Below are 107,016 nucleotides of genomic sequence, written 5' to 3'. Positions count from 1 at the left end.
TGAGTCGTAATAACTAGCAAGAGCAATCCAGAATATAAGTATTTCTTTAACATATGTCCACCTCTTTTATAATCTCTAAAGAAATTGTAGCACATTTTGGAAGCCGTTTCAATGCATATATTGTTAATTTGCTACAAAAATTACTACTATTTACTCAAAGAAACCTTCTAAAATGAAGTTAGCTACTTAAGGGTATTAAAGAGTCTTATACACCTTTTTACTAAAGAACAATACATGTTCATTCCAAGCTTAAATACACAATAGAAAGCATTTCCTAAATGCTCTTAATTCTATATTCAATTTTGGTCAAAGAAATATTCTTGGTCAAAATTTGGTCTAATTTTGTTCTTATAAAATTTAAATAATATAAAATACACAGAAAATAATAATTGATAAACTCCTTGATTTCATCGTATTTTATAAAAATATAACTTTTGTTTAACTACCCTTAAAAGTCTACAGGGAGGATTGTTGAACATGAGTAAAAGCCTGAACAATCAGGCTTTTTCGTTTGTTTGGATTTGTTCTCAGATACAAAAACTGAAGCTAGTTTCCTCTGCTTCAGTTTTGTCTATATAATACCTATTTTCCCAAATAGGCCAAAATTGCGACGAGAGCTGCTTCCGTTCCTGTTTTCAAGGTTGGTTGAATGGCGGGAGCAAATTTTGGATTATGGTTGGCATAAATTTCTTGATTTTCTAAAAATCCGCCAAATCCCCAATAAAGATACGGAATCCCCCAGGCCTGTGGTAGATAGGCAAAGTCCTCTGAAGCAGTCATTGGATGGTACTGACTTGCTAGCCTCTCTTCTCCCAAGTATTCCTTAAACACCTTGACCACGCGCTCTGTCACTTGACCATCATTGTCCGTCAAAGGATAACAGTCGTACACTTGAATATCTGGTTCTTTAATGCAACCTGCCGCTAGACACTCAGCTTGACAGATACGAATAGTGGCCGCAATCATCTGGTCTTGAACCAACTCATCATAGGAGCGAATATTCAGCAACAGAGTCGCAGTATCTGGGATGATATTTGCCTTCGTTCCTGACTGAAAAGCTCCAACTGTCACCACCGCAAATTGAAACGGATCTACTTCACAGGAAACAATACTCTGCAATTTTATGACAATGGCCGAGCCAATTAAAATTGGGTCAATACTCAAATGCGGCATGGAACCGTGAGCCCCCTTCCCGTAAATTGTCACCTTTAGGGAAGCTGCGCTTGACAAAAATGGGCCACTAACCGCTCCAAGCCTCCCTGCTGAGAGTTCTGTCAATACATGCTGGGCGAAAGCCACATCTGGTCTTGGGATCTTATCCAATAAGCCATCTTCCAACATGGCTTTTGCTCCTGACGCTGTCTCTTCTCCTGGTTGAAAGAGAGCAATATAGGTTCCTTGCCAATCAGATACATTTTGAGCGAGAGCCCAAGATGCTCCCAAACCTGCCACCATATGTATATCATGTCCACAAGCAGGCATGACAGGTACTTGATGCCCCTCCAGATCTGTCATGATGACGGTTGACGCATAGTCCAGTCCAGTCTCTTCTTTGACAGGTAGCGCATCCATATCTGCCCGAAATAGCACCGTTGGCCCCTCTCCATTCCGCAGGATTCCTACAACACCGCCGCCAATCTTTTATGTGTTATAACCATAGCCTTGCAGGGTTTCAAAGATAAACTGGCTAGTCTGCTTTTCCTGCATGGACAATTCAGGATGACTGTGTAAATACTTATATGTTTTTTCTTGCCAATCTTGAATGGCTGTGCTAGATGATGAAACTGTTTGAATAGACATCGTTTTTCTCCTTTATAGTATTATAACACTTACTGCAAAAGGCTTCCGCTTATAGACAAATAGATTCAGTTTACTATCCACCTCCTGTGCTACCCTAGTAAAATTGAAAAGACCGGAAATATTTTTCCAGCCTTTTTTCTTATTCTCCAAATTCTTCTGCCACCACATTAAGAGCCCGTTCGATGACCACATGCATGTCGTAGTATTTATAATCTGCCAAGCGGCCACAGAAGATGACCTTATCCTTGACAGCCTCGGCTTTTTCATGGTATTGATCGTAGACTGCGTTATTAGTCGCGTCATTGATTGGGTAATAAGGCTCGTCGCCTCGCTTCCAGTCAGCTGGGTATTCGCGAGTAATGACCGTCTTTGCTTGATTGCCAAATTCAAAGTGTTTATGCTCAACAATCCGAGTATAGGGCACTTCGCGCTCGGTATAGTTAACCACAGCATTTCCTTGGAAATTCTCCATGTCCAAAACTTCATGTTCAAAGTGCAAACCGCGGTACTCCAACTGACCAAATTCATAGTCAAAATACTGGTCAATCATCCCCGTAAAAACAACCTTTTTTGCGCTGGCTTCAAGCTCCGCCCGATTTTCAAAAAAGTCTACTTCCAACTCTAGGTCAATACCTTCCAACATCTTCTCAATGATGACATTGTAGCCTCCGATTGGGATACCTTGGTAGCGGTCATTGAAATAATTATTGTCAAAGGTAAATCGAATCGGCAAACGCTTGATGATAAAAGGTGGCAAGTCAGTCGCTGAACGCCCCCACTGCTTTTCGGTGTAGCCCTTAATCAAGGTCTGGTAAACATCTTGACCAATGAGCTTGATAGCCTGTTCTTCCAGATTTTTAGGCTCCGTATCTTGCAAATGTGCGGTCTGCTCTGCAATCTTATCCTTGACTTCCTGAGGCGTTTTCGTTCCCCACATGGCATAAAAGGTGTTCATGTTGAAGGGAAGATTGTAGAGTTTTCCTTGATAATTGGCCACAGGAGAGTTGATATAGTGGTTGAACTCCGCAAATTGATTGACATAGTCCCAGATTGCCTTGTTGGATGTGTGGAAAATGTGGGCACCATACTTGTGAACATTGATCCCTTCTACATTTTCACAGTAAATATTTCCACCAATATGATTGCGTTTGTCAATAACCTTAACCTTCTGGCCACGCTTGGTCGCTTCATGAGCAAAAATAGCCCCAGATAAACCAGCCCCAACAATCAAATAATCGTACATAGTTTTCTCACTTTCTTTTCTTGCCTTGCCATTATATCATATTTTATGAATAAAAAAAGCTAAGGCTTCTAGCCCTAACTCTCTTCTCGTTTCACCTGTTCAAAATTTGCGGTACCATCATTTAGTTTTTGCCAGATGATGACCTCTCCCGCTGCCAGAGACTTTTGAACATCAATAATCCGCTGATTGGACGACCCACGAAATTGTAACATGAGATTTTTCTTAGTCCGATCAAATCGGCCGTCCACCAAGATGTCAATCATTCCCAGCAACTCCAGCTTATCTGGGGTTTCCAATATCATTTCCTCCCACGTATACCCCGTCCAAGACCAGATATCCTTTTCAGGCAATTCCTTGCGAATCCGTCTCACCAAGGGCAAGAGAATCCCCGTATTGAGAAAAGGCTCTCCACCAAGCAAGGTCAAGCCCTGCACATAGGGCTGTGCCAAGTCCGCCATAATCTGTTCTTCCAACTCCTGGGTATAGGGAATTCCTGCCTTAAAAGACCAAGTCGCCACATTGTAACATCCCTCGCAGTGGAACATGCAGCCTGCTACATAGAGCGAATTGCGCACCCCCTCACCGTCCACAAAGTTAAAAGCCTTGTAGTCAATGATCCGCCCCTGACTGAGTTCCTCTGACTTCCACTCCTGAGGTTGTGGATTATTCATATTTTCCCTCCACTTCTATCCAATAACGCTCCACTCCGTCCACGACATTCTCCAGTTTTCCACCGTTTGCCAGAATAACCGCCCGACTAGCTGGATTATCCACATGGCAGGTCAAGAGGGCACACTTGATATTTTTACTTTTGGCAATGGCCAGGGCTGCTTGCAGCATAGCCTTGGCTAGACCTTTTCCTCGTTGGCTTGGTCGCACCGAGTACCCAATATGACCACCGACTGCTAGCAGATTGTCATTTAATCGCAAGCGTAGACTAAGAAATCCAAGTGGCAGACTGTCCTCATCAAAGGCTACAAACTGAATAGCTGGTACTCCCTGTAAGCCCATTTCCTGAAGCTGATTAGCCTCCAACCAATCCTCGTAGACGGTCTCTCCTGTCGCAAAATTCCAGAGACCGTCCGTCCGACTATCCTGAGCTAAAAATTCCTCTACCATATCTAAAATAGCTTCTTTATCTGCCAAACTTGGTCGTCTTAACTCCATAACACTCCCTTTTCTAAACTGGCAATTCTACTTGTAATTCATCCGTTGAGCTAGCGGATTGATTGATTTGATGACAAATATAACGACTGAGAAGACTCGTTTCAGGTGATACTGGATTTTCCCCTATCTCAATGGTCTCTAAAAACTCATCCACAATAGATTCAAAACCTCGTTTATAAAGCGTTGTATCCCATGAACCAAAGGATTCTTTCTTTGCTGTATTTCCAGTAAAACGTGTCAAATCATCCAAGTTTTCCAGATGTACGGTCTCATGCGGAGTCTGTACTTCCATCACTTCCCGGCGACTTCCCGACTGCAAATTCATACTGACAAGGATACTTTCTTTCTCTGTTTGCAGCTGTACTGAAACCTGACTCAACAGTCCATCTTCTATCAAATGATACTGGAAATGCCCAGCTGTTAACTGACCAGCTGCCAAATAAAGTGCAGTATCTAGGGGATGAATGAACAGATCAAAAAGCTTGAATTGTAGATCTGCTGGCTGATTGACCTCATTTTTTTCAACTAAAATCCGCCGTTTGTCAACCAGCTCTGCCATTTCTTTGACCTTAGGAGCAAAACGACGATTAAAACCAGCCATCAAGAAAGCCCCTCCTCCTTACGCGTAAAGAGATGCCAGCGTATTCCTGGTAACTGGCGCATATAGGGCAGATAGGCTTTCTGCGAGATACCAGACAAACCAATAATTCCTATTTCTTTCATGTTATTATACTTCCTATTCCGTGGAAATGAGGCCCTGCAATGCTCTAAAAAAGAGCTCCACTTGGAAAAGTAAGGACCGAACAACACTTTTTGCCCAGTCCCACTTCCTTATTTTTTCTTATTCGCTTTCTTCAGCAATTCTTGCACGCGCGATTTCTTATCCGACTTGACTGTCGAATGTTTCTCGTGAAACTTTTCCACACGCTGCATACCCTTATAATCTAATTGAAATTTTCCCATGATTCCTCTTTCTAATTTCCTGGTGTCTTAATCGTCGAACCATTCATGTGTTTGACACGCGCTGAAATTTCCTTGTGGCGGCCATTGACCATTGGACGAGCCTGTGGATTTCCTAGATAGCCACAAGTCCGTTTGACCACATCTACTGTTTTAGGGTCTGTATTGCTACAGTTTGGACACATGAAGCCACGTTCGGTTGGTGTAAAATCTCCCTCGAAACCACATTTGTAGCAGCGATCAATTGGTGTATTGGTTCCCAAATAGCCCACACGATCATAAGCATAGTCCCAAACAGCTTCTAAGGCCTTTGGATTTTGTTGGAGAACAGGGTACTCACAGTAGTGAATAAAGCCACCTGAGGCACCGGCCTCTGGATAAACCTTTTCAAAGTCTAATTTTTCAAATGGGGTTGGATTTTTACGGACATCATAGTGGAAAGAATTAGTATAGTATTCCTTGTCTGTAATATCTGTCACTTGACCAAATTTCTCCGCATCCAAACGACAGAAGCGGTCTGTCAAACTCTCAGAGGGGGTAGAATAAACTGAGAAATGATAGTCATATTCATCCGACCATGCTGCACAGCGTTCTTTCATCTGACGCACAATGTCAATGGTGAAATCCTTGGCAACTTCATTTTTCTCCCAGTCACCACCATAGAAGACAGTCGCCACCTCATACAAGCCAATATAGCCCAGAGAAACCGTCGCACGACGGTTCTTGAAGAGCTCATCTACGTTATCATATTTACCAAGACGGTTGCCGAAGGCCCCGTACTGATAGAGAATTGGAGCATTGGCTGGTGTAGCTTCCTTAACTCGCTCCACACGGTAGACAAGGGCATCTTTGGCGATGGCCATGCGTTCATTGAAAATATCCCAGAACTTGTCCATGTCGCCTTTTGATTCTAAGGCAATACGAGGAAGATTGACAGTCACCACACCCAAGTTCATCCGTCCAGAATTGACTTCCACACCATTTTCATCCTTCCAACCTTGTAAGAAGGAACGGCAACCCATGGGAGCCTTAAATGAACCTGTCAAGTCAATAATCTTATCATAGGACAACATATCTGGGTACATACGTTTGGTCGCACACTCTAGCGCTAACTGCTTGATGTCATAGTTTGGTGAGTCTGGCTCTAAGTTGAGGCCACGTTTGACAGTGAAAATCAATTTAGGGAAGATGGCCGTACGGTGTTCACTACCTAAGCCCTTGATACGGATTTCCAAAATGGCTTTTTGAATTTCACGTTCAAACCACGATGTTCCCAAACCAAAACCAAGCGAGGTAAAAGGCGTTTGTCCATTTGAAGTAAAGAGCGTGTTAATCTCATACTCCAGAGACTGCATGGCATCATAAATATCCTTGCGTGTCTTAGCACGCGCATATTCCTCCTGACGACCCTCTGTTACCCACTCTTCTGCATCCTTGAGGTGCTTTTGATAATTCAATTCGGCATAAGGGGCTAGAAATTCATCAATGCGGTCAGCTGTACAACCACCGTACTGACTGGAAGCCACATTTGCGATAATTTGTGAAATCTGCGCTGTTGCCGTCTGAATAGACTTAGGACTCTCGACCTCGGCATTCCCAATCTTGAAACCATTTCCCAACATACCCTTGAAGTCGATCAAGCAACAGTTGGTCATAGGTGTATAAGGACTGTAGTCCAAGTCGTGATAGTGAATATCCCCTTTTTGGTGGGCATTGGCAACGTGAGCTGGCAGCATTTTCAAACCAATTGACTTGCCAACAATCCCTGCCGTCAAATCACGCTGGGTATTGAAAACATCGGAATCCTTGTTGGCATTCTCATTGACCACTGTTTGGTCCTTGTTGAGGAGCTTATCAATAGTAAAGTTGATGTCCGTCGCCTTCGCACGCTCAAAATCACGCTGCGTACGGTAGTTGATGTACTCTTTAGCAATCGCATACTCATTGGCCTGCAGGAGTTCATGTTCCACAATATTTTGGATTTCATAAATCTTGATATTTTTAGGGAAACGCTCCGCAATTTCAGCAATAACGCGTTCACAAATCCCTTTTAATTTCGCCTCCATGAGTGGCGACATAGGTACAACCTTGGCAGTCGCCTTCAAAAGAGCTTCATAAATCTTATCTTCGTCAAAGGCCACATGCCGGCCATCCCGCTTGATAACAATCGAAGGCAAATCTTTTACAGCAACTACTACATTTTCCATGTCACTCACTCCTTTTTCTAACTCTATTTAGTCTACCACTTTTTCAAAAAAAATCAATATCTTGTATGAGAATTTTATTTTTTTATTTATAAACACAATATGTAGTGATAAGATTTGTAAAAGAAAAGACTGTTTTCACAGTCTTTTTCACTTATTTCTTTTTATATAAAACCAGCTTAGATGTGCCAACATCCTCTTCTGCATAGTTATTTTTCAAGCTAGATTTCAATTTTGCTGGCAAGGTTAACTCTTTATTGACCACAATATATTGTGCTTTACTATTGTTCAAATCATAGACAAGAGCACTCTTATTTTCTTCCGTTGTCAAGTAGGGTTGTGCTGCAATGAAACGAGTCGCTGAAAGGTATCCTGAATGAACATAAATCTCTGCACTATTGTCCCAAGTGTAGATCAGAGCTTCCTTATCCGCATGAGATTTGATATAGCTAGCAACCTCTGTCCGCTCTTTGGCCACCTGTCCATCCAACACAAAGGTAAAAATGGGTTGCATAGGAATAAAGAGACAGACCAGTAGTGGAAGGAAAAATTGTGAACGAAGATAGCTGTAAAAAACAGGTTCTTCCTCTTCTTCTGTCAATAATTCTTCCAAATCAAGACTGTCTTGCTTGTCTTCCTTAGCCACTAAAGCCATGATAAACCCGTATGGCAACAAGAGAACCAGTTGACTCAGGTCCACATTTGGATTTCCTAAGATGAAAACCAATTGAGCCAAGAACGTCAAGATAAGAATACTGTTCAGCGCCAAATGTTTACCAGAGGCCATTGAAGCCAAAGCCAAGACAAAATTCTTCAAGAAACCGGTACACAACAGTACGAGCAGAAGACTCCCTGCAACCCACAAGAGATTTTCAGACATAAAGTCCAACTGCAAGTTATAGAAGAAGGTTTGCGAAACAGCACTTCCTAAAATCTGCTTGATAAAAGTGTAATATCCCACAGAATAAATAATGAGTAAAAATCCAAAAAGGCTAGCTAAAAACTGGTACAAACCACGTGCCTTACGGTGCTGACGAATATTATAGAACAGCAAGACCAGCCCCGCCACCAACCAAAGAATAACACTCTTTGGATAAATCATAAAAACAAGCGCTGCATCAATTCCATAAAAAATGAAAAACTCATCCCTTACAGCATTTTCAAAGTAGCGAACCAAGAACCAAAGACTAGTCAATACAAAAGGTAGGGCAAAAATGCTAGCATAAAGACCGCCAAATCCTAAAGCAAGGATAAATAGATAGAACCAAAGACTTAACTGGTCTGCCGTTTCCCGACTATGGCTAAAATAAGCCACTAATTTATAGAAATACATCCCCGCAAGCAATAAGGCAACAAACTGAAGCCCAACTAATACCAACGGATTACCTAAAAATGTACCTAGCCAGCTCAAGAGATGATAGAGGACACCATTACTGCTAAAAAAGTCGGCATAAGGACTCTGCCCAGCTTTCATAGCCATGCCTGCATACAAGGTCTGCGTCTGTAAATTAGTCGCTAACCCCGTAAACAAAGGATTACCTACGCTTAAAAAACTAATGAGGAGGCTCCAGATAAAGGCTGGTAAGATCCTACTTGGAAGAAGATTTTCCTTAAATGTATGGTTAAATGAATCAGCTTCTGCCTTTTCACGACGGCGTCTGCCTCTTTTTTGCGAACGACGAGACAGGTTTTCTGCCCCTACTGTATCGATTTCTGTCATCTTACTCTCCTTGGCATAATCATCTTATTATACCAAAAAGTCAACTGTCTGTCATTTTCTCTTTAAGGTCTCTTGAAACCGTGCATAACGTTCCAATTCCCGAAAAGTATGCCATTTCTTTTTACTAAATTCTTCTTGAATTTGCTTTTCTTTATCCGTCATACTTATTTATTCGAAAAAGAGAGACAAAAAAGAGCGCTGGGCGCCCTTTAGAAATTATTCTTCTTCGTCCAAGAAGCTGTTGAAAACTTCTTCAATCATATCCCACTCAGCTGTCGCATCTTCTGGGATTGGTTGCAAGTCGCCTTCTGTACCATTTTCATTTTCAATAAATGAGTAGGCTTGGATTTCAACTTCACCATTTTCATCTTCTTCTGCACTTGCAGGAATCAAGAGAACGTAATTTTTACCGAATTCTTCTTGACCGTCAATTGTCAAAAGAATTTCAAACAAGGTTTCATTACCTTGATCATCTACCAAGGTAATCAACTCACGTTCGTCGTGATTGTGGTCATGTTCATGATTGTGTGCCATTGTGGCCTCCTTAAAATGTTCTATCTAAATAATTTTGCAAAATCAGCTGGGCAGCTAATTTATCAATAACTTTTTTACGTTTTCCGCGACTGATGTCCGCCTGTTCAATCAACATCCGCTCTGCAGCAACTGTTGTCAAGCGCTCATCTTGATAGTCAACTGGTAGACCAAAGAGCTCCACCAACTTATCACCATAAGCCTGACTTGCTTCAACCCGCGGACCACTGGTGTTGTTCATATTCTTAGGCAATCCTACTACAAACTTATCCACCTTATAGTCTTTGACAAGCTCTATCAAGCGATCAAATCCAAACTCTCCTTGGTCTTCGTTGATAGGGATGATTTCCAAACCTTGTGCTGTAAAACCAAGTGGGTCTGAAATGGCTACCCCAACCGTCTTAGAACCAACGTCTAATCCCATGATTCTCATTATAGATCAATCCCGTTTTCTTTAAGATAAAAACGAACTAACTCCTCTACAATCTCATCACGTTCATACTTGCGAATTTGGTTGCGGGCATCGTTGTAACGAGGGATATAAGCTGGATCTCCACTCAATACATAACCAACAATTTGATTTATAGGGTTATAGCCTTTTTCATCTAAAGACCGGTAAACATTGGTCAATGTTTGGCTAATCTCTTGCTTGTTACCGTCATCTAAACGGAAGCGAACTGTTTCTTCAGTGAATCCCATACTTACACCTTCCTTCAATCTATTTTACAGTCTATTATAGCATATTTTATCAGCGCTTTCAATGAAAGGGCATGATTTCTAAAGGAAAACAGCCTGATTTTCTCAGACTGCTCACTTCCTTACAAAGCTGCTCGCATACGTGCCTGAGCATTTTCAACATTGCGCACAGAACGTGGCAAAAATGCTCGAATATCATCTTCTTTATAACCAACTTGCAGACGTTTTTCGTCAATCAAGATCGGACTTTTCAAAATACGTGGATTTTCAGTGATGAGGTCAATCACTTCATTAACACTCAATTCCTCGATATCACAGTTAAGGCTTTTTGCATAGCGGTTTTTTGAAGAAACGATGCTGGCAATTCCGTTTTCTGTTTTGGCTAAGATTCGTAAAATTTCTTCTTTTGTAATCGATTCTTTACCAAGATTATGCTCATTATAAGACAATTGGTGAGCATTCAACCAATTTTTAGCTTTTTTACAACTCGTGCAACTAGATACAGTATAAATTTTAATCAATGTAGTATCTCCTTTGCTACATATACTAAACACATTATAAACCATTATATCACAAATGAACTCGGTCTGGAGACCTATTTATAACTTTTTTAGTATTTTGTCAAGCAAAAACCAGAGATTGGATAAAAATCTCTGGTTAACTGATTAATCTTCTAATTCAATGCCACCATCAAGGTCTAGTACCAAATCTTGTTCCGCAACAACTTCTTCTGCTACTTCAACACTAGGCGATGCATCTTCTTCAATCAAACCATAGTGAATACGGATTTTACGATCAATTTCATCAAAGATAGCTGGATTATCTGCCAAGAATTTCTTAGCATTTTCAGAACCTTGACCAATCTTCTCACCATTGTAAGAATACCAGGCACCAGCCTTATTGATAATACCAAGATTACTTCCGATCTCAATCAATTCACCCGTACGTGAGATTCCTTCACCATACATGATTTCCACAACGGCTTCCTTAAATGGAGGCGCCACCTTGTTCTTCACGATTTTGACTTTGGTTTCCTTACCAACATTGGTATCCCTTTGATCACCAGTACCCTTGATTTGCGTATTTCCACGAACATCAATACGAACAGAGGCGTAGAATTTCAAAGCACGTCCACCAGGCGTTGTTTCTGGGTTACCAAACATCACCCCAACTTTTTCACGCAACTGGTTGATGAAGATGGCGATGGTTTTTGTTTTATTGATAGAAGCACCAAGTTTACGCATGGCTTGACTCATCATACGCGCTTGCAAACCAACATGGCTGTCACCAATATCACCATCAATTTCTGCGCGCGGTACAAGGGCAGCAACCGAGTCAATAACGACCAAGTCTACGGCACCTGAGTCAATCAATTTTCCAGCGATTTCAAGACCTTGTTCACCTGAGTCTGGTTGAGACAAGAGCAATTCATCAATGTTGACACCGAGAGCAGCAGCGTAAGCAGGATCAAGAGCATGTTCCGCATCAATGAAGGCAGCAATTCCACCTTCTTTTTGACATTGCGCCACAGCATGGAGAGCAACCGTCGTCTTACCTGAACTTTCTGGTCCATAAATCTCAACGATCCGTCCTTTAGGATAACCACCAGCACCAAGGGCAATATCGATAGACAAGCTACCTGAACTCATGACTTGTACTTTTTGCTCAGCACGTTCGCCAAGACGCATGATAGACCCTTTACCGAAATCCTTTTCGATTGATTTTAAGGCGTCATCCAAAGCCTTCTTACGCTCATCGCCAAATTTTTTTGTAATATCTTCTAATTTTTTGCCAGGTTTTTTAGCCAAAATTTTTGTCTCCTATTTCTATTCAATTTAATTATTATAGCATTTTTTTACACTTTTAGAAACTCTTACGTACATAGTCCAAAGCATGGAGACAAGCTACCTGTCTCAGATGATTAAGCGAGTAACCACCTATGTCTACCGTCTCAACCTTACTAGCTTTTTCACTAGAGATAGCCATGTACAGACGAACTCGTTGTAGATTTTCTTGGGCCGAGGGCAGTACTTCTCCCAAAAGCGCTAACCCAATACTAGCTCCTGTTTGCTGTCGAATCAAATCCGCATGAGACTGAGCTGCATCTGAACCCCTAAACTCTTCAGAAAGTACGCGCCCACCTTCCAGACTCCCTGCAGTTGCAAGTTGATACTGGAGTAAACCTGCTGTCAAGTTTTCTGCAACTGCGATGGTCTGATTTTTCACCTGTAAAAAGTCTGAAACTACTTGTGCTAAGCTATTTTCCTCACCATATCCGTAAAGAAACTCTGTCAACTTACCATAACTGAGAATTTCTACTTCGTAAATATCCAATTTACTATCTGCCTCTGCTTGACTGGCTGCCTTTGTAGAAATACGTAGAGTCACTTCCCCTATTTTGGCATAGGGTGCAAGCGTTGGATCCGTCTGATTCTTAATCATTTCCGCCAAAACCGTTACCAGCTGACTTTCTCCAATCCCAAAGAAACGAAGGACCCGTGAATAAAGTTGATGTCCATTTTTTACTAAGAGAGGCTGTAAACTTTGTGTAAACATGGGTTTCAGTTCACTCGGAGGGCCTGGTAAAACTACATAACGCACACCATTCTGCTCAATCAAACCACCAACCGCAAGACCGATCGGATTTTGCAAAGGAATACTCCCCTCCACCAGCTGAGCCTGTCTGTCATTATTAGAGGTACGAACGCGACCAAGATGACTGACAAAAAACTGATTAAGCTTTTCCATAGCTTGGTCGTCGAAAACCAAATCCTTTTTCAAATACTTAGCCAAGGTCTGCTTGGTCAAATCGTCATCTGTTGGCCCCAAACCACCGCAAAGTACGACTAACTCACTCCGCTTACTAGCAATATCAATCACCGATAACAGTCGCTCTTCATTGTCCCCGACAGCCGTTTGGAAGTAGACATCAATACCCAATTCTGCAAATTTTTCGGACAAAAATTGGGCGTTTGTATTGACAATCTGACCTGTCAGAATCTCCGTCCCAACCGCAATAATCTCTGCTTTCATCTCAACCTCCTCAAATAAACTATTCGTAATCGTGACTACATTTTAACAAAAAAAATAGCAAAAATGCTATTTTTGATCATCAAAATTTATTTCCAATCACATCCATCTTCATGATCATTAATCAACCCAGCTGCCTGCATAAAGGAATAGATACAGACGGGGCCGACAAATTTGAAGCCTCGTTTTTTCAGGTCTTTTGAGATTTGTTGGGAGAGGGCTGTTTGTGCTGGTACATGGTGGTAGTCAGCTACCGCATTCATCTGCGGTTTGCCATTGACATAGGACCAGATAAAATGGTCAAAGGTGCCAAACTCTGCCTCTACTTTCAAAAATGCCTGCGCATTGGCTCGAGTAGCATAGAGTTTAGCTCGGTGGCGGATAATTGCTGGATTGTCTAACAAAGCATCCAACTTCTGGTCCGTCATCTGAGCGATTTTTTTAATATCATAATGGTGGAATGCTTGACGAAAAGCGGCACGTTTATTGAGTACCGTTTCCCAAGATAAGCCCGCTTGATAGGTTTCCAGACAAAGAAGTTCGAACAAGGCTTGCTCATCGTGAAGGGGTTGTCCCCACTCTTCATCATGATAGGAAACATAGAGAGGATTTTCAGCTTTTACCCAAGAACATCTCGTCATATCTACCCCTTCATCAGCATCTTCAAGCTTGAACTAATGTATTTATCAGCTGTCTCATTGGTTCCCTCAAAGAAGGTACGGATTTTCTTGAGTTCCGCTGCTTTGTAGCCAAGGGCTAGAAGGGCTTCCATAGCGTCGTCCAATTCTTGATTGCCAACTGCAGTCGCCTTCGTCGCTTTGCCATTTTCCACAGACGCTTCGACAAACTTGCCTGCTAAATCTAGAATCATCTGCTGGGCTGTCTTCTTCCCAATTTTCGGGAATTTCGTGAGATATTTGATATCACTGTTGTCAATGGCAGCCACCAGCCCCGCATTGTCATCCACTGCTACAATCGCCAAAGCCGTTGTCGGACCAATCCCCGAAACAGAAATGAGCTTGAGAAAGATATCTTTTTCCTCTTCTGTGTGAAAACCAAAAAGCAGGTGAGCATCCTCGCGAATAACCTGATGCAAGTAAATCTGAACCTCTTGCTGAACTTGGTCTGAAAATGAATAAGGATTGGCTACATTGATAATATAACCTAGTCCCCCCGCCTCCACAACAATATGCTTGGCTGTAATCTTGCTAAGAATCCCCTTGATATAATCGTACATAAACTCTCCTTAATCTTGAATATGGCGCAGATGTGCCGCCTTGAGAATGAGCCACAGTCCCAGACTAGATAGTAGGACTAGGGTAATTTGCACACCGATTTTTCCGGTAAAATGGCTGAGCGAAACCATACTTCCTGCTATAATGCTGGCAATAGGCTGAGTAATAGATAAAAATCCAGAATAGGACCCAATCTTGTCTTGGTTCATCATGTCTGCCCGAAGCACTTGACTGGCTGGGACGTTAATCATTTCCCCAAGAGTAAAGCCAACCATAGCAAAGAGCAGGGGCCAGAAACTATTGAGGGAAATATTGAGAAACATGCCAGCTGCACACATAATCGTTCCAATGGTCAACTGACGAAGCAAGGGCCATTTTTTTGTCCAACGATTGACGGTCGTCATGAAAAATACAATCAGAAAGGTATTTGTAAAGACGGCCACACTGAGCATTTTCGCTCCTGTGATAATTTGACCAAAGAGAATGATTTCTTGGAAATGTAACTTAAGGTTCACCGAGAAAAAGTTATCCACTTGAAGCCAGACAACGCTGGTCCCAATACTTCCCAAAGTATAGATGACGAAAGGCTTGTCTACCAGCACCTGGCGGTAATTTTTGAAAGTAGACAAAATACCATGTCCGTGCTCAAACTCCATATCCGCTGGCCGAGTCTCATCAAAGTAAAAATGAGCCACCAAAAGACAAGCAACTGAAATCGTCAAGAGTACCAGCAATAGTTGGAAGAAATAGCGGTCATAAAAGAGACCTGCTATCCCTGCTCCCAGCATAACCGCAATGTTGATAAGCCAGTAACCAATCGTATAGACGAAGCGCCGATTGTGCTCGTCGGTCAGATCAATGGTCATAGCCTCATAAGCGGGAGAATAAAATTGGTGGGCAATCTCAATCAAAAGAATACCAGCAAAGGTCAACTGCGGAATGACATGGTGAGGGAGGTTGGCAAAAACGGTCACCGCCCATCCCACTACAGCTAAGAGCGAACCAAGGTCAACGACCTTTTTGCGTCCCCATGCATCTGATAAGTGTCCTCCGTAAAGAGTGGCAAAGAAACCTGATAGCTGTGTGACAACAATGAGAGCGCCCGTTATCAAATTCCCAAAATAGCTGACATAATACATAGCCATAAAAGGGAAAATTGCTGAACTAACTGTAATGGAAATAAATCGCAGCAACTCCCGCATTTGTAACTGCTTTGGCAGGGCAAAAAACTCTTTCATAGGACTCCTTCTATCTACTTAGTACTTACCTAACTCTCGCAAACTGGTGTGATTTTCTTGGATACGACGGAACATTTTCTCCATATCTCCTGTTGTAAAATGTACCAAAACAGGGCGTCCATGTGGGCAATTATATGGATTTTTACACTGGGACAATTGAACCAGCAAATCACGCGCAGAGTAATCATCCAAGGTATGATTGGCCTTGATAGATCGCTTACAAGACATCATAATTGCCAGCTCAGCACGGTATTTCTTGACCGACACCTCATTGGTCAAGAGCAACATATCACACATCTCATAAACACCAGACTCAATCTCTTCTTCCTTCATCCAAATTGGGTGTTCACGAAGGATAAAGGTATTATTTCCATAGGCTTGTAGGTGAATGCCAACTTCCTCGAGCATGGACATTTTTTCCTGAAGCGAAATAGCATCTGACGGTGAAAATTCAAACAAATAGGGCACTAATAACTGCTGTAAAGAGCTGTCAACTTCACCGATTTTTTCACGGTAATATTCATACTTAACCCGTTCTTGGGCAGCATGTTGGTCGATGATATAGAGTCCACCCTTTCCTTGGGCAAACAGATAGGTCCCGTGCATTTGACCAAAGTAATCCAACTCTGGGAAGGTCGAGTTTTCCTCATTTTCTAAGCTATCCAGCATTTTTTGCAACTTGGATTTGTTTTTGAAATCCAAGCCTTCATGGTCGCTGTCATCCATAACTTCCGAACGTTGGGCCTGTTTGACAGAGCTTGGCTTATCAACCTTTGTGTCCATTGAGTTGACAGGGTTGTAAACTGTATCAGCAACCGCAAAATCTGCACGACTATCCTCTACAATAGGCGTTTTGACAAAGAAATCCTGCTTTTGAGAATCATAGTAAAGATTGGTTTGCTGTAAAGGGAGACTGGTTTGGATAGGTTTTTCTGCACGACGTGTGCTAGCCTTGGCTAAATTTTCCAAAGCATCTGGTATCAACTCCTGCTCCTTCAAAGCCGTAGCAATGGCTTCATGAATAACCTGCATGAGTTCTTTTTCTTTTGAAATCCGTACTTCCTGTTTAGTCGGATGCACATTGACGTCGGCAAGATAGGGGTCTATCTGGATATCAATAATCGCTAGTGGAAAACGCCCCACCATGAGCTTGGAACCATAGCCATCCAAAATGGCACGATTGAGCAAAAAATTCTTAATATAGCGACCATTGATAAAAATGCTGATATAGTTGCGGTTGGCGCGAGTCAGTTCTGGCAGCGATACATAGCCCGATACCTGAAAGTCTAAGTCTTCTCCACTGATTTCTACCATCTTCTTGGCAGAAGCAATCCCATAGACACCTGCAATAGCTTGTCGCAAATCACCTGTTCCCGCCGTCTTCAAGAGTTCCCGACCATCATTGATGAGGGTAAAGGAAATCTCTGGGTGAGCCAAACCAAGACGATTGACCACATCCACAATATGCGCCAACTCAGCCTGCTGACTCTTGATATACTTCAGTCGGGCTGGGGTATTATAAAACAAATCCTCCACCCGAATCTGGGTTCCTACTGCACGACTAATGGGCGCCTGATGATCAATCGTTCCGCCTGACGACTCCAACTTCATACCATGGGTATGCTGGGCTGTTGCTGTCTCAATGCTCAAGCGGCTAACAGAGGCAATCGACGGCAAGGCCTCACCACGGAAACCCAAGGTCCGAATACGGAACAGATCTGCCTGACTTTTAATCTTACTAGTAGCATGACGGCGTAAGGCTACGGCTACTTCATCTGGGGCAATCCCTTCGCCATTGTCGGTGATTTCAACCAGCTTCAAACCAGCTTCTTCGATGGTCACTGTAATCTGACTGGAACCCGCATCAATGGCATTTTCCATTAACTCCTTAACAACGCTGGCTGGTCGTTCAATGACCTCACCGGCTGCAATCTGGTTGGCTAAAATTTCTGGTAATTCAATAATTTTTGACATCATTTTTCTCGTTTCTAATTAGGACTATTATATCAAAAAGAAGGAAGTCTGGGCAAAAGTGAAGTGCCCTCCAAAAAAAGTTAGACATTATATTTTAAACGAGGGATTGAGTTCTGTATTGCACAGGACTCAGTCCTTTTAATGTTCGTTTGATGCGTTTGTTATTGTAGTAATCAATATACTCTGAAATAGCAGATTTTAGATCTTCTAGGGAGTAAAATCCTTCTCAAATCCATAAAACATTTCTGTCTTCAGTGTACCAAAGAATGATTCCATCATCCCGTTATCTAAACTATTTCCCTTGCGAGACATGGATGGTTTCATGCCGCGGTCCTCAAGAAAACGATGATAATAAGTGTGCTAATACTGCCAGCCTTGATCACTGTGCAAAATAGTATCTTGATAAGTTTCTTCAGGAAAGGCTGCGTTAAGCATGGCCTGTAATTGTTGTAAGTTTGGTGATGTTGATAGGTTGTAAGCAATGATTTCACTGTTATAGCCATCAAGAACTGGTGACAAATAGAGCTTCTAGTCACTAGTAGGAATTGAAAATTCTGTTACGTCTGTATAACACTTTTCAAGTGGTTTTGATGCCTTAAAGTCACGATTAATTAGATTATCAGCTTTCTTACCAACTTCTCCCTTGTAGGAGTTGTATTGACGATTGGCACGGATTCTAGCTTTCAAACCCAGCTCTGACATCAGCCGTTGAACCTTTTTATGGTTGATATGATAACCACGATTTCTGAGCTCAAGATAAATTCTACGGTAACCATATCTTCCTTTGTGCTCAGTATAGATGTTTTGAATTGTTTCTTTCAACTCGCTGCCCTTATCCTTTTTAGCAGATCGGTTAAGGTGGTAATAGTAAGTTGAACGAGATAATTTCAAAATATTAAGTAGTATCGTTAGGCTAAATTCTTTGATTAATCCTTGGATGATTTTAGTTGCTCTTTGAGCTTTTCTTCGTCCTTCAAGCGGTATTCTCTCAACTTTTTTAGCACAGCGTTCTCCGCTCTAAGGTATTCATTTTCATATCGAAGACGCTCCAATTCCGTCAGCTCGTCTAAAGTTTTCTTCCGTTTACGTCCCATTTTAGCAGGTCTCCCTCGTTGTTTCTCAACAATAGTATACCCGTTTTTCCTGTATTGTGCTATCCAATTGGCAAGTATCCCCCAATGCGGCAAGGAATAATCAAGTGAAACCGCTAATTGAGACCGACCTTTAATGAGCACTTCATCAATCATTTGCTTCTTTAGTTCGGGAGAATAGTAGCTATTTTTCCCCTTGCGAACAATTTCTAGTCCGTACCGGTCAATCAGACGTATCATGTATTTAAGAAGGGACTCATGAACGCCAAACTTTTGAGTGAGCTGCGACCAAGTCCAGCCTAATTTTCTGAGTTGATAGATTTCAATTTTATCATTATAACTTAATTTCATATAAAAACACCCCTAAAGTTAGATTTAGTGTCTAACTTTAGGGGTGCAGTTCAAAGGTCCAGACTCTTTGATATTAATCGATTTAAAAATTTAGCGCAGTAAGTATCTGCAAAATGAATTTCTATGAAATCACGATTTTGGTCACACTCTCCACTTTTTCCAGAGAAAATAGAGATTAACACTACAAGCAACGACAATGAGGAAAGGAATGAGGGCGCTTGACCAATCAAATCCTTGGCTGATATTGTAGGCGAGATAGAGGAGGTTAAATAGCAGAAAAAAGCCATAAAAAACTGCTCTGAGAACTTTCACTCTTGACCTCCGTCACGCTTTTCTAACTCGACTTCCAAACTATCCAGCGCAGCTTTTTGCCCTAAAGCTTCGTAAACTTTCGGAAAACGCTTGAAGCAAATCCAGGCAACAAAGACACCAATGCCGGGTGTAATAAAGTGTGGCCAGCTGGCTTTCTGCCAAAGGAACCACATCACTGCAAGAGTAGACACTCCCAACAAGACCCAAATAACAGTGTATAAAACTCGAAATACTTGATCAATTTTTTCCATAAAATCCTCCATTTGCCTCATTATAGCAAATTTCCCCTACTTTTCCAAGGATTGATTGATACGGGAAATGCTGCGCTTCATTTGGAAATAATTGACTGCATAGATGATAGCGTAAACCAGACTAAATTCCATAAAAAACCATAAAATATTGAGCCAATAAATTGGGAACCAACCACCGAAAACAGCGCAAACCAGCATACCCAAGGAAGTCACTAAAAAATGCACTACATTCATCTTGAGCAAGCTCCAATCCTGGTCAAAAATGATAGAGGATAGCTGAAACAGGAGCCCAATCGCCGCCCAGAGACAGACCGCAATCAACATGGTCATAGCTGGACTGAAATGTGCTACATAATAAGCTCCAAGTGTAGAATAAGGATTGACTGGTATATAGTCACCACCTGCGTAGGCGAAAGAGTTAATCAGTGAAAAGATTGTACCAATGCTAGCACCAGCCGAAGCGGCTAAAATGTATTTTTTCATAGTCCAAGTGTCTCCTTTATTTGTTTGAGGTAACGCCGTGATGAGTAGGTCACAGCACCATTCTTCAGAACGATTTTAACCAAGCCATTACCTGTTAGACTGAGGTGGTCCAGATAGGCTAGGTGGATGATTTCTGACTGGGATATTTGCAGAAAGTCCCGTGGTAGAATCTCCATAGTCTGATAAAGTCTAAGATGAGAAGTGAACTCCTCGCTTTCTGTTCTAACGTAAAGAACCTTATCTGCAATGTAGAGTTGATAAATATCTGCAATTGCCAATAAGTGAATCTCCTCTCCGCGGCGAACGGTTAACTGGCTACTAACTCCTAGTTGCTTAATGTAATCAACTAGTTTGCTAACATCCTCATCCAACTTTCTCGCCTCTATCTTTACTCGGTCTTCCGTAAAATTCTCATCAATCTGTAAGTCAACTTTCATCTTCTCATCTCCTTTCTGACACTATTAAACACTTTTCACAAAACGATTGCAAGAGATTTTCGCTATGTGGTTTATTTGGCTCTCTAAATGGCAAAAACCCCGCCTAAGCGGGGTTGGTTTACACTTCTTTCTTCAATTCTGCCAAGGCATTCATGGCTTCCAGCGGGGTCATGTTAAAGACATCTAGCTGGCGTAGTTTGTCCAAAATAGGGTGGTCTGGACTAGCAAATAAATCCAGTTGTTGAGCTGAGATCGGCTCTTTCTGAGCGGGTACATGCTCAGCTTGATTTTCCAAGGTTGCAAGAATAGTATCTGCACGACGCAAGAGGTCTTCTGGCATACCGGCAATCTTGGCAACATGAATCCCATAAGATTTATCAGCCGGACCAGGAGCAATCTTATGAAGGAAGGTCACCTGCCCGTCCTGCTCCAAGGTTGAGACGTGAACATTTTCTAGTTGAGACAGACTATCACTCAGCGCTGTCAGCTCATGGTAGTGAGTCGCAAAAAGGGTCTTGGCACCAATCTTATCATGAATATACTCAATAATAGACTGGGCAAGCGCCATCCCATCATAGGTAGCCGTTCCGCGACCGAGTTCATCAAAGAGGATGAGTGAGTGCTCTGTCGCTAGACGAATAGCCTTATTGGCTTCCATCATTTCCACCATGAAGGTTGACTGACCACTGACCAAATCATCCGCCGCCCCGATACGGGTAAAAATAGCATCAAAGATTGGCAGGATCACTTCCTGAGCAGGCGCATAGGCACCAATCTGCGCCAACACCACAATGACTGCTAACTGGCGCATGTAGGTAGACTTACCAGACATATTTGGACCCGTGATTAGCTGTATGTGGGTATTCTGGTCCAGTATAATGGAGTTTGGAATATAGGATTGAGCTCCCATAACCTTTTCCACCACCGCATGCCTTCCCTCACGAATAAGGATTTCTCGCTCCGCTGTAAAAATCGGGCGAATCAAGTGCTGACGCTCTGCTACAACGGCAAAGGCTTGCAGTACGTCAACTGTCGCAATGGTTTGTGCCAAGGCTTGCAAGCGACCGATATACTTCTCGACTTCTTGACGAATCCGCATGAAAATATCGTACTCTAGGCTGGCTGATTTCTCACGCGCCTCCAACATTTGCCCTTCGACCTTTGCCAATTCTTCCGTCCCATAGCGCTCTGAATTTTTCAAAGTCGCTTTACGGAAGAAATGCTCGGGCACACTAGACAGATTTGAATTTGTCACGTGGAAATAATAACCATCTTTTTTATTGTAGTCAATTTTCAGATTATGAATACCTGAAGCTGCTCGCTCCTTAGCTTCAATCTCGGCAATCCAGCCCGTCCCCTCACGCAGCACCAGACGATACTGGTCCAAGGTCTCGTCAAAACCAGTGCGAATGATGTTCCCTTCTGTGATAACCATAGGAGCTTCTGGGTCAATGGCAGAGCTGATCAGGGCATGCAGCTCAGGAATGTGATCCAAACCTGCTACCAAACCTGTCAAAGCCTCATCATCAATCTGCTCTAAAATTCCACGGATAGCAGGGACATTTCCCAGAGTTTGAGCCAACTGCAAGAGGTCTTTGGGTGTCGTCTTACCAAAAGAAACTCGACTAGCCAAGCGCTCAATATCGTAAACTCCCTTGAGACTGTCCGTCAAATCACTCCGCTCAAAGAAGTGATCCAAAAAAACTTGAACCACAGCTTGACGCGCTAAAATTTTCTCCTGATCAATCAAAGGTCTGTCAATCCAAGCCCGTAAAAGGCGCAAGCCCATGGCGGTTTTTGTTTCGTCCAAGAACCAATAGAGACTGCCGTGTTTTTTCCCTGTACGGGCATTCTCCAATAGGTCTAAGCTGGATTTGGTAGCATAGTCCATTTGCAGGAAATCTTTGATTTCATAGCGGGCTACCTTCTGTAAGTGTACCAAGTCCCGCAACTGTGTCCGATGTACATAGCTAAGCAGCTTTCCAGCGACAGCTTTTTCCAAGGCAATCAAGGATTTATCCAAGAGTTGAACATCGTCTAAAGCTTCCAACTCTAGGGATAAAAGGAGGTTCATCTGGCGAGAAAGCACAGCTTCTTCACTTTCTGAAAGTGCATAGCCCACTACCACTTCACGGGCACGAAGATTGCGAATTTCACTACAAACACTAGCAAAATCCGTCAGGCTAGTCACATAAAACTGCCCTGTCGCCACATCCATGTAAGATAAGGCATAGTTAGCTCCCTGCTTGTCAATGGCCACCAAGAAATTACTTTCGGCATCTGGCTTCAGTGAGTCCACCACAGTCCCTGGTGTAACAATCTGCACCACTTCACGCTTAACAACACCAACCGCTGTCTTCGGATCCTCCATTTGTTCAGCAATAGCCACCTTATGTCCAAGTTCGACTAAGGTATCAATATACTGCTGGGCAGCATGGTAGGGCACACCTGCCATAGGAATTGGATTTTCTGCATTTTTATTACGACTTGTTAGGGTTAGTTCGAGAATCTGGGCTGCTTCCACTGCATCATCATAAAACAACTCGTAAAAGTCACCCATTCGGAAAAGCAAAAAAGCATCTGGATGATTAGCTTTAATATCCAGATACTGCTGCATTCCTGGGGAAATTTTTTCTGCTGCCATGTGCCTACTCCGCTAGAAATTGGTTAATCTCATCTTCAACCTGCTTGGCTGCTTCTTCGTCACGACAGATGACCAAAAGCGTATCCGCACCTGCAATGGTGCCTAAAATACTTGACGGTTTTTCCGCATCAATAATGTTAGCCATGAGTGCAGCTTCTCCGAGGTCTGAATGAAGCACCAAAACAAAGCTGGCACGCTCTACCTTATAGGCATATTGGGCCAAGAGCTTACTGAATTTTTCCTGTTCTTCCTTGACCGCAAGAGAATAGTAAGAGCGACCATTTTCATAAATCTTGACCAAGCCAATTTCACGCAAATCGCGGGATAAGGTCGTCTGCGTCACAGACACTCCAGCCTTCTCTAAATTTTCTTGAATATCCACCTGACGGCTAATTTTTTCTTCACGAATCATCTGTTTGATGAGCTCATGACGTTCTGATTTATTCATCATTTACCTCTAAAATGTATAATTATATGCATATTATAACAAATTTACCGTTTTTTACCTAATACCAACTGAAAATTATGTTAAAATAGAATCAAGAATATTGGAGGAATCATTATGAACCACAAACAATTAGTGGCAGAGCGTTTGGCTGCAGTCATCCCTAGCTTGGATGTTGAACAAATCTTTGCCTTACTCGAAAAACCAAAATCATCTGACATGGGCGACATCGCCTTCCCAGCATTTTCTCTTGCCAAAGTTGAGCGCAAGGCACCCCAAGCTATTGCAGCTGAAATTGCTGAAAAAGTTGACACTGAAGGCTTCGAAAAAGTGCTTGCTATGGGCCCATACCTCAACTTCTTCTTGGACAAAGCCGCTATCTCAACTGAAGTCTTGCAGGCTGTCATTTCAGAAAAAGCAGACTATGGTCAGCAAACTGTAGGAACTGGCAAAAATGTTACTTTCGACATGTCTAGTCCAAACATTGCCAAACCATTTTCAGTTGGTCACTTGCGTTCAACCGTTATCGCAGACGCCCTTGCTAACCTCTATACAAAACTTGGCTACCACAGCTACCGTATCAACCACCTCGGAGACTGGGGTAAACAGTTTGGTATGTTGATTGTTGCCTACAAACTTTGGGGAGACAAGGCTGCCGTTGAAGCAAACCCAATTGACGAACTCTTGAAACTCTACGTTCGTATCAATGCAGAAGCGGATGAGAAGCCTGATCTTGACGAACAAGCTCGCCAATGGTTCAAGAAATTGGAAGATGGTGACCAAGAGGCTTGGGATCTTTGGAAATGGTTCCGTGATGAAAGTTTGGTTGAATTCGACCGTATCTATGATAAATTAGGCGTATTCTTCGACCACTACCACGGAGAAGCCTTCTACAACGATAAAATGGATGAAGGTATCCAGATTATGGAAGAAAAAGGACTCCTTAAAGAGTCTAAAGGTGCCATGATCGTTGACCTTGAAAAATACGACTTGCCACCTGCCCTCATCAAAAAATCGGATGGCGCTACGCTCTACATCACACGTGACATCGCAACAGCCATGTACCGTAAGAAAACTTTTGACTTTGTGAAAAATATCTACGTGGTTGGTCAAGAACAATCTCACCACTTCAAACAACTGAAAGCTGTTTTGAAAGAAATGGGATTTGACTGGTCTGACGACATGGTTCACGTTTCATTTGGCTTGGTTACTAAGAACAAGAAAAAATTGTCTACACGTAAAGGCAATATCATTCGTTTGGAACCAACCCTTGACGAAGCTGTTTCACGTGCTTTGACTCAAATTGAAGCCAAAAATCCTGACCTTGAAAACAAGGCAGAAGTAGCTCACCAAGTAGGTGTTGGTGCCGTGAAATTCTACGACTTGAAGACTGACCGCGACAATGGATATGACTTTGACCTTGAAGCAATGGTTTCCTTTGAAGGCGAAACAGGACCTTACGTCCAATACGCATATGCACGTATCCAATCTATCCTTCGCAAGGCAAACTTCTCTGCTGACGAAAAAGCTACCTACTCACTCAACGATGCAGAAAGCTGGGAAATCATCAAACTCTTGCAAAACTTCTCTGCTAGCATTGAACGTGCTGCTGACAAGTACGACCCATCCATCATCGCTAAATTCGCAATCAATTTGGCTCAAGCCTTCAATAAATACTATGCCCACACACGTATCTTGGACGAAAATCCAGAACGCGATAGCCGTCTAGCACTTGCTTACGCAACTGGTATCGTCCTCAAAGAAGCACTTCGCCTCCTCGGTGTTGCTGCTCCTGAAAAAATGTAATATTTTTGAGAGGATATTCATGAGCCTGGGACAAAAGTCTCAGGTTCTCTAATTTTTATAGCTTTAACAGTTTGACGCAGTGGTTGACTGAATATTCTCACCCCTTGCTACACAAGTAATTTCGACCAATCTAGTCAACTGTGCGGAGGTGGGACGACAAAATCGATTTCTACGAAATCACGATTTTTGTCCCACTCTCTTTTCATACAAAAAGCACTGCCTGTCGGCAGAGCGAAAAATATGTATTAAATATCTGTAGCATTTTGTCCCATATCAGGAAGCACTTTTGGTTTACGCAGATGGAAGAAAATCGTCAAACCAAAATAAACTGCGAAGAGAACAACCTGCACGGCAAACGTCCCCATGAGAGTTGCTTGGCTGATTTGACGGATAGATTCTTCAGAAATTTGTTGAAGAACACCACGACCAGCTACAAAACTATAAGTCGCTAGTACCAAGGTCCCAAAAAGGTAACCAATATAAGTATAGGAAGCCAATTCTCCTTTCTTTTGCACCAAAAATACGACAACTGCTACCATGGCTAGCAAAAGAAGTACAACAAATACCTTCATGACCAAACTAGTTTGAAGCTCAACTGACGAACGAGCCATGTTAATCATATCATCTGCATTGGGAATTCCTGCCTGTTCGTACACCTTGCGAACGGCTGCTTCATCAAAATGTGCCGTAAAGGTCGACCAAAGTCGATATACACTTGAAATCCCTGATAAAACTGCAAAAACAATCAAATGTGTCCATTTCTTTTCCATAAAAGACACCTCCTTTTTACAAAATATTGTAAGCATTTCTCTAAAAATTGTCAATACTAAAAAAGCTGGTTTCCCAGCTTTTTAATTTTGTTATGAAAGTTTCCAGATGTCTTCGTTGTACTGAGCAATTGTACGGTCAGATGAGAAGAATCCTGCTTTGGCAATGTTGACGATTACTTTTTCCATCCAGCTATCGCGGTCTTCATAGTCTGCAAGCATTTGCTCTTTGACAGCGATGTAATCTTCTAAGTCAAGCAAGGTCATGAACCAGTCTTTGACAATCAACTCATTATGAAGGCGTTCCAAACGCTCTGCATTTCCAAGGGCTAAGACTTCCTGGCTCACGATAAAATCTACTAATGGCTTAATGGCTTCTTTTTCGTAGAAGTCACGTGAAACATAGCCTTGCTTGTCATACAAGTCGATAACCGTTTGGCTATCTTGGCCGAAGACGTAGATGTTTTCATCTCCAACCAATTCATGGATTTCCACGTTGGCTCCGTCCTCAGTTCCCAATGTCAAAGCACCGTTGAGCATAAATTTCATGTTACCAGTACCTGAAGCTTCTTTTGAAGCAAGAGAAATTTGTTCTGAAATATCTGCTGCTGGAATCAAGAAGCTTGCTGCAGTAACGTTGTAGTTTTCAACCATAACGACTTGTAAGTGTGGCGCTACTTGTGGATCGTTGGCAATCAATTCTGACAAGCAAAGAATCAAGTGGATGATATCTTGTGCAATGGTGTAGGCAGGTGCTGCTTTACCGCCGAAGAAGACTGTCAATGGACGAGCAGGGATGTTGCCAGCCTTGATATCCAAATACTTGTGAATCACGTAGAGGGCATTCATTTGTTGACGTTTGTACTCATGGAGACGCTTGATTTGGATGTCAAAGATTGAATTTGGATTGATGTCCACACCTTGATGTTGTTTCAAGAAACGTTGCAATTTACGTTTGTTGTGGGTTTTGATGAATTCTAATTTTTCTTTAACTGCTTCATCTTCTTTGTAGTTCAAGAAGTTTTCCAATTCTGCTGCGTCATGGTGATAGCCTGTACCAAGCAAGCTGTCCAAGTAGTGAGACAAGCTTGGGTTACAGTGCATGAGCCAACGGCGGAAGGTGATACCGTTTGTTTTGTTGTTGAATTTTTCTGGGTAAAGGTCGTAGAATGGTTTCAATTCTGAAGACTTGAGGATGTCTGTGTGAAGAGCAGCCACACCGTTTACAGAGTAGCCATAGTGGATATCCATGTGCGCCATATGGACACGACCTGACTCATCGATGATATAAGTAGAAGCATCTGATACTTGAGCTTTCACACGACGGTCTAATTCTTCAATGATTGGTACCAAGTGTGGCACAACTTCTTGCAAGAAGTCCAAAGGCCATTTTTCCAAAGCTTCTGCCAAGATTGTGTGGTTTGTATAAGCCGTCATTGATTTCACAATGTTTACCGCTTCGTCAAATTCAATACCACGTTCTGTCAAAAGACGGATGAGTTCTGGAATGACCATTGATGGGTGAGTGTCGTTGATTTGGACAACGGCATAGTCAGCCAAGTCATGAAGGTTGCTGCCTTTTTCGATAGCCTCATCAATCAACAGCTGAGCGGCATTAGATACCATGAAGTATTGTTGGAAAATACGGAGCAATTCCCCTTGACGATCTGAATCGTCTGGATAGAGGAAGAGGGTCAAGTTTTTAAGGATATCTGTCTTATCAAAGTCAATTCCTTGACCAATAATGCTGCTATCTACTGAATCCAAGTCGAAGAGACGAAGACGGTTTTTTGTTGCTGTTTTGTAACCTGGTACATCAATATCATAGAGAGTTGATGTCAAGTTAAAGTGTGCAAATGGCACTTGGTAAGAAACTGCTGACTTCGTCAACCAACTTTGCTCTGTAATCCACTCATTTGGCTCTGTAAACTGTTGGTTATCTTGGAAAACTTGCTTGAAGAGGCCGAAGTGATAATTGAGACCAACGCCATCACCATTCAAACCAAGAGTTGCAATAGAGTCAAGGAAGCAGGCTGCCAAGCGGCCCAAACCACCATTACCAAGTGAGGGCTCCAATTCCATGCTTTCGATTTCAATCAAATCCTTACCAGCTTCTGTCAACTGAGCCTTGATTTCATCGTAGAGACCAAGGTTAATCAAGTTATTTGACAACAGTTTACCAATCAAAAATTCTGCTGAAATGTAATAAACTTTTTTCTTTCCATCATTTGTCGGTTTTGCTGCACTAGCAGTCTTACTCAATTCCAAGAGGGCATAATAGAGCTCTTGGTTATCACATTCTTGAATCGTTTTGTTGTATTTTTCCGAAATAAATCCTTGTAAATTAAGTGTCATTGTTTTCTCCATTTTTTATTTCCCTTAGTGGAAGCCTGTCTTTTTGTTTACACGACGATAAGTTTCCGTGTAGTCTAATAATTCTGCTTCAATTTCTGGTGTCAACTGTTCAGCAGTCATGCGCCATACCCAGTTTCCTCCAAGTGTATTTGGAAGATTCATACGAGTGGAAGCATCCAAATCCAACAAGTCCTGCATGGTCACTACTGCCATAAAGGCAACAGATGAGAAGAGCATGCGGAACATGGCTTGACGAACAGTTTCATTTGGACGACGATTACTGTATTTGTCAAGGAAATCACGTCCTTCTTGCCCCATTTCAGCCTCATACCAGCCTTTTAAGGTATGGTTATCATGAGTTCCTGTATAAGCAACTACATTATTGCGGTGATTATGCGGCAATTCAATACTGTCACCGTAAGGATCAAAGGCAAATTGAAGTACCTTCATCCCTGGGAAACCAGTTGTTTCACGCAATTCGATGACCTTATCTGTCACAGACCCCAAATCTTCTGCGATAATATTGAGATCGCCGAGTTCAGCCTTAATGGTTTCAAAAAGTTCAAAACCTGGTGCTTCTACACGGTAACCATTGACAGCTGTTTCTTCTCCAGCAGGAATTTCCCAGAAAGAAGCAAAGCCGATAAAGTGGTCAATCCGCACCATATCATAAATCTTGAAGCTTTCACGCAAGCGAGCAATCCACCACGTGAAACCATCTGCTTTCATAGCGTCCCAATCATAGATTGGATTGCCCCAAAGCTGACCAATTGCTGAAAATCCATCTGGTGGACAACCAGCTACTACGCTCGGACGACCTTCCTCATCTGTCTTGAAGAATTGTGGATTTGCCCACATATCAGATGAATCCGCCGCGATGTAGATTGGCATATCTCCAACAAACTCAATCCCGTGCTCATTTGCATAGGTCTTAAGAGCGCGCCATTGGCTGAAGAAGAAGTATTGGGTAATCCGGTGGAAATCAATCTTGTCCGCCAAACGAACTCGGTACTCTGCCAAAGCTTCTGGCTGACGCAAGCGAATAGTATCATCTTCCCATTCAGTCCAGGCTTTCAAGTCGAAGTACTCTTTGATCGCCATATACTCAGCAAATGTATCCAACCATTCTTTTTGTTCTTCTAAGAAGGCAACATACTCTGCTGAAGCACCCTTTTCTTTGAAACGAGCTACTGCTGCTTCTAAAATTGGGCGACGAACTTGGAAAAGTTGTGCATAATCCACTTGAGTCGGATTATCTCCCCAAAATTTTCCTTCCAAATCTTCTCTTGTCAGAAGACCTTGTTCTACTAAAAAGTCTAAATCAATAAAGTTGGTATTTCCAGCAAAAGCTGAAAATGATTGATAAGGAGAGTCTCCATAACTAGTTGGACCTAGTGGCAGTATTTGCCAGTAACGTTGTTTGGTTCTGACTAGGAAATCCACAAAGTCATAGGCAGCTTTCCCCATAGAGCCAATGCCATACCGACCTGGTAGAGATGAAATGTGCATGAGCACACCACTTTGACGTTCTTTCATATTCTATTACCTCGTAAAGAGTTATGTTTCTTGAAACGCGCAAACGTTTGCTTTGATTTGATTATACAGTGTTAGCGCTAACAAATCAAGAGAAAAATGTTTTTTTCTTAATTTTTGACTATAACGACTCTTTTTCTACTACTAAATACACCTCAACAAAAAAATTTTTTTGCAACTTTTTCGACAAAAACACTTGCAAGCGTTTTCTGAATATGATATACTAAAACCAAGTTAAGAAAACGTTTGCGTAAAAGCAAACTATTCAACAATATTTTTAGGAGGTCCAATCATGAATTGGAAAAAATTAGCTGTAGGTACTTTGTCCCTTGCTTCTGTTGCTACACTTGCTGCGTGCGGTAACTCTTCTTCATCATCTAAAGAGAGTGGTTCAGACTCAAAAACGTTGACGATCTCTGTTGATACTGGCTACACAAAATACATTGACAGTATCAAAGAAAAATTTGAAAAAGAAAACGGCGTAAAAATCAAAGTAAAAGAAGAAGCAATGACAGATACTTTGGATAAATTGCCAACAGATGGCCCAACAGGTGCTGCCGCTGATGTCATGCTCGCTCCATACGACCGTGTAGGTGGACTTGGTTCAGAAGGTCAAATTGCTGAAGTAAAACTTGGCAATAAAGATCAATATGATGATACAGCTACAAGTTTGGTAACTCTAAAAGGTAAAGTTTACGGTGCTCCAGCCGTAATTGAAACACTTGTTCTTTACTATAACAAAGACTTGATCAAAGAAGCTCCGAAAACATTTGCTGAATTGGAAGCTCTTCAAAAAGACGGTAAATACGCTTTTGCTGGTGAAGAAGGTAAATCAGTTGCCTTCCTTGCAAACTGGACTGACTTCTACTTTGCTTACGGTTTATTAGCTGGTAACGGTGGTTATGTATTTGGTGAAAACGGTACTGATGCAAAAGACCTCGGTCTTGGTAATGAAGGTGCTATCAAAGGTCTTGACTACGCTAAAACTTGGTACGGTATGTGGCCACAAGGTATGCAAGACACAACTAAAGCTGGTGACTTCATTACTGAACAATTTACAACTGGTAAAACTGCTGCTATCATCGACGGTCCTTGGTCAGCTGCATCTCTTAAAGAAGCTGGTGTAAACTACGGCGTTGCTACTATTCCAACACTTCCAAATAATGGTAAATACGAAGCTTTTGGTGGTGGTAAAGCTTGGGTTGTTTCTAACTACAGCAAAAACATGGAAGTTGCACAAAAATTCCTTGACTACGTAACAAACGAAGAAAACCAAAAATCATTCTACGACGCAACTCAAGAAATTCCTGCAAACACATCTGCTCGTACTTACGCTTCAGAACAAGGTAACGAATTGACTACAGCCGTTATCTCACAATTTGCTGACGCACAACCAATGCCAAACATTCCAGAAATGGCTGAAGTTTGGGGACCTGCTGGAACTATGTTCTTCGACGTAGCATCTGGTAAAAAATCAGCTGCCGCAGCAAGCAAAGAAGCAAGCAAATTGATTAAAGACGCTATTGAACAAAAATATTCTGAATAATAGAATGTCAAAAAGCTGATTCAGAAAATTTCTGTTCAGCTTTTTATCTCCTTATCAGGCCTGGTAGGGAGGTAAAAGATTGAACAGGAAAACCTGACACCAAAAAAACAATCTATAGAAAGGATGTCCCCATGACACAAGAGCACTCAAAAAAACAAAATCCACATCTCGCTATGTGGCTCTCACTAGTTCTCGGACTGGGTCAACTCTACAACAAGCAACGCGCCAAAGGTTTCATCCTCTTGGCTGTCTTCCTATTGGAGGTTCTTGAAATTGTAACCTTCGGTATTCCAGCTATTTCTGGCTTGATTTCTCTTGGTAATACACCTGTAGTAGACCACTCACTCTTCCTCTTGATTAAAGGTTCTATGCAGTTAATCATCTTTGTTGTGATGTTTATTATCCACGCAGTCTGCATGAAGGACGCAAAAGAGACAGCTAATCTCATTAACCAAGGTTTCCCAGTTCCAATGACTGCTAAAGAAACCTTCCAAGGTATCTACGAAAATGGATTCCCTTACCTCTTGACGATTCCAGCTTACTTGGCTATGGCTTTTGCGATTGTCTTCCCCGTATTGGTAACTCTCTTCATTGCCTTTACAAACTATGACTTCCGCCATGTGCCACCACAAAAACTCTTGGACTGGGTTGGATTTAAGAACTTCTTGAATATCGTTCAGTTGAGTACCTTCCGTACTGCATTTGGTTCTGTTCTTTCATGGACCTTCATCTGGACACTATGCGCATCAACATTGCAAATCATTATCGGTGTGGCAACAGCAATCATTGCTAACCAACCGTTTATCAAATTCAAACGTGTATTTGGTGTTATCTTCTTGCTTCCTTGGGCCGTACCTGCCTTTATTTCTATCATGAGCTTCGGTAACTTCTTCAACGACTCTATCGGTGCTATGAACGTACAAGTTCTTCCGTTTATCGAGAAAATCTTGCCATTCCTTGATTTTGGTATCGTTCCTTGGAAAACTGACCCTACTTTTACAAAAATCGCTCTTGTCATGGTCCAAGGTTGGCTTGGTTTCCCATACATCTACATCTTGGTGTCTAGTATCCTCCAATCTATCCCATCTGATCTCTATGAAGCAGCCGTTATTGACGGAGCAACTGCTTGGCAAAAATTCTGGAAAATCACTCTGCCAATGATCTTGGCTGTGGCTGCGCCAACCTTTATTTCACAATATACTTTCAACTTTAACAACTTCTCTATCATCTACCTTTTCAATAACGGTGGACCTGGTAGTGTCGGTGGAGGTGCTGGTTCAACGGATATCTTGATTTCTTGGATTTATAAATTGACCACACAAACATCACCACAATACTCAATGGCTTCTGCGGTAACCTTGATTATCTCCTTGATTGTTATCTCAGTATCCTTGGTAACCTTTAAGAAATTCAACGCATTCAACATGGAGGACAGATAAATGGCAAATAAAAAAATCAATAGTTCTCTAAAAAGAAAACGCTTCTTGGCACAATTCTTCACCTATGCCTATCTGCTCATCCTAGCAGTAGTCATTCTCTTCCCTATTTTGGTAACCATTAGTTCTGCCTTCCGTCCTGGCAATGTAACTGCCTTTACCTTCACGTTAGATGGTGAATGGACACTGGCTAACTTCCAACGACTCTTTACAGAAACTCTCTATGGTCGCTGGTATTGGAATACCATTATCGTTGCCGTCTTCACCATGTTGATCCAAGTAACGGTTATTACCATGATTGGTTATGCTTACAGCCGCTACAACTTTGTCGGAAAGAAAAAGAGCTTGCTCTTCTTCCTCATCATTCAAATGGTGCCTACAATGGCTGCCCTTACAGCCTACTTCGTTATGGCTTGGCTCTTTAACGCTCTCAACCAATACTGGTTCCTCATCCTCATCTATGTCGGTGGTGGTATTCCGATGAATGCTTGGCTCATGAAAGGCTACTTCGATACGGTTCCTTACGACTTGGATGAATCTGCTAAATTGGACGGTGCAGGTCACTTGCGTATCCTCTGGCAAATCGTCTTGCCACTTGTAAAACCAATGATTGCTGTACAAGCACTCTGGGCTTTCATGGGACCATTTGGTGACTACATGCTATCTAAATTCTTGCTTCGTTCACAAGAATACTATACAGTTGCAGTTGGTCTTCAAACCTTCATCTCTGATGTGAAAAACCAAAAAGTAACCCTCTTTGCGGCAGGTGCTATCCTCATCGCAGTCCCAATCTCTATCCTCTTCTTCTTCCTACAAAAGAACTTCGTATCTGGCTTAACAGACGGTGGTACAAAAGGATAGTTGACAAGCTTTACAGTAACCTTTATAGTAATGTAGAAAGCTTATTACACAAGAAAAAGAGTGGTGGCAAGAGCTTCTTGTCCCACTCTTACTTTTTCATTAGAAAGGTATATCCATGCTTCCCTATCCATTTTCTTACTTTGCCAATAGCGTCTCTGCTCAGCGAATTTTTGCTGGGAGAAAAGGACTGAATTTCTGGCAAGGTTTGCTGACAAGTCTCTTTTTGATGGCTCTATTAATCTTTCCAAATACCTTGCAAATTGCGCAATTAAAGACTTATCCTCTCGATACGATGGTATCTGGGATTTACAGTCCCTTGACAAGGGAAGTTATGGAAGATTTGAAAACAGTGACGATTTCTGATGGCACATTCAGCTATACTGGTGGAGACCATGAGCAGGTTTATTTTAACGAAGAGGCTCAACGTCACTCTGGATTTTCTTATCAATTTGCTTCTACAGGACTCACCATTCGTAATGAAGACAAGGTTTTAGCTGAAATTTCCTACAAGGATTTACAGACAGAAGATTTTCAGTCTCGTAAACAGCTCACACAAGCGCTGTCAACAGCCTGGTTCAAAGCCAATCGCCCAAGTATTAGTTTCCTACTCATCGGCTTATCTAGCTTACTCTTAGGGATGAATTTCCTCTTCCTCCTCTTTGGGGCTAGCGGTATTTTATATTTGACCAAGCGCTCTCGCTTATTCGACTTCACTAGCTTTGGTCAATGTCTGACCTTTACCCTAAATTGTTTGGGACTGCCTACGCTAATCGCTAGTATCACAGGACTATTTGGCATGCAAATCGCCAACCTTATCACGATACAAAATGTTCTTTTTGTGCTACTCTTAATCTGGGTATTTTTCAAAACAAAATTTAAAGACCAAGCCTAGGGAGGCATTTATGCGTACTACTATTAAAGATGTGGCGAAATTAGCTGGAGTTTCTCCATCTACTGTCACACGTGTTATTCAAAATAGTTCATCTATCAGCCAACAAACCAAGGACATCGTCCGCAAGGCCATGCAGGACCTAAACTATCATCCCAACCTCAACGCTAGAAGTCTGGTCAGCAGCTATAGTCAGGTCATTGGCCTTATTCTACCTGTCGAATCAGACTCCTTCTACCAAAACCCATTCTTTCCCCAAGCTCTACGCGGTATCTCACAAGTCGCAGCAGATAATGGCTACGCTATCCAAATCAGCACAGGTAAAGACGACAGCCAACGCCTAGAAGCCGTTTCTCAGATGGTCTACGGTCGTCGAGTGGATGGGCTGATTTTCCTTTATTCACAGCCGGATGACCCACTTGTCAAATTGGCTCTCCAACACAACTTCCCTTTCCTCATCTTAGGTAAAGCTATCTCTCCATTTGTTTCATTGGTGGATAATGACAACATCCAAGCTTGCTACGAGGCTACAGAATACTTTATCAATAAAGGCTTCAAGAACATCGGCTTTGTCGGGGGAAATAAGGAGCTAGTTGTATCACAAGACCGCTATGAAGGCTACAAAAAAGCTCTCAAAGACCACAATATTCCACTAGAAGAAGCCAAGGTTAAGTTTTCTGCTGGTTTCCTCTTGGAAGACAATTCCTATAAGATTATCCAAAAATTAGTTAAGCAACCGCTGGATGCTATCGTGACGACTGATACGATCGTAGCTGAAGGGGTTATGGCTTATCTGGATGAAATCGGTCTAAAATTGCCTGTCATCTCTTTTGATTCAGTCCGACCAAAAATCAAAGTAGATGCCTATGTTGATATTAATGCTGTCCGCTTGGGACAAGAAGCTCTCAAAACGCTACTGCAAATCATTAGCAATAGCAAAGACAACCGTCAAGTCTGCTATCGTCAATTGATTCCACACACTATTATTGAACTTTAGAAAGGAGCCTTTCGGCTCATGGCCCTACGTCAATTCACTGCTTTTTTAGATACTGAAACCACTATTCGCCTTCAGATGGATGCTACACTTCCTCATAAGGATATGACCTTCTGCTTAGAAAATGAAACAAGCAATATCCAACTGGACTTGCTTGCTACTCTTGAAGAAGCAGATACCATCATCTTCCAACTTGAAAGTCCTGAAAAACTGGATATCACTCAGTTTTATACTATTTTTGACCAAGACCGCAATCGTGTAGAACTTAGCTTTGGCGATATTGTTCGTAGCCAAGTTTTTGATGACACATTTGCCTACGATGGAAAAGATTTGGGAGCAACTTACAGCTCTCAACAAACAACTTTCCGCTTCTGGGCACCAATCTCCAAACAAGCCTTTGTCGTTATTGAGGGAACTCCTCATCTGATGACAAAGGTAAATCAGAGTACTTGGATGGCTGAAGTGACAGGTGATTTAGAAGGTCAGACCTACTATTACCTCCACCGAGTCAATGGAGAATGGCTGGAAGTCCACGACCCCTACGCCCTTTCTTCCCAAGCAAATTCTAGGCACAGTTACATTATCAACCCAGAGAAATTCCTAAAACCAAGTCCACTTACACAACAACTCCCTATCTCTCAAGCCATTATTTACGAAATGAGCGTCCGTGACTTCTCTCAACAAGCAGAAGCAGGATTTAAGCATGCTGGGCAATTTCTAGGATTGACAGAGTCCCCAACTTTGAACGGTCACGCCCTCGGCTTCGACTATATTCAACAGCTTGGTGTCACCCATATCCAACTCATGCCTCTCTATGACTTTGGCAGTGTGGACGAGACACAGCCGCAAACTGTTTACAACTGGGGCTATGACCCTGTTCAATACAATGTCCCTGAAGGTTCTTTCTCTACTAATCCAAACGATCCTTACGCCCGTATCCTTGAACTTCAAACGGCTATCCAGCATTACCACCAAGCAGGTATTGGTGTGACCATGGATGTGGTTTACAATCACGTTTACAATGCTGACACCTATGCATTTGAACGTATCGTTCCTGGCTATTTCTTCCGCTTTGATGAAAAGCGCCAACGTGTTTCAGGGACCTTCTGCGGAAATGATGTGGCCAGTGAACGTGCTATGGTGAGCCGCTACATTCGCCAATCTCTCCAACAATGGGTGACTCTCTATGGATTTGACGGCTTCCGTTTTGATCTCATGGGAATCATTGATATGGATACTATCAACCAAGCTGCTCAAGAGCTCCGCCAAATCAACCCTAACCTCTACCTCTATGGTGAAGGGTGGAAAATGGCAACTGGCCTTGATTTTGACCAACTTGCTCATCAGTACAACGCTGCCCATCTTCCTGGTATCGCCTTTTTCAACGATGATTACCGAGACAGCTTCAAAAAAGTCATCCTCAATCCACAACGTCTAATTGAAAAGCAAGAACACGAAAAAATTCAAAATCTACTGGCTGGTAGCCGAAATGGGCATTATATCAGTCCGCAGCAATCACTTAACTATATCGAGTGTCATGACAATGCGACTGCCTTTGACTACTTCCACATCGAAAATCCTAGCTGGGAAACTCATCAACAAAAACGGGCTGCTAGTTTCGGACTGCAATTAACCTTGATTGCTCAGGGAACAGCCTTCCTTCATAGTGGTCAAGAATTTTTCCGAACAAAAAATGAAATTGACAATTCTTACAATATTCCAGATAGTATCAACCGTTTGGATTGGACGCGTGCTGAAAAATATCGGGAACATGTTGATTTTATCAGCCAGCTCATCCACTTCCGCAAAGAACATCTTTTGATGACGCAAGCAGATTATGAGGCTATTCACCAAGTCAGCGATTTCTACTGGTTGACCGAATTTGTCCTTCGTTACACTCTTCGTCAAGGTGAGCAAAAATTGCAATTTATCATCAACTTTGCGACAAGTGACTTTGAATTCCAAAAAGAAAGTGACCAAACAGTCCTCTTTAACTACCCAGCTTTAGAAGAACAACCTGAACAAGCTTTCACGATTGCAGGACAAAGTATCTGTATTTTAAGCAAGTAAAAAACACCGTACGTAGATGATTTTCAGATTGAAGAAAAGTCCATTGAGGACACGTTTTCTTCAATCTTTTTTGTTCTTCTAGAAAAGAAAAACTCCTGAAACGCGATAAAACAAGCGTTTCAAGAGTTAGTTGAAATCATGAACATTCAATCATTTTAATTGACACCTTCTAAAAATAGAGTTTATCTACCTTCTGAAACCACCGCAAGTGGTCTTTACTTTAATCAACCAAATCTATAATTTTTCTTCCAATCCGCTCAATATCATTTTGCAAACCGCGGAGCTCAAAATTATCTATAACAGGAAAACCAAAGCGTTCTGCATATTGCTTGGCTGTCAGACAATACTGGTTGTTAAAATTTCGATTGCCAGAACCGACGATACCTAGACAATATGTGACATTATTTCCATAGGCAATAAAATCTCCTAACGGATTGGTGAGGATTTCTGTATCACCGTTGTCTACACCATTCCCACCTTCCAGATAAGTCGGTAAAAACGCTACAAATGGCGCATCTAGCTCATAGAAATCAATCTCTTCTTTAACCAAGTCCTTAACATGTACGGACTCAATTTCCCAGTCTGTTTGAAACTGGAAAAAGCCTGTTAGTCGCTTGACGAAGCTCTGCGTATTTCCACTGAGACTAATATAAACAAGGTAGATCTTCTTTTTCATGCTACTCCTTTCTCATTTTTTTGCTTTTCGGTATTTACTACGACCTGAGATAAATTCTGGGCTCATAACCTCATCCACCTCCGATACCGCTACAAAAGCACGTGGATCCAGTTGAGCAATCACTTTTTTAAGATCACGAGCATCATTGGGACTAAGAGTTACATAAATAACTTGCTTTTCTTTCTGAGAATAGGCACCCTGAGCATCAAAATAGGTTACTACACGTCCTAATTGTTCCATGATAAAGTGAGCAATTTCTTGATGACAATCACTAATAATGAACATCCCACGTAATCTATAACCACCCGTTTCGACCAGCTTAACCACTTGACTATACATAAAACTGGCAATAAGGGCATACATCATCTGGGGCATGTTAATATAAGTTAGAGACAAAATCATGACAATAATATCAATCCCCAACAGAGCCTGATTCAAGGGAAGACCAAACTTGTCCTCAATCACACGAGCAATAATATCTGACCCGCCAATGGTCCCGCCACTGCGGAAAACCAAACCTCCACCAAGACCTGCAATAATCCCTGCAAAAAGGGAAACAACCAAGTAATCCTGCTGCAAATCAATAGTCAACGGAAGCTGTTGAAAAAGCCAAATAAAGGCATACATGGAAAAAATCCCATGTACCGTATAAACCATGGCTCGCTTCCCAAACAGATAAGCACCCAATAAAATCAAGGGCAGATTGATGAGGTAACCCGTATAGGTTGGGTTGATTCCAAAAAGAGCATGAAATACCAGGGTCAAACCTGCTAGTCCATTGGCCGCCACCTTGTTAGGCATATTAAAATAGACAAATCCAAAGGCATAAACAGCTGCCCCCAGAGCAATCAAGACAAAATTTTTCCACTCTAGTCCTTGCTTGGTTTCCATATAACCTACCTTATTCCAAATCCACAAAACGCCCGATTATTTGTACATTTTCCGAAACAGATACAAAAGCTGCTGGGTCGGTTTTCTTCATATAAAACTTAAAATCATTGAATTCAGCACGCGTAATGACCGCCAGTAAAACCGCTTTTTTCTCATGTTTATAGGTTCCTTCAGCTTCATTGATACAGGTAACCCCACGATGAAGTTTCTTATGTACCATTTTAATGACCGCTTCCGGGTTGCTAGTAATAATCATTGCCTGCATTTTCTTTTGCTTGGTGTAAATCGCATCTGTCATTTGCGTCATAACAAAGAGGGCAACAAGCGAATACAAGGCTGATTGCCAACCAAAGAGAATCCCGGCACCAGCGATGATAAAGGCGTTGACGAAAAGAGAAATGCGTCCCACTGTTCGCCCTGTTCTACGACGAATGGCCAAGCTGATAATATCTGTCCCGCCACTTGAAATGTTGTTTTTTAAGGCAAAACCAATCCCTGTCCCTAGGAAGAGACCACCAAAAATCGCATTAATCAGCGGGTCATCCGTCAGAGTCACCACCGGCATGAACTGAATAAAGAGTGAGCTCATAGTAACCGTAATAAAGGTAAAAATGGTGAATTTGTGACCAATTGTATACCAAGCCATAATCATCAAGGGCAGATTGATAGCATAAAATGACATGGAAATCGGTACACCAGCTCCAAACGTACGCTCTGTCACCGTATGGATAATCTGTGCCAGACCTGTCACACCAGTTGAGTAGACTTGCCCAGATTGGTAGAAAAAGTTAACCGCTATACTGGACAAAAGACCGTACACAATAGAGGCAGAGATCTTTTCTGCATATTTTTCGCGAGAAATTCCCCGTAAGGTCTTCAGTAATCCCGCCTTACGAGCGCCTCTTCGTAAAAAATAGCGTATCTTTTTCATAAATTTGGTTTTTCTAACCATGTTTTACTCCATGCAAAACGAGCCTTAGGCTCGTTTCTTCTTATTCTGGCAAGTTAATCTGCAAAGCCAACTCATCCAATTGAGCAGCCGCAACTGTACTTGGAGCCTGCGTCATTGGGTCACTTGCTTTATTGTTTTTAGGGAAGGCAATCACTTCACGGATATTATCTTTGCCTGCCAACAGCATAACGAAGCGGTCAAGACCGATAGCCAAACCACCGTGTGGTGGGAATCCATAATCCATAGCTTCAAGCAAGAAACCAAATTGTTCATGAGCTGATCCTGCTGTGAAACCAAGGGCTTTGAACATACGCTCTTGCATCTCTTTTTGGTTGATACGAAGGCTACCACCACCAAGCTCATAACCGTTCAAGACGATATCGTAAGCAACAGCTTTAACCTTAGCCAAATCACCCTCTAATTCATGAGCTGATTCTGTTGTTGGCAAAGTGAATGGGTGGTGAGCAGACATGTAACGGCCTTCTTCTTCAGACCATTCAAACATCGGCCAATCAACAACCCAAAGGAAGTTGAATTTCGACTGGTCAATCATGTCCAACTCTTTAGCAATACGGCTACGAAGGGCACCCAAGGTATTGTTAGCAACTTCCAAAGTATCTGCCACAAAGAGAACTAAGTCATTATTTTCAAGTTGTAAAGCGTCTGTCAACTTGCTTTCCATACTTGTCAAGAACTTAGCAACTGGTCCTGAGATAGCATCGTCAGCATATTTGACCCAAGCCAAACCTTTAGCGCCAAATTGTTTAGCCACTTCTGTCAGCTTATCGATGTCTTTACGAGAATATTTATCTGCATTATTTTTAACCACAATGGCTTTAACCACAGGTGCTTCTGAGAAGACTTTGAAGTCAACGTCTTTGACAAGATCTGTCAAGTCTTGGAGCAACATGTCAAAACGTGTATCCGGTTTATCTGAACCGTAGTTATTCATGGCATCATCATAAGCCATACGTGGGAATGGCAAAGAAACCTCGATACCTTTGGTTTCTTTCATCACACGAGCAATCATGCCTTCAACAATATCTTGAATTTCTTGGTCTGACAAGAATGATGTTTCTAAGTCAACTTGTGTAAACTCAGGTTGACGGTCTCCACGAAGGTCCTCATCACGGAAACATTTAACGATTTGATAGTAGCGGTCAAAGCCAGCATTCATCAACAATTGCTTGGTAATTTGTGGACTTTGTGGCAAAGCATAGAAATGACCTTGGCTAACACGGCTTGGAACCAAATAGTCACGTGCACCTTCAGGTGTTGATTTAGTCAACATTGGTGTTTCCACATCGATAAACTCAAGCTCATCAAGGTAGTTACGGATTGAGTGTGTTACTTTAGCACGCAATTTGAAGTTTTCAAGCATTTCTGGACGACGAAGGTCGAGGTAGCGGTAACGCATGCGAGTATCATCGTTGGCTTCAATACCGTCTTTGATTTCAAATGGTGTTGTTTTAGCACTGTTCAAAACTGTAAGTGCTTCAACCTTCAATTCAACGGCACCTGTTGGCAAGTTATCGTTAGCTTGTTCACGGGCAGCAACTGCACCAGTAACTTCGATAACAAACTCGCTACGAAGACTTTCAGCCGTTGCCATAACTTCAGCTGAAACTTCTTCAGGATTGATGACCAACTGCATAATCCCTTCACGGTCACGAAGGTCAATAAAGATAAGACCTCCAAGGTCACGACGGCGACCAACCCAGCCTTTCAGAGTAATTTTATTTCCGATGTGCTCACTACGAACACGTCCAGCATACATAGAACGTTCCATATTTATCCTCTTTTTTGCATTATTCATTCCCTACTATTCTAACATAAAACAGGCTTCATTTGGATTATTTGGGTAGATTTTCCTAGAAGAAATAAAACGAAGTTTCCACTCCGTTTTACTTTTCATAAACCATATCCATATGTGGGATTCCGTCTTCCAGATACATATCTGAAACAGCCACAAAGCCCTGAGATTGGTAAAATTTTTCTAGATAAGTCTGGGCTGAAATCTTAATCGTTTCTTGTCCCATATCTTCAATCACATACTGCATCGCAGCTTCCAACATAGGACCGGCTAATTTTTGCCCACGGTGACTAAGCTTAATGACGACACGACCAATAGAGGCTTCTGAAAACGCCAACCCTGGGGAGAGGATACGCAGATAAGCTACAATTTTCCCGTCGGATTTTCCAAACAAATGATAACATTGAGGGTCCACTCCATCCACATCTTGGTAGGCACACTCTTGCTCCAAGACAAAGACCTCTGAGCGTAATTCTAAAACTTGATACAGTTCATCTACGGATAAATCTGAAAATGCTTTTACTGTCCAATCCATCTGCGTCCTCCTTTAAGGCAAGATATTTCCTGCACTCTTGTAAATGTCATACCACTCAGCTCGCGTCAGAGAGACTTTCTCAGCTTGAGCAATTTTAGCAAGACGACCCGGATTCATAGACCCCACAATAGTCTGAATCTTAGCTGGGTGGCGCATGATCCAAGCAACCACAATCGCCTCATCAGATACTCCATATTGGCTTGCATACTTGGCAATCGTCGCATTGAGTTTGGCATAGGCTGGATGAGTCGCAAAAATGCCTTCTGACAAGCTAACCAAAAATGGAGACCACGCCTGAATGGTAATTTTCTTCAGTTGACAATAGTCTATCAAGCCACCATCTCGCATGGTTGCTGCATCATCCTTCATATTGACATGAAAACCTGCATCAATCATAGGCGTATGAGCTGGTGACAACTGGAGCTGATTGACTGCCAGAGGCATATCCATATAGGACTGAAGCAATTCCATTTGATAAATGTTCTGATTGCTGACACCAAAATGACGAACTTTCCCAGCCTTTTTCAAACGATAAAAAGCCGCCGCAACCTCTTCTGCCTCCATGAGGGCATCTGGTCTGTGCAAAGCCAAAACATCCAGATAATCTGTCTCCAAACGGGATAAAATTCCATCAACAGACTTCAAGATATGTTCTTTTGAAAAATCAAAATAACCGTCGTGGATACCACATTTTGACTGAAGAATCATGTCGTCTCGCTTGAGACCAAGCTCCTTAGCTGCCGCCGCAAAACGCAACTCCGACTGTCCTCCACCATAAATATCCGCATGGTCAAAAAAGTTTATCCCATTTTCCAAGGCCGTTTGCAGTACTTGACTAGCTTCTGCAACCGTCAGTGCATCCATGCGCATACAACCAAGAGCAATTCTTGACACTTCTAAGCCTGTTTTTCCCAATTCTTGCATGTGTAACCCCTTTCTTTTCTCTCCCTATTATAGCATAAAGAAAAAGAAAAACAGCCTTTTGCCGTTCTTCCGAAGATATATGAAAAGAATAAACTAAGTATAATCGCTCTAGCTTAAGCCTTCCTTAATCTTAATTGAATCCATAGATTTTCTTGGCAACCTTGTACAAGGCATTTGATAACTTTCGACCTGGATAGCCATAAAGATTGGTTAATTGTCCCAAAAGACCATTACGAATTACTTTGAACAGTTCAGGGTTGTTGTTTTCGATGTATTCCCAGAGTTCTTGTTTCTTCGTCATATGCTCAGCAGTCCCTGCTCGATTGAGAAGGGCACATGATACTGTCGTCACGATTTCTACATGATTGAGCAAATAGCTGCGCTGGTCGCTGGATGAAATCTCATCCAACTTGAGTTCATCCACTAAGATTTTGTTGACCTTTAATTGCTGGTCAATCCGTTTAATCATCACTGCTTCATTAACTGACTGATCGTCACGACCGATGAAGTAACGATAGAAATCAACCGGCAAATAGTACATTGTCTTGATATATTTTGAAGGCGTGAAGACAAAGATATTATCCACATAAAAAGTGTGTTCTGGTAATTGGAGGTTAATCTGACGCAAGAGCTCTGTCCGATAGATGAGCGAGTGCATCATCATATATTGCCCTTTTGAAAAAGCGCCCATTTCATCCCAGGTAAAGACCTTTTCTGCCGGCATAACATCCTTGTAGCTCATGGATTTCTTACGGCTTTGCCCCTCTTTTTCATACACAAAATTCGAAATAAAGGCATCTACCAGATTTCCCTCTGCTTCCAGCTTAGACAAGGTTTCTAAAATCTTGATATAGGCACGCGCATCCACCCAGTCATCACTGTCTACGACCTTGTAGTAGAGGCCACGCGCTTCACGAAGGCCCGTATTAACAGCTCCGCCATGTCCCTTATTTTCCTGATAAACCGCACGAACATTTGGATACTTAGCCTCTAGTTCCTCAGCAATTTCTTGAGTACGGTCACTGGAACCATCATTGATAATCAAAATTTCTACCTGATCCCCGCCCACAACTAGCGACGAAACACAATAGTGCAAGTAATCTTGAGCATTGTAACTAGGGATGGCAATGGTTAATAATGTCATCTTTCTCTCCACTTTACAAGGTTTCTGCCAACTAAAACTAGCTGGCAGACGTTTTTTCTATTATATCATAAATTAGGAAAGTTGTTTTTGGTAAGCGTTTTTAGCACGAAAGGCCTTCCACAATTGACCCACCCCTTTAAAGAAATGTCCGTTGACCATCATGAGAATCGCAGCCACCATATTTTGGTCAATCATATCACCTGTCATCTTGGCAATAGCACGGAAAGGCATATTGTACATGAAAAGGAGATTAAGATCTGGAGTTCCTTTTTCTTCTGCCTTTTTGAGCAAATGGCGCAGGAGTTTATACACCAAGCGAGCAAGGCCGCTCTTAGCATACTGCATTTTCAAAATAGGGTCGTTGAGGCGGAGCTCTTGTCCTACTTTCCAAGACTCAACTGGTACCGGACGTCCCAGTAATTTAGCAAATTCTTCATCAGAAACTGCTGCCACTTGTCCACTGAAATAGCTTGGAAGAACGCTTTGGTCTGGCATCAGGTCAGTTGTTGCTGTTTTTGCCAATTGTGCTGTTAAACGAATATCCGCCGAGCTTGCTCCTACATAGATCTGATAGTCTCCACCTTCCACCTCGAATTGATTGGTTTCCACATTGAAATAACGGAAACTATAGGCATCAAATGGAATAAAGACTTCCTGAGACTTACCTGCTTCGATATAAACTTTAGCAAATCCTTTCAACTCCTTAAATGGACGATAAAGGGCACTGGCTTCTTTCCCAATGTAGAGTTGAACAACTTCGCTACCGGCTACAGAGCCTGTGTTGGTAATAGTCAAACGAATACCATTTTCCTCCACAGCAAGGTCAGAATAAGTAAAGTCTGTATAAGAAAGCCCGTAACCAAACGGATATTGAACAGCAAGTCCAGCCTTATCTGTATAACGATAACCAACATACAATCCCTCACGGTAGAGTGAGTAATCACCCGTCGCTGGAAATTCGCGTGACGAAGGCAGGTCTGACAAGGAAACAGGATAGGTTTCGCTCAATTTTCCACTTGGGTTGATCTTACCTGTCAATGCATCCAGCATAGCTGGCGCGCCAGCTTGACCGGAAAGATAACCATGAATGACTGCCTTGACACCGCTAATCCATGATAAATCCACCACCGAACCTGCTGACAAGACTACCACAATATTCTGGGTAACAGTCTGCAACTTTTTCAAGAGAGAGAGTTGATTTTGTGGCAAGGAAAGATGGCTACGATCCAAGCCTTCACTCTCACTAATCTCATCTAAGCCCATGTAGAAAAGCACTGTATCAGCTTTTTTTGCCAAGGAAAGAGCTTCATGGGCCAAACCTTCATCCGCCTTATCTACACGTTGATACCCTTGGGCGTAGCCCACAACTGTCACATCATAATCTTTAAGACTATCAACCGTATTGTCCAGTTTTTTAGCATTGATCAGAGAAGACCCCGCCCCTTGATAACGCGGATTTTTGGCAAATTCACCAATGACAGCAAGTGTTTTTTGAGAATCAAGCGGTAAAATCTGGTCTTCATTTTTTAAAAGAACGATACTATCAGCAGCAGCCTTACGAGCAATCGCATGTTGGTAATCGTAGTCCACACTGCGTTTTTCCTGTGTAGCCAAGTCCAAAACGACCATTAACAACTCATCTACGCGCTCATCCAAGACTGTTTCAGATAGACGACCGTTCTTGACGGCATCGATGATTTCCTTCTGACCAACTGTTGTTGTACCAGGCATTTCAAGATGACTACCATTTTCCACACCGAGAACGTGATCATTTGAACCACCCCAGTCAGACACGACAAATCCTGTAAAGCCCCACTCATCTCGCAAAATATCACGAAGCAAGCGCTTGTCTTCGTTGGCATAATTACCATTGATTTTATTATAAGCACTCATGATGGCCTTTGGATTGCCTTCCTTGACCGCAATTTCAAAACCAGTCAGGTAAATTTCGCGGAGAGTCCGCTCGTCAACGATGGAATCTGAGGCCATGCGGCGCAATTCTTGGCTATTCACCGCAAAATGTTTTGGTGTCGCGGCCACTCCTTGAGATTGCAAACCACGAATCATAGCTGCAGCCTTTTTCCCAGCTTGATAAGGGTCTTCTGAATAATACTCAAAATTCCGTCCACAAAGAGGACTGCGTTTGATATTGAGACCAGGACCCAAGACCATGTTCACATCTAAACTACTAGCTTCTGCCCCTAGAGCACTACCAACTTCTTCGACAAGGTCTGGATTCCAGCTATTAGCAAGGGTGGCAGCTGTAGGAAAACAGGTCGTTGGCACAGAGGCGTTGAGTCCCAAGTGATCTCCCTCACCCTCTTGCTTACGGATACCGTGCGGTCCGTCTGATATGAAAATAGATGGGACACCTTTTTCAGTATAATCCTTGGTTTCCCAGACGGATTTTCCAGCCATCAGAGCAGCCTTTTCTTCCAAGGTTAATTGTTGAATAATCACTTGATGTTTCATAAAATTCTCCATTTATCCGATTCTGATAAACTTATGATAACAAATCAACTTGGCGAATAAAACGCTTTCTTCATAACCTGCTCTATTCTTGACATAATTTGTAGAAAAAGAGTAGAAAAAGGACTGGAACTCGTCCAGCCTCCCTTATTCATGAGATTTTTTCAAGGATTTTCTTTTAACAAGTTTGGGTAAATGTGGGCGAAATTCCATCCCAAATAGTATTCGCACCAGCCAGAAGAAAAAGACAAAAACTAAAATTGGAATGACACAGGTCGTTACGATCAAGACTGCTACCGCATCCAGAAGATTGCTCATGGTGGTCTGGACCTTTTCCATAGTCTCCTCATAGGCATTGGTCACAAAATTCGTCGCCTTTGACCACCAATCCTCATTTTTCTCAGCTTCTTTTTGAATACTCTTGTTTCCCTTAGTTGCCTTCTTAATCGTCTGCTCTACGGATAATTCATGAGTCTTTTCAATGTGGTTAGAAATACCAACACTAGCTGGAATCAAGGAAAAGGTTACTGCACCGAGCAAGGCCAATTTTATAGCAAATTGTTTGATCTTTTCATGGGAAAATAAACATTTCCTGCGAAAATGAAGGCTGAAATTGGTAGATAGATTTTGAAAAAAATTGCGCAGTGATTCCCACTAAATATTTTTGTACCCAAATAGCGCCAAAAACTACCACAATATAGTTGGTTAAATCAGCAATGTTTTCCGCTACCGGTGAGCCAATATCGTTCGGCAAAAGAGTGATGGATGTAGAGGTGCCCACTGAAGTTGCTGCTAGGGCTGCTACCGTATTTTTCTTAACATCTAGCGAGGTGATGATATCAGTATTTCTTTTACTAGTGTCAAATCTGAAAGCAAGAAAAAGGAAACGAGAGCAAGTAAAACGAGGCTTACGGCACTGAGCTCTTTTTTATAGGTCTTCAAAAACTGTTTCACGTGAAACCCTCTTCCTAAAAATTATATAGACATTTTCAGTCAACGTCAACAAAAAACAGCCTCAAACGAGGCTGCAACTATTTCATAATCACAAATTTCATCATTGGATAGTTAACCGCTACTTGAACGATGATATTAACCCAGTTTGCACAAGTCTGTGCCCAACCAAGACTCATACCCCAAGATTGGAAAATTGCAGTCGTATAGGGTGGCAAAACAATAGATAAAATTCCAGCCACCACAACTGTCAAAATATACCAGTGCAAGGTTTTAGAAATGTCATTTTCTGCACCAAAAACCAGCTTACGTTGCACGATATAATTGACAACCTGCGCAGCTACATAGGCTAACAGGAAGGACAAGAAGCCGTTCAAACCACCATTTTTCACCGGATAATGAAAAATGAACCAGTCAAAGGGCTGTTTGGAAAAAGCTGTAAATAAAACGGTGCTACCCAGCCATAGTACACAAAAATTAGTAATGGTCGCGATATTTGATAGGACATTAAACTTGATAAACTCCCACAAATCTGGGTGATTTTTAATCCATTCTTTCATGATTTCCTCCATAAAATCTCTTTGATTTACCTCTATTTTATCAGGGATTGCGCTATAAGAAAGCGTTTTTACACAATTTGTCTCTTTCCTTGCATAATTTGACAAGAGCTATCTTTTCTCTAAAAAAGCTACCCCAAAGGGTAGCTCTATATCTAGGAGACTAATATAAATTGATAATATTAAGCTACTTCAGCTTCCTCTTTCTTTTTACCTGTCAACTTAGCAAGTCCCAATCCAGCAAGGGCAATGAGTACGGCATTAGAAGCAAGGTAAACGACAATCCACCATTTTTTCTTAGGTTTGTAGATATCAAACGCTGCTGAATGTGCTACTGTATAAAGAATGTTTTTGCTTGCACGACGAAGTGATGCAACACCTTCTTCAGTACCTGTTGACAAAGCAGTTGGAGCATCTCCACTAGGTGTCAACATAAGGTCACCACCATTGCGAATAGCCTGGTCTGGACTCATGTAATCTTGACCGTCAAAGTCAGTAATAACCATACCTTTGAAGCCCCATTCATCACGAAGAACACCATTTAACAGGTCTGTATTACCACCAGCCCAAAGAGTACCAATACGGTTGAAGGAGCTCATGATAGCTGTAGCACCACCCTCTTTTACAGGAATTTCAAAGGCTTTCAAATATACTTCACGCATTGCTTGTTCATTAGACCATGTTGCAACACTTTCACGGTTGTCTTCTTGGTCGTTGAGAGCAAAGTGTTTTGTAAATGTATAAACGCCATTTTCAAGTGCTTGGGCAACAAGCGCACTAGCCATTTTACCTGAGAGTGTAGGGTCTTCTGAGTAGTACTCAAAGTTACGTCCAGAGAATGGTGAACGGTGAATATTCACTGCTGGAGCATAGAGACCTACAACACCGTGTGACAAGGCTTCTTTAGCAAAAGCATCACCCATTTCTTTAGCAAGATCTGTATTCCAAGTTGACGCAACAACTGTTTCTGAATTGTACTGGATGCCTTTAATACCTTGGAAAATACCATTGATACCAGCAGGTCCATCCAAATCAACAACAGCAGGTTTATCGATAGATTTCACTGCACCTGTTGCGTATCCACCAAAACCAATCAATTGAACCATTTCAGCGACAGACATTTGAGCGACTAATTTATCCCAACGCTCATCGTCGTAGTCCGCTCCAACAAGATCAACTAAGCGAAGACCATTATTCTCTGTTTTCACTTCTGTGGCTGGAGTTTCTTTATCTGCATCAATGCGGAAGTTTGCACGGTCAGTTTCTTTTCCAACTTGCTCACTAGCTTCCTTATCTGCTGTACGTTCTTTTGGAAGAGTGCCTTCCCAATCCACACGGCTAACATAAGCAAGATCACCCACTGCATAATCAAAACGATTTCTTACTTCTGCTTTATCAGAAGAACGTTGATGAAGAACTTCTTTTTTAGCAACTGTGTAGTCTTTTGAATCAAGCACATCATGTGCATTGTTCATCAATTTAACTTCATATTTGCCTGCATCAAGAACATAGGCCTTTTCTGTCTTATAATCATAGGAAGCCATGTCATCACGGTCGTATGAAATTGTCAATTCTTGACTTGCACCTGGTTCTAATACATCTGTTTTATCGAATCCTGCAAGTACAATGTGAGATTTTTCAACACCACCAACAGTGTATGGCGCTGTGAAGTAAACTTGAGCAACATCTTTACCAGCTACATCACCAGTATTGGTTACTTCTACTGTTACATCAATCTTATCGCCATTTTCTTTAACAGACACAATCTTTTGGTCAAAGTTTGTATAGCTAAGACCGTAGCCAAATGGATATTGAACTGTCTTATCGTAAGCAGCTTCATCCATGACACCAGTGGCATTGTTTACAAAACGAGTTTCATAGTAACGGTAACCAACGTAGATACCTTCATTGTAGTTAACGAACTTGTAGTTCATTGTGATTGGCTCTTTAGCGCCCCATGGTGTATTCTCATAAGTCAAATTAGTGTATGAGAAATCCCCTGTGCTAAACCAAGTAGGGTTAGACTCCATAGCATAGGCGTAGGTGTCAACCAAGCGACCTGATGGATTCACTTCACCGGAAAGAATACGGGCCACACCATCTAAACCTGTTGAACCAGGTCCACCAATCCAAAGAGCTGCATCCACACCTTGGTCTTCAAGGAAACCAAGTTCCATCGCATTTGAAGAGTTAACCAAAACAACAACTTTGTCGAAGTTTTTCTCAACCATGGCAAGCATATCTTTTTCGACATTTTGCAATTCAAGATAATGTTTGTCTTTATCACCTTGTTTGTAATCAGCCATATTTTGTGGTAGGTCAGCACCCTCACCACCATTACGAGAAATAACTACTACAGCTGTATCTGAGAAGTCTTTAGCTTCTTGAATCAACTCATCAGAATATTTATCTTGAGTTAGTTCATAAATATTATAATCACCACCATTGAGTGAGAAGATATTTGTTCCCTCTTTTTTAGGAAGATTCTTGGTATAGAAATCAGTCAATTTTGAGTTCAACTCAAAACCAGCATTTTCAAGACCTTTTTGAAGGTTGATATTCTTAGACTCGTCAGCAGCACCTGAACCAGAACCACCGTATGTCACTGATACAGATGAAATACCGAAGACATTCAATTTTTTAGTATCTTTCAAAGGAAGTGTTTTTTCTTTATTCTCAAGCAAAACAGTTCCTTCTTCTTGAATTTTGGTTACCAATGCTTTTGAATCTTTTTCAGCATCAGCCATTTTCGCCGCATCAGCATAACTTGGTGCAAAATAAGTATCAATCACATTGACAAACATATTCACAGCATAGTTTGCACCGATGATAATCACACCTAGCAAGGCGAGCAAACCTGTCAAAATTTTACTTTTCTTGCCTGAAAAAGCTTTATTTTTTACACCGCGGTAAATAAAATAAGCAAACAAGGCTACGACGAGTACACTTGCGATGATGAGCGTATTTTTGACAATACCTGCAGCATCCCAAGATTGATAGGAACTAGCATAATCATCTGCAAAAACAGTTGCTCCTGATGAAGTCACCATTGCAGAAGCCAAAGCTAGACCAGATTGTTTCCAAGTCTTCATAAGACCCCTCCTAAATTTTTTGAATCGGCTTTGTAAGCCTTTTCTTAATCATGCTCTTACTTTACCCAAAGACCGTTTTCATGAAAACACTTTCTTCATAATTTGTCATTTTGGACACATAATCTGCAATTTTTTCAATCTACAAATTTCGTCCTATTTTTGCTATACTATCTATATGAAAATTGCAATCGTAGAAAACCAAAAGGTCGAACAAGAACGTCTCACTTCCTATATCCAACATTACTGTCAATCCAAGGGGCTTACTGTTGAAATCACCTGCTTCAATGACGGAATCGATATCACAAGTGATTACCAAAAGGTTTTTGATGTTATTTATCTGGATGTGGAAATGGAAATTATGGATGGTATGACGACCGCTAAAAAGATTCGTCAGTTAGATCATGATGTTCATCATGATGTTCTTATCGTCTTTGTCACCAACCATTCTCAAGTAGCTATCCAAGGCTATTCAGTCGAAGCTATTGATTTCCTTTTGAAACCACTGAGCAAGTTTGTCTTCGAGGAACATTTCAAAAAAATTCTTCACAAACTGCCTAGTCCTGAGGAAGAAGAATCCTACCTTTACATCAAAAATAAAGCCTCTACCTTCAAAATCGCCCAAAAAGATATTTTTTTCATTGAAAGCGAAGGTCACCACCTCCATATTCATACCAAGGACGAAACGATTACAACCAGTAACACCTTGAAAAACATGGAAAATTTACTGGACAAGAAGAATTTCTTCCGCTCCAATTCTGGCTACATCGTTAATCTCGCCTACATAGAACGCATAGAAGGAAATATTTCTTATGTTAATGGCACTCCCTTGCAGATCAGTCGTCCGCGTAAGAAGGAATTCATGACTGCCTTGACCAATTATGTAGGAGATACTCTCTTATGATTGTAACGCATTTTCCTGATATTCCGCGTCTCTACACTGCTCTAGCAGAATCCCTTGCCTGTCTTCTTGTTTGCCTGCCTCTCATTCATCAAATGACCTGGGGACAACGACTGAAGAAAATCCCTCTCGTTCTTGTTGGCCAAATTTCCCTACAGTTTTTTGCAGGGCAGCTACCTCTATTTTTCTGGACAGTTGGCATGGCATTGAACGTAACTTGGATGTTTGCCTCCATTCATATTTTAGGGGTGACTCACAGAAAGATGACACCTTATCTCACTGCAAAAGCCTTTATTTCTGCTGAGTTAGCGGCCTCTATTTCATGGCATATCTACTGTCTGTTCATTCTAGGAAGGCCATTTGATTCTTTATTCAGTCAAATAATGGCTATGTTGTGGATGGCAGGATTTGTTTTCGTCATCCTCTACTATCAAGAAAGCAAGTTGGACTTAACTGACTTAGAAAAAAGTATTGAAAATCGAGATGTCTGGGTGGCTGCCTTTACTTCTCTAGCAATCTTTGTCCTAAGTAATATTGGTTTTATCTTTACAGGAACCCAGCCCTTCCAAGACTCAACTAGTATTTTTATCTTAAGAACAACGGTTAATCTGTCAGGTATTTTTCTTCTCTATACCCAAGAATCCCAGCAATATGATCGTTATCTCCGCGAAGAATTATCCTCTATCAACAGCATTTTCCAACTCCAATACAAGCAGTACCAAGCCTACCGTGAAAATAGCGAATTGATTAGCCGTAAAGTACATGATCTCAAACACCAACTTTACATCATCCGTCAGGAAGCTGACAAAGACAAGCAAAAGCTGTACTTAGATGAAATGACCTTGGCTATTCATAACTTTGAAGCCAAAATTGAGACCGGAAATCCTATCCTTGACACTATTTTAACGCAAAAAAATCATTACTGCCTGCAAAACGGTATCAATCTGACCTGTATTGTTCAAGGAGAGCTCCTGCATTTCATGGATGCCATGGATATCTCTGCTCTCTTTGGAAATGCTATTGACAACGCTATCGAAGCTGTAGAAAAAATCACGGAAGCTGAAAAGCGCCTCATTACCCTCAAGGTTTCCCAACATAGCCAGTTTATCATGATCCGGCTGGATAACTACGACATGTCTAACCTTGATTTGCCCAATTCAGGTTTTCCGACAACTTCCAAAACGAACAAAGACTACCATGGATTTGGACTCAAAAGCATGGAATTTGTCGTAAAGAAATACAATGGAAATCTCACTCTCACCAAAGAAGACAATTGGGTACAGCTAAAAATTCTCCTGCCACAAGTACACTAAAAGAGCCCTTCGGCTCTTTTTTAGTTTTTATGACAAAAAAGCCTGCAGAAGCAGACTTTCCAAATGTTAATCTTAAAATTAAAGCATTTTGTTGTAGAATTCAACGACAAGTGCTTCGTTGATTTCTGGGTTGATTTCATCACGTTCTGGCAAACGAGTCAATGAACCTTCCAATTTTTCAGCATCGAATGATACAAAAGCTGGACGTCCAACGATTGCTTCAACAGCTTCAAGGATAGCTGGAACTTTCAATGATTTTTCACGAACTGAGATCACTTGACCTGGAGTTACGCGGTATGAAGGGATATCAACGCGTTTTCCGTCAACAAGGATGTGACCGTGGTTAACGAATTGACGAGCTTGACGACGAGTAGTAGCCAAACCAAGACGGTAAACAACGTTATCCAAACGACGTTCCAACAAAAGCATGAAGTTGAAACCGATAGTTCCTTCTTTTACTTTAGTAGCTTGTACGAACAAGTTACGGAATTGTTTTTCACCCAAACCGTAAGAGAAACGCAATTTTTGTTTCTCAGCCAATTGCAAACCGTATTCTGAAAGTTTGCTACGGTTGTTTGGACCGTGTTGACCTGGTACGTAGTTACGACGTGCCAATTCTTTACCTGAGCCTGTAAGTGACAAGCCAAGACGACGTGATTGTTTCCATGATGGACCTGTATAACGTGACATTTTCATGTCCTCCTATAAATAAAATATATTTGTAGGAAATAACGAATTAGAAAACCCTGATTCGTGCAGAAACCCTTCGCCTAAACAGCCAAGGTTACTTGTTTTTCAAGGCCTCTGTTGACGAGTTTCATGTTTTCATGCTGTTATTTCGCACAAAGTTTAGTATAACAAAAGAAAAAGGCTTTGTAAAGCCTTTTAGTCTAAATAATGAATTAAAATCTTCTCCGTCAAAATATCGGAATAGGTGTACGATTCTACAAAGGTATTATTTGGATCTTCATACTCAACGATAAAGAGAGATTGATAAACCTCAATAATACGTCCTTGCTTATTTTTTTCACGTTTCCGACCATTTTCAAGGGTCAATTCAACCACTTGACCTTCATGGTCTTTGATTTCTTGCTTGATTTGTTTCATTTTGGCAACATCTGTAAATGCGTCACTCATTGTTTATCCTTCCTCCATTTTGGAAATACTTGCAAATTTATTATATTCTTTTTGGAACATGAGTTCCACGGTACCACGCGCACCAGAACGGTTCTTCTCGATAATCACTTCTACCGTATTGTTGGGAATACCGCCCTCTTCCTGCTCACCGCGTTCATAGTAGTCATCACGATAAAGGAAAGCTACGATATCAGCATCCTGCTCAATAGAACCCGACTCACGAATATCAGACAAAACAGGGCGCTTGTCTTGGCGTTGTTCCACTCCACGAGAAAGCTGACTGAGGGCAATAACTGGAACTTTCAATTCCTTAGCCAAAATTTTCAACTGACGCGAAATCTCAGAAACCTCTTGTTGACGATTTTCACGACCAGTTCCCGTAATCAACTGCAAATAGTCGATGAGAATCAAGCCCAAATTACCTGTTTCTTGAGCCAATTTCCGTGAACGTGAACGAATTTCGGTAATCTTGATACCTGGCGTATCATCAATGTAAATGCTGGCACGCGCCAGATTGGCTTGCGCAATCATAAGTTTCTGCCACTCTTCATCCGTCAACTGACCTGTACGAATGGAGCGCGAGTTAATAACTCCCTCAGAGGCCAACATACGGTCAACCAAGCTCTCCGCACCCATTTCCAAAGAAAAGATAGCTACCGTCTTCCCTAACTTGGTTCCAATATTTTGAGCGATATTTAAAGCAAAGGCCGTCTTACCGACCGCAGGACGAGCTGCCAGAATAATCAATTCTTCTTCATGTAAACCAGTCGTCATCGCATCCAGAGCCGGATATCCCGTCGCAATCCCTGTAATGGACGAAGTCTGTTGGGAACGAATTTCCAAATTCTCAAAGTTAAGATTGAGGACATCATCAATCCGCTTGAAACCACTACGACTAGAACCTTCACTAACATCAATCAGTGCCTTTTCAGCCTGAGCAATAATGTCATCTGAACCATCTGCCCCGTCATAAGCCGCATTGACAGACTCTGTCAAACGCTCAATCAACTTCCGCAGATTAGCCTTTTCAGCAACAATTTTTGCATAATATTCCGCATTAGCAGACGTTGGAACGGAGTTGATGATTTCAGCGAGATAACCCAGACCACCTACATTTTCTAAATCTCCGTGACTGGCTAGATAATTTCGCATGGTCGTTGCATCGATTGCTTCATTTCGATCAGCTAATGCAATCATGGAACGGAAAATAATCTTATGGGCATACTTGAAAAAGTCGTCTGCCTCAATATACTCCCGCACAAAAACCAGCTTGCCCTCATCAATAAAAATTGCTCCAAGAACGGACTGCTCCGCTAGAATATCCTGTGGTTGCACACGCAATTCATCTATTTCTGCCAAAATCTCACCTCCATTCCTTTTAAAATTCTAAATTAAGCTTCTTGTACGCTCAGTTGGATTTCTCCTACCACATCTTGGTACAATTTTACGGACACTTCCATCAAACCAATAGCACGCAATGGGTGGTCCATTTGGATATGGCGTTTGTCAACTTTAATCCCAAATTGTTTTTCCAACTCTTCAGCAATCTTTTTGCTAGTAATAGAACCAAAGGTACGGCCATCTGGACCAACTTTTTCAACAAACTTGACAACTGTTGACTCTTCTGCCAACTTCGCCTTGATAGCTTCTGCTTCTGCAATCATTTCTGCGTGAGCTTTTTCCTTAGATTTTTCTTGACCACGAAGAGCGCTAACAGCTTGTTTTGTCGCCTCTTTTGCCAAATTTTTCTTAATCAAAAAGTTTTGCGCATAGCCTGTTGGCACTTCCTTGATTTCGCCTTTTTTCCCTTGTCCTTTGACATCTGCTAAAAAGATAACTTTCATTACTATTCTCCTTCTATTTCTGCTAGTATTTTTTCACATAATTGCAACTGAACTTGTTCAACAGTCTTACCAGCAATCTGAGCTGCAGCAAGGTTAAAGTGACCGCCACCGCCCATTTCTTCCATAATCCGCTGAACATTGACCTTGCTCCGACTACGAGCTGAAATCGCCACATAGTCACTCGTTCTGCGAGTCACGACAAAGGTCGCCTCAATTCCAGCCATTTCCAGAATGGTATCTGCCGCCTTACTTGGCACAATATTATCGTAAAATTGATTTTCCTCGCCACAGACAATGACGATTTCCTCTGTCATCTTCTGCCCTTTGAGGATTAACTCATTGACTTGACGGTATTCTGCAAAATCTGTGGCCGCAATGTGCTGGATTTCCAAGCTATCACTACCTCGTGTCCGCAAGTAGCTAGCCACATCAAATGTCCGACTGGTAACACGTGCTGTAAAGTTTTTAGTATCCAACATAATCCCAGCCATCAAGAGGCTAGACTGAAGACGATTGAGTTTGTGGTGCTTATCGTTTTGGAACTGAATCAACTCTGTTACCAATTCACTAGCCGAACTAGCCCCACTCTCGATATAAGTCAGAATGGAATTATTAGGAAAATCTGCATCCCGACGATGGTGGTCTATGATAACAACCTGTGTAAACTTCTCGTAAAGCTCTTTTGACAGAGTCAAACCAATCTTAGAGTGGTCAACCATGATGAGTAAAGACTCTTCACTAACCTCTTTCAAGGCTGCTTCAACAGTCATCAAGTTAGAACAATTGTCTTCAGTCAACTTCTTGATAGCACGCTCAATGTCTGGCCCCATCTCATCCGGATTGTAGACTGTAAAGGCGTTGTTCATAATATTCTGAGCAAAATATTGCATCCCAACAGCGGAGCCCAAGGCATCCATGTCCATATTACGATGTCCAACCACAAAAACCTTGTCAACTGTTTTCAATTTATCAGAAACAGCCGTCATCATCGCACGAGTGCGGGTACGAGTACGTTTCACAGCAGAAGCTGATCCGCCACCGAAGAAAAGTGGTTGCTGGCTCTCATTATTTTCCTTGACAACAGCTTGATCGCCACCACGTACTTCAGCCATATTCAAATTTTGAAGAGCCACTTGACCAATCTGATGATGGTTATCATTTCCGTAGGCAATTCCCATACTAAGTGTCAATGGCAATTCTAAATTCTTGGCTTCTTCTCTGAACTTATCAATAATCGCAAACTTACTGTCTATCAACCGCTCCAAGATTGTATAATCCGTGAAAAAATAGAAACGATCCATGGTTCCACGACGGTAATAAATCCCATTATCATGAGCAAATTCCGAAACAAATTGTGCTAAAAAGCTGTTAACCTGACTAATCTGCGAGTCCGTCAGACTATCTTCTAATTCATCATAATTATCTACCGAAATAATCCCAATGACCGGACGGCTTCCTATCAAGTTAGCTGTCGCATTGTACTCACTCGAGGCATCAAAAAAGTAAAATAACCCTTGGTTATAGTCCACATGAACTGCATAGCGTTGACCACCAAAAACAGCATAGGAGCGATCTGTATCCAGTCCCACATCAACAATTTCACGGAGTTTCTTCTGGTCAAAATCTCCATTTTCCTTAGCAAAAATCAGCTCGGCATAAGGATTAAACCACTCTACTTGATTATCTTCTTGACGAATTTTAATAACCCCTACAGGCATCTGGTTCAGCAACTGCATCAAACCTGAATTAGCCTCTTCATTAAGCCGTTCAATCTGCTCCAACTCACTGATTTCATAGGATTTTTTTTGGAATAGAAACAGAGCAACAAGCAATGTCAGTACTAAAAAAAGTGAAATATGAATGATTGTTGAACCTTGAAACACGGTCGTAATAGCCGCCAAGCTACCAAATAAGATAAGCCCAATCATTACAAAATGAAGGGTTGAAAATCGAAATTTTTTCATTATAAACCTCTGGAGGTCATTCTACCATAAAAAGGCTGAAAAATCCATTCTTTTTGGACTTTCAACCCCAATTAAAAGAGAGGCAATGCCTACTCTTTTTCCTTGTTTTTAGCAATGGAGCGGCTACGCCCTTCCAGATAGACCATTAAGATGGAGATATCCGCTGGATTGACACCAGAGATACGACTTGCTTGCCCAATGGTTTCCGGATTGATTTTCTTGAATTTTTGACGAGCCTCAGTCGCAATAGAATCAATATCATCCCAATCAATATCCGCTGGAATTCGTTTTTCTTCCATGCGTTTCATTTTAGCCACCTGATCAAGCGCTTTTTCAATGTAACCTTCGTACTTGACCTCTGTTTCAAGTAATTCTACAACTTTACTATCTAGGTCCTCTGCAGCTGGACCGATAAATTGTGTAACAACTGCATGTGTAATATCTGGACGGCGCATGAATTCTTTTGCCGTTAGAGCATCTGTCAAGGGCTTGAAACCAAGCGACATGACCTTATCATTGACTTCCTTTACAGGTTTTAATTTTGTAGTTGACAACCTTGTCAACTCATTGTCAAATTGATTTTTCTTGATTTGGAATGCTCGGTAACGCTCGTCATCTACCAAACCGACTTGACGACCAATTTCTGTCAAGCGCATATCAGCATTGTCATGACGGAGAATTAAACGATATTCTGCACGAGAAGTCAAGAGACGATAAGGTTCCAAAGTACCCTTGGTCACCAAATCATCAATCATGACACCGATATAGGCATCACTCCGTTTTAAAATCAATTCTGGCTTACCTTGTACCTTAAGTGCTGCATTAATCCCCGCAACAATTCCTTGTCCTGCTGCTTCTTCATAACCAGATGTTCCATTGGTTTGTCCTGCTGTAAAGAGACCTGAAATTTTCTTAGTTTCAAGCGTTGCACGAAGTTGATGTGGTAAGACAATATCGTACTCAATAGCATATCCTGTTCGCATCATTTCAGCATTCTCAAGCCCTTTGATTGAATGAATCAAGTCAATCTGAACATCCTCTGGCAAGCTAGTAGACAGACCTTGAATATACACTTCACTAGTATTTCGACCTTCTGGTTCCAAGAAAAGCTGGTGTCGTTCCTTATCTGCAAATCGAACAATTTTATCCTCGATTGACGGGCAATAACGTGGACCAACCCCCTTAACAATACCTGAGAACATGGGTGCTCGATGGAGGTTTTGATTAATAATATCATGGCTTGATTGGTTGGTATAAGTAAGCCAGCAAGGAATCTGGTCTGTCAGATAATCCTCATCCTTGGACATGAATGAAAAATGATTTGGTTTCTCATCGCCAGGCTGAATCTCAGTCTCATCATAGTTAATAGACGAAGCCTTAACACGTGGGGGAGTTCCTGTTTTAAAGCGTCCAATTTCAAGACCAAGCTCCTTTAAATTATCTGCCAATCCGATTGAAGCCAGACTGTTATTCGGACCTGAAGAATACTTGAGTTCGCCCAAGATAATCTCCCCACGAAGAGCCGTTCCTGTCGTCACAACAACCGCCTTAGCAGAGAATTTCTGGTTGGTGGCAGTACGTACTCCAACAACCTTGCCATCTTCTACCAAAATTTCCTCAATCATAGACTGACGCAGTGTCAAATTCTCCTGATTTTCAACGGTTTGTTTCATGGTTTGAGCATATAGCGCCTTATCAGCCTGAGCACGGAGGGCACGAACGGCTGGACCTTTGCCCGTATTAAGCATTTTCATCTGGATATAGGTTTGGTCAATATTTTTTCCCATTTGACCACCCAGTGCGTCAATTTCACGAACTACAATCCCCTTGGCAGAGCCTCCGATAGAAGGATTACATGGCATAAATGCCAACATTTCAAGGTTAATAGTAGCTAGCAATGTTTTACAGCCCATTCGACTAGCCGCAAGACTAGCCTCAACGCCTGCATGACCTGCACCAATGACGATAACGTCATATTCTTCAGCAAATTGATGTGTCATCTCTTATCTTCCTTTAATTTTTTATATAAAAAATGGACAAAGCTAGGACTGCACGCCAAAAAGACCTGCAAGACCATGAGCTTTGACCATCATCGGTATTGTTGCATATATTGTATCAAATTCTTAACAATAGTTCAATTTAAACTAAAAAAATTTATCTCTTTAGATTTTAAAAATTCTTTAACTTTTGGTGTCATCATTGGAACTGTGCCATCAATGGTCTTTAAGTTAGGAAATTGTTGTAGCTCTGCCTCTGATATTTCCGTAATATCAAACAGATCATCCTCTCCATCCCAAGTCGGAGCGGCTACAAGATAAATGTCATTCCCTCCGTCAAAATAGAGCCGTGTTACCTTTTTAGCAATTTCTGCCGGTATTCCCAATTGCTCAAACCATTCTCTTATCTCAGGCGGGATTTTATAGGCATATTTTTCTCCATATTCCCAAAAATCAAATCCATGCTCTTCACAAAATTCATACACATTGAACTTTGGCTTTAGCAATTCTTGCTCATACATCAGTTCTTGAATGATTGCCAGCTTGAAATCAAAGTTATCAAACTTAAGATTTTCAAGATCTTTCTTTTTCAAAAAGCTAAACAATTTCATACTTATTGCCTTTACACACCTGTCAACCTAAATATACTGACAAACCTCTCCATCACGGAAAGCCAAATCAATCATGCCACCACCAAGACATTCTTGACCAGCATAGAAAACGACTGCCTGACCTGGTGTGATTGCACGTTGTTTCTCTGCAAAAACAACTTTTGCTTTATCGCCTTTCACATGAACGGTCACTTTACTGTCTGGTTGACGGTAACGGAATTTAGCCGTGCATTCCAAGGTGAATTCCTCTGGCATTTGGCGTGTAAAGTGAACTTCAGATGCTGTCAAGCTAGTTGACATCAATGACTCATGGTAGAAGCCTTGACCAACGTACAAAATATTTTGTGACAAGTCTTTTCCAACAACAAACCAAGGTTGGTTATCGCCACCATTTTGACCACCAATTCCAAGCCCACCACGTTGACCAATGGTATAGTACATGAGACCAGCATGCTCTCCCATATCACGACCGTCAACAGTCATCATCCGACCGGGCTGGGCTGGTAGATAGTTCCCAAGAAATTCCTTGAAATTCTTTTCGCCGATAAAACAAATACCTGTAGAATCTTTTTTCTTAGCGGTAGCCAGTCCTGCTTCTTCAGCAAGTCGACGAACTTCTGGTTTTTCCAAATGTCCCAATGGGAACATGGTTTTTTGCAATTGTTCTTGAGACAATTGGCTCAAGAAGTAAGTTTGGTCCTTATTATTATCAGCACCACGAAGCATATGAACAGTACCATCTTCGTCACGTGAGACTTGTGCGTAGTGACCAGTTGCCACATAATCTGCCCCCAAAGTCATGGCGTAATCCAAGAAAGCCTTGAACTTGATTTCCTTGTTACACATCACATCTGGATTAGGGGTGCGACCCGCACGGTATTCTGCTAAGAAATATTCAAAAACACGGTCCCAATACTCTTTTTCAAAGTTAACAGAGTAGTACGGAATCCCAATTTGGTCAGCAACAGCTGCCACATCCTTGTAATCTTCAGTAGCGGTACAGACACCAAATTCATCGGTATCATCCCAGTTCTTCATAAAAACACCAATGACATCATAGCCTTGCTGTTTTAGTAGTAAGGCAGTCACCGAAGAATCGACTCCTCCAGACATGCCCACGACAACGCGAGTTTTCGAGTTATCAGTCATAATTTTTTCTCCCATCTTTTCGTAGAAATAACGATTTGAAGGTCGTATTTCAATGTAATTCCAAAAAACGATTTGAAGGTCGATTTTGAAGCGCTAAGCGCAATGAGTATTATAGCATAATACGCTTGTAATTTGAAATAAATAAGGCAATGCTCATTTATTTCAAAACAAGTTTTATACATTTTTTTGAATGATTATAAGATAACTATTCCCTATCTATTTTTGTTATAATGAAAATGAAGAAAAATTTCGAGGAATAACATGAAAAGCTTAAAATTTCAGTCTGTTTTTGACATTATTGGTCCAGTTATGATTGGTCCTTCATCTAGCCACACAGCTGGCGCTGTTCGTATTGGTAAAATCGTTTCCTCCATTTTTGGCGAAGAACCAACAGAGGTTGAGTTCCAACTCTTCAATTCATTTGCCAAAACCTATCGTGGACACGGTACAGACGTCGCTTTAGTCGCTGGTATTTTAGGAATGGATACAGATGACCCCCGCATTCCTGATTCACTTGACATCGCCCGCGAACGTGGTGTCAAAGTTTACTGGAAAATCAACAAGGACAGTAATACTCCGCACCCAAATACCACTCGGATTATCATCAAAAATGACCACAAATCCATTTCGGCAACAGGTGTCTCTATCGGTGGAGGAAATATCCAAGTGACCGAGCTCAATGGCTTCGCTGTCAATTTGAACATGAACACACCAACCATTATCATTGTTCATCAGGATGTGCCTGGAATGATTGCCCATGTAACAGAGATTCTTTCTTCTTACGATATCAACATCGCTCAAATGAACGTAACCCGTGAAAAAGCTGGAGAAAAGGCCATTATGATTATTGAGGTCGATTCTCGTCAGTGTGATGATGCTGTTAAGGAAATTGAAAAGATTCCTCATTTACACAATGTAAACTTCTTTAACTAGAAAGGACGACCATGTTTTATACCGTAGAAGAACTGGTGCAACAAGCCAACGAGCATTTTAATGGCAACGTTGCCGAGCTCATGATTGAAACTGAAATCGAATTAACTGGCCGTAGTCGTGAAAAGATATTGACACTGATGTCAAGAAACTTGACAGTTATGAAATCTTCTGTCCTGGATGGTTTGACGGACAGCAAGTCTGTTTCTGGTCTAACTGGTGGTGACGCTGCAAAATTGGACCGTTATATCAAATCTGGAAAGACATTAGCAGATAGTACCGTCTTATCTGCTGCCCGCAACGCTATTGCTGTCAACGAATTAAATGCTAAAATGGGGCTGGTTTGTGCAACACCAACTGCAGGATCTGCTGGTTGCCTACCTGCCGTTATCTCTGTTGCCATCGAAAAATTAAATTTAACCGAAGAAGAGCAGCTTAACTTCCTCTTTAGCGCAGGTGCCTTTGGACTTGTTATCGCCAATAACGCTTCTATATCAGGTGCAGAAGGAGGTTGTCAAGCTGAGGTGGGTTCAGCCAGCGCTATGTCTGCCGCAGCCTTGACACTGGCTGCTGGAGGAACTGCTCATCAAGCAAGTCAAGCTATCTGCTTTGTCATCAAAAACATGCTTGGTCTCATCTGCGATCCTGTTGCTGGTCTCGTTGAAGTTCCTTGCGTCAAACGCAATGCTATGGGAGCAAGCTTTGCCCTAGTTGCGGCTGATATGGCCTTAGCTGGAATCGAGTCTAAAATTCCTGTTGATGAAGTCATTGATGCCATGTATCAAGTTGGCTCCAGTCTTCCAACCACCTTCCGCGAAACTGCTGAAGGTGGTCTAGCAACGACGCCAACTGGTAAACGATTGGCTCAAGAAATCTTTGGAAATTAAAATGACAACAAGAGTCTATTTCATTCGTCATGCAGAGCCAAACTATGAAAATCACAATGATTTTTTGCGCGAACTTACAACAAAAGGTTTACAAGATAGTCAAAAACTTGTAAATTTATTTGACAAGATAGCCATCGATGCTTTCTTTTCCAGTCCTTACAAACGGTCTATTGATACCATCTCTCCTTTGGCTAACTCTCGTCACAAGGAAATTACTACAGTCACTGATTTCCGGGAACGAAAAATTACCGATATTTGGATTGAAGATTTTGCTGGCTTTACAGAAAAACAATGGGCTGATTTTTCTTACAAGCTGGACGGCGGTGAGTCCCTGTCCCAAGTCCAAACACGAAACATCACCGCGCTAGAAATTCTTCTCCAAGAATACTCTGAAAAAACGATTATCATCGGAACGCATGGGACTGCTCTGTCAACCATTATCAATTATTACGATCCTTCTTTCGGCTATAACGAATTTCAAAAAATCAAACACATCTTTCCCTGGTGTGTGAAAATGGAATTTGACAACTTAGCTCATCTATCGACACAAGAAATTCCCTGGTTATAAGACAGGGTATTTCTTTTTTTGTAAAAACAGACACAAAACAATGAAAAGGTTTGCAAAACCTATTTTTTTGGTGTATATTGAGTACAAATAAAGATTGAGAGAAATTTCACAATAAAGCTAGTTGCTATTGTCGGAACTAATTCGGCGCGTTCTACCAACCGTAAATTGTTGCAGTTCATAAAAAAACATTTCTCAAATGTAGCAGACATTAACATTTTAGAAATCAAGGATTTACCAGCCTTTAACGAGCCCGAAGATAAGATTGCTCCAGCTCCTGTCGCTGAATTTTCAGCAAAAATCTTAGAGGCAGACGGTGTGATTATTGCGACACCTGAGTACAACCACACCATTCCCGCACCTCTCGCTAGTGCTTTAGAGTGGATTGCCTACACTAGCCGTGCTTTAATCAATAAACCTGTCATGATTGTTGGGGTTTCTCCTGGGTCTTTAAGTTCTTCTCGTGCTCAAGCTCATCTCCGTCAAATTCTCAATGCACCTGAGTTGAAGGAACGGATTATGCCAGGAACGGAATTCTTACTAGGTCACTCAGAACAAGCTTTAGACGCTGAAGCAAACTTACTGATTCCTGAAAAAGTAGCAGAACTTGAAGAGCACTTTACAGAGTTTACAAGTTTTGTAAAGATAATTCAAGAACTAGTCACTCAAGCCAATACAGATCAAAAACGACTATTTGCTTGGGAAAAAGATATCTAGAAGGCTATTTTTATGAAATTTATTGGTATCGTTGGAACAAATGCAAAGCATTCTTACAATTGAAAATTGCTAGAGTTCATGCAAAGTCACTTTGCTAAGAAAGTTGACATTGAAATCTTGGAAATCACAGATGTTCCTATGTTTGACGAGACAAATGATCAAACAAACGCTCCAAACGCTCCAATCATTCAACTTTTTAATGAAAAAATAACAGATGCAGATGGTGTCATCATTGCAACACCTGAACATAACCACACCATTCCTTCTTCCCTTAATAGCCTACTAGAGTGTCTATCTTTCAACGTTCATCCACTAACTGGTAAGCCTGTTATGATTGTCGGGGCATCTTATGATGTACAGGGTTCATCGCGCGCCCAACTGCACCTTCGCCAAATTCTTGATGCTCCCGGTGTCAATGCCGTTGTCATGCCAGGTAGCGAATTTCTTCTTGGACGTGCTCACCAAGCCTTTGATGAGAATGACCAGCTTATTTCACATGGAACAATTGATTTCCTCGAATCCTGCTTCTACAAATTCATCCGCTTTGCGACCATTGCCAACCAACTCAATGAACCTGAAGAAGTAAATTTGAACCAGGTACTTACGCAGTGACAACCGTTGGACATAATGGTGTTCTGCCTATGCAAGTGACCCTATCTGAAGAACGAATTGAAAAGATTGACATCAATTCCTCTGGTGAGTCTGCTGGAATTGCTGATATTGTCTTTAGTCGCATTCCTGCTGAAATTATCGAAGGTCAAACTCTAAATGTCGATGCTGTTTGGCGCTTCTGTCACTTCTAATGGCGTACTAGACGGTGTCGCTCGTGCCATCCGTTTGGCTGGTGGAAATCCTGATAGTTTGCGCAATCGTCCCAAGGCACCACCTTCTGCTCTTGACAAGGAAGATAAGACCTACGAAACTGACCTTGTTGTTGTCGGTGGAGGTGGTGCAGGACTTGCAGCTGCTGCTCGTGCTTTACAATCTGGTAAACATGTTATCGTCGTTGAAAAGTTTCCAGCCGTAGGTGGAAACACTGTCCGAGCTGGTGGACCAATGAATTCACCTGATCCAGCTTGGCAATCAACCTTTACAGCCCACCCAGGTGAGGCTCATAATTTACAAGAACTTTATAACACTGATGAATCAACTATTGACCCAGAATACTTGGACGATTTCCGCGCCCTAAAACTGGAACTTGAAAAGTATCTCCAAGATCCAAGCTACCTCTTTGATTCAAAACTCCTTTACCGCATCCAAACCTATATTGGTGGCAAACGCAAAGACTTAAACGGTCAAGAAATTCATGGTAATTACGACCTTGTCAAGGTCTTGACAGAACATGCTCTTGAGTCTGTTCGTTGGTTGGAAGATATAGGTGTCGAGTTTGTTCGCGACGAAGTAACCATGCCTGTTGGTGCCCTCTGGCGCCGTGGTCACAAGCCGAAAATACCTATGGGGGTGGCCTTCATCTCTGTTCTTAAAGACTTTGTCTTGAAAAATGGTGGACTTATCTTAACAGATACACCTGTTAAAGAACTCTTGGTAACCGAAGGTCATATCACTGGCGTTTCTGGAACAGGACGAAATGGACAAACTATAACTGTCAATGCCAAGGCTGTCATCTTGACAACAGGTGGCTTTGGTGCCAATACCAAGATGTTACAAAAATACAATACTTACTGGACAGAAATTGCTGACGATATCGCTACTTCAAATACACCTGCTGTGACGGGTGACGGTATCCTATTGGGACAATCTGTCGGTGCTGACCTAGTTGGCATGGGCTTCAGCCAAATGATGCCTGTGTCTGACCCAGTTACTGGTGCTCTATTCTCAGGTTTACAAATACCACCAGCCAACTTTATCATGGTCAACACCTAGGGGAAACGCTTTGTTGATGAATATGGTAACCGTGATAAACTTTCTCAAGCCGCCATTGACAACGGTGGACTGTTCTACCTCATCGCTGATGATAATATTAAAGCAACCGCCTGTAATACCAGTCAAGAAAAAATTGATGCTCAAGTCGCTGCTGGAACTCTATTCCGTGCAAATACTCTGGAAGATTTAGCTCATCAGATTAACATAGAACCTGCTGTCTTAGTTGACACCATTGTCAAGTATAATTCCTATGTTGATGCAGGATATGATCCTGAATTTAACAAGGGAGGTGTGAAAAGGCTCCATGCTACGCAACTCCACGTAAACCTGCTGTACACCATACTATGGGTGGTCTCAAAATTGACACGCAAGCTCACAGCAGGAACAATCATCAAGGGACTTTACGCAGCCGGTGAAGTTGCTGGTGGACTCCATGCTGGAAATCGCTTAGGTGGCAATTCACTGACTGATATCTTTACTTTTGGTTGTATCGCAGCAGATACTGCCATTCAAGAACATTGTTAACTAGCAAAAAGAGTTTGGATTTCCCCAAACTCTTTTTAATTTTTTAATACCATCCGTTTGCATTCCAAAAAGCAAGGGCTGCTGACCATGAACCATAGCGATTAACTACGTATGCATCCGCCACACGCTCTTGGTTCTCAGGAGAGTAATCTCCATTCAAGTAAGTATTCGTCAACTGATAGCGCCCATAATATTGACCATTCTGTGCAGTATAAGAACCACCTGATTCACGACGAGCAATCTCTTCTTTTGCGGCAGCTTCTGACCCTGCTACTGTAGAACTATAGTCAACTGATGCTGCTGAAGGTGCTGCTGTAACCGTTTCAGTCTCAGTTACTGCCACAGTCTCTTGCATTGAAGACATCTGTGCAGTTTCAGCATTTATTTCCAAAATTTGACCAACATAAATTAAATCTGGACTTACAATCTTATTCAACGATACGATTGAGTCAACTGTAGTTGAATGCTTTTCTGCTAATTCAGATAAAGTATCACCTGATTGAACAGTGTAAGAATCGGCGCTTACAGCACCTGCGATAAATAGTGAAGCAGCAGCAATAAAGCCTGCAAATGTTGTTTTCAAATAATTAATTTTCATACTATAAAGTCCTTTCTTAACAACTGTTCACTATCATACCGTCTTTATATTACTACTATATTGATATATTATTACAAATGTTACAGTCTTGTTGGAATTAGACGAAAAAACACCATTTCTGGCGTTTTTTGTTAATTTTTCAAGAAATATAATCCAATTCCAAGTAAAAACATAACTGCTATTGCACAGCTATCTGAAATCTTCCACTCAAGAACACGGTATTTGCTACGACCATCACCACCTTGATAACCACGCGCTTCCATAGCTGTCGCCAGAGCATCTGCTCTTTTGAAACTTGAAGCAAAGAGCGGTATCAAAATTGGAATAACGGACTTCACCTTCTGTACAATGTTCCCTTCGCCAAAATCAACCCCACGTGCTCGTTGTGCATTCATAATACGCGCTGTATCATCCATTAAGGTTGGGACAAAACGCAAACTCATAGACAACATCAAACCAATCTCGTGGACAGGCACTTTGAAATATCTGAGAGGAGCTAAACCAGCTTCTACACCGTCAGCGAGGCTCAGAGGCATTGTTGTCAAGGTAAGTAAGGTTGAAAAGAAGACAATCAAGACAAAACGCATAAATATAATGCCCGCTTGCTGTATTCCTTCAAGAGTAATGGTAAGGAACCAAAGCTTCAATAAAACTTGATGCCCACCTGCAAAAAATAATTGGAATAAAGTTGTAAACAAAATAATTCCAATCATTGGTTTTAATCCATTAATGAAAAAGGAAATTTTTATTTTAGATAATAGCACAAGTCCTAGTACAAAGAACAATAACAAAAGGTTTGTTACCAAGTTGTTGGCCCAGAAAATAATCAGCAAGAAGATAAACATAGCTAAGAGCTTACTACGTGGATCCAATCGATGAATAAATGAATCTCCTGGGATATAGCGTCCTAAAATCAATCTATCCATGGCGCATCACCTCCACAAACTCATCCATTGTAATAGGAAGTTTTTCAAAAACAAATCCACGTCGTTCTAGATTTGCTGCAAATTTTGTAATTTTTGGAACTCCTAATTGGATACTCTCCAAAAAATCTACCTGCTGAAAAACCTCAGATGGCTGTCCCGAAAGTATTTTCTTACCTTTTTCCATAACATAGACATAATCTGCAAAATTTGCTACATCATCCATGAGATGAGTTACGAGAACAATGGTCATTCCCCGCTCATGCAAATGTTTGAAAATAGACATCAGTTCTTTGCGTCCTGCTGGATCCAGTCCTGCTGTCGGCTCATCTAAGACAAGAACACTTGGTTCCATAGCTAAGATTCCCGCAATAGCTACACGCCGCATTTGCCCACCAGAAAGTTCAAATGGACTACGCTCAAATAGCTCCTCTGAAATACCAACCAGATCCAGTTTTTCACGCGCAATTGCTTCTGCTTCTTCCTTAGAGACACCAAAATTTTGAGGACCAAAGGACACATCTTTCAGTACTGTTTCATCAAAGACTTGGCTTTCTGCAAATTGAAAGACCAAACCAACTTTTTTTCGAACTTGTTTAATATCCTTATTTACAGAATCTGCCGTAATTACTGTTTCATCAATAACGACACTTCCAGAAGTTGGAACATTAAGACCGTTTAAGAGTTGCAGGATAGTAGACTTTCCAGAACCCGTATGCCCTATCAAAGCCGTGTAAGAGCCATCCTTAATCTCCAAATCCACACCAAAAAGCGCACGACCTTCAAAAGGTGTACCTAGCTGATAGGTATAACTTACTTGTTGGAGATGAATGCCCATAGTTCTTTTTCTAATTCCTCTTCTGTAAAATAGCTGTGCGGTAATTCGAGTCCCGACTGTCTCAAATTTTCCAATAATTCAATCGTAAATGGTTTATCCATATCCAATTCTTCCAAATCTTCTCGGATAAATAGCTGAGCTGGAGTGCTAGTTGATTCCACTTGCCCCTCCTTCATGACAATGACACGATCACTCAAAGCCACCTCATCTAAATCATGAGTAATAGAAATCACTGTCATGCCATAGGTATCCTTGATATCCTTCACAATCCGTATCAAATCTAACCGTCCCTCAGGATCTAGCATACTGGTAGCCTCATCCAAAATAATAATCTTTGGACGTAAAGCAACAACTCCTGCAATTGCAACACGCTGTTTTTGGCCACCAGATAAACGTGCAGGTTCCCGAGTTTTAAAATCAGCCATACCGACCAATTCTAGAGCTTCCTGAACCCGTTGTAGCATTTCATCATACGGAATTCCTTGATTTTCTAAACCAAAAGCCACATCATCTTCGACGGTTGCTCCTACAAACTGATTATCTGGATTTTGAAAGACCATGCCAATATGACGACGCTTCTCCCAAACATTTTCTGGCGTCAGTTTCTCTCCGTTAATGAAAATATCGCCAGATTCAGCCTCTAAAAGACCATCTATTATACGAACAGTAGTTGATTTACCAGAACCATTATGCCCAATGATGGATACCCACTCACCTTGTTTCACGTGAAACGAAACCCCATCCAAAGTGTAGTGGCTATCGTCTTCTTCATACTTGTATTTAAGATTTTTTACTTCAATAATATTTGTCATTACTTAAAAGTATCCTTGAAAAGGAAACCAGCTCCCTTAAAATAATCGTAACCAGAATAGATTGTAAAGAACAAAGCAATATAAAGTGTTACCTGTCCCAATACCGTCCAGTGGAGAAGTAGAAAAATAATTGAAAACATTTGTGAAAACGTCTTGATTTTTCCTGGCATAGCTGCTGCAAGAACAGTCCCCCCATTTTCCACCAGCAATAACCGAAGACCAGTCACCGCTAATTCACGGCAAATAATCACTGCTGATACCCAAGCTGGTACAAAACCAAGCTCAACTAGCATAATAAATGCTGTCATCACTAAAATTTTATCTGCCATTGGGTCAGCAAACTTACCAAAATTACTAACAACCTTCCACTTACGAGCTAGATAACCATCAAGATAGTCCGTGATACTAGCTAAAGCAAAAAGAATAGCCGCAAAAACATGAGTTCCTGTAGTATGCCAAAGTGTTAAAACCAAGATAAAAATTGGAATCACACAGATTCTTCCTAAGGTCAGTACATTAGGGATATTTTCTTTTTTCATATTTCGTTAATCCTATTCTACTGTGATTGTAATGGTACCTGTCTGGCTAGTTAGTAATGACATATCTACCTTTTTGCCACCAATTTCAATGGTAACACCTTGAACAACTCCCAAGGTAATGGTTGCTGTCGGCTGTCCTGCTGCCAAACTTGTTGTAACAGATTTATTCTCGATAGATAAGACTGTTCCACCAGCTAAATCTGTATCACTCACACTTATCCAACTGGTCACATCGGTAACGGACAATTTTACTTCAAGCGGTTCCGAGGCATTGGTTACTTGAACAGCCAAATTGTTACCACCACCTGAAACCGTCAAGGCCGTTTTCTGTTCTGAGCTTGAGGTAGAACTTGAACTTATTTGTGAACTGGAACTAGCAGTTGAACTACTAGTAGTTGTCGTTTGACTCACCACTTTATAGGAACTATTTTCCGACAAAGTTACCTGATTCTGAATGCGGCTATGAACAACGTACGTCACAAAAATCAAGATAGAACAAGCAGCTAGGAGTAAATACACCATTGGTAAATAGCTAGCTAATCCTCGCTTCCCTCTTTGACTTCTACTCAGTTCCTCATTAAAATCTTCTTCCTCGCCCACACCATAGTAAGCAACTAGACTATCCGTATCATATGCATCTAGCAACACTTCGCTATCCAAGTCCAAGACCTCTGCATAGCGCTCTAAGAAATTACGAGCGTATACCTTATCTGGAATGAAAGCAAAATCATTATATTCCAAAGCCTGTAAATATTTAGCCTGAATTTGTGTTAGGCGCTGCACCTCAGTGAGACTCCAACCACGACTTTCACGCGCAGTTTTCAAAACCTCACCGATACTTTTTTGCCTCATTCGCTCTCACTCTCTCTCTTTTAATTTTCAATACATTATTGTAACAGATTTTCCTATAAATTTCGATGTTTCGTTCCTATTTATTTGGAAAAATTGTAAAATCTGTCATATCACAGTTAGAAATAAACGAACGCCCAGCTTCTAACAGATCTGCTAAACTCAGCTCAGCCAGCAATTCTGGCAAGTCCAACATATTTTCAAATTCTGAATATTGGGCTGCAAATTGACTGGCAGTCCCTTCCAAGGAATTAAGCCCACGAATAAAGTCCCCATAGGCTTCCTTCTTCAATAATTCAAAATGTTCCTCTGTCACATCTGGGCTGGTTTCAAAATTTTTCAAAATTTTTCGAATGGAATGAGACAAGGCAATTGGTTCCTCTGTATCTGTTGAAATAACTACAAAATGGTAGTCTGGTCGTACCTCTAAATGAAGTGTAAAGGAGCTGTCAACCTTCCCCGCTTCGTAAAAAGATTGATAGTTCTGTGAAGTCCAACCCAGCAGCATTGAAAAAAGCAAGGACAATGATAGACGATATTTGTGAATATTTTCAACCATTATCGCATCATTCCCGCGTAAACCAACTGCTAGTTTTGGAGCAGCCACCTCTAGACTTATATTCCTATGCTCCAATATTGGTCGGTGTTCAATCGCCTTTGTTGTTATCACTGTCAAGTTATTGTCAAGTTTATTTTGAAAATTATTAACCGCCTCCAAAATCTGATTTACATCAAAGTCTCCAATCACAACCAAATTCATTTGATTGGGCTGATAAAAGGTGGTAAAATTCTCCATTAATTGCTGGGCAGTAATATCCTGTATAGATGAAACGGAACCTGCAATATCCTGCGCCAAAGGTGTCTGAGGGTATAAACTAGCCAAAATTTCCATGTACAATCGATAATCTGGATCGTCCAGGTACATTTCAATCTCTTGCTCAATAATCCCCTTTTCTCTCTCAATACTTTCAGAAGAAAAATGTGCTTCTGAAACCATTTTTTGCAAAAGAGTCAAGGACTCAACAACATTTTCCGTCGTAGAAAAAAGATAACTTGTCTGATAAAGACTAGTGTAAGCATTGGCACTAGCACCTAGTTGAGTGAATTCTTGTAACAAGTCACCACCATCTGTCGTTTCAAACAATTTATGCTCTAAAAAATGTGCTATACCTGCAGGATAGTATTTTGCTTTATCGTCAACCATAAATTCTGTATGGATGGCCCCGAAATTCGTTGTCATAATGCCGTAAACTTCATGAAAACCCTTTTTTGGCAACAAGATAAGTGTCAACCCACTGTCAAGTTTATATTCTAAAATAGATTCTGCTAAGTAGGTGTTTTGCTTTTTTACAACTTTTTCCAATCTACTCAACTCCTTCCATAAAGTAAACTGCCTGTAAACGTATGAGTTGACTGACCTTAACAATGTCTTCTTTTTTAACCTGAGAAATCTTGTCCATGAATTCCTCCACAGAGATATGTCTCTTACCTAGAATAACCTGATTAAAAACTTGTTCAATCAATGTACGTCCTTTGTCTTGGGAGACTTGGGCCGAATGGAGGTACATTTTTTTAGTGAGCTCTAACTCTTCTTCTGAAAATTGGCCCTGCTTCAAACGCAATAATTCTCTATGAATTCCTTTTAATGTTTTCAACCGATTGTCTCGGTCAATTCCAGCGTAAACCTTTAACATTCCAGAAAAAATATTTAGCTGTGAACCAATTGTATAAGCCAAACCATCCTTCTCTCTCAATTGCGTAAAGAGTCTTGAATGAGAAAATGCTCCAAATAAACCATTCAACAGTAAGAGAGCATAGTAATGTTCATCCTTGTAAAGAACTTGTAAATTATAAGCTAATTCTAAAATAGACTGTTTGGCGAATTTTCTTTCTGATTTTTCACGTAAAACTGGTGAAAAAGTCTGGTGATATTCAAATTCTAGCTTTGGATTCCGATAAGTAAAGGCAAGTTTCCTAAAAGCTTCAATTGTCAACTCTTTATCAACTTCTCCTAATACAAAAATATCAATCCGATCTAGTTTCAACATGTTTTGCAAGGCTTGGTAGGCTGATTTTGCTGTGATATCTTCTACTAACTCAAGATTTGATACACGAGGGATTTGAAGAGCTTCCTCTTGAAAATAGAGCTTGTTCAACTCCACATCTGCATGATAAAAATTATCTTCGACCTCTGATTCCAGATAGGAAATCAGATTTTTCTTTTCAATTTCAAAAATTTCCTTTTGAAAAACACCATTTTTTCCTAGCGGCTTTTGCAAGGTTGACACTAATAGATCAAGAATTTCTTTTGTTAAATTTTCCTGATAGAATAGGTAATTTTCTTTGATAAAAGATACTGAAATATCCACCATGTGGACGCGTCCCCTTTTAGAAACGCTGGTAGAAAGAGTAGCACCATAGAGTTCTGCTAGCTTCCAGCGAAATTCTTGATTGGTCGGATAGTCTTGATTCCCCATTTCTAACATATTGGCCACCAAAACACGATTTGCCACAGTTTTCTTATCCATAGGTGCTGTAAAGCGAATTTTAATCTGATTTGTTGTAAATTTATCCGAAGGAATAAAGTGAAGATTCACACCCTCTTGTAATTTCATAGAAACCTCTTTCAAGCGTAGTAAGCTTTATTATACCATTTTGTGATATAATTATCTGTAGCGAGGTGAACTATGAAATACAAATTATTTGAAGAATATATTACACTACAAGCCCTATTGAAAAACGTTGGTATTTTGTCTTCGGGAGGTGCTATCAAGGCCTTCCTAGCAGAAAATACTGTTCTTTTTAACGGTCAAGATGAAAAACGTCGTGGCAAAAAAATTCGTGTCAATGACATCATTACCTTACCTGCACAAAAGGTAGAAATTACTCTGGTCGCACCAAGCGAGCAGGAGATTGAAGAATACAAAGCAGACCTTGAGGAAAAAGCTCGTGTAGCTGCTCTTGTAAAAGAAATGAACAAAAAAGTGAAAAAAGCAAGCCAAAAAACAAACTCTAAACAAGCCAAGCAAATTGCTAAGAAACCTGTTCGTTTCCCAGGTACATAAGTATGTGGATTGAAGAATTACGTTTACAGAATTTTCGCAACTATCGTCAACTTTCTGTCGACTTTCATAATGGATTAAATGTCTTTCTTGGAAAGAACGCCCAAGGGAAGACAAATATTCTAGAAAGTATTTATTTTCTAGCTTTAACTCGTAGTCATCGAACGAGAACAGATAAAGATTTACTTCATTTTGATGGAGGAAACTTGACAGTACATGGGCTAGTCCACCGAACAACTGGTAAATTACCACTTGACATTGAGTTGACAGAGAAAGGGCGTACTACAAAGGTTAATCATCTCAAACAAGGGAAACTTTCTGACTATATCGGGCATATGAATGTCGTTCTGTTTGCACCTGAAGACTTACAACTAATAAAAGGAGCGCCTGCCCTGCGTCGGAAGTTTATCGACGTTGAACTTGGACAGATTAAACCACTCTATCTCTCCGATATTTCAAACTACAATCATGTTCTCAAGCAGAGAAATACCTACCTGAAGCAAGCAAATCCAGTCGATGAGAATTTTCTAGATGTCCTAGATATGCAGCTGGCCGACTACGGGAGTAAGGTCATCTTACACCGTATCGACTTTTTGGAAAAACTAGAACACTACGCTAAGAAAAAACATTTCGATATTTCCAATCAAATGGAGCAATTGTCCCTAAAATATCTGTCTAGTTTTAAATTTACAAATACAGTAAATTTGATTGATGCATTCTTGACAGAGTTGCAAAGAAGTCGTAAACGAGACTTATTCAAAAAAAATACTGGCATCGGTCCGCATCGAGATGATGTAGAATTTTTCATCAATAACATCAATGCTCATTATGGTAGCCAAGGTCAACACAGAAGCCTAGTCCTCTCTCTAAAATTAGCTGAAATTGAACTCATGAAAGAAATCACACGAGAATATCCTATTCTTCTACTTGACGATGTGATGAGTGAACTTGACAACTATCGTCAAGTTCAACTACTTGAAACCATTTCTGAAAAAATACAAACCTTCATTACGACTACCTCTCTAGATCATCTTCATCAACTTCCTGATGAACTAAAGATTTTTCACATTGAAGCTGGTCAACTCAGCGAAGAAAACATTTAAAAAAGCACCAACCGGTGCTTTTTCTTAATGTACTGAATAATTTGGTGCTTCGTTTGTAATTTGAACATCGTGTGGGTGACTTTCTTTCAAGCCAGCTCCTGACATTTCGATAAATTGTGCTTTTTCACGGAGTTCTTCCATGGTGCCAGCACCAACATATCCCATTCCAGAGCGAAGACCACCAACCATTTGGAAAATCATATCTGCAACGGAACCTTTATAGGCTACACGCCCCTCAATACCTTCTGGAACTAACTTGTTAGCTTCGTTGACTGAAGATTGGAAATAACGGTCTTTTGAGCCTTGTTTCATAGCTGCAATTGAACCCATTCCACGGTAAGTCTTAAATTTACGACCTTGGAAGATTTCTGTTTCACCAGGTGCTTCATCTGTTCCTGCAAACATTGAACCAAGCATAACTGCATGTCCACCAGCTGCCAAAGCTTTTACGATATCACCTGAATACTTGATACCACCGTCAGCGATAATCGCCTTTCCATACTCACGTGCCACACTAGCTGCATCGTAGATTGCTGTTACCTGAGGTACACCCACACCAGCCACAACACGAGTTGTACAGATTGAACCAGGACCGATACCGACTTTAACCACATCTACACCTGCTTCATAAAGAGCACGAGCACCTTCTGCAGTAGCAATATTTCCTGCAATCAAAGTACGGTCTGGGAAATGTGCACGAATTTCTGCAATTTTACGAAGAACCCCTGCCGAATGACCGTGTGCTGTATCAATTACAATAGCGTCTGCACCAGCCTCAAACAAAGCCTCTGCGCGCTCAAACGTATCAGAAGTAACACCGACAGCACCAGCAACTAGAAGACGCCCAAATTGATCTTTAGCAGCATTCGGAAATTCGATAACTTTTTCAATATCCTTGATTGTAATGAGACCAGCCAAGCGTCCTTCTTCATCTACCAATGGCAACTTTTCAATACGATGGGCATGAAGAATTTTTTCAGCGGTTTCAAGATCAGTGCCAACTGGTGCAGTCACCAAGTTTTCCTTAGTCATATTGGCTGAAATTGGCTGAGTATAATCTGTAATAAAGCGCATATCACGGTTAGTGATAATACCAACTAATTTACGATTTTCAAGTGTTTCAACGATTGGGACACCTGAAATACGATACGTTGCCATAAGATTTTCAGCTTCTTCAACTGCATCTTCAGGAGTGAGGAAAAATGGATCAATGATAACACCATTTTCAGAACGTTTAACCTTACGAACTTCCTCTGCTTGAGCCTCGATAGACATATTTTTATGAATAACTCCAAGACCACCAGCACGAGCCATTGCAATGGCCATTTTGCTATCTGTAACAGTGTCCATAGCTGCAGAAATAATTGGAATATTCAAGGTCAAATTAGGGGCGAGTTGTGTGCGCAAATCAATATCGTTTGGCAAAACATGACTTTCTGCTGGAATCAGCAAAACATCATCGAATGTATATCCTTTTTTCAAAAATTTCGTATCCCAATTTGACATGGTATTTCCTCTTTTCGTTTTTATTGTGCTTATTATCATAACATTTTACAGTTAATTGTCAATAAAAATGAAGCTTTTTCCGAACGTAAAAACGTTTTTTTTTAATAAAAGATGACATAATGTGTAGAAGACGTATAAATAAAATCAAAATAATTGTTTTGTATGTTTATTTTGCATTTTTGTTTGTTTTTCTATATATATTATTCGAATCTTTTATATCCATAAAAAAATCATGATGAGAAGATTGATTTTCTTTAATAATAGTATCTATATAATTTTTCATAAAAGTAGAAGATTGTTGCTTCCATAAGTTCAAGCCTTGATTGTAATCATTCAGATCAACTTGATTGCCAGCAAAATAATCAGCATTTAATTGACCAAATGTTTCTCGTAATAGAGCTACCTCTTGATCTAATAATTTTTCTTTATCCAGTCCTTCTTCTGCTTTTTTTGCCCCAATTTCTTCCATAAATTTTCTAGAATAGGTTGAAAAATTTAAAAGATATTTATCTGAATATCCCTTCCATTTTGCCCATTCTTCTAGGGAGAGAGCCTGAGTTTGATAATTTAGCTTTTTCCCATCATATTTAACCAGTGAAAACTGATGGGGCGAAACAGATAAGGCAGAAGTCACGATCTCAGGAACCTGACCTTGTTCAATATGTTGAATATGAATATGCCCACTAAAATTTATCAAAACTCCATATTTTTGATAGAGTTCTCTTAGTTTATCTGCTTGACTAATCAAAAATCCATTGGAAAACTGTGGATTGTGTGGGAGTAGATTTTGATGGCTGACTGCTATTATCTTTGCATGATTTTTTTGTGCGGTTTTAAGAACTTGCTCTACCCATTCTAGAGTTTCATCTGAAAGAGAATTGTCTCGATTAGCATTCGAATCCAACATTAAAAACCATAGATCTGAGCGAGATTTGTAAACATATGACAAGGAGTTGTCATCTTTCTGTAAACTAAGTTGTAAATTATCCAATCCATATATCCCTTGAAATTCTTTTTTTGAAATAGTCGGAACAAATTGATAACCATCACCTATAAATTTTGCTGCACTTGATCGTTCTATATCATGATTTCCTGGGATTGTTAAGATTTCAATGTCACTATTTCTTATTTTAGATAGTTTTTCTGCTAATTCTAGGTGACTTTGCTTTTCTCCATTGAATGTCAAATCACCGCTCAAAATTAAATACTCTGGCTTCAGTCTTATCACCTGATCAACAAATGCATCTGTGATTTCTTCAATATAGTACATATTTTTTCCATCTGCATGGTCAATCATTTTTGTAAAGAACCCTCCATTATCTGTCAATTTACTTGACAAGTAGTGTAAATCTGTTACAATTGCAAAAGAAATTGGTTTATCTACACTGGTATCCTGACTTTTTTCCTTCAAATGCTCCTGTGGAGCCTGTTTATAAATTATCCCTAAGATTGCCGATACCAATAGTAGAATAATGATGATAATTTTTCGTCTCTTCATTCTCATAAAAAGCTGAGATCATCTAAAAAGATTACCCCAGCTCCCCTTCTCTTTAAAAATAATGAATGCCCATTGCAGATTTTACCTCTGCTAGTGTTTGACCTGCAACAGCGCGTGCCGCTTCGCTGCCTTTTTCAAGCATACGGAAGACTTCTCCCATATCCTTAGCATATTCTAAGCGACGCTCACGAATAGGAGCCAACTCACGCTCCAAAACTTCCAAGAGATAGCGTTTCGTTTTAACATCTCCAAGGCCACCACGTTGGTAATGCTCCTTCATCTCAGCAATAGTTGCTGTATCCTCTTCTGTCCCAAAGATATCTAGATAATGGAAAACCATATTCCCTTCGATTTGTCCTGGATCTTCAACACGGATATGGTTTGGATCCGTGTACATACTCATCACTTTTTTACGAACAGTGTCTGCATCATCAGAGAGATAAATCCCATTTCCAAGCGACTTAGACATCTTCGCATTCCCATCAAGACCTGGTAAACGGCCTGCACCTTCATTGGTTGGATAAAGACCTTCCGGCTCTACCAAAACATCTGTTTTATAAGTATGGTTGAAGGAACGTACAATCTCGCGTGTTTGTTCAATCATTGGTTTTTGATCATTACCTACAGGAACCAAATTTGCTTTAAAGGCTGTAATGTCAGCCGCTTGTGAGACTGGGTAAACCAAGAAACCTGACGGAATAGACTCGCCAAAACCTTTTTGAGCAATCTCCGTCTTAACGGTTGGGTTGCGTTCCAAACGAGCTACTGATACCAAATTCAAGTAATACATGGTTAATTCAGCTAATTCAGGAATCTGACTTTGAATGAAAATCGTAGACTTGCTTGGATCTAAACCAACAGATAAGTAATCCAAGGCTACATTCCCAATAGATTCCTTAATAATTTCAGATTCTTTAGCATGGTCTGTCAATGCCTGTTGATCAGCCAAAAAAACAAACATGTCATACTTATCTTCGTTTTGCAAAAGAACACGGTTCTTCAAAGAGCCGACATAATGGCCTAGGTGCAATTTGCCAGTTGGACGGTCACCCGTCAAAATAATTGGTTTGGTCATGGGTTCTCCTTTTATTTCAATAAAAAAACTCACACGAACATCGTGTGAGGGCGTTTTTGAGTCTACGCGGTACCACCTCAATTAGCAGAAAATCTACTATCTCTACGCACGATAAGGGGTGCCGACCTGAAACTTATGTTTTTGTTTCACATGAAACATCAGCCCATTTCATCTGTCCAAATACTGACTTGCAGCCCCGTCAGCTCTCTAAAATCTGGAGAAAGATTACTCTTCTGAATCGTTTTAATTGTAAGATTTTTCCCTCTAAAAGTCAAGATTTTTTCACTTGACTGCTGCTTATCTTTCCGTCATAATAATGTGTGGACTTTTTAGAAAAGAGAATATACAGAAAATGAAAGAAAAAGTAAAAGACTTTGCCTTTGTAACAATTGGTTCTTTAATTGCAGCCATTGCTTACAATACTATGTTTGTTGAGAACAATATCGCTTCTGGTGGTGTCGGAGGACTCGCGATCAGCCTTCGTAGTCTTATGGGCTGGGACACCTCTAATTTTGTCCTTTATTCCAATATCCCCCTCCTACTCATCTGCTGGTTCTTGTTGGGAAAATCGACCTTTATCAAGACCATTTACGGTGCTTGGATTTACGCTATTTTTATCAAATTAACAGACAGTCTTCCTACTCTATCGCATAATACATTACTCGCTGCGATTTTTGGAGGAATCGTTCTTGGTTTTGGAATCGGATTAGTCTTTCTAGGAAATTCTTCAACAGGGGGGACCGGAATTGTCGTTCAAGTCCTAAATAAATATACTCCCGTTCCATTCGGATTACTTGTGTTATTAGTAGATGGTATCATCGTAGGCTTAGGATTTATTGCCTTTGATGCGGATACTGTCATGTATTCGATTCTTTCTCTTATGACCATTACCTATGTGATCAATCTCATGATGGCTGGAACAGATTCTCATCGAAATGTCATGGTCATTTCTCAGAAATATGAAGACATCAAGAACTATATTACCGAGGTTGTTGATCGTGGAGTAACAGAATTTCCAATCTTAGGGGGCTACACTGGGAATGAAAAACGCATGCTCATGATTACCATTTCCCGTCCAGAACTCCAAACCATTGAAAAAGAAATCCTTTCTATCGATGAAACAGCCTTTATTATTGTCATGCCTGCTACTCAAGTGCGTGGTCGCGGATTTAGTTTACACAAAAATCATGCCATTGATGATGATATTCTCTTCCCAATGTAGTTTTCATTGATAAATCAGCTTTTTTCTAGTAAAATATCAAATAGATAAAGAACAAGAGGTATACATATTGCTTACAGTATCAGACGTTTCACTTCGTTTTAGTGACCGTAAACTTTTCGATGATGTCAACATCAACTTTACAGCAGGTAACACTTATGGTTTGATTGGTGCCAATGGTGCTGGGAAATCAACATTTTTAAAAATCTTAGCAGGAGATATTGAACCAACAACAGGTCACATCTCTCTTGGCCCAGATGAGCGTCTATCTGTCCTTCGTCAGAACCACTTTGACTACGAAGAAGAACGTGTCATTGACGTTGTTATCATGGGAAATGAAAAGCTTTACAGCATCATGAAAGAAAAAGATGCTATCTACATGAAAGAAGATTTCACTGAAGAAGATGGTGTTCGTGCTGCTGAACTTGAAGGCGAATTTGCTGAACTTGGTGGCTGGAAAGCTGAAAGTGAAGCATCACAATTGCTCCAAAACTTGAATATCGCTGAAGACCTTCACTACCTTAACATGAGTGAGTTGGCTAATGGTGACAAAGTCAAAGTCCTCCTTGCCAAAGCCCTCTTTGGTAAACCAGATGTTCTTCTCCTTGACGAGCCTACCAATGGTCTTGACATTCAGTCTATCACTTGGTTGGAAGATTTCTTGATTGACTTTGAAAATACTGTTATCGTCGTATCCCATGACCGTCACTTCTTGAACAAAGTATGTACGCACATGGCTGACCTTGACTTTGGTAAAATCAAACTCTTCGTTGGTAACTATGATTTTTGGAAAGAATCATCAGAATTAGCTGCTCGCTTGCAAGCTGACCGTAATGCCAAAGCAGAAGAAAAAATCAAACAATTGCAAGAATTCGTTGCCCGTTTCTCTGCCAATGCTTCAAAATCAAAACAAGCGACATCCCGTAAGAAAATGCTTGATAAGATCGAATTGGAAGAAATCGTGCCTTCAAGTCGTAAATACCCATTCGTTAACTTTAAAGCAGAGCGCGAAATCGGTAACGACTTGCTAACAGTTGAAAACTTGTCTATCACTATTGATGGCGAAAAAATCCTTGATAACATCAGCTTTATTCTCCGTCCAGGCGACAAGACTGCCTTGATTGGACAAAATGATATCCAAACAACAGCTCTCATTCGTGCCCTTATGGGAGAAATCGAGTATGAAGGAACTATCAAATGGGGCGTTACAACTAGTCAATCTTACCTTCCAAAAGACAACAGCGCTGATTTTGCTTCTAACGATTCTATTTTGGATTGGCTCCGTCAATTTGCTAGCAAAGAAGAAGATGATAATACCTTCTTGCGTGGTTTCTTGGGACGTATGCTCTTCTCTGGCGACGAAGTTAACAAGGCTGTCAATGTCTTGTCAGGGGGCGAAAAAGTGCGCGTGATGCTCTCTAAACTCATGCTTCTCAAGTCAAATGTTCTTGTACTTGATGATCCAACTAACCACTTGGATTTGGAATCCATTTCAAGTCTCAATGATGGTCTTAAAGCCTTTAAGGAATCCATTATCTTCGCCAGCCATGACCACGAATTCATCCAAACCTTGGCCAACCACATCATCGTCATTTCTAAAAACGGTGTCATTGACCGTATTGACGAAACTTACGATGAATTTTTGGAAAATGCAGAAGTTCAAGCGAAAGTGCAAGAACTCTGGAAATAATTCAAAAGCGACTCCAGTCGCTTTTTTTATATGGTTAAACATGTTACAATAAGCCTATGATGCATCCAAAGAAAAAAACTCTCTATTATTTTATTGCCTTTCTACTTCCCTTTACAACTATCTCAATTATTTTAGCTACCCAAGGAATTTGGTGGGGAAGTGATACGACTATCCTAGCTAGCGACGGTTTTCATCAGTATGTTATCTTTAATCAAACTTTACGGAACACCTTACATGGTCAGGGGTCTATTTTTTACACCTTTACAAGTGGACTAGGTCTAAATTTCTATGCTCTATCTGCCTATTATCTTGGATCTTTTCTCACTCCTCTGGTATATTTTTTTGATGTTTCCAATATGCCAGACGCCATGTATCTATTTACAGTTCTTAAGTTTGGATTGACAGGCTTATCAACTTACTATAGTTTAATTCATATCCATAAAAAACTTTCTCCTTTATTTGGTCTTCTTTTGTCTACTAGTTTGGCCTTAATGAGTTTCTCAACCAGCCAATTAGAGATAAACTCCTGGTTAGATGTTTTTATCCTTGTTCCTCTTATTTTACTAGGTTTACATAGATTGACAGCTCGTCAAGGAAGAATTCTTTATTATATTTCTTTAACTTGTCTCTTTCTTCAAAACTATTATTTTGGTTATATGACAGCTATTTTCTTAGCCCTCTACTTTATCTTAGAGATTTCTTGGGATATAAAAGGCAAGGTAACTAGTATAATAGACTTTACAGTAGTGTCAATTTTATCAACCTTAACTAGCATGATTATGCTCTTACCTACCTACTTGGATTTAAAAACTCACGGAGAAAGTCTAACCAAGATTACCAATCTACAGACAGAGAATTCTTGGTTTCTTGATTTCTTTGCCAAAAATATAGTTGGAAATTTCGGTACTACTAAATTTGGAGCTATTCCCATGATTTCTGTAGGACTTATTCCGCTCATTTTTGCCCTTCTTTTCTTTTTCCTTCCTCACATTAAATGGACTACGAAGCTAGCTTATCTTTTTGTTCTTTCTTTTATCATCACAAGTTTTTATTTGCAGCCCCTTGACTTATTCTGGCAAGGAATGCATGCACCAAATATGTTTCTCCACCGCTATGCCTGGGTTCTATCTTTTATGATGATTTATATGGCAGCTGAAACCTGTAGTCATGTAAAAGACATAAAGTTATGGCATCTTCTTTTTACATTTCTATTTCTTATTAGCGGATTTCTCGCAACCTATCTCTTCAGAGAAAACTATTCCTTCTTAGAAAATGCTCACTTTTTACTCACAACTGAATTTTTACTTGCCTACCTTATCCTTTTCTTGACACTCGTTTCAAAAAAAATCACCATCAAATTTTTCTCCATTGCAACAGCCTTGTTTGCTCTATTTGAAATAGGTCTCCACAGTCACTATCAAGTTCAAGGACTAGCTGAAGAATGGAATTTTCCGAGTAGAGAAAATTATTTACGAGATGTAACTGATACTGACCACATTGTAAATAATATTGACAATAACTATCGAACAGAGCGATTACTTCCTCAAACAGGCAATGATAGTATGAAATTTAACTACAATGGCATTTCCCAGTTTTCTTCTGTAAGAAATCGATCTTCGAGTACAACACTTGATAAACTTGGCTTTCGATCTGATGGTACAAATTTGAATTTGCGTTACCAAAATAATACACTCATTGCAGATAGTCTCTTTGGTATAAAATACAATATCTCCTCAATAGACCCTAATAAATTTGGATTTTCACATAAGACTTCTGAGGAAAGTCTAAAGCTGTACCAAAATTACTATGCGCAAGGAATTGGGATTCTGACCACTGACATTTACAAGGATGTCAAGTTTACAAATCTGACACTTGATAATCAAACTCATTTTTTGAATGCTCTTACTGGTTTGAACCAAACTTATTTTACTAGTTTTGAACCTAATTCTTCTACCCAGACAACCTTATTTGAAAATCGAGTTTCTCTTCAAGCAGTAGAAAAGAATGATACCGCTTCTGTTCAGTATAACATAACAGTTCCTAAAAATGGACAAGTCTATGTCAGCTTACCTAATATTCGCTATTCAAATGAAAACAGTAAAAATATTGTCATTACTGTAAATAAACTGTCAAGTGAATTTACAGTTGACAATGCTTTCTCCTTCTTTAATGTTGGTTATTTTAAAGCAGAGGAAAATCATACCATCACCATAAGTTTTCCTAAAAATCAAACCATTTCTTACGATCAACCACAATTTTATGTCTTAGGCCAAACAGCCTATCAAAAAGCCATGGTCACCTTAGCAGAAAAAGATATTCATACTAGTCTCCGAGGAAATACGATAAAAACTACCTACAGTACAGCTACAGAGGCTTCAATTCTCTATACCATTCCTTATGATAAAGGATGGACAGCAAAACAAAATGGCCAAAAACTTGCTATTTCACGCGCACAGAATGGATTTATGAAAGTCAATGTAAAACCAGGTAACGGTGTGATTACGTTAACATTTATCCCGAATGGATTCTATGTTGGTTGCATCTGCTTTATCAGTGGACTGCTTCTCTTCAGTCTTTATGAATTCATGAGAAAGAAGTATCTAGTAAAGAAGAAAAACCTCTAAAATCGGATTGATTCTAGAGGTTCTTTTAATGCAACAAAAAAACGCCGAAACCGACGCTCTTTACTCCGCCAACAGGGCTCGAACCTGTGACATCATGATTAACAGTCATGCGCTCTACCAACTGAGCTATGGCGGATGATATAGTCCGTACGGGATTCGAACCCGTGTTACCGCCGTGAAAAGGCGGTGTCTTAACCCCTTGACCAACGGACCATAGACAAGACAATATTTAGTATAATATAGTCACGTTTTTTTGTCAATAGTTTTTTCTAAAATTTCACGCTATCTTGACATTTTATTTTCTTTGGGGTAGAATAATGGAGTTGAGTGAGGTTCCATAGCTCAGCTGGATAGAGCATTCGCCTTCTAAGCGAACGGTCGCAGGTTCGAATCCTGCTGGAATCATCAACTACACACAGCCTAGTTTTTGCTAGGCTGTTTTTCTTTCCAAAGTTGCACATTAATATAGAGTAGTGGACATAAACAAAAAATAAGGGCATTCTCTTGAAAGATACTGACCAAAAAAGTTGCTGCACAGACACCCAACATAAAAGTGAAAATAATCAAAAGGATATGATAACCTTTTTTTCTTAGTTGAGCATCTTTTTCAACCATTCCCTTAAACCATAAGTGGGCTGCATTTTTTACATTTCCTGTCATCATAACATTGGCATAAGGAAGTCCACGGATATTCCGAAAACTCTCTACCTGGATAGAGGCTGCAAATGCTAGAATCGCAATGGTCATAGAGGGGCCTAAAATAGGATTCAGTAAGCAGGCGAATAAAACCAAAGTGAAAATCACCATACTACTACTAAAATGCCATGGCCACTTATTTTCTACAAAATGCCTACGCATCAAATAAGTAAAGCACTGTCCTAAAGCAAAGAAGATAATAGGGACTAAAAATTGAAACGATTGGTAAAACTGCCCCTGGGCTAGATAAAAGGCCATATAGACAACATTCCCAGATTGAATGCCTGCAAAACGGCCACCTTGTGTAATAAATGTAAAAGCATTGAGAAAACCACTGACAAAAGTCAAACAAGTGGCAATTCTCAATCCTTCAAAGATACGATAATTTTTCTTTTTTGACATCTTCTAATTTTCTTGTTTCATGTGAAACTACTTATGATAAGGGCTTCCCTGTTGAATCATGAAAGCACGGTAGATTTGTTCAACTAAGACTAATTTCATCAATTGATGAGGAAGGGTTAACTTACCAAAGCTCATTAAGAGGTTGGCACGTTTTTTGACAACTGGCGCCAAGCCTAAACTCCCTCCAATCACAAAAGTAATATCTGAAAAACCTTTAACGGTGATATCTGATAAGATTTGACTGAATTTTTCTGATGGAAACTGTTCGCCTTCAATAGCTAAGGCAATTACATAATCGCGATCAGCAATTTTGCCCATAATACGGTCAGCTTCTTTTTGTAAGATTTGCTCATTTTCTGCTTGACTCGCCTTGTCTGGTGTCTTCTCATCCGCGAGTTCAATCAAATCTAGTTTTGTAAAACGACTCAATCTCTTACTATATTCAGCAATACCATCTTTAAGATATTTTTCCTTTAATTTTCCAACTGTGATGACTTTTATTTTCATAAGTCTATTGTAACATATCCACAAGAAGTTTTGAAATGGATTCTAAAATAAAGGGGATAATTCCAAGGTGTTATTCACATATCCACAAAAGTTATCCACAGGTTGTGGATTGATTTTTTATAAATTTAAGCTATAATTAAGAAAATATGATTAAGATAAATGTAAATAATAAGGAGGATTTCCATGAAAAAATACATCAAACTTGCCATCGTTTTTATTGTTGGTTTTTTAGGCGGTATTGCAGGAATGTTGACCTATCCTCTCTTGCAACCTACTCATAACGGTACATCCACTACAAGTTCGGGCACAACAACGTCCGTCAGCAATGTTACCTACGACAATCAAACTTCTGTGACAAAGGCTGTTAAGACCATCCAAGATGCTGTCGTATCTGTGATAAATTACCAGGCTAATGCCAATAATGCTAACTCTATCTTTGGGACTGCTCCAGAATCTTCAGACGAACTTGCTGTTGCCAATGAAGGTTCGGGAGTGATTTATAAAAAAGAAGACAATCATGCTTATATTGTTACCAATAATCACGTGATTGCTGATGCACAAAAAATTGATATTCAGTTAGCTTCTGGTGAAAAAGTTGAAGGCGAGCTTGTCGGAGCGGATACTTATTCTGATATCGCAGTTATCAAAATTGTTGCCAATAAGGTTAAAACTGTAGCTACATTTGCTGATTCTGACTCTATCAATGTTGGTGAAACAGCAATCGCAATCGGCAGCCCATTGGGAACAACCTATGCAAATTCTGTTACACAAGGTATCGTTTCTAGTCTCAGCCGTACTGTTACTTCAAAATCTGAAGATGGACAAACAATTTCAACCAATGCAATTCAAACCGATACAGCAATCAATCCTGGTAATTCTGGCGGCCCACTTATCAATATTGAGGGGCAAGTCATCGGGATCACTTCAAGTAAAATTACAACATCAAGCTCTAGTGTTTCTGTCGAAGGAATGGGCTTTGCAATCCCAGCCAATGATGCAGTACAAATCATTAATCAATTAGAGAAAAATGGAAAAGTCAGCCGCCCAGCACTCGGTATTCGTATGTTTAATCTAACTGACTTGTCTACTAAGCAACTTCGAACAGCTGGCCTAACTGATAGTAAATTAACATCCGGTGTCTTGGTTATTTCTACCCAAGCAGGACTTCCAGCTGATGGAAAATTAGAAAAATATGATGTCATTACAAAAATTGAAGATACTGACATCGCCAACACAAGTGATCTTCAAAGTGCTCTTTACAAGCATTCAATAGGGGACAATATCACCATTACCTATGTACGTAATGGGAAAAAAGAAACTGTCAAGGTTCAGTTGACCAAATCTACAGAAGCTCTCTCTTCAAATTAATCGTCAATTTGTCAATGTAACTTTACAATATTGTAAAGTTACATTTTTTTTGCTAGAATATGCCTTATGGAAGCATTTGAATACCTGTCAATAAGTGATATCACACCGAATCCTTACCAGCCTAGATTGCATTTTGATGATGAAAAACTCGCTGAATTAGCTCGCTCTATAAAGGAAAATGGTCTCATCCAACCAATCATTGTTCGAAAATCAGCTATTTTCGGCTACGAACTATTGGCAGGAGAACGACGATGGCGAGCAAGTCAATTAGCTGGCTTAGAAAAAATTCCTGCAGTCGTAAAAGAACTCTCTGATCAAGACATGCTTTATCAGTCTATTATTGAAAATTTACAACGCGCAGACCTGAATCCTATCGAAGAAGCTAAATCTTATCAAAAACTCCTTCAAAAAGGACTAACTCATGATGAAATTGCTCAAATCATGGGAAAATCACGTCCCTATATTACCAATATCATCCGCTTACTCAATCTGTCTCAACCGCTGATTCAGGCCGTAGAAGAGGGACAAATTACTCAAGGACATGCTCGTCTTCTAGTACCACTTGATGAAGAAAACCAAGTAAACTGGCTGCAGAAAATTAAAACCAACGATATTAGCGTCCGAAAATTGGAACAACTATTAGCTGAAAAAAAACAAGACAAAATGTTCAAACAACAGAATATTTTTATCCAAGAAGAAGAAGAGAAATTACGAAAAAAATTAGGGACTTCTGTCAAAATTAAACAGCAAAAAAATGGACAAGGAAGTCTAACAATTTCTTTTGCAACTAGTGAAGAATTTGAAAGAATTATCCAAAGCTTAAAATAGGCTTGTGGAGAAAAAATCATCATAAACAGTTTTATACACAATAAATAGTTAGAAAAAAGCCGATAAAACAGGCTTTTTCTTTATTTATTCACATTTTGTGGAAAACTTTTATAAACAGTGTGAAAAACTTTTTATCTTGTGGAAAACTTTTTGATTTTGTGATAAACTAGAAGAACAAAAATCAATAGAAAGGGGGAGAAATATGAACCCAGAACAATTATTTTGGGAACGAATTATACAATTAGCCAAAGAACATCTTAATCTTAATCAAGCCGCTTATGATTTTTATATCTCAGAAGCTCGCTTAGTACAAATTGAGGGGGCAAAGACCACTATTTATTTAGATAGTTCTGTTAAGCAATATTTTTGGGAGAAGAACCTCAATGATATTCTCCTAACCGCCGGTTTTGAAATCTATAATGCTCCGCTAGAAGTACAATATGTCTTTGAATTGCCTAGTAGGCAGAGTGAGACTCCAGTTGCTGCGCAACCTGTTGTACAGGTCATTCTCCCTGAACAACCAACTAGTCAGCCCATTATTCAGCCTGTTCACTCCGATATAAAACCACAATATCAGTTTGAAAACTTTGTCCAAGGAGACAATAACCAATGGGCCAAAGCTGCTGCACTAGCTGTTTCGGATAACTTAGGTGAGCTCTATAATCCTCTGTTTATCTTTGGTGGACCGGGTCTAGGGAAAACCCATCTGCTCAATGCCATTGGAAATAAGGTATTACAAAATAATCCAAATGCCCGCATCAAATATGTAGCTTCTGAAACATTTATTAATGACTTTCTAGAGCACTTACGTCTCAACAAAATGGAAGCATTTAAGAATACCTATCGCAATCTTGATTTGCTCTTGATCGACGATATTCAATCTCTCAGCAATAAGGCAACTACCCAAGAAGAATTTTTCAATACTTTTAATGCCCTCCATGATAAAAGTAAGCAGATTGTCCTGACTAGTGACCGCAATCCTGATCACTTGGAAAATTTGGAAGAACGGCTTGTCACGCGCTTCAAATGGGGATTGACTAGTGAAATCACACCCCCTGATTTTGAGACACGAATCGCTATTTTACGCAATAAATGTGAAGACTATCCATATGAGTTTACTGATGATACCTTAGCCTACCTGGCCGGTCAATTTGATTCCAATGTCCGTGACTTAGAGGGTGCCCTTAAGGATATTCATCTAATTGCAACTCTACGTCATTTGGCAACAATCACAGTAGATATTGCTGCTGAAGCTATTCGATCACGGAAACAAACTAGTCCTCAAAATATGATCATTCCAATTGATAAGATTCAAGCAGAAGTGGGGAATTTCTATGGAATCAGCGTCAAAGAATTAAAAGGTGCGAAACGTGTTGCTAATATCGTCCATGCTCGTCAGGTTGCCATGTATTTGGCGCGTGAAATGACAGACAATTCTCTACCAAAAATTGGAAAAGAATTTGGAAATCGCGACCATACAACCGTTATGCACGCCTATAATAAAATCAAAACCATGCTCATGAATGATGAAAATCTAGAGATTGAAATTTCGACCATCCGTAACAAAATTCGATAGCTGTGGATAATTCTAGAAAAACTTTCACACTTTTCCACAAGGTGTAAACAAGTTGTTTTTCTTGCTATTACTAGCTTTAGGCTACTTTTCCACAGAGTACACAGAGCCTACTATTACTATTAACCTTAACAAATATAAATAAATAAAGGAGAATCCATGATTCAATTTTCGATTAACAAAACTGTTTTTCTTCAAGCCTTAAATATTACCAAAAGAGCTATCAGTCACAAAAATGCTATCCCTGTTCTTTCAACTGTCAAAATTGAGGTTCATAAAGAAGGAATTTCTTTGACAGGTTCTAATGGTCAAATTTCAATTGAGAACTTTATCTCTGTTCAAGATGAAAATGCAGGTCTTTTGATTTCAGAAACAGGTTCTATTTTATTGGAAGCAGGATTTTTCATCAATATTGTATCAAGCTTGCCAGATGTCATTCTTGAGTTCAAAGAGATTGAACAAAAACAAGTTGTTTTGACCAGTGGTAAATCAGAAATTACTCTTAAAGGAAAAGAAGCAGAGCAATACCCACGTTTACAAGAAGTACCAACTTCAAGTCCTTTAGTGTTGGAGACAAAAGTTCTCAAACAAACCATTAATGAAACAGCCTTTGCAGCTTCAACTCAGGAAAGTCGTCCAATTTTAACAGGTGTTCATTTTGTTTTGACAGACAATACAGCCCTTAAAACAGTTGCTACAGACTCACACCGTATGAGCCAGCGTAAGTTGACCCTAGAAAAAGCAGGTGATAACTTTGACGTGGTGATCCCAAGTCGTTCTCTTCGTGAATTTGCATCGGTATTTACAGATGATATTGAAACTGTTGAAGTCTTCTTCTCAAACAATCAGTTGCTTTTCCGTAGCGAGCATATCAGCTTCTACACGCGCTTATTGGAAGGAACTTACCCAGATACAGATCGCTTGATTCCAAAAGAATTTAATACGGTTGCAGTTTTTGATACTGCCAACCTTCGCCAAGCAATGGAACGTGCCCGTCTCTTATCAAATGCCACTCAAAATGGAACAGTTAAATTAGAAATTGCCAATAGTTTGGTATCAGCTCATGTAAACTCTCCAGAAGTTGGTCGAGTAAATGAAGAATTAGATACACTTGAAGTAGTTGGAGAAGACTTGGTGATTAGCTTTAACCCAACTTACCTTATTGAAGCTCTAAAAGCAATCGATAGCGACCAAGTGAAAATCAGCTTTATTTCGCCAGTACGTCCATTTACCTTGCTACCAAATAATGAGATAAATGACCTGGTACAACTTATTACACCAGTTCGTACGAACTAGTCTAGGAACTTCCAAAAGGAAGTTCTTTTTGCTATAATCAAACATGTAGGAGGAAAGTGAGATGTATCAATTAGGAAGTTTGGTAGAAATGAAAAAGCCCCATGCATGTACGATAAAATCTACTGGAAAAAAAGCCAATGAATGGGAAATAAAGCGCTTAGGGGCAGATATAAAAATCCGTTGTACAAATTGTGATCATTTGGTGATGATGAGTCGACATGATTTTGAAAAACGATTAAAAACAGTCTTAAAGGATAAGAAAATATGATTGGCACACTGATTAATACCTTGGCAGTTTTCATTGGTGGTTTGGCTGGCCGTTTGTTAGGAAAAAAATGTTCTGAGGATTTACAAGATTCCTTGATGAAAGTCAGTGGAGTAGCAGTTTTATTCTTAGGGATTGCAGGTGCTCTTGGAAAGATGCTTCATATCAGTCAAGGAAAGCTTGAAACTAGCTCAAGTATGATGATTTTATGTCTAACTCTAGGAACATTGATAGGAGAAATCATCAATATTGAAAAAGGATTTGAAAATTTAGGAATTTGGCTCAAGCGCGTGACAAAAAGTGAGGGCGAACACGGTTTTGTTGATGCTTTTGTGACGACTTCTTTGACGATTTGTATCGGTGCTATGGCAGTTGTTGGTTCGATTACGGAAGGCTTGACGGGAGATTATAGTATTTTAGCAGCAAAAGCTGTCTTAGATCTCATGATTGTCTTGATTTTGACAGTTTCCAAAGGAAAAGGAGCTATTTTTTCAGCCATTCCAATCTTTCTATTTCAAGGCTCAATGACGATTTTAGCACGTTTTATAGCCCCCATTATGACAACTCTCGCCTTGGATTATTTATCACTAGTAGGTTCTATTTTAATTTTTTGTGTCGGTGTGAATTTGATTTTTGGGAAAATAATCAAGATAGCAAACATGCTTCCAGCCTTGATTTTTGCTGTAGTCTGGGCATTATTTTTATAAGAGGAAGATTTCCGTTGGAAGTCTTTTTCTGTTATAATAAACCCATTATGACAGTCTATATTATTGCAAATCCTCATGCTGGTGCTCATTTGGCAGTTGATATTGTGGAAGAAATTCAAGTGAAGTATCCTCATTTAGAAAAGAAAATTTTCTTTACAACTTGTCCTGATGATGAAAAAAATCAAGTTCAATTAGCCTTACAAACATGGAAAAAGGGAGACCAATTCATTGTTATTGGTGGAGATGGGACTTTGTCAAAAGTTCTCTATCATTTACCCGAAGACATTCCTTTTGCTTATTATCCAGTCGGTTCTGGCAATGATTTTGCGCGTGCTCTTCAGTTACCAGATTTGGCAACGACGATTGTTAATCTTCAAAATGGAAATACACGAGAAATTACCGTTTTTGCAGATGAAGAAGGTATTCTGTTAAATAGCTTGGATCTTGGTTTTGCTGCTTGGGTGGTAAATGAAGCCGCCCATTCTAACATAAAATGTGTTTTGAACCGTTTGTATCTTGGAAAATTGACCTATATTTTTATTGCGGTTCTATCTCTTCTTAAGAATCCTATTGCAAGTGTCAACATTCAGAAAAATCAGCAAGAAACTCTGCAATTAGAAGATGTCTACTTTTTCTCTGTCGCTAATAATACTTATTTTGGTGGTGGGATTATGATTTGGCCAACGTCAACTGTTTATGACTCACATCTACATCTTGTTTATGCTAAGGGAGAAACATTCTGGAAACGTTTGGCTATTCTCTTAGCTCTCGTTTTAAAAAAACACCAAACATCAGGTTACCTTCAGCATGAAATACTGGAAAGTGCTACTCTGACTATTCCAGATGGTAGTATCCTTGAAATTGACGGGGAAATTGTCAAGAGTCAGAAACTGAGTTTGACAGCCCAAACTCGTCGAATTTATCTCTAAACTTGGCGCAACCTTAGGTTGCATAGAAAAGTACTAGTCAGAAGTGCACTTTTATTCTAAAATAGAGACAAACAAGGAGGTTTACTATGACAAGTGTATTTTCACAACAACTCTTTGTATCAAGACAATCTATTTCTAAATATGAAAATGATGGAGCAACACCAGATTTGGAAAACTGGTGAAATTGGCTGAGATTTTTGAAGTATCTTTGGATGAATTGATTTTAGGAAAAGAACCAGAAGTAAGGGTGGAACGAGTAGCGGAAAAAGTTGAAAAAGAAGTTTAGCTGACCTTTTATCACCTAATTGCAGGTTATTGGTGGATTATTTTTCCAGTTGGAGGTTTTCTTTCCTGGTTTTTACCGACAATATTGCCCAAAGTTTTCGGATAAGCTTGCTATAGAGCAAGCTTTTTTGTTTGAATTCTGCTATAATAGTTATGATTGAAAATTTTGAACGGAGACTATAAGAATGGCTTTGACAGCAGGTATCGTTGGTTTGCCAAATGTTGGTAAATCAACCCTATTTAACGCAATTACAAAAGCAGGAGCGGAAGCAGCCAACTATCCCTTCGCGACCATCGAACCAAACGTTGGTATCGTTGAGGTACCAGATGAACGTCTGCAAAAATTGACAGAACTGATTACACCTAAGAAGACAGTTCCTACAACTTTCGAGTTCACTGACATCGCGGGTATCGTTAAAGGGGCTTCAAAAGGTGAGGGTCTTGGAAATAAATTCTTGGCTAATATCCGTGAAGTGGATGCTATTGTTCACGTGGTTCGTGCCTTTGACGATGAAAATGTTATGCGTGAGCAAGGGCGTGAAGATGCCTTTGTGGATCCCTTAGCTGATATTGATACTATTAACTTAGAATTGATTTTGGCGGACCTTGAGTCTGTAAATAAACGCTATGCGCGTGTTGAGAAGATGGCGCGTACACAAAAAGACAAGGATTCTGTTGCCGAATTCAACGTGCTTCAAAAAATCAAACCAGTTCTTGAGGATGGTAAATCAGCTCGTACGCTTGAATTTACACCAGAAGAACAAGCAGTAGTAAAAGGACTCTTCCTTCTCACAACAAAACCAGTTCTTTACGTAGCTAACGTTGATGAAGACAAGGTTGCTGATCCAGATAGTATCGAATATGTGCAACAAATTCGTGAATTTGCAGCAACTGAGAATGCAGAAGTAGTCGTTATCTCAGCGCGTGCAGAAGAAGAAATCTCAGAACTTGATGATGAAGATAAGGCCGAGTTTTTAGAAGCGATTGGTTTGACAGAGTCAGGTGTCGATAAATTAACGCGTGCAGCTTATCATCTTCTTGGTCTTGGAACTTACTTTACAGCAGGCGAAAAAGAAGTGCGTGCTTGGACCTTTAAACGTGGTATTAAAGCACCGCAAGCAGCTGGTATCATTCACTCAGATTTCGAGCGTGGCTTTATCCGTGCGGTGACCATGAGTTACGATGATTTAATGCACTACGGTTCTGAAAAAGCGGTGAAGGAAGCTGGTCGTCTTCGTGAAGAAGGAAAAGAATACGTGGTCCAAGATGGTGACATCATGGAATTCCGCTTCAACGTTTAAGGAAAATTAGATAAGTAGAGGAGGTTGGAAAGTTATTTCCAACCCTTTTGGCTTTATTTCAGAAAGGGAAAATATGGTAAAAATGATTGTCGGGCTGGGAAATCCTGGTTCAAAGTATAAAGATACCAAGCATAATGTCGGATTTATGGCAGTTGACAGACTTGTAAAGGAAATTGATGTAAACTTTACAGAAGATAAAATATTTAAAGCTGAAATCGGAAGTACCTTTATCAATGGTGAGAAGGTTTATTTTGTCAAACCCACCACATTTATGAATAAATCTGGTGAAGCAGTGCATGCTTTATTGTCTTATTATGGTCTTGATGTAGAAGATTTGCTGGTCATTTATGATGATTTGGATATGGAAGTTGGAAAACTTCGCTTCCGTCAAAAAGGTTCTGCTGGTGGACACAATGGGATTAAATCCATCATTGCACATATTGGAACGCAAGAATTTGATCGCTTGAAAGTAGGAATTGGTCGACCACAAGGTAAAATGTCAGTGATTGATCATGTTATGAGTAAGTTTCACGGAGATGATGCTATTACGATTAGCAATACTTTAGAAAAAGTTGACCAAGCTGTAAAGTTTTATTTACAAGAGTCTGATTTTGATATTGTAATGAGAAAGTTTAACGGATAAAATGAATATCATTGATCTTATTAGCCAAAATAAACAAGTGATGACTTGGCAGGCTAACTTAAATAAATCCAGTCGTCAACTATTAACAGGATTATCTGGAACAAGCAAAGCATTAGCCATCGTATCTGCCTTTGAGCAAGTCGATGACAAGTTAGTCATTGTCACCTCTACGCAAAACGAAGCTGACAAACTAGTTACGGAACTGACAAATCTACTGGGGCAAGAATATGTTTACAACTTCTTTACAGACGATAGTCCAATTGCTGAATTTGTCTTTACTTCAAAAGACCGCACACAAGCTAGAATTGAAGTCTTGAATTTTTTATGTGATAAAGGAAAAATAGGGATATTGGTTGTCAATATTGCTGCTTTTCGTGTTTTATTACCGCGAAAAGGAAATTATCAAAATATGATTTTTTCTTTGGAAGTCAATCAAGAAATCGAACTAGATAATATTGTCAATCAATTACAGCAATCAGGATACAAAAAAACATCGCGTGTTCTAAGCCCAGGAGAATTTAGTACACGTGGTGATATTTTAGATATCTATGAGATAAACAGTGATCAACCTTATCGTATTGAATTCTTTGGTGATGAGGTAGACGGGATCCGTATTTTTGATGTTGAAAAACAGACTTCTTTACAAAATATTGACAATATCTTGATTAGTCCAGCTTCGGAATTGATTTTCTCAGTAGAAGATTTTGAGCGCGCCAGTAAAAAAATCGAAGAGGCGATCCAGCATATCCAGGATGACAAGCAAATTTCTTATCTGCAGGAAGTATTAGCTGATTTTAAGACAAATTATCGACATCCAGATAGTCGAAAATTCCGATCAATTTTATACGAAAAAACATGGACCTTGTTGGATTATTTTCCAATTCATACACCAATATTTTTTGATGATTTTCATAAAATTATGGATACCTATGCTTTTTTTGAAAAAGAAGCAGCTGAATTATTGACACAAGATTTACAGAATAGTAAATCATTGTCCAGTTTGGAATATTTTGCTTCTCCTTATCAAGAATTGCGTCATTACAAGCCAGCTAGTTTCTTTTCTACCTTTCAAAAAGGACTGGGGAATTTAAAATTCGATTCTATTTATCAATTTAATCAGCATCCTATGCAGGAATTTTTTAACCAAATTCACTTATTACAGGAAGAAATTCGACGCTTTGAAAAATTAGGATATACCCTTATTCTTCAAACAGAAAACGAAGTAAGTTTACAAAATTTACAAAAAACTTTACACGAATATGCTATTCAGATTCCTTTTACAGATCCAAATCAGCTAGAAGTAGGAAGAAGTCAGATTTCATTTGGTCAACTGAGTTCTGGTTTTCATTTTTTAGATGAAAAAATAGCTGTAATCACTGAACACGAGATTTTCCATAAAAAGGTAAAACGGAAAATTCGTCGGCAAAATATCTCCAATGCTGAACGTTTGAAAGACTATAATGAGCTTGAAAAAGGAGATTATGTCGTACATCATGTGCATGGGATTGGTCAATTTTTAGGAATAGAAACGATTGAAGTCTCAGGAATTCACCGCGACTACTTGACGATTCAGTATCAAAATTCTGATCGGATTTCTGTCCCGATTGATCAAATTGATCTATTATCAAAATACACATCTTCTGATGGCAAAACGCCGAAAGTGAACAAGTTAAATGATGGACGATTTCAGCGAACAAGACAAAAAGTTCAGAAGCAAGTTGAAGATATTGCAGATGATTTGATTCAACTTTATGCAGAACGTAGCCAGTTGAAGGGATTTGCTTTTTCAGAGGATGATGTTAATCAAGAGGAATTTGATAACCACTTTGCCTATGTAGAGACAGAGGATCAACTTCGTTCTATTGAAGAAATCAAAAAGGATATGGAAAAGCCAGCTCCGATGGATCGTCTGTTGGTTGGAGATGTGGGATTTGGTAAGACAGAAGTAGCTATGCGGGCAGCTTTTAAGGCTGTTAATGACGGTAAACAAGTAGCTATTTTAGTTCCGACAACTGTTTTAGCCCAACAGCATTACAGTAACTTTATTGAGCGTTTTTCAGAATTTCCTGTCAATGTGGATGTTTTAAGCCGTTTTAGGACTAAGTCAGGGCAACAGAAAACATTAGAAAATCTAAAAAAAGGCCGTGTCGATATTCTGATTGGTACACACCGAATTTTATCTAAAGATGTTGAATTTTCAGATTTAGGACTCTTAATTATTGATGAAGAGCAGCGTTTCGGAGTCAAGCATAAGGAAAGTTTGAAAGAGTTGAAAAAACGAGTGGATGTACTAACCTTGACAGCGACTCCTATTCCTCGCACGCTCCATATGTCTATGCTAGGAATTCGAGATTTATCTATTATTGAAACACCACCGACTAATCGTTATCCAGTTCAGACCTATGTTTTGGAAACCAATCCAACTGTTATCCGAGACGCAGTCTTACGCGAGATAGATCGTGGTGGACAAGTTTACTATCTTTACAATAAAGTTGATACGATTGAACAAAAAGTTTCTGAGTTAAAAGAGTTAATTCCTGAAGCAAGTATTGGCTATGTCCATGGTCAAATGTCAGAAATTCAGCTAGAAAATACGCTTTTTGCCTTCATTGAAGGAGAATACGATATTCTGGTTACAACAACCATTATTGAAACAGGTGTTGATATTCCCAATGCGAATACACTTTTTATCGAGAATGCAGACCATATGGGCCTGTCAACCTTGTATCAACTTCGTGGTCGAGTTGGTAGATCAAATCGTATCGCCTATGCCTATCTTATGTACAGACCGGATAAGAGCTTAACGGAGGTTTCTGAAAAACGCTTGGAAGCTATTAAAGGCTTTACAGAACTAGGTTCAGGCTTTAAGATTGCTATGCAGGATTTATCCATCCGTGGTGCTGGAAATATCCTAGGTGCAGCTCAGAGTGGCTTTATTGATTCAGTTGGTTATGAACTCTATTCTCAATTGCTTGAAGAAGCTATTTTAGCCAAACAAGGTAAGCAAAAAATACGTGAGAAATCCAATTCTGAAATCAATCTGCAAATCGATGCATATTTACCTTCAGATTACATTTCAGATCAGCGTCAGAAGATTGAAGTTTACAAGAAAATTAAAGAAGTTGACAGTCGTGTAAATTATGAATACTTACAAGATGAGTTGATTGATCGCTTCGGGGAGTATCCAGATGTTGTTGCTTATTTGTTAGAAATTAGTCTCTTGAAGTCCTTTGCAGATCAGATTTTTACTCAGAATCTAGAAAGAAAACAGGATCAAGTTTTTGTTCACTTTGAGCCAAGAGCAGGTCAAATTTTCCTAACCCAAGACTATTTCCAAGCTTTATCTGTGACGAATTTAAAAGCTAGAATTACTGAAAATGCAGGTCGCATGCACTTGGTTTTTGATGTTCGTAAGAAAAAAGATTTTGAAATCCTAGAAGAATTGATAAAATTCACTGAAAAGATGCTTGAAATCAAGGATTCTAAAGAGAATAAACTGTCAAATGAACTCAAAAATGGTAAAATAAAGAAATGAGGTGAATATATGAGACTAGATAAATATTTAAAAGTATCCCGCATTATTAAACGTCGTACTATTGCTAAAGAAGTGGCTGATAAAGGACGGATTAAAATCAACGGTATTTTGGCCAAATCATCAACAGACGTTAAGCTGAATGATGAGATTGAAATTCGTTTTGGGAATAAACTATTGACAGTGAAAGTTATTGAAATGAAGGACAGTACTAAAAAAGAAGATGCTGAAAAAATGTATGAAATCGTAAATGAAACAAGGATTGAAAATAATGAAGAAATCTAAAGTTTTACAACTCAACAATGATTATATTCAGTCACAGCAAAGTCAAATTCAGAGAAAACAAGCAGAAAATCGCCAAAAAAATCGTTTTATGAGCTCAATCTTGATCCTAGCTGTTTTTCTATTTGTCTTGCCAACCTATAATTTAGTACAGACTTACCACACCTTGAAGGATAAAGAACAACAGCTGGTTGATTTAGAAAAACAATACGATCAATTGGCAACAGATGAAAAAATCGAATCCTCCTTGGTTACAAAATTGAAAGATAGTGATTTTGCAGCCAAATATGTTCGAGCTAAATATCAATTTTCAAAAGAGGGTGAGTTTGTTTACAATATCCCAGGATTATTACCAAAATGACAGAAAATATTTTAGAAACCGTTGAAAAATTTTTAAACTATTCTGATCAAAAATTAGAAGAATTATCAGAAATCAATCAAACGCTACAATTAGAAGAAAATGAATAATAGGGAAGGAGGGAGCATGCTGCGTAAAGAATTGATGGTATGGATTTTGCCGATCTTTTTTATCAGTAATCATGTAGTTAGTACAGAACTACCAGTAAAATTGACCAATGAAGAAAAGTATCAATTGACCAGCATGTCCTATCAATCTCATTTTACTACTATTCCGACGAATCCAAATCTTCATCAGGAAGCTAATACTTACGTTGATAAAGAATTGACAGTGCTTGCAAGAAAGATTCACCCCAACCAATTATTTGAAATTCAATCTATACTTGTTAACGACAAGCAAGAACAGGTATTTAAATTGAGTGATGGAAGCTATCTATTAGCAGATATAAAAAATATTTATGACGATATTCTTTTAGAAAAGGAAATTGTTGAAGAACACTATTGGTTGACAGATAACTTTACAATTTATTCTAGTCCTATTGAAAATAAAGCCAAAGAAATCACAACAAAATTAAAGGCTTACCAATCAGTTATCGTTACAGAAATTGTTCGCAGTAACTGGGATACCTTTGCTAAGATTTCTAATATTGGCTGGATAAAAATGAGTCGACTTTCAAAAGAAGATAATCGAATGGAAGCCGTTCAAAAACTGCTAAATCAAAAGTATCAGTCAGAGAAATTTTCGATTTATGTGAAGCAATTGACAACAGAGAAAACAGCTTCAATTCAGGAAGACAAGAAAATGTATGCTGCCAGCGTTTCAAAATTACCAGTCTTATATTATAGTCAAGAGCAAGTCAATGCAGGAACCTATAACTTAGATCAAGGTTTACAGTATGTTGACAAGGTAACAACCTTCAAAGGAAGTTATAGTCCAGAAGGTAGTGGCATTCTATCCAAAATAGCTGATAATAAACACTACCGAATTGACCAATTAATGGATCTAACCGCTAAGTATTCAGACAATGCAGCCAGCAATCTCTTAGCCTACTACCTCACTAATCAATTTGATAACCAATTTTACTCAGAAATAACTGGCATCACACAAGAGAAGTGGGATATGAAAACTCGAATGGCTAGTAGTAAAATGGCGGGGTTGATGATGGAAGCTATTTACTATCAGAATGGCTACGCCTTGCAAAGTCTAACTGGTACTCATTTTGATAATCAACGAATTGCCAAAGATATTCCTGTGCAGATTGCTCATAAGATTGGAGATGCTTACGATAATAAGCATGATGTAGCTATTGTTTATATCGATTCTCCATTTATCTTGTCAATCTTCACAGATAAATCTGATTATGAAACCATTTCGCAAATTGCCAAGGAAATTTACGATATTTTGAAATAGATGAATAAAAAAGAATTTTTGAAAGTGGTAAAAGAAAACCACTTTTTTGACCAACATTCAAAAGTATTAATAGCTGTATCAGGTGGAAAAGATTCCTTAAATCTTTTTCATCTTCTTTTTGATTTACAGGAAAAACTGGGGATTGAACTTGGAATGATTCACGTGAATCATCAACAGCGTCCAGAATCTCAAGAGGAAGAAGATTATTTATATAATCTAGCAAGAGAACTGCATATCCCATTTTTTGTTGATTATTTTACAGGAAAATTTTCCGAGGACAGCGCACGCCAGTTTCGCTACGATTTTTTCAAGAGCGTCATGGAATCTGAGCTATATACAGCCTTGGTGACAGCTCATCATGCAGATGATCAAGCAGAGACGATTTTTATGCGAATTATTCGAGGAAATCGCCTGCGCAATCTGAGAGGTATAGAACCTGTTCAGCCATTTGGAACAGGTCAGTTGATTCGTCCTCTTCTTTCTTTTCGAAAAGCGGATTTGGAGGAAGTATTTCACTTTGAAGATAGTAGTAATGTAAGTTTAGATTACTTCAGAAATCGTGTGCGCAATCATTATATGCCTCTTTTAGAAGAGGAAAATACTCAGTTTTCTACAGCCTTAGTCAATTTAGGAAATGAAACCTATCAATATCTAGCTGCATTAAAAGATTTGACAAAAGATATTCAAACAACAAAGCTTGAAGAATTTTTAGCGCAGACACCAGCTGTTCGTTCTTTTTTGTTACAAGAATATTTGGAAAAATTTTCGGATTTACAGCCTACAAGGGCACAGTTTCAAGAAATTTTACATATACTGGAAGAAAAGAAAAACTACAATCATTTTCTAAAAAATAACTATTACTTAATGAAAAATGAAAAAGAATTTTCAATCACAAAAATCATTCCTAAGGCGGATGAGGAAATTTCTAATTTAATGATAGAATCAGAAGGTATCTACGAGTTTGGAAATTTTTTAATTGGTGTTGGTAGACCCTTAGAAAGTTTCCATCAAATTATATATGTAAAAAAAGAGTTTCCGATTATCCTTCGACATCGTCAGGCGGGAGATAGGATACTACTAAACGGAATCTCAAAAAAACTTCGCCGGTATTTTATAGATGAAAAAATCCCTCATAAAAATCGACAAGAGGCAGTGTTAATTGAACAAAATAAAAATGTATACGGAATTGCAAATATCGTTGCTAGTGATTTGAGTAAATCTATGAAAAATGATACAATAAATGTTGCATTATATATAAAAATGAAAGTGTAAATTTGATTATGTTGGAAAAAGACATTAAAAAAGTTTTAATTACGCAAGAAGAAATTGTTGCTCAAGCTGCTGTTTTAGGAAAAAAATTAACAGAAGAATATAAAGATAAAAATCCATTGTTAATTGGTATTTTGAAGGGTTCTATTCCATTTATGGCTGAATTGGTCAAATATATTGATACTCATATGGAAATGGAATTTATGGTTGTATCAAGTTACCACGGAGGAACTGAAAGTAGCGGTACTGTCAAAATCATTAAAGATGTTGACACAAATGTGGCAGGGCGTGACGTGATTTTTGTCGAAGATATCATTGATACAGGCCGTACTTTGAAAGAATTGAAAGAATTATTTGAACTTCGTCAAGCTAAATCAATCCGTATCGTAACCATGTTGGATAAACCGGAAGGACGTGTGGTTGAGATTGACGCAGATGATACATGTTTCACTATTCCAAATGAATTTGTTGTCGGATTTGGTCTAGATTACAATGAAAATTATCGTAACTTACCGTATGTAGGAGTTCTAAAAGAGGAAGTCTACTCAAACTAGAAAAAGGTAACTAGATTTTATGAACAAACAACCCAATAAAGGATTTATTCGAAATCCTTTTCTCATTATTTTATTGATTGCAACAGTTATTACTGGCTATCAATTTATGAAGGCTGGTAGTCAAGTTTCTACCCAAGAAATTAGCTACTCTCAAGTCGTTAAAGCATTACAAGACGGAAATGTAAAAGATATCACTTATCAACCAGATAGCAGTGTTATTCAAATTACAGGGACGTATGAAAAAGAAGTAACTGAAAAGAGTGAATTATCTTCAACTATTCAGTTGTTTTCTGTTAATGAAAAAGTTAGCTACAAGAAGTTTTCTTCTATTATATTAGCCTCAGATTCGACCATTTCAAATCTCCAGACATTAGCTGAAAAAAATGATGTCAAAGTGACAGTTAAGCCAGAAAGTTCGAATAACTTATGGTTTAATCTTTTGATTAATCTTTTGCCACTTGGTCTCGTTATGGTAGTTTTCTTCATGATGATGAATCAAGGTGGCGGTGGTGGCGCTCGAGGTGCTATGAACTTCGGTCGCAACAAAGCTAAAGCTCTTGAAAAAAATAATATCAAGGTTCGTTTTTCTGATGTTGCTGGGGCAGAGGAAGAAAAACAAGAACTTGTTGAAGTGGTTGAGTTCTTAAAAGATCCCAAACGGTTCACAAAACTGGGTGCTCGTATTCCAGCAGGTGTCCTACTTGAGGGGCCTCCGGGAACAGGTAAAACTCTTCTGGCAAAAGCTGTTGCTGGTGAAGCCGGCGTACCATTCTTCTCAATCTCTGGTTCAGACTTTGTAGAAATGTTTGTCGGTGTAGGTGCTAGTCGTGTTCGTTCTCTTTTTGAGGACGCCAAAAAAGCTGCTCCTGCCATCATTTTTATTGATGAAATTGATGCTGTTGGTCGTCAACGTGGTGTTGGTATGGGAGGCGGAAATGATGAGCGTGAGCAAACCCTTAACCAACTCTTGATCGAAATGGATGGTTTTGAAGGAAACGAAGGAATCATTGTTATCGCTGCAACAAACCGCAGTGATGTACTAGACCCAGCTCTTCTTCGTCCAGGACGTTTTGACCGCAAAGTACTGGTTGGTCGTCCAGATGTTAAAGGGCGTGAGGCTATTCTTAAGGTTCATGCTAAAAATAAACCGTTGGCAGATGATGTAGACTTGAAATTGGTTGCTCAACAAACACCAGGTTTTGTCGGTGCTGATTTGGAAAATGTTTTGAATGAGGCTGCACTTGTTGCCGCCCGTCGCAATAAAACAGTGATTGATGCTTCAGATATTGATGAAGCAGAAGATCGTGTTATTGCAGGTCCATCTAAAAAAGATCGTACTATTTCTCAAAAAGAACGCGAAATGGTTGCCTACCACGAAGCAGGCCACACAATTGTTGGTCTGGTCTTGTCAAATGCGCGTGAGGTGCATAAAGTTACGATTGTTCCACGTGGTCGTGCAGGCGGTTATATGATCGCCCTACCTAAAGAAGACCAAATGCTTCTTTCTAAAGAAGATATGAAAGAACAATTGGCAGGTCTAATGGGAGGTCGTGTAGCTGAAGAAATCATTTTCAATGCTCAAACCACAGGTGCATCCAATGACTTTGAACAAGCCACACAAATGGCGCGTGCTATGGTTGCAGAATATGGTATGAGTGAGAAAATGGGCCCTATGCAGTATGAAGGTAGTCATGCTATGTTCGGTCAATATACTACTCAAAAACATATTTCTGAACAAACAGCCTACGAATTGGATATTGAAGTACGTGATTTATTGAATGAGGCTCGCAATAAAGCAGCAGAAATTATCCAAGCCAACCGTGAAACTCACAAACTTATCGCAGAAGCCCTTCTTAAATACGAAACACTGGATAGTATTCAAATTAAATCACTTTACGAAACAGGTAAAATGCCTGCAGAAATAGAGGAAGAAACAGAAAATCATCCCTTATCCTATGAAGAAGTGAAATCTAAATTAGAT

93 protein-coding genes, 3 tRNA genes, 4 pseudogenes and 1 other annotated feature are annotated in these 107,016 nt (G+C 40.1%); of the genes and pseudogenes, 39 read left to right on the top strand and 61 right to left on the bottom strand.

The annotated features are described in order from the left end of the window. Positions 1-582: 582 nt before the first annotated feature. The 24 genes and pseudogenes from ACHUFA_RS07255 to argR all read right to left on the bottom strand — a co-directional run bounded on the left by ACHUFA_RS07255 (position 583) and on the right by argR (position 23,815). A pseudogene (locus tag ACHUFA_RS07255) lies at positions 583-1,800 on the bottom strand (amidohydrolase). Positions 1,801-1,939: 139 nt separating this feature from the next. Continuing rightward, positions 1,940-3,043, bottom strand: a complete 1,104-nt coding sequence (gene glf, locus ACHUFA_RS07250) for a UDP-galactopyranose mutase (protein WP_222347521.1) — start codon at positions 3,041-3,043, stop codon at positions 1,940-1,942. A 74-nt stretch (positions 3,044-3,117) separates the two neighbouring features. Beyond that, complete coding sequence (gene nrdG, locus ACHUFA_RS07245) at positions 3,118-3,714, bottom strand: anaerobic ribonucleoside-triphosphate reductase activating protein (protein ID WP_394405302.1); 597 nt, start codon at positions 3,712-3,714, stop codon at positions 3,118-3,120. Continuing rightward, positions 3,707-4,210, bottom strand: coding sequence for a GNAT family N-acetyltransferase (locus ACHUFA_RS07240; protein ID WP_394405301.1), 504 nt, complete (start codon positions 4,208-4,210; stop codon positions 3,707-3,709). The genes nrdG and ACHUFA_RS07240 overlap by 8 nt, the downstream gene beginning before the upstream one ends. Positions 4,211-4,223: 13 nt before the next feature. Further along, positions 4,224-4,933: pseudogene (locus ACHUFA_RS07235) on the bottom strand (Gfo/Idh/MocA family oxidoreductase). 108 nt (positions 4,934-5,041) lie between these two features. Beyond that, a complete protein-coding gene (locus ACHUFA_RS07230) occupies positions 5,042-5,173 on the bottom strand; it encodes a hypothetical protein (protein ID WP_318530340.1) in 132 nt (43 codons plus the stop codon). An 11-nt stretch (positions 5,174-5,184) separates the two neighbouring features. Next, on the bottom strand, positions 5,185-7,377 hold the full coding sequence (gene nrdD / locus ACHUFA_RS07225; protein WP_222347524.1) for an anaerobic ribonucleoside-triphosphate reductase: 2,193 nt from the start codon (positions 7,375-7,377) through the stop codon (positions 5,185-5,187). 151 nt (positions 7,378-7,528) lie between these two features. Further along, positions 7,529-9,094 carry a quinol oxidase gene (locus tag ACHUFA_RS07220; RefSeq protein ID WP_394405300.1) on the bottom strand — a complete coding sequence of 522 codons (1,566 nt, stop codon included), beginning with the start codon at positions 9,092-9,094 and terminating at the stop codon, positions 7,529-7,531. 216 nt (positions 9,095-9,310) lie between these two features. Continuing rightward, positions 9,311-9,628 (bottom strand): DUF1292 domain-containing protein, encoded by a 318-nt coding sequence (locus ACHUFA_RS07215; protein WP_222347526.1) that lies wholly within the window; start codon positions 9,626-9,628, stop codon positions 9,311-9,313. Positions 9,629-9,638: 10 nt separating this feature from the next. Next, positions 9,639-10,058, bottom strand: a complete 420-nt coding sequence (gene ruvX, locus ACHUFA_RS07210; protein WP_222347527.1) for a Holliday junction resolvase RuvX — start codon at positions 10,056-10,058, stop codon at positions 9,639-9,641. Further along, the gene (locus tag ACHUFA_RS07205) at positions 10,058-10,324 is read right to left on the bottom strand and encodes an IreB family regulatory phosphoprotein (RefSeq protein ID WP_222347528.1); all 267 of its coding nucleotides are present in this window, start codon (positions 10,322-10,324) and stop codon (positions 10,058-10,060) included. Before ACHUFA_RS07205 ends, ruvX begins: the two co-directional genes overlap by 1 nt. A 119-nt stretch (positions 10,325-10,443) precedes the next feature. Continuing rightward, a complete protein-coding gene (spx, locus tag ACHUFA_RS07200) occupies positions 10,444-10,842 on the bottom strand; it encodes a transcriptional regulator Spx (RefSeq protein ID WP_222347529.1) in 399 nt (132 codons plus the stop codon). Between the two features lie 144 nt (positions 10,843-10,986). Next, positions 10,987-12,129, bottom strand: a complete 1,143-nt coding sequence (gene recA / locus ACHUFA_RS07195) for a recombinase RecA (protein WP_222347530.1) — start codon at positions 12,127-12,129, stop codon at positions 10,987-10,989. 55 nt (positions 12,130-12,184) lie between these two features. Then, positions 12,185-13,354 (bottom strand): competence/damage-inducible protein A, encoded by a 1,170-nt coding sequence (locus tag ACHUFA_RS07190; RefSeq protein WP_394405299.1) that lies wholly within the window; start codon positions 13,352-13,354, stop codon positions 12,185-12,187. Between the two features lie 86 nt (positions 13,355-13,440). Then, positions 13,441-13,992, bottom strand: a complete 552-nt coding sequence (locus ACHUFA_RS07185) for a DNA-3-methyladenine glycosylase I (RefSeq protein WP_222347532.1) — start codon at positions 13,990-13,992, stop codon at positions 13,441-13,443. A gap of 2 nt (positions 13,993-13,994) precedes the next feature. Beyond that, a complete protein-coding gene (gene ruvA, locus ACHUFA_RS07180; RefSeq protein ID WP_222347533.1) occupies positions 13,995-14,588 on the bottom strand; it encodes a Holliday junction branch migration protein RuvA in 594 nt (197 codons plus the stop codon). A 9-nt stretch (positions 14,589-14,597) separates the two neighbouring features. Continuing rightward, positions 14,598-15,824: an MDR family MFS transporter gene (locus ACHUFA_RS07175; protein ID WP_222347534.1), complete on the bottom strand. Its 1,227-nt coding sequence runs from the start codon at positions 15,822-15,824 to the stop codon at positions 14,598-14,600. Positions 15,825-15,842: 18 nt separating this feature from the next. After that, entirely contained in the window at positions 15,843-17,798 is a 1,956-nt protein-coding gene (mutL, locus tag ACHUFA_RS07170; RefSeq protein WP_394405298.1) for a DNA mismatch repair endonuclease MutL, read from the bottom strand. A gap of 94 nt (positions 17,799-17,892) precedes the next feature. After that, positions 17,893-19,240 (bottom strand): annotated as a pseudogene (locus tag ACHUFA_RS07165) (IS3 family transposase). A 308-nt stretch (positions 19,241-19,548) separates the two neighbouring features. Next, positions 19,549-19,803: a hypothetical protein gene (locus ACHUFA_RS07160; RefSeq protein ID WP_222347536.1), complete on the bottom strand. Its 255-nt coding sequence runs from the start codon at positions 19,801-19,803 to the stop codon at positions 19,549-19,551. A 36-nt stretch (positions 19,804-19,839) separates the two neighbouring features. Beyond that, positions 19,840-20,286 carry a DUF3021 domain-containing protein gene (locus tag ACHUFA_RS07155; RefSeq protein WP_394405297.1) on the bottom strand — a complete coding sequence of 149 codons (447 nt, stop codon included), beginning with the start codon at positions 20,284-20,286 and terminating at the stop codon, positions 19,840-19,842. After that, positions 20,283-20,723 (bottom strand): LytTR family DNA-binding domain-containing protein, encoded by a 441-nt coding sequence (locus tag ACHUFA_RS07150; RefSeq protein ID WP_394405296.1) that lies wholly within the window; start codon positions 20,721-20,723, stop codon positions 20,283-20,285. Before ACHUFA_RS07150 ends, ACHUFA_RS07155 begins: the two co-directional genes overlap by 4 nt. 118 nt (positions 20,724-20,841) lie before the next feature. After that, positions 20,842-23,367, bottom strand: coding sequence for a DNA mismatch repair protein MutS (gene mutS / locus ACHUFA_RS07145; protein ID WP_222347539.1), 2,526 nt, complete (start codon positions 23,365-23,367; stop codon positions 20,842-20,844). Between the two features lie 4 nt (positions 23,368-23,371). Continuing rightward, positions 23,372-23,815: an arginine repressor gene (argR, locus tag ACHUFA_RS07140; protein ID WP_222347540.1), complete on the bottom strand. Its 444-nt coding sequence runs from the start codon at positions 23,813-23,815 to the stop codon at positions 23,372-23,374. Between the two features lie 114 nt (positions 23,816-23,929). Here argR and argS point away from each other — a divergent pair, with 114 nt between their 5' ends. Next, positions 23,930-25,618 (top strand): arginine--tRNA ligase, encoded by a 1,689-nt coding sequence (argS, locus tag ACHUFA_RS07135; protein ID WP_222347541.1) that lies wholly within the window; start codon positions 23,930-23,932, stop codon positions 25,616-25,618. A 245-nt stretch (positions 25,619-25,863) separates the two neighbouring features. Here argS and ACHUFA_RS07130 read toward each other — a convergent pair whose 3' ends face one another. The 3 genes from ACHUFA_RS07130 to malQ all read right to left on the bottom strand — a co-directional run bounded on the left by ACHUFA_RS07130 (position 25,864) and on the right by malQ (position 30,276). After that, positions 25,864-26,388: an ABC transporter permease gene (locus tag ACHUFA_RS07130; protein ID WP_222347542.1), complete on the bottom strand. Its 525-nt coding sequence runs from the start codon at positions 26,386-26,388 to the stop codon at positions 25,864-25,866. Between the two features lie 90 nt (positions 26,389-26,478). Further along, a complete protein-coding gene (locus ACHUFA_RS07125; protein ID WP_222347543.1) occupies positions 26,479-28,740 on the bottom strand; it encodes a glycogen/starch/alpha-glucan phosphorylase in 2,262 nt (753 codons plus the stop codon). Positions 28,741-28,764: 24 nt separating this feature from the next. Then, positions 28,765-30,276 (bottom strand): 4-alpha-glucanotransferase, encoded by a 1,512-nt coding sequence (gene malQ / locus ACHUFA_RS07120; RefSeq protein ID WP_394405295.1) that lies wholly within the window; start codon positions 30,274-30,276, stop codon positions 28,765-28,767. A 289-nt stretch (positions 30,277-30,565) separates the two neighbouring features. Between malQ and ACHUFA_RS07115 the strand changes: the two genes are divergently transcribed. The 6 genes from ACHUFA_RS07115 to pulA all read left to right on the top strand — a co-directional run bounded on the left by ACHUFA_RS07115 (position 30,566) and on the right by pulA (position 38,069). Further along, positions 30,566-31,819, top strand: coding sequence for an extracellular solute-binding protein (locus ACHUFA_RS07115; RefSeq protein ID WP_394405294.1), 1,254 nt, complete (start codon positions 30,566-30,568; stop codon positions 31,817-31,819). A 131-nt stretch (positions 31,820-31,950) separates the two neighbouring features. Continuing rightward, positions 31,951-33,258, top strand: coding sequence for a carbohydrate ABC transporter permease (locus tag ACHUFA_RS07110; RefSeq protein ID WP_394405293.1), 1,308 nt, complete (start codon positions 31,951-31,953; stop codon positions 33,256-33,258). Continuing rightward, positions 33,259-34,116: a sugar ABC transporter permease gene (locus ACHUFA_RS07105; protein WP_222347547.1), complete on the top strand. Its 858-nt coding sequence runs from the start codon at positions 33,259-33,261 to the stop codon at positions 34,114-34,116. 115 nt (positions 34,117-34,231) lie between these two features. Beyond that, complete coding sequence (locus tag ACHUFA_RS07100) at positions 34,232-35,008, top strand: hypothetical protein (RefSeq protein WP_222347548.1); 777 nt, start codon at positions 34,232-34,234, stop codon at positions 35,006-35,008. A gap of 10 nt (positions 35,009-35,018) precedes the next feature. Continuing rightward, a complete protein-coding gene (locus tag ACHUFA_RS07095) occupies positions 35,019-36,002 on the top strand; it encodes a LacI family DNA-binding transcriptional regulator (RefSeq protein WP_222347549.1) in 984 nt (327 codons plus the stop codon). Positions 36,003-36,020: 18 nt separating this feature from the next. Further along, positions 36,021-38,069: a type I pullulanase gene (pulA, locus tag ACHUFA_RS07090; RefSeq protein WP_394405292.1), complete on the top strand. Its 2,049-nt coding sequence runs from the start codon at positions 36,021-36,023 to the stop codon at positions 38,067-38,069. 220 nt (positions 38,070-38,289) lie between these two features. On the opposite strand, the gene nrdI is transcribed toward pulA, so the two are convergent. The 11 genes from nrdI to ACHUFA_RS07035 form a co-directional block, all read right to left on the bottom strand. Next, the gene (gene nrdI, locus ACHUFA_RS07085) at positions 38,290-38,745 is read right to left on the bottom strand and encodes a class Ib ribonucleoside-diphosphate reductase assembly flavoprotein NrdI (protein ID WP_222347551.1); all 456 of its coding nucleotides are present in this window, start codon (positions 38,743-38,745) and stop codon (positions 38,290-38,292) included. A gap of 12 nt (positions 38,746-38,757) precedes the next feature. After that, entirely contained in the window at positions 38,758-39,636 is an 879-nt protein-coding gene (locus ACHUFA_RS07080) for a YitT family protein (protein WP_394405291.1), read from the bottom strand. A 10-nt stretch (positions 39,637-39,646) separates the two neighbouring features. After that, positions 39,647-40,588, bottom strand: coding sequence for a YitT family protein (locus ACHUFA_RS07075; RefSeq protein ID WP_222347553.1), 942 nt, complete (start codon positions 40,586-40,588; stop codon positions 39,647-39,649). Positions 40,589-40,628: 40 nt separating this feature from the next. Beyond that, positions 40,629-42,377 carry an aspartate--tRNA ligase gene (gene aspS, locus ACHUFA_RS07070; RefSeq protein WP_222347554.1) on the bottom strand — a complete coding sequence of 583 codons (1,749 nt, stop codon included), beginning with the start codon at positions 42,375-42,377 and terminating at the stop codon, positions 40,629-40,631. Between the two features lie 115 nt (positions 42,378-42,492). Further along, positions 42,493-42,936 carry a GNAT family N-acetyltransferase gene (locus tag ACHUFA_RS07065; protein WP_394405290.1) on the bottom strand — a complete coding sequence of 148 codons (444 nt, stop codon included), beginning with the start codon at positions 42,934-42,936 and terminating at the stop codon, positions 42,493-42,495. Positions 42,937-42,948: 12 nt separating this feature from the next. Then, positions 42,949-43,860 (bottom strand): aldo/keto reductase, encoded by a 912-nt coding sequence (locus ACHUFA_RS07060; RefSeq protein ID WP_222347556.1) that lies wholly within the window; start codon positions 43,858-43,860, stop codon positions 42,949-42,951. Positions 43,861-43,990: 130 nt separating this feature from the next. Further along, positions 43,991-45,004, bottom strand: a complete 1,014-nt coding sequence (locus ACHUFA_RS07055) for a glycosyltransferase family 2 protein (protein ID WP_222347557.1) — start codon at positions 45,002-45,004, stop codon at positions 43,991-43,993. Positions 45,005-45,076: 72 nt separating this feature from the next. Beyond that, a complete protein-coding gene (locus ACHUFA_RS07050) occupies positions 45,077-47,476 on the bottom strand; it encodes a glycoside hydrolase family 3 C-terminal domain-containing protein (RefSeq protein WP_394405289.1) in 2,400 nt (799 codons plus the stop codon). Between the two features lie 144 nt (positions 47,477-47,620). Beyond that, positions 47,621-48,019 (bottom strand): hypothetical protein, encoded by a 399-nt coding sequence (locus ACHUFA_RS07045; protein ID WP_222383469.1) that lies wholly within the window; start codon positions 48,017-48,019, stop codon positions 47,621-47,623. A gap of 485 nt (positions 48,020-48,504) precedes the next feature. Next, positions 48,505-48,984 carry a GtrA family protein gene (locus ACHUFA_RS07040; protein ID WP_394405288.1) on the bottom strand — a complete coding sequence of 160 codons (480 nt, stop codon included), beginning with the start codon at positions 48,982-48,984 and terminating at the stop codon, positions 48,505-48,507. A gap of 179 nt (positions 48,985-49,163) precedes the next feature. Further along, positions 49,164-52,073: a beta-glucosidase gene (locus ACHUFA_RS07035; RefSeq protein ID WP_394405287.1), complete on the bottom strand. Its 2,910-nt coding sequence runs from the start codon at positions 52,071-52,073 to the stop codon at positions 49,164-49,166. A 175-nt stretch (positions 52,074-52,248) separates the two neighbouring features. Here ACHUFA_RS07035 and ACHUFA_RS07030 point away from each other — a divergent pair, with 175 nt between their 5' ends. Both ACHUFA_RS07030 and ACHUFA_RS07025 read left to right on the top strand, forming a co-directional pair. Continuing rightward, a complete protein-coding gene (locus ACHUFA_RS07030; protein ID WP_394405286.1) occupies positions 52,249-52,974 on the top strand; it encodes a LytR/AlgR family response regulator transcription factor in 726 nt (241 codons plus the stop codon). Continuing rightward, complete coding sequence (locus tag ACHUFA_RS07025) at positions 52,971-54,284, top strand: sensor histidine kinase (RefSeq protein WP_394405285.1); 1,314 nt, start codon at positions 52,971-52,973, stop codon at positions 54,282-54,284. Before ACHUFA_RS07030 ends, ACHUFA_RS07025 begins: the two co-directional genes overlap by 4 nt. A gap of 78 nt (positions 54,285-54,362) precedes the next feature. Here the strand turns inward: ACHUFA_RS07025 and rpsD are convergent, their stop codons facing one another. The 8 genes from rpsD to mnmA all read right to left on the bottom strand — a co-directional run bounded on the left by rpsD (position 54,363) and on the right by mnmA (position 62,986). Further along, entirely contained in the window at positions 54,363-54,974 is a 612-nt protein-coding gene (gene rpsD, locus ACHUFA_RS07020) for a 30S ribosomal protein S4 (RefSeq protein ID WP_222347580.1), read from the bottom strand. Positions 54,975-55,169: 195 nt separating this feature from the next. After that, complete coding sequence (locus ACHUFA_RS07015; protein WP_222347581.1) at positions 55,170-55,421, bottom strand: Veg family protein; 252 nt, start codon at positions 55,419-55,421, stop codon at positions 55,170-55,172. Positions 55,422-55,424: 3 nt separating this feature from the next. Continuing rightward, complete coding sequence (gene dnaB, locus ACHUFA_RS07010) at positions 55,425-56,780, bottom strand: replicative DNA helicase (RefSeq protein WP_222347582.1); 1,356 nt, start codon at positions 56,778-56,780, stop codon at positions 55,425-55,427. Positions 56,781-56,812: 32 nt separating this feature from the next. Continuing rightward, positions 56,813-57,265 (bottom strand): 50S ribosomal protein L9, encoded by a 453-nt coding sequence (gene rplI / locus ACHUFA_RS07005; RefSeq protein ID WP_222347583.1) that lies wholly within the window; start codon positions 57,263-57,265, stop codon positions 56,813-56,815. Between the two features lie 2 nt (positions 57,266-57,267). Further along, the gene (locus tag ACHUFA_RS07000) at positions 57,268-59,229 is read right to left on the bottom strand and encodes a GGDEF domain-containing protein (protein ID WP_394405284.1); all 1,962 of its coding nucleotides are present in this window, start codon (positions 59,227-59,229) and stop codon (positions 57,268-57,270) included. A gap of 89 nt (positions 59,230-59,318) precedes the next feature. Beyond that, positions 59,319-61,229 carry a tRNA uridine-5-carboxymethylaminomethyl(34) synthesis enzyme MnmG gene (gene mnmG / locus ACHUFA_RS06995; RefSeq protein WP_394405283.1) on the bottom strand — a complete coding sequence of 637 codons (1,911 nt, stop codon included), beginning with the start codon at positions 61,227-61,229 and terminating at the stop codon, positions 59,319-59,321. 134 nt (positions 61,230-61,363) lie between these two features. Beyond that, the gene (locus tag ACHUFA_RS06990) at positions 61,364-61,837 is read right to left on the bottom strand and encodes a DUF6892 domain-containing protein (RefSeq protein WP_394405282.1); all 474 of its coding nucleotides are present in this window, start codon (positions 61,835-61,837) and stop codon (positions 61,364-61,366) included. Positions 61,838-61,864: 27 nt separating this feature from the next. Further along, a complete protein-coding gene (gene mnmA, locus ACHUFA_RS06985; RefSeq protein ID WP_222347587.1) occupies positions 61,865-62,986 on the bottom strand; it encodes a tRNA 2-thiouridine(34) synthase MnmA in 1,122 nt (373 codons plus the stop codon). A 261-nt stretch (positions 62,987-63,247) separates the two neighbouring features. Here mnmA and sdaAB point away from each other — a divergent pair, with 261 nt between their 5' ends. The 7 genes and pseudogenes from sdaAB (at position 63,248) to ACHUFA_RS06950 (ending at position 68,494) form a co-directional block, all read left to right on the top strand. Then, the gene (gene sdaAB, locus ACHUFA_RS06980) at positions 63,248-63,919 is read left to right on the top strand and encodes an L-serine ammonia-lyase, iron-sulfur-dependent subunit beta (RefSeq protein WP_394405281.1); all 672 of its coding nucleotides are present in this window, start codon (positions 63,248-63,250) and stop codon (positions 63,917-63,919) included. Positions 63,920-63,930: 11 nt separating this feature from the next. After that, complete coding sequence (gene sdaAA / locus ACHUFA_RS06975; RefSeq protein ID WP_222347589.1) at positions 63,931-64,803, top strand: L-serine ammonia-lyase, iron-sulfur-dependent, subunit alpha; 873 nt, start codon at positions 63,931-63,933, stop codon at positions 64,801-64,803. A gap of 1 nt (position 64,804) precedes the next feature. After that, positions 64,805-65,371 carry a histidine phosphatase family protein gene (locus ACHUFA_RS06970; RefSeq protein ID WP_222347590.1) on the top strand — a complete coding sequence of 189 codons (567 nt, stop codon included), beginning with the start codon at positions 64,805-64,807 and terminating at the stop codon, positions 65,369-65,371. Between the two features lie 111 nt (positions 65,372-65,482). After that, positions 65,483-66,085: an NADPH-dependent FMN reductase gene (locus tag ACHUFA_RS06965; protein WP_394405303.1), complete on the top strand. Its 603-nt coding sequence runs from the start codon at positions 65,483-65,485 to the stop codon at positions 66,083-66,085. Between the two features lie 66 nt (positions 66,086-66,151). Continuing rightward, on the top strand, positions 66,152-66,697 hold the full coding sequence (locus tag ACHUFA_RS06960) for an NADPH-dependent FMN reductase (protein ID WP_489686318.1): 546 nt from the start codon (positions 66,152-66,154) through the stop codon (positions 66,695-66,697). Further along, positions 66,694-66,888, top strand: coding sequence for an FMN-binding protein (locus ACHUFA_RS06955; protein WP_394405280.1), 195 nt, complete (start codon positions 66,694-66,696; stop codon positions 66,886-66,888). The genes ACHUFA_RS06960 and ACHUFA_RS06955 overlap by 4 nt, the downstream gene beginning before the upstream one ends. Further along, positions 66,854-68,494, top strand: a pseudogene (locus ACHUFA_RS06950) (FAD-dependent oxidoreductase). The gene ACHUFA_RS06955 and the pseudogene ACHUFA_RS06950 overlap by 35 nt, the downstream one beginning before the upstream one ends. Before the next feature lie 43 nt (positions 68,495-68,537). Here the strand turns inward: ACHUFA_RS06950 and apf are convergent. The 8 genes from apf to yfmF all read right to left on the bottom strand — a co-directional run bounded on the left by apf (position 68,538) and on the right by yfmF (position 75,668). Next, on the bottom strand, positions 68,538-69,092 hold the full coding sequence (apf, locus tag ACHUFA_RS06945) for an aggregation-promoting factor (protein ID WP_394405279.1): 555 nt from the start codon (positions 69,090-69,092) through the stop codon (positions 68,538-68,540). A 131-nt stretch (positions 69,093-69,223) separates the two neighbouring features. Beyond that, positions 69,224-70,018: an energy-coupling factor transporter transmembrane component T family protein gene (locus ACHUFA_RS06940; protein WP_222347592.1), complete on the bottom strand. Its 795-nt coding sequence runs from the start codon at positions 70,016-70,018 to the stop codon at positions 69,224-69,226. Next, positions 70,011-70,853: an energy-coupling factor transporter ATPase gene (locus ACHUFA_RS06935; protein WP_394405278.1), complete on the bottom strand. Its 843-nt coding sequence runs from the start codon at positions 70,851-70,853 to the stop codon at positions 70,011-70,013. The genes ACHUFA_RS06940 and ACHUFA_RS06935 overlap by 8 nt, the downstream gene beginning before the upstream one ends. Further along, positions 70,829-71,665 (bottom strand): energy-coupling factor ABC transporter ATP-binding protein, encoded by an 837-nt coding sequence (locus tag ACHUFA_RS06930; protein ID WP_394405277.1) that lies wholly within the window; start codon positions 71,663-71,665, stop codon positions 70,829-70,831. The genes ACHUFA_RS06935 and ACHUFA_RS06930 overlap by 25 nt, the downstream gene beginning before the upstream one ends. Next, complete coding sequence (gene pgsA / locus ACHUFA_RS06925) at positions 71,665-72,204, bottom strand: CDP-diacylglycerol--glycerol-3-phosphate 3-phosphatidyltransferase (protein WP_222347595.1); 540 nt, start codon at positions 72,202-72,204, stop codon at positions 71,665-71,667. Before pgsA ends, ACHUFA_RS06930 begins: the two co-directional genes overlap by 1 nt. 12 nt (positions 72,205-72,216) lie before the next feature. Next, complete coding sequence (gene rodZ / locus ACHUFA_RS06920; RefSeq protein ID WP_394405276.1) at positions 72,217-73,056, bottom strand: cytoskeleton protein RodZ; 840 nt, start codon at positions 73,054-73,056, stop codon at positions 72,217-72,219. A 76-nt stretch (positions 73,057-73,132) separates the two neighbouring features. Beyond that, the gene (gene yfmH / locus ACHUFA_RS06915) at positions 73,133-74,416 is read right to left on the bottom strand and encodes an EF-P 5-aminopentanol modification-associated protein YfmH (protein WP_222347597.1); all 1,284 of its coding nucleotides are present in this window, start codon (positions 74,414-74,416) and stop codon (positions 73,133-73,135) included. A gap of 1 nt (position 74,417) precedes the next feature. Then, positions 74,418-75,668 (bottom strand): EF-P 5-aminopentanol modification-associated protein YfmF, encoded by a 1,251-nt coding sequence (yfmF, locus tag ACHUFA_RS06910; RefSeq protein WP_222347598.1) that lies wholly within the window; start codon positions 75,666-75,668, stop codon positions 74,418-74,420. Between the two features lie 72 nt (positions 75,669-75,740). Between yfmF and yaaA the strand changes: the two genes are divergently transcribed. Continuing rightward, entirely contained in the window at positions 75,741-76,118 is a 378-nt protein-coding gene (gene yaaA, locus ACHUFA_RS06905) for a S4 domain-containing protein YaaA (protein WP_222347599.1), read from the top strand. A 2-nt stretch (positions 76,119-76,120) separates the two neighbouring features. Next, positions 76,121-77,218, top strand: coding sequence for a DNA replication/repair protein RecF (gene recF / locus ACHUFA_RS06900; protein ID WP_222347600.1), 1,098 nt, complete (start codon positions 76,121-76,123; stop codon positions 77,216-77,218). 24 nt (positions 77,219-77,242) lie between these two features. Here recF and guaB read toward each other — a convergent pair whose 3' ends face one another. From guaB to trpS, 3 genes are all read right to left on the bottom strand, one after another. Next, positions 77,243-78,724: an IMP dehydrogenase gene (gene guaB / locus ACHUFA_RS06895; RefSeq protein ID WP_222347601.1), complete on the bottom strand. Its 1,482-nt coding sequence runs from the start codon at positions 78,722-78,724 to the stop codon at positions 77,243-77,245. 166 nt (positions 78,725-78,890) lie between these two features. Then, complete coding sequence (locus ACHUFA_RS06890; RefSeq protein WP_394405275.1) at positions 78,891-80,222, bottom strand: metallophosphoesterase; 1,332 nt, start codon at positions 80,220-80,222, stop codon at positions 78,891-78,893. Between the two features lie 52 nt (positions 80,223-80,274). Then, positions 80,275-81,297 (bottom strand): tryptophan--tRNA ligase, encoded by a 1,023-nt coding sequence (gene trpS / locus ACHUFA_RS06885; protein ID WP_222347603.1) that lies wholly within the window; start codon positions 81,295-81,297, stop codon positions 80,275-80,277. A 43-nt stretch (positions 81,298-81,340) separates the two neighbouring features. After that, positions 81,341-81,548, bottom strand: a binding site (T-box leader). A gap of 101 nt (positions 81,549-81,649) precedes the next feature. On the opposite strand from trpS, the gene ACHUFA_RS06880 reads away from it, so the two are divergent. The 3 genes from ACHUFA_RS06880 (at position 81,650) to ACHUFA_RS06870 (ending at position 86,830) form a co-directional block, all read left to right on the top strand. Next, positions 81,650-82,519, top strand: a complete 870-nt coding sequence (locus tag ACHUFA_RS06880; RefSeq protein WP_222347604.1) for a YitT family protein — start codon at positions 81,650-81,652, stop codon at positions 82,517-82,519. Positions 82,520-82,586: 67 nt separating this feature from the next. Next, positions 82,587-84,206, top strand: coding sequence for an ATP-binding cassette domain-containing protein (locus ACHUFA_RS06875; RefSeq protein WP_394405274.1), 1,620 nt, complete (start codon positions 82,587-82,589; stop codon positions 84,204-84,206). Positions 84,207-84,265: 59 nt separating this feature from the next. Next, positions 84,266-86,830 (top strand): YfhO family protein, encoded by a 2,565-nt coding sequence (locus ACHUFA_RS06870; protein ID WP_394405273.1) that lies wholly within the window; start codon positions 84,266-84,268, stop codon positions 86,828-86,830. Positions 86,831-86,893: 63 nt separating this feature from the next. Here ACHUFA_RS06870 and ACHUFA_RS06865 read toward each other — a convergent pair. Together ACHUFA_RS06865 and ACHUFA_RS06860 are read right to left on the bottom strand one after the other, a co-directional pair. Next, positions 86,894-86,966: transfer RNA gene (locus tag ACHUFA_RS06865), tRNA-Asn, on the bottom strand. Between the two features lie 5 nt (positions 86,967-86,971). Next, positions 86,972-87,043: transfer RNA gene (locus ACHUFA_RS06860), tRNA-Glu, on the bottom strand. Positions 87,044-87,161: 118 nt separating this feature from the next. Here ACHUFA_RS06860 and ACHUFA_RS06855 point away from each other — a divergent pair. Further along, positions 87,162-87,235, top strand: a tRNA-Arg gene (locus ACHUFA_RS06855). Between the two features lie 15 nt (positions 87,236-87,250). Here the strand turns inward: ACHUFA_RS06855 and ACHUFA_RS06850 are convergent. Both ACHUFA_RS06850 and rlmH read right to left on the bottom strand, forming a co-directional pair. After that, positions 87,251-87,928: a YoaK family protein gene (locus tag ACHUFA_RS06850; protein ID WP_222347607.1), complete on the bottom strand. Its 678-nt coding sequence runs from the start codon at positions 87,926-87,928 to the stop codon at positions 87,251-87,253. 27 nt (positions 87,929-87,955) lie between these two features. Next, positions 87,956-88,435: a 23S rRNA (pseudouridine(1915)-N(3))-methyltransferase RlmH gene (gene rlmH, locus ACHUFA_RS06845; RefSeq protein ID WP_222347608.1), complete on the bottom strand. Its 480-nt coding sequence runs from the start codon at positions 88,433-88,435 to the stop codon at positions 87,956-87,958. Positions 88,436-88,618: 183 nt separating this feature from the next. Between rlmH and ACHUFA_RS06840 the strand changes: the two genes are divergently transcribed. From ACHUFA_RS06840 to ftsH, 17 genes are all read left to right on the top strand, one after another. Continuing rightward, positions 88,619-89,803, top strand: coding sequence for a S1C family serine protease (locus ACHUFA_RS06840; protein WP_222347609.1), 1,185 nt, complete (start codon positions 88,619-88,621; stop codon positions 89,801-89,803). A gap of 66 nt (positions 89,804-89,869) precedes the next feature. After that, positions 89,870-90,631: a ParB/RepB/Spo0J family partition protein gene (locus ACHUFA_RS06835; protein WP_394405272.1), complete on the top strand. Its 762-nt coding sequence runs from the start codon at positions 89,870-89,872 to the stop codon at positions 90,629-90,631. A gap of 202 nt (positions 90,632-90,833) precedes the next feature. Then, positions 90,834-92,207, top strand: a complete 1,374-nt coding sequence (gene dnaA / locus ACHUFA_RS06830; protein WP_222347611.1) for a chromosomal replication initiator protein DnaA — start codon at positions 90,834-90,836, stop codon at positions 92,205-92,207. A gap of 156 nt (positions 92,208-92,363) precedes the next feature. After that, complete coding sequence (gene dnaN, locus ACHUFA_RS06825) at positions 92,364-93,500, top strand: DNA polymerase III subunit beta (protein ID WP_394405271.1); 1,137 nt, start codon at positions 92,364-92,366, stop codon at positions 93,498-93,500. Positions 93,501-93,561: 61 nt separating this feature from the next. Continuing rightward, positions 93,562-93,768 carry a DUF951 domain-containing protein gene (locus ACHUFA_RS06820; RefSeq protein WP_222347613.1) on the top strand — a complete coding sequence of 69 codons (207 nt, stop codon included), beginning with the start codon at positions 93,562-93,564 and terminating at the stop codon, positions 93,766-93,768. Next, positions 93,765-94,472, top strand: a complete 708-nt coding sequence (locus tag ACHUFA_RS06815; RefSeq protein WP_394405270.1) for a DUF554 domain-containing protein — start codon at positions 93,765-93,767, stop codon at positions 94,470-94,472. The genes ACHUFA_RS06820 and ACHUFA_RS06815 overlap by 4 nt, the downstream gene beginning before the upstream one ends. Positions 94,473-94,519: 47 nt before the next feature. Beyond that, positions 94,520-95,401 carry a diacylglycerol/lipid kinase family protein gene (locus tag ACHUFA_RS06810; RefSeq protein ID WP_394405269.1) on the top strand — a complete coding sequence of 294 codons (882 nt, stop codon included), beginning with the start codon at positions 94,520-94,522 and terminating at the stop codon, positions 95,399-95,401. Positions 95,402-95,871: 470 nt separating this feature from the next. Next, positions 95,872-96,987 carry a redox-regulated ATPase YchF gene (ychF, locus tag ACHUFA_RS06805; RefSeq protein WP_222347617.1) on the top strand — a complete coding sequence of 372 codons (1,116 nt, stop codon included), beginning with the start codon at positions 95,872-95,874 and terminating at the stop codon, positions 96,985-96,987. 73 nt (positions 96,988-97,060) lie between these two features. Further along, positions 97,061-97,630: an aminoacyl-tRNA hydrolase gene (gene pth, locus ACHUFA_RS06800; protein WP_222347618.1), complete on the top strand. Its 570-nt coding sequence runs from the start codon at positions 97,061-97,063 to the stop codon at positions 97,628-97,630. Between the two features lies 1 nt (position 97,631). Further along, positions 97,632-101,165, top strand: coding sequence for a transcription-repair coupling factor (gene mfd / locus ACHUFA_RS06795; RefSeq protein ID WP_394405268.1), 3,534 nt, complete (start codon positions 97,632-97,634; stop codon positions 101,163-101,165). 9 nt (positions 101,166-101,174) lie between these two features. Then, positions 101,175-101,447, top strand: a complete 273-nt coding sequence (locus ACHUFA_RS06790; protein ID WP_222347620.1) for an RNA-binding S4 domain-containing protein — start codon at positions 101,175-101,177, stop codon at positions 101,445-101,447. Continuing rightward, positions 101,434-101,805 (top strand): FtsB family cell division protein, encoded by a 372-nt coding sequence (locus ACHUFA_RS06785; protein WP_394405267.1) that lies wholly within the window; start codon positions 101,434-101,436, stop codon positions 101,803-101,805. Before ACHUFA_RS06790 ends, ACHUFA_RS06785 begins: the two co-directional genes overlap by 14 nt. Next, on the top strand, positions 101,802-101,912 hold the full coding sequence (locus ACHUFA_RS06780) for an SP_0009 family protein (RefSeq protein ID WP_318530336.1): 111 nt from the start codon (positions 101,802-101,804) through the stop codon (positions 101,910-101,912). Before ACHUFA_RS06785 ends, ACHUFA_RS06780 begins: the two co-directional genes overlap by 4 nt. Positions 101,913-101,928: 16 nt before the next feature. After that, complete coding sequence (locus tag ACHUFA_RS06775) at positions 101,929-103,212, top strand: serine hydrolase (protein WP_394405266.1); 1,284 nt, start codon at positions 101,929-101,931, stop codon at positions 103,210-103,212. Next, positions 103,213-104,484: a tRNA lysidine(34) synthetase TilS gene (gene tilS, locus ACHUFA_RS06770; RefSeq protein WP_222347622.1), complete on the top strand. Its 1,272-nt coding sequence runs from the start codon at positions 103,213-103,215 to the stop codon at positions 104,482-104,484. It begins immediately after the preceding gene. An 8-nt stretch (positions 104,485-104,492) separates the two neighbouring features. Then, positions 104,493-105,035: a hypoxanthine phosphoribosyltransferase gene (gene hpt, locus ACHUFA_RS06765; RefSeq protein WP_222347623.1), complete on the top strand. Its 543-nt coding sequence runs from the start codon at positions 104,493-104,495 to the stop codon at positions 105,033-105,035. A 19-nt stretch (positions 105,036-105,054) separates the two neighbouring features. After that, on the top strand, positions 105,055-107,016 hold a 1,962-nt coding region (gene ftsH, locus ACHUFA_RS06760; protein ID WP_222347624.1), incomplete at its 3' end, for an ATP-dependent zinc metalloprotease FtsH.

Source organism: Streptococcus hepaticus, assembly GCF_043656315.1.
Classification (GTDB): Bacteria; Bacillota; Bacilli; order Lactobacillales; family Streptococcaceae; genus Streptococcus; species Streptococcus hepaticus.
This window is presented reverse-complemented; position numbering and strand designations above follow the sequence as displayed.

What these genes read in the sequence shown, in the direction of transcription:
- ACHUFA_RS07055 (WP_222347557.1), bottom strand. Translation starts at nt 45,004, where the DNA reads ATGACATTATTAACCATTGCCATCCCTAGTTACAATGCTCAAGATTAC.
- ACHUFA_RS07160 (WP_222347536.1), bottom strand. Translation starts at nt 19,803, where the DNA reads ATGGAAAAAATTGATCAAGTATTTCGAGTTTTATACACTGTTATTTGG.
- ACHUFA_RS06790 (WP_222347620.1), top strand. Translation starts at nt 101,175, where the DNA reads ATGAGACTAGATAAATATTTAAAAGTATCCCGCATTATTAAACGTCGT.
- ACHUFA_RS07130 (WP_222347542.1), bottom strand. Translation starts at nt 26,388, where the DNA reads ATGGAAAAGAAATGGACACATTTGATTGTTTTTGCAGTTTTATCAGGG.
- ACHUFA_RS07175 (WP_222347534.1), bottom strand. Translation starts at nt 15,824, where the DNA reads ATGAAAGAGTTTTTTGCCCTGCCAAAGCAGTTACAAATGCGGGAGTTG.
- pth (WP_222347618.1), top strand. Translation starts at nt 97,061, where the DNA reads ATGGTAAAAATGATTGTCGGGCTGGGAAATCCTGGTTCAAAGTATAAA.
- sdaAA (WP_222347589.1), top strand. Translation starts at nt 63,931, where the DNA reads ATGTTTTATACCGTAGAAGAACTGGTGCAACAAGCCAACGAGCATTTT.
- rpsD (WP_222347580.1), bottom strand. Translation starts at nt 54,974, where the DNA reads ATGTCACGTTATACAGGTCCATCATGGAAACAATCACGTCGTCTTGGC.
- yaaA (WP_222347599.1), top strand. Translation starts at nt 75,741, where the DNA reads ATGAAATACAAATTATTTGAAGAATATATTACACTACAAGCCCTATTG.
- aspS (WP_222347554.1), bottom strand. Translation starts at nt 42,377, where the DNA reads ATGGAACGTTCTATGTATGCTGGACGTGTTCGTAGTGAGCACATCGGA.
- ACHUFA_RS07190 (WP_394405299.1), bottom strand. Translation starts at nt 13,354, where the DNA reads ATGAAAGCAGAGATTATTGCGGTTGGGACGGAGATTCTGACAGGTCAG.
- ACHUFA_RS07030 (WP_394405286.1), top strand. Translation starts at nt 52,249, where the DNA reads ATGAAAATTGCAATCGTAGAAAACCAAAAGGTCGAACAAGAACGTCTC.
- ACHUFA_RS07080 (WP_394405291.1), bottom strand. Translation starts at nt 39,636, where the DNA reads ATGGAAACCAAGCAAGGACTAGAGTGGAAAAATTTTGTCTTGATTGCT.
- ACHUFA_RS07025 (WP_394405285.1), top strand. Translation starts at nt 52,971, where the DNA reads ATGATTGTAACGCATTTTCCTGATATTCCGCGTCTCTACACTGCTCTA.
- ACHUFA_RS06890 (WP_394405275.1), bottom strand. Translation starts at nt 80,222, where the DNA reads ATGAAGAGACGAAAAATTATCATCATTATTCTACTATTGGTATCGGCA.
- ACHUFA_RS07060 (WP_222347556.1), bottom strand. Translation starts at nt 43,860, where the DNA reads ATGCAAGAATTGGGAAAAACAGGCTTAGAAGTGTCAAGAATTGCTCTT.
- pgsA (WP_222347595.1), bottom strand. Translation starts at nt 72,204, where the DNA reads ATGAAAAAAGAAAATATCCCTAATGTACTGACCTTAGGAAGAATCTGT.
- malQ (WP_394405295.1), bottom strand. Translation starts at nt 30,276, where the DNA reads ATGAAAGAACGTCAAAGTGGTGTGCTCATGCACATTTCATCTCTACCA.
- sdaAB (WP_394405281.1), top strand. Translation starts at nt 63,248, where the DNA reads ATGAAAAGCTTAAAATTTCAGTCTGTTTTTGACATTATTGGTCCAGTT.
- ACHUFA_RS06880 (WP_222347604.1), top strand. Translation starts at nt 81,650, where the DNA reads ATGAAAGAAAAAGTAAAAGACTTTGCCTTTGTAACAATTGGTTCTTTA.
- mnmA (WP_222347587.1), bottom strand. Translation starts at nt 62,986, where the DNA reads ATGACTGATAACTCGAAAACTCGCGTTGTCGTGGGCATGTCTGGAGGA.
- rlmH (WP_222347608.1), bottom strand. Translation starts at nt 88,435, where the DNA reads ATGAAAATAAAAGTCATCACAGTTGGAAAATTAAAGGAAAAATATCTT.
- yfmF (WP_222347598.1), bottom strand. Translation starts at nt 75,668, where the DNA reads ATGAAATTACAAGAGGGTGTGAATCTTCACTTTATTCCTTCGGATAAA.
- ACHUFA_RS07205 (WP_222347528.1), bottom strand. Translation starts at nt 10,324, where the DNA reads ATGGGATTCACTGAAGAAACAGTTCGCTTCCGTTTAGATGACGGTAAC.
- ACHUFA_RS06775 (WP_394405266.1), top strand. Translation starts at nt 101,929, where the DNA reads ATGCTGCGTAAAGAATTGATGGTATGGATTTTGCCGATCTTTTTTATC.
- ACHUFA_RS07125 (WP_222347543.1), bottom strand. Translation starts at nt 28,740, where the DNA reads ATGACACTTAATTTACAAGGATTTATTTCGGAAAAATACAACAAAACG.
- nrdD (WP_222347524.1), bottom strand. Translation starts at nt 7,377, where the DNA reads ATGGAAAATGTAGTAGTTGCTGTAAAAGATTTGCCTTCGATTGTTATC.
- argS (WP_222347541.1), top strand. Translation starts at nt 23,930, where the DNA reads ATGAACCACAAACAATTAGTGGCAGAGCGTTTGGCTGCAGTCATCCCT.
- ACHUFA_RS07015 (WP_222347581.1), bottom strand. Translation starts at nt 55,421, where the DNA reads ATGAGTGACGCATTTACAGATGTTGCCAAAATGAAACAAATCAAGCAA.
- ACHUFA_RS07220 (WP_394405300.1), bottom strand. Translation starts at nt 9,094, where the DNA reads ATGACAGAAATCGATACAGTAGGGGCAGAAAACCTGTCTCGTCGTTCG.
- ACHUFA_RS07150 (WP_394405296.1), bottom strand. Translation starts at nt 20,723, where the DNA reads ATGAAAGTTGACTTACAGATTGATGAGAATTTTACGGAAGACCGAGTA.
- dnaN (WP_394405271.1), top strand. Translation starts at nt 92,364, where the DNA reads ATGATTCAATTTTCGATTAACAAAACTGTTTTTCTTCAAGCCTTAAAT.
- ruvA (WP_222347533.1), bottom strand. Translation starts at nt 14,588, where the DNA reads ATGTACGATTATATCAAGGGGATTCTTAGCAAGATTACAGCCAAGCAT.
- ACHUFA_RS07040 (WP_394405288.1), bottom strand. Translation starts at nt 48,984, where the DNA reads ATGAAAGAATGGATTAAAAATCACCCAGATTTGTGGGAGTTTATCAAG.
- ACHUFA_RS06940 (WP_222347592.1), bottom strand. Translation starts at nt 70,018, where the DNA reads ATGGATAGATTGATTTTAGGACGCTATATCCCAGGAGATTCATTTATT.
- mnmG (WP_394405283.1), bottom strand. Translation starts at nt 61,229, where the DNA reads ATGACACATCAATTTGCTGAAGAATATGACGTTATCGTCATTGGTGCA.
- ACHUFA_RS07110 (WP_394405293.1), top strand. Translation starts at nt 31,951, where the DNA reads ATGACACAAGAGCACTCAAAAAAACAAAATCCACATCTCGCTATGTGG.
- ACHUFA_RS07115 (WP_394405294.1), top strand. Translation starts at nt 30,566, where the DNA reads ATGAATTGGAAAAAATTAGCTGTAGGTACTTTGTCCCTTGCTTCTGTT.
- ACHUFA_RS07240 (WP_394405301.1), bottom strand. Translation starts at nt 4,210, where the DNA reads ATGGAGTTAAGACGACCAAGTTTGGCAGATAAAGAAGCTATTTTAGAT.
- ACHUFA_RS06840 (WP_222347609.1), top strand. Translation starts at nt 88,619, where the DNA reads ATGAAAAAATACATCAAACTTGCCATCGTTTTTATTGTTGGTTTTTTA.
- tilS (WP_222347622.1), top strand. Translation starts at nt 103,213, where the DNA reads ATGAATAAAAAAGAATTTTTGAAAGTGGTAAAAGAAAACCACTTTTTT.
- ACHUFA_RS06970 (WP_222347590.1), top strand. Translation starts at nt 64,805, where the DNA reads ATGACAACAAGAGTCTATTTCATTCGTCATGCAGAGCCAAACTATGAA.
- ACHUFA_RS07155 (WP_394405297.1), bottom strand. Translation starts at nt 20,286, where the DNA reads ATGAAAAAATACATTTTAGCCGCTTCGGCTGGTGCTAGCATTGGTACA.
- ACHUFA_RS06870 (WP_394405273.1), top strand. Translation starts at nt 84,266, where the DNA reads ATGCATCCAAAGAAAAAAACTCTCTATTATTTTATTGCCTTTCTACTT.
- nrdI (WP_222347551.1), bottom strand. Translation starts at nt 38,745, where the DNA reads ATGAAAAAGAAGATCTACCTTGTTTATATTAGTCTCAGTGGAAATACG.
- mfd (WP_394405268.1), top strand. Translation starts at nt 97,632, where the DNA reads ATGAATATCATTGATCTTATTAGCCAAAATAAACAAGTGATGACTTGG.
- ACHUFA_RS06935 (WP_394405278.1), bottom strand. Translation starts at nt 70,853, where the DNA reads ATGGGCATTCATCTCCAACAAGTAAGTTATACCTATCAGCTAGGTACA.
- apf (WP_394405279.1), bottom strand. Translation starts at nt 69,092, where the DNA reads ATGAAAATTAATTATTTGAAAACAACATTTGCAGGCTTTATTGCTGCT.
- ACHUFA_RS07100 (WP_222347548.1), top strand. Translation starts at nt 34,232, where the DNA reads ATGCTTCCCTATCCATTTTCTTACTTTGCCAATAGCGTCTCTGCTCAG.
- ACHUFA_RS06780 (WP_318530336.1), top strand. Translation starts at nt 101,802, where the DNA reads ATGACAGAAAATATTTTAGAAACCGTTGAAAAATTTTTAAACTATTCT.
- ychF (WP_222347617.1), top strand. Translation starts at nt 95,872, where the DNA reads ATGGCTTTGACAGCAGGTATCGTTGGTTTGCCAAATGTTGGTAAATCA.
- mutS (WP_222347539.1), bottom strand. Translation starts at nt 23,367, where the DNA reads ATGGCAGCAGAAAAAATTTCCCCAGGAATGCAGCAGTATCTGGATATT.
- ACHUFA_RS07185 (WP_222347532.1), bottom strand. Translation starts at nt 13,992, where the DNA reads ATGACGAGATGTTCTTGGGTAAAAGCTGAAAATCCTCTCTATGTTTCC.
- ruvX (WP_222347527.1), bottom strand. Translation starts at nt 10,058, where the DNA reads ATGAGAATCATGGGATTAGACGTTGGTTCTAAGACGGTTGGGGTAGCC.
- glf (WP_222347521.1), bottom strand. Translation starts at nt 3,043, where the DNA reads ATGTACGATTATTTGATTGTTGGGGCTGGTTTATCTGGGGCTATTTTT.
- ACHUFA_RS07215 (WP_222347526.1), bottom strand. Translation starts at nt 9,628, where the DNA reads ATGGCACACAATCATGAACATGACCACAATCACGACGAACGTGAGTTG.
- rplI (WP_222347583.1), bottom strand. Translation starts at nt 57,265, where the DNA reads ATGAAAGTTATCTTTTTAGCAGATGTCAAAGGACAAGGGAAAAAAGGC.
- ACHUFA_RS07075 (WP_222347553.1), bottom strand. Translation starts at nt 40,588, where the DNA reads ATGGTTAGAAAAACCAAATTTATGAAAAAGATACGCTATTTTTTACGA.
- ACHUFA_RS06930 (WP_394405277.1), bottom strand. Translation starts at nt 71,665, where the DNA reads ATGACAAATATTATTGAAGTAAAAAATCTTAAATACAAGTATGAAGAA.
- ACHUFA_RS06820 (WP_222347613.1), top strand. Translation starts at nt 93,562, where the DNA reads ATGTATCAATTAGGAAGTTTGGTAGAAATGAAAAAGCCCCATGCATGT.
- recF (WP_222347600.1), top strand. Translation starts at nt 76,121, where the DNA reads ATGTGGATTGAAGAATTACGTTTACAGAATTTTCGCAACTATCGTCAA.
- dnaA (WP_222347611.1), top strand. Translation starts at nt 90,834, where the DNA reads ATGAACCCAGAACAATTATTTTGGGAACGAATTATACAATTAGCCAAA.
- ACHUFA_RS07050 (WP_394405289.1), bottom strand. Translation starts at nt 47,476, where the DNA reads ATGAAACATCAAGTGATTATTCAACAATTAACCTTGGAAGAAAAGGCT.
- ACHUFA_RS06850 (WP_222347607.1), bottom strand. Translation starts at nt 87,928, where the DNA reads ATGTCAAAAAAGAAAAATTATCGTATCTTTGAAGGATTGAGAATTGCC.
- ACHUFA_RS06990 (WP_394405282.1), bottom strand. Translation starts at nt 61,837, where the DNA reads ATGAAATTGTTTAGCTTTTTGAAAAAGAAAGATCTTGAAAATCTTAAG.
- guaB (WP_222347601.1), bottom strand. Translation starts at nt 78,724, where the DNA reads ATGTCAAATTGGGATACGAAATTTTTGAAAAAAGGATATACATTCGAT.
- ACHUFA_RS07105 (WP_222347547.1), top strand. Translation starts at nt 33,259, where the DNA reads ATGGCAAATAAAAAAATCAATAGTTCTCTAAAAAGAAAACGCTTCTTG.
- mutL (WP_394405298.1), bottom strand. Translation starts at nt 17,798, where the DNA reads ATGTCAAAAATTATTGAATTACCAGAAATTTTAGCCAACCAGATTGCA.
- ACHUFA_RS07000 (WP_394405284.1), bottom strand. Translation starts at nt 59,229, where the DNA reads ATGAAAAAATTTCGATTTTCAACCCTTCATTTTGTAATGATTGGGCTT.
- argR (WP_222347540.1), bottom strand. Translation starts at nt 23,815, where the DNA reads ATGAATAAATCAGAACGTCATGAGCTCATCAAACAGATGATTCGTGAA.
- nrdG (WP_394405302.1), bottom strand. Translation starts at nt 3,714, where the DNA reads ATGAATAATCCACAACCTCAGGAGTGGAAGTCAGAGGAACTCAGTCAG.
- ACHUFA_RS07230 (WP_318530340.1), bottom strand. Translation starts at nt 5,173, where the DNA reads ATGGGAAAATTTCAATTAGATTATAAGGGTATGCAGCGTGTGGAAAAG.
- rodZ (WP_394405276.1), bottom strand. Translation starts at nt 73,056, where the DNA reads ATGAGGCAAAAAAGTATCGGTGAGGTTTTGAAAACTGCGCGTGAAAGT.
- hpt (WP_222347623.1), top strand. Translation starts at nt 104,493, where the DNA reads ATGTTGGAAAAAGACATTAAAAAAGTTTTAATTACGCAAGAAGAAATT.
- trpS (WP_222347603.1), bottom strand. Translation starts at nt 81,297, where the DNA reads ATGACCAAACCAATTATTTTGACGGGTGACCGTCCAACTGGCAAATTG.
- ACHUFA_RS06835 (WP_394405272.1), top strand. Translation starts at nt 89,870, where the DNA reads ATGGAAGCATTTGAATACCTGTCAATAAGTGATATCACACCGAATCCT.
- ACHUFA_RS06810 (WP_394405269.1), top strand. Translation starts at nt 94,520, where the DNA reads ATGACAGTCTATATTATTGCAAATCCTCATGCTGGTGCTCATTTGGCA.
- ACHUFA_RS07065 (WP_394405290.1), bottom strand. Translation starts at nt 42,936, where the DNA reads ATGGATTGGACAGTAAAAGCATTTTCAGATTTATCCGTAGATGAACTG.
- pulA (WP_394405292.1), top strand. Translation starts at nt 36,021, where the DNA reads ATGGCCCTACGTCAATTCACTGCTTTTTTAGATACTGAAACCACTATT.
- ACHUFA_RS07035 (WP_394405287.1), bottom strand. Translation starts at nt 52,073, where the DNA reads ATGAAGACTTGGAAACAATCTGGTCTAGCTTTGGCTTCTGCAATGGTG.
- ACHUFA_RS06785 (WP_394405267.1), top strand. Translation starts at nt 101,434, where the DNA reads ATGAAGAAATCTAAAGTTTTACAACTCAACAATGATTATATTCAGTCA.
- ACHUFA_RS07095 (WP_222347549.1), top strand. Translation starts at nt 35,019, where the DNA reads ATGCGTACTACTATTAAAGATGTGGCGAAATTAGCTGGAGTTTCTCCA.
- ACHUFA_RS06815 (WP_394405270.1), top strand. Translation starts at nt 93,765, where the DNA reads ATGATTGGCACACTGATTAATACCTTGGCAGTTTTCATTGGTGGTTTG.